We start from the raw sequence: 115,343 nt of genomic DNA on the forward strand, positions 1-115,343 counted from the left end.
GAACTTACTCAAGCCGAAATTAAGTAGTGGTGAGTTGCGCTGCATGGGTTCTACCACTTACAAAGAATATCAAGGCATTTTTGAAAAAGACAGAGCACTTGCTAGACGATTCCAAAAAATTGATGTGGCAGAGCCTAGTGTTAGCGACACCACTAAAATATTAATGGGGCTTAAGTCACGTTATGAAGAGCATCATAGTGTGCGCTTTACGCAAAAAGCGTTGCAAGCGGCCGCAGAACTATCTGCGAAATATATTAATGAGCGTAAATTGCCAGATAAAGCAATAGATGTAATTGACGAAGCGGGTGCTAGCCAGCGTTTGTTGCCACCATCGAAGCGTAAAAAGACCATTAATGTGTCAGACATAGAGCTGATAATATCTAAAATAGCGCGCATACCTGAAAAATCAGTGTCGGCATCAGATAAGTCGGTACTTAAGAACTTAAGTCGTAATTTGAAGATGGTGGTGTTTGGTCAAGACGAAGCCATTGAGCAAATGTCCTCCGCCATTCAACTATCGCGCTCTGGTTTAGGCAATGAAACAAAACCAATTGGTAACTTTCTATTTGCAGGTCCAACAGGTGTAGGTAAAACCGAAGTGACGCAGCAGTTGGCCAAAATAATGGGGGTTGAGCTAGTGCGCTTTGATATGTCAGAGTATATGGAGCGTCATGCTGTTAGCCGCTTAATAGGCGCGCCTCCTGGTTATGTTGGTTATGAGCAAGGCGGAATGCTAACTGACGCGGTTATTAAAAACCCATACTGTGTGGTGTTGTTAGACGAAATGGAGAAAGCGCACAGCGATATTTACAATATACTGCTACAGGTGATGGACCATGGCACACTAACCGACAACAATGGCCGTAAGGTAGATTTTAGAAATGTTGTGCTGGTAATGACCACTAATGCCGGTGTACAGGCCACAGTACGCAAGTCTATGGGCTTCAAGCAGCAGGACCACAGCAGTGATGCAATGGTTGAAATAAACAAAACGTTTACGCCTGAGTTTAGAAACCGACTTGATAGTATTGTGTGGTTTAATCACTTAGATGAACAAGTCATTATGCAGGTTGTTGACAAGTTTATTATTGAACTCCAAGCGCAGTTAGACGCTAAAGGCGTTTCCTTAGAAGTGACTGACCAAGCACGCGAGTATATGGCTGAGAAAGGTTATGATAAATCGATGGGTGCAAGACCTATGGCGCGTTTAATTCAAGAAGAGTTAAAGCGTGAACTGGCATCGCAGCTTCTGTTTGGTACTCTAGCTAACGGTGGTGAAGTTGAAGTAGGACTTAAAGATAAAAAGTTGACTTTTACCTATAATAAGGTCGAAAGCGCTAAGAGTGAAGAAGTGTAAACAATTTGAAGGCTAAAACAAAAAACGCTGTCAATATGACAGCGTTTTTTTTGAGTAATTTGTAGGCCTTGATGACCACTAAGCCTAATCCACCTAATTAGCCCTACTGGCTACGCATTTACGTATTAGCGAGCACGGTATATTATGCGGCCTTTGCTAAGGTCGTAAGGCGTCATTTCGACGGTTACCTTGTCACCGGTAAGTATACGGATGTAGTTTTTGCGCATCTTTCCAGAGATGTGCGCAGTAACGACGTGTCCATTTTCTAACTCTACGCGAAACATGGTGTTAGGAAGTGTGTCTTGCACGGTACCTTCCATTTCAATACAATCTTCTTTTGCCATCTAAGTGGGTAACCTCGGTTTATTATAAATAATGTTGCTAGTGATATGCTTAAGTAGTTTTGCTATGTGTTCATAATCCGTTCACACACTTTGCCTATATACCGAGGTATATCAATGGCGCAAAATACAGACGCGCGAACGATACGCGAAAAACGGGTAATAGTAAAGATAATCCTGTTATAGTTATTATCTAAAATAAGCATTAAACGAGCATCAGGATTGCTGTAAAGTTCCATGCCTATTCACTTATGGGGTATTTACTATCGTATTTAAGCCACTTATTTTGCTGGTGACGTTCATGGGGATAGAACTTGTTCTTGTAATTCATTTTATTGCATTCGTCTATTTGATAGCCAAGATATAAGTACTGCAACTCAAGTTCTTGACACAGCTTTATTTGCTGTAAAATAAAATAGGTGCCTAGCGATTGCTTGCCCATGTTAGGGTCAAAAAAAGTATATAGAGCTGATAAACCCGACGTTAACTTGTCGGTAACCGCCACCCCTACCAATTTGCCGTCTATTCTACCTTCTATAAAAATAGGAGATTGCCAATGGCAGTGGACAAAACTGCGATACTGCTCATAAGAAGGAGGGAACATTGCACCATCTTTATGGGCAATATTAATATATTTTTCATACAGTGAATAATAATCGTCACGTTCACCCTCGAGAACTTTTATTACTACATTTTTGTTTTTGTTTACCACGCGTTTTTGGCTTCTACTGGCCGTAAAATCTGCTACTGGTACTCTTAGCGATTCGCACGCAGTGCATGTTTTGCAATTGGGTCTATATAGCTGCTCGCCACTGCGCCTGAATCCAGCTTGTATCAGCAGCGGATAATTGTTGTAAAGATCGGTGGGATCTTCCATACAAACAAGCAGCTGTTCCTGTCTATTGGCAATATAACTGCATTCAAAAGATTGGGTTACACCAAACTTCATATTAATAACTTCACCGTTAGAAACTCACTTTATATATGTATTTTGTGCTGATTACGATCGCCACTATCATAACCTTAAGGATTGAACTTGCCAACAGTCTACAGTTTGTTGATGCTGGCATAATAAATCTATAAATTCACTGCGGTCAATAGCGACACAGCCAAGCTTTTCTAAATGCGGATTAACTAATTGGCAGTCTATTATAAGCAAATTATGCATCTTCATATGCGTACAAAGTGCTAAAAAAGCTGCTTTGCTAGCATCTGTTTGCAAATGAAACATTGACTCACCGCAAAAAATACCGCTTACCACTACACCATATAATCCGCCTACCAGCTCACCGCTGCCGTTTGTTATTTCAACAGAATGGGCATAACCCTTTTGATGCAGTGCTTTGTAGGCATTTAGCATGTCTGGGCTTATCCAGGTGTTGCTTGAAATAGAATCTTCAGACGCTTGAATATTATTAAGATCGTGGCGCTGTACGCTTGAGCAATGCTCAATAACGTCATTAAAGCGCGTGTTTAAACTCGCGGTATAGCCATGTTTACGTATGCTTTTACGTAAGCTTTTATTGGCTTTAAAATGTTCTGTTCGAATAATTGCTCGTGGTGAAGGCGACCACCATAAAATCGGCTCATGTGCATTATACCAAGGAAAGATTCCTCGTTTGTATGCACTAATTAGCCTAGCTGGCGATAAGTCGCCTCCAAAGGCAAGCAGACCGTTGGGCTCATCAAGCGCAAGCTCTAACGCCGGAAAAGAAAGCGTATGGTTTAGCTTAAATAACTCTATCATAGGCTTATTTTCAAAGCACTTGCGCCTTGTGGTTTATTTTTCAAGCGCGTCCAAGTATTTCTCAGCGTCAAGCGCGGCCATACAGCCTGTACCAGCGGACGTTATGGCCTGACGGTATATATGATCACTTACATCACCTGCGGCAAATACGCCGGGTACGCTGGTTTGTGTTGCGTTACCGTGTAAACCACTGTTAACAATTATGTAGCCGCCTTTCATGTCTAATTCGCCTGTAAAAATGTCGGTGTTAGGTGAATGCCCAATGGCTATAAACACGCCCATTGCGTCAATATTGGTCACATCGCTGTTTTGTGTATCTTTAATGATAACGCCAGTTACACCGGCATTATCACCCACAATTTCTTCTAAAGTTTTATTCAAATGTAAGGTTACGTTGCCGTTTTTTACTTTTTCGAGTAAGCGCGCTATGAGTATTTTTTCACTGCGGAAGGTTTCGCGTCTGTGAATGACGTGTACTTCACTGGCTATGTTAGATAGATACAAGGCTTCTTCAACCGCCGTATTACCGCCGCCTACCACCACTACCTTTTGATTGCGATAGAAAAAGCCGTCGCAGGTTGCACAAGCACTTACGCCACGACCCATGAAGGCTTCTTCGCTGGGCAAGCCTAAATATTTTGCTGATGCACCTGTGCAAATAATAAGTGCATCGCAGGTATACTCGGCGTTTTCGCCAATAAGCCTGTATGGACGCTTGCTCAAGTCTGTTTTAACGATGTGATCGTAAATAAATTCAGTATCGAATTTTTCGGCGTGTTTTTGCATACGTATCATTAAATCAGGACCGGTTAAATCGTCAGGGTCTCCTGGCCAGTTTTCTACTTCGGTGGTAGTGGTTAACTGTCCGCCTTGCTGACTGCCGGTGATTAATACGGGTTTAAGGTTAGCGCGCGCTGCGTAAACCGCAGCGGTGTATCCGGCTGGACCTGAGCCCAAAATAAGTAGGGGCACGTGTCTGATTATAGCCATTTATCTCTCCAATGTGTGTCACTCTAATACGAGTTTTTATATGCGGGCGATGACGATTATTTCAATGCGGTTTGTTATTCCTAATTCTACTATATTACGCAATTAATGTGTTTTTTAATTGGGCTGTTTGCATTTAATCGCTACGTTTCTGGATGAGTCAGGCCCCCACACATATGACTGTGTCAATGATAGATTGCAGCGTTAAATGAAGGTCTAGTCTGTCAAATAGTATTATTTACACATTAGCAAGCATTAATTTTTTTTGTTTATCGTAAAGCCTTGCTTTTATGCTAATATTAATTTTGTGGATTTCCAACGATATTGGCTTTTTAGCGATGAAAAAAATGGTTACATATTTAAAATCGGGCCAAGAGTACATGCGTATTTGGCCTATGCAAAAACAGCTTTATGCGTTATTCCCTGACTGCAGAATTATTGCCGCTACCAAGTTTGGTATGAAGGTGATGCCAGCAATTGCGGTTATTGTTGTCGCCATGCAGCTTCAATACTTGGGCTTAGAGGCCTTGGTACAGGCGATCACTTTTGGTATTTTCTTTTTGAGCTTACCTCTTCAAGGTATTTTGTGGTTAGGCCACAGAAGCGAGCAGGTTTTACCTCCTCAAATAAGCAATTGGTACAAAGATCTTTATGCCAAAATGCAGCAGCAGGGCTGTCAACTTCAGCGTCAAAGCGCAAAGCCTACGTTCAAAGAACTCGCCGTGTTGCTTCGCACCGCGTTTAAAGAGCTTGATAAGGCGTTCACTAAAAACTTGTTCTAGTGTAATTGTGTTAAAACGGTTTTGCACTTTCTGCACACATATGATTGTTTTCCTCTTACTACTTTGTTGTGCCTAATAAGCGATAGCGGTATTACCTTGCATACACATTTATAGATTACTTCGCGCATAGCCACGGCGCTTACATCTAGTGTATGCGTCACTTTAGGCGGCACGTCAAATATCTCCAGCATGATTTTTTGCCACTGTAGACCGTGAGGTTTTGCGGTTAATCCGTATAGCTGATAAACCATAATATGGGCTAACTCGTGCGCAATAGTATGCGATATAAAATAGTTTGTGTTTTGCGCATATAGAATTGGATTGATTTTTATAATATTTTTTTGAAGGAGGGCACTTGCTGCTATTTTACCTCTTTGCGTAAACATCAAGCTTGGCTGTGTAAATAAGTCTGCAGTATGGCGCACAGCGATTTTCTTTACAGCAGTATTAAATAGCTCGTTTAGTCTAGCCTGTGCGGTGTGTTGTAAGGTAATTGCTAGCATTTTTTAGATAACAGACTTTAGGTAAAAAAGAATAGTCAGTACTTATTAAAAAAAGAGCCTGTAAAATAGGCTCTTTTCAAGTTTTATTTAGAGGCGTATTTATTCAACCATCGTACATTCGATACAAATCGCATATGTAGCCATTGGGTCGTTTAATTTGCTCATAAACGCAGTTTGCGCTTCGACTTGTTTGGCTAACTGCATCAGTGGACTTGGCTTATAATTAATCTTTAAACCCGACATAAGGGCGCTGGCATTATTCAGCAAATTAGCCCACATTTTTTCGTCATCGCTTAGCTCGCGTTGAAGATAAATTTGTGAAAAGTCTTCCAGTTCAGCCAGTTGAGCAGCATATGCTACGGCTTCTTCAAGACCGCCAAGCTCATCAACCAGGCCAAGCTCGAGTGCTTGAGTGCCTAACCATACGCGGCCTTGCGCAACATTGTCGACCTCTTCAAGGGTCATACCGCGTTCTTGTGCTACGAGTGTAATAAAGCGCTCATATCCACGTTCTATGTTCATTTGTAGTAATGCTTTATAACCTTCAGCCAAGGGACGGTTAACCGACATACCAACAAGTTCGTTAGTTGAGACTCCATCGCTATTCACGCCTAAGTAGTTGAAGGAGTTTTCAAATGTGGCGAGTAGTCCAAAAATGCCAATTGAGCCCGTAATCGTGCTAGGTTCGGCAAATATTCTATTTGCACTTACTGAAATCCAGTATCCGCCTGATGCAGCCACGCTGCTCATAGAGGCTACAACTGGTTTACCGGCGGCTTTCAATAACTCAACTTCTTGGCGAATTACCTCAGATGCAAAAGCGCTACCCCCGCCCGAGTCTACCTGCAGTACAACCGCTTTAACACTGTCGTTGTTGCGCGCTTTACGCAGCAACTGTGCTGTGCTATCGCCGCCTATAGCACCAGGGTCTTGTTTGCCGTCCATAATATTGCCTTTTGCAACAATCACTGCGACTTTGTCACCGCCGCTGTGATTAGACCTAGGAAAAGCAGGTTTAAGTAGCTTTGAATATGCCTTGTAGCTCACTTGATTAAACGTTTCGCCCTCTTTAGCTGCGCCTAATAGCTCGACTAACTCACTGCGAAACTGTGCCCGTGTTCTCAATCCATCGACCCAATTGTTAGCCAGTGCATATTGTGCAAAGTCACCGTTGACGGCGCTAAATTTGGTCAGTAATTCATCAAATGTTTCATCAAAGTTTTGCTCGTCAAAGCCGCGTGAGGCCGCAACATCTGCCTTGAACATGCTCCACATTTCATTTAACCATGCCTCGTTTGCAAGCTTTGCTTCAGGCGACATAGTGTTGCGCAAATAAGGTTCAACCGCAGACTTGAATTTACCTACTTTAAAAACGTGAGTCGACACTTTAAGTTTTTCTAAAGCTTCAGCGAAGTAGGTTCCGTAACGTGTATAGCCTTCCATTAGCAAAGCTCCCATTGGGTGCACGTATACATTGTCTGCATGACTAGCTAAATAATACTGCGCCCGTCCAAAGTAGTCACCAATGGCATAAATAGGTTTGCCTGAGGTTTTAAAAGCCTGCAAAGCCTCACCTACTTGCTTAAGCTTGTCCATGCCGCCGCCGCCAAAACCATCAAGATCTAACACAATAGCGCCAATACGTTCATCTTTAGCTGCATTTTCAATCACGTTGATAAGGTCTCGAAGTAGAATCTCTTGCTCGTCTTGACCTTGTCCCGTTATTTGTGAAATGAACAATTCAGCTGGATCTACCCATGTCTTTTGAATCACTAGATTGCCAGAAAGATTCAACATAAGCGCACTATTTTTGGCGACCACCGGTTTTTGTGAACCGGAGGTAGAAATACCCACTACTATCGCAATAATGATAATTAAAAACAAAATATTCAACAGCAAGCGGCGGCCGAAGTTAAGTCCATTCCAAATCCCTACAAACAACGACTTGGTGAAACTACTTTTTCCTGACATTAACGTTACCTTTTATTTTCTTTAGATGTGTAGTCTACTAAAAACAGGGAATAGATACACAATGTTAATTTGTAATAAGTTGTTATTACTTGTATGAATTAGATGCCATTACACCTAATTTTTATGTTGCTAGTATTTTTTATTTTTTTAAACTCAAGGGTGCTTTATCATTGGGACTTGTGTTCATGGGATGGAGCCACACTTTTAAGACATATGCTATTATACTATGATCGTTGTTAGCCAAAGTCATCAACAAAGCCGCTTTATGCTTATAATACCGCACTTTAGGCCGATGTTTTCGCATTATATTTTGCAACGCTCGTGCCATTGTATACCCACACTTTTTTTGTACTGATCATGGCTTATCGGCATTCTATGTAAAGTTTGTTGTCATGTTTTACTTTGACTGATGTCCTGATCGTAGAATCTATTTTAAAAAAATTTTCGTATAGGTTTTACCGCCGTTGTATTAAATATACAATCAAACGATAATATTAGCGTTGAATGTTTATTGTTAGCGTTTTACGCTTACAACGACAGCAACGATCATCCTTCTAGATTTTCAAGGACAGCTTATGCAAGCACTAGAACTGTTACTTAACAGAACTTCACAGCCTCGACTTCAAGCACCCGCACCAAGCGGTGAAGCCCTTAATAATATTTTACAAGCCGGGCTGTGTGCGCCTGATCACAAATTATTGTCGCCATGGCGCTTTATTGTGTGCGCTGACGAAGGCTTGCGTAAATTGGGCAGTATTTTTGAACAAGCGGCGATAAAGAAAAATTCAAGCCCCGAGTCTATCGAGCGCGCACCTGCTTTGCCGATGCGTGCGCCCATGGTAATCGTGGCAATTTGCAACTATACGCAAGATGAAAGCGTGCCAAGAGTAGAGCAGATTGCCTCCACTGCTTGCGCTGTTCAAGCGATGCAGATGGCTGCTATAGCGCAAGGCTTTCAGGGTATTTGGCGTACAGGTTGGTACGCACAAAACCACGATGTTAAAGTCGCAATGGATTGCAAACAAGAAGATGAAATTTTAGGCTTCTTATATTTAGGCACTACACCGTTAAAAGCAATGCCGCGTAAACCACGAGACACGGCTAAGTTTGTTGAGACATGGACTTAGATTAGTCGTCGTTCTATTCCCGGGCTTTGAAACAATATAGGTGTTTAAGCACTCTCAATTTTAAAAACCAGCCCAGCATATTTTTCTAAGCGTTCGATTAGCGCATTTCCTAGTGCAGAGGCGCTGGTGTAAAACCCTCCTGCTAGGCCGTCTTGAAGTTGCCCAAGGCAAATTGCGCTTTCGCTAATCATGCGTGAGGTTGAGCCATATCCAGGATCTAAATAACCAGCAACGCTTGCGCTGTAAGTTTCACCATTTTCATGGTCACCTATAAATAAAATATCATAGAAGCCATTTTCTCGCTCATCGGCGCTTGGTCCTTCACCTGGTTTAGGACCATCTTTACCGCCTAGTGATTTATCATTTGCAACATGATTAGCAATCGCTTCACCTTTATCACCGGATCCTGTTAGCATCATTTCATCGTACTTAAACATTTTACCATAGGCATAGTCGAGTAAATAGTTTGAGCGATGCACGTTTTTGGTGTTAATAGCGGCCATAATAAAAGGCGCTGCCCATGACTGCAGTGACTCATCAAAATAAGGTTTATCGCCGCGCGGCTGCTCTACTAATACTTCAGACGTGGCTAAAGAGTAGGGATTAATCAGCGCCTGCATTATGCTTTTATCTTGCTTAGCGGCCACAATAGTAGCTTTTAAACTTGCTGCTGTGCCGCCCGAAAATGTCCCCTGCATTTTTCTAACGCGGCCTTTGACGTAGTTTAAGGTGCTGCCGGCAACTTGTTCTACATGGCCTTGAAGGTGGTACACACCTAGGTCAAATGGGACTGAATCGAAGCCACAAGAAAACACAATAACAGCGCCTGTTTCTTTTGCAGCGCTTTGATATTTAGCAATCATCTGATGCATCCAAGCAGGTTCGCCGCACAAATCGACGTAGCCGGTGCCGGCATCTACACATGCTTTTAATAGTTTTTCACCATATATTTGATAAGGTCCAACGGTGGTTAAAACGACTTTCGTTCGTTTAACCAAAGACTGCATGCTTTGTTCATTATTGCTGTCTGCGATAATGAGGTCTATGTCTTTGCTTATGTGCATTTCGTCTCGCACACTTTCAAGTTTTTCTTGGCTGCGCCCCGCCATTGCCCACTTTATTTCATTGTTTTTATTTATGCTGTAGGTCTTTTGCAAATATTGTGCGACTAAGCGCCCGGTAAAGCCGGTGCTGCCAAAAACAATTATGTCGTATTGAGGATGTTCACTCATTGTATTTTCCTTAAGGTAATGTGTAAATTAAGCGCTACATAAAAGGTACACGAACACGCTATAAAAAAGATAATTACTTTATTTGATACATGCATATCAACCATTGATCAACATTCGTAGCTAAGGCATATTTTGAATATTTCAATCCTTTTTTAGCCTGTAACGACGGCTATGACTTTACGATACGGTGACTATTTTACACACGTTAGTTGCACCAACGGTTTCCATTTGATCGCCATAGGTCAAAATAAACTTATCACCTACATTTAAAATATTATTTTCTCTCAAGACTTCCACCACTTCGCGGGTTAAAAAACCAGGTAGGCAGTCTGTAGAATCAAAATAAATCGGCGTGACGCCGCGATATAAAGACATCACATTTAGAATGCGAATATGACGAGACATGGCAATAATGGGTAGGCCTGTGGTAAGTCTCGACATGAGCTTTGGCGTAGTGCCGCTTTCGGTTAAGCCAACAATGGCTTTAATACTGGGCAAGTGGTTTGCCGCATACACTGCCGACATTGCCAATGTTTCACTTACATCCTGAAAGTTTTCAGCCATCCTATGCTTTGATATTTTTACGCTTGAGTGAGTCTCAGCGCCTAAACACACTCGTGCCATGGCGGCAACGGTTTCTACGGGGAATTTGCCTGCGGCGGTTTCAGCCGATAGCATTACCGCATCGGTACCGTCTAAAACTGCGTTTGCTACATCCATAACTTCAGCCCTTGTGGGCATTGGGCTTTCAATCATCGATTCCATCATTTGTGTCGCGGTAATCACTATTTTATTAAGCTGACGAGAACGTGAAATTAGTTTTTTCTGTACCCCAACTAGCTCAGCGTCACCAATTTCAACGCCTAAATCACCGCGAGCAACCATCACCGCGTCTGAAGCGCTGATGATATCGTCAATCGCTTCGTCGGACGCAACTGTTTCAGCCCGCTCAACCTTTGCGCATATTTTAGCAAAGCAGCCAGCAGCTTCTGCCAAGCTTCGAGCGTAGTCAAGGTCTGCGCCTGAACGTGGAAATGAAATCGCTAAATAGTCGACATCCATCAACGCTGCGGTTTTTATATCTTCTTTGTCTTTTTCGGTAAGCGCTTGCGCTGACAGTCCGCCGCCGAGTCTGTTGATACCTTTGTTATTTGACAGCTTGCCGGGCACTGTAACTTCGGTGTGGACTTTTCGACCATCAATCGAGATGACTTTAAGCTGAATACGGCCGTCGTCGAGCAATAAGATATCGTCTTTTTTTACATCATCAGGAAGGGCCTTATAATCTATACCAACGGAGGTTTCGGTGCCGTCAAATTTGCCGAGTTCAGCATCTAATACAAATTTTTGGCCCATCATCAATACCACGGAGTCATTTATAAAGCGTGACACGCGTATTTTGGGACCTTGTAAATCACCTAATATTCCCACATAAACGCCTAATTTTTTAGCTACCTCGCGAACCCGCTTCGCGCGCTCTATATGATCTTGCGCGCTGCCGTGAGAAAAGTTCATGCGCACAACGTTAGCCCCAGCTTTCACTATGGCTTCTATCATTTGACTTGAGTCGGTTGCGGGTCCTAACGTAGCCAATATTTTTGTTCTTCTAGACATTGCTTTTGCTCTACTAGACATTGCTTTTGCTCTCTTTTAATATGATTTAATGTGATTTAATGGAGACAAATTGTATTACGTATCTTTTTACAGCACTTTGCAGCTTGCCTTTTCTACAGGTTATCTTTCACGTATCTAGAACTTCGCAAAGTGTCTTTTAGGCGTTTCAGATTTTCTCTAAATTTATTGCCTCTGCGCAAAGTAAACCCTGTGGCTAGCACGTCAATTAGCGTCAACTGTGCTATTCGCGAGGCCATCGGCATATACAGATCAGTGTCTTCTGGCACTTCTAAAGATAAAACATAGTTACATTCTTTGGCTAAGGGTGTGTCGGCGCTGGTAATACCGATAACCATGGCGTCGTTTGCGCGCGCTATTTGCGCTACATCGACCAAACTTTTTGTGCGCCCGGTATGCGAAATAAAAATTACTACGTCGCCTTCTGTACTATTCATACAGCTCATTCGCTGCATTAGAATGTCTTCAAAATAAACGACTGGCACATTGAAGCGAAAAAACTTATTGACGGCGTCATGGGCAACCGAAGAAGATGCGCCGAGCCCAAAAAAAGAAATCTTTTTGGCTTGAGTGAGCAAATCAACCACCCGGTTTACCATTGCAATATCTATTGACTGGCGCGCTACTTCAAGCGATGCCATAGTAGATTCAAAAATTTTATTGGTGTATTCCGCAGGGCCGTCAAATTCATCTACGTGCCTATTTACATAAGGTGTGCCGTTTGCGAGACTTTGCGCTAAGTGCAGTTTAAAGTCGGGATAGCCCTTGGTATCTAAGCGTCTGCAAAAGCGATTCACGGTAGGCTCACTTACATTGGACAACTTCGCTAAAGTCGCAATGCTAGAATGAATAGCCGACTGTGGGTTAGCTAAAATAACTTCTGCTACTTTTTTCTCAGACTTACTGAACTCAGACATATCACTTGATATTTTTTCTAGTACATTCATCATTTTGCTACATGTAATAAATGGATAATGAGCGCTATGATAAAGCTAATTTTTGCTTTTGTCATATTTGTTGTAATTTTTTGACGAAAATACTGAAAGTTTACAGAAGTGCTAACATCCAGTTAGGTTGTTATTTGGCTAGTTAACACTATTTAAAAATCCTGCGATAAATATTCAAAATATTGATAAACATGAGTTTTATTTATTTTTTTTTGTGGGTATTTGCCTGTTTTATGCGGTGGTATAGGCAAATGTCATTGACGCCTAAATAACGAAATTAATTTGTAATTTTACTACATTTGTAGTTTACTACACCTACAATTACTAATTATGATGGCGTTGTTACATCTTTCACAGCGCTTACCTTATTTGAGGCGAACAATGGTTGTAGAAAAAAAGTACGAACCGATAGACTTTGTCTTGTTTGGTACGCTAGGCGACCTAGCGAGGCGTAAGCTTCTGCCTTCTTTATATCAATTAGACAAAGCAAACTTACTGCATGCAGGCACCACCATAACGGGCGTGGCTAGGCAGACATTGTCTAACACAAAGTTTGTTAAAACAGTGCGTGAAAACATCGTCAAATTTTTAGGCGAAGAAATATGCGAAGACACGTGGAAGCGTTTTGCAAAAAGGCTCGACTTCGCCATGATTAATATGGTGAATCACGAAGATTATAAAAAATTGTGCGAGCACGTCGATTCGCAAAGATTGATGGTATGTTATTTTGCTACACCACCGTCTTTGTTTGGTGATATTTGTAAAGGAATGGATGCAGCCGGTATTATTGACGAAACGGTACGCGTGGTGCTGGAAAAACCCATTGGGCATGACTTTAAATCGTCTGAGGTTATCAATGATCAAGTGGCTGAGTTTTTTAAAGAGCGTCAAATTTATCGAATTGATCACTACCTAGGCAAAGAAACCGTTCTTAATCTAATTGCACTGCGATTTGCTAACTCTATTTTCGCCACGAACTGGGATCATAACTGTATCGATCATGTTCAAATTAGTGTCTCAGAGTCGGTCGGAATTGAAGGCCGTTGGGGTTATTTTGACAGCGCAGGTCAAATGCGCGATATGGTGCAAAACCATTTACTACAAATCCTGTCGCTTATTGCGATGGAGCCACCTACCACCCTAGACGCAGACAGTATTCGTGACGAAAAACTAAAAGTATTGAAAGCGCTGCGCACAATAGATGCAAGTAACGTTGCTCAAAAAACCGTACGCGGTCAGTACGGCTTAGGCTTTGTTGCTGGTAAAGAAGTGCCAGGGTATTTAGAAGAGCCCGATGCCATTGAAACAAGTAAAACCGAAACGTTCGTGGCCATTAAGGCTGAAATAGACAACTGGCGCTGGTCTGGTGTGCCGTTCTATTTACGCACTGGTAAACGTCTGCCGGCCAAAGTAAGCGAAATCGTCATTTATTTTAAGCGTCAGCCGCATAATTTATTCAGCGATAGTTTTGCCTCATTACCTGCCAATAAACTGGTAATTAGGCTGCAGCCCGAAGAAGGCGTTGAGGTCACGGTGATGAATAAAGTGCCGGGCTTAACTAGTTCAGGATCGATGGACTTGCAAAAAAGCAAGCTTGATTTGAGTTTTTCAGAAGAGTTTGGCGATCGCAGAATTGCCGACGCCTACGAAAAGCTTTTGCTCGAGGTAATGATAGGCAATCAAGCATTATTTGTAAGACGCGATGAAGTAGAGCAGGCATGGAAATGGGTCGACTCTATTATGACAGCCTGGAACAAGACCAATGAACCGCCAGAACCATATCAGGCTGGAACGTGGGGGCCTGTTTCTTCTATCGCTTTACTAGCGCGTGAAGAACGTAACTGGTATGAAAGTAAAATCAAGAGAAAGAAGTAAGACTATTTATGGCACTGATATTAAATGAATTTGACTCAGCACATGATTTAACGAAAGCATTTGCTAAAAGAATCATTGAGGCGCTAGCTAAGGCCATTGTTGAAAAAGGCAGAGCTTCGCTTGTGGTAAGTGGGGGAACAACACCTAAACCACTATTTATGGTGCTGTCGCAGATAGACCTAGCTTGGGACAAGGTAGTGATCACCCTTGCTGATGAACGTTGGGTAAATGCGAGTCATCCTGACAGCAATGAGAAATTAGTGCGTGAAAACTTATTGCTAAATAAAGCTTCGATAGCTACTTTTGTGAGCTTGACAACCTCGCACAAAGATCCACAAGACGCAGAACGTGAGGTAAGTGTACGTGTAGATGCTATCGATGAGTCTTTCGATGTTTTGATTTTAGGCATGGGCGAAGACGGTCATACCGCCTCGCTTTTCCCCTGTAGTGAGCAAATAAGTGAAGGCTTGAATTTGTCGCGTAGCTTAAGTGCAATTGCGACAACACCCGCTACCGCGCCGCATCAGCGGATGTCTATGTCGTTGGCAAAAATTGTAAATGCAAAGCAGGTTTTTCTGCATTTAACAGGCACAAAGAAGAAAGCCATATTAGACGATGCCTTAGCTAACTTTTCCGAGTTAGAGAAGCCCATAATAGCCGTATGCCAGCACGCTAATGTTAATCTAATGTGGTCACCGTGAGGAATTTATATGAATACTATGATACAAGAAGTAACCGACCGAATTATAGCACGCAGCCAAGTGTCAAGAGCTGCTTACCTAGCCAAAATTGAACGTGCGCGCAAGCAGGGCCCATTAAGAGGCGAGCTGTCGTGTGGCAATTTGGCTCATGGCTTTGCTGCGTGTGGCAAAGAAGACAAAGTTGACTTGCGCAACATGATCAAAGCAAACATTGCTATTGTGTCGTCATACAACGATATGCTAAGCGCGCATCAACCTTATGAAGATTATCCGCAAAAACTCAAGAAAGCGATTTCTGAAGTAGGCAGCGTTGCACAGTTTGCTGGCGGTGTGCCGGCTATGTGCGATGGCGTTACACAAGGTAATCCCGGTATGGAATTGAGCTTAATGAGCCGCGACAATATTGCAATGGCCGCCGCTATTGGCCTTTCTCACAATATGTTTGACGGTGCGCTTATGCTGGGCATTTGCGACAAAATAGTGCCTGGTTTACTCTTAGCCGGCCTAAGTTTTGGCCATTTACCGACTATCTTTGTGCCTGCAGGGCCGATGCCATCAGGCTTACCTAACAAAGAAAAAGCGCGCATTAGGCAAGAATTTGCGCAAGGCAAAGTAGGTCGCGAGGAGCTGCTTGACGCGGAGTCACAGTCATATCATTCACCAGGAACATGCACTTTTTATGGTACCGCAAACAGTAACCAATTAGTGGTTGAAATGATGGGTCTACACTTACCAGGTTCATCTTTTGTGAATCCTGGTACTGAACTACGAGAAGCCCTAACCGGCGCCGCCGCTAGACAAGTAACACGATTAACCGACTTAGGCGATAACTACATGCCTATTGGTCATATAGTCGATGCTAAAGCGATGGTTAACGGTCTTGTTGGCTTATTAGCCACAGGGGGTTCAACTAATCATACGATGCATTTGGTGGCTGTCGCTCGGGCAGCAGGTTTGATTGTAAACTGGGACGATTTTGCTGATTTATCAAGCGCTATTCCTTTAATTACGCGTATCTACCCTAATGGCTCAGCCGATATTAATCACTTTACCGCCGCGGGTGGCATGTCTTTATTGTTTAAACAACTGCTAGACAAAGGGCTATTGCATAACGATGTAAACACAATCTGTGGTTACGGTCTTGAGCGATATACCCAAGAACCGCGCATTGTAGATGGAGAGCTTACGTGGGTTGAAGGGGTTGCAGAATCTTTCGACAAGGAGGTGGTTGCTGACATCAACTATCCATTCAAACCAGATGGCGGTTTGTCGGTGCTTACGGGTAATTTAGGGCGTGCGGTAATGAAAACATCGGCGCTGCGTGAACCGCATTGTAAAATCAAAGCACCCGCGGTTGTATTTGAAGACCAGTATTCTTTTGACGCAGCGTTCAAGTCAGGTGAGCTTGATAAAGACTGTGTGGTTGTGGTGCGTTTTCAAGGACCTGCGGCAATAGGCATGCCTGAATTACATCGTTTAACGCCGCCCTTGGGCGTACAGCAAGACAAGGGCTTTAAAGTCGCCTTGGTAACTGATGGCAGAATGTCGGGCGCATCAGGCAAAGTGCCAGCCGCCATACATTTAACACCAGAGGCATTTAAAGGCGGTCTTATTGGTAAAATTAACACCGGCGACTTAATTGAAATTGACACCTCAACGGGTAAGTTGACCCTGCACGTTAGTGAAGTCGATTTAGCCGCTCGCACCCAAGCAAGCCTAGATTTAACAGCCAGTCATCAAGGTATGGGCCGAGAGCTTTTTGCGGGTATGCGTTCAACCTTAACGGGTGCAGAACAGGGTGCCTGTTCTTTATTTATTGAGCAAGACAAACTAGATTCAGGATTGCTTTGAGATGTCGCACCGCTTTGTAGCTGACGTAGGCGGCACTAATATTAGGTTAGCGCTTATAGAAAATGGCAAGGTAGCTAAAATAGAGAAATACTTATGCGCTGATTTTGACAGCATCGGCGAAGCTATTTTGCAGTTTCAGGAAAATACCACTAGCGATCATTTTAGTGCAGGTTGTATTGCCATTGCGTGCCCTGTCAGTAATGACCTTGTGAAAATGACTAATCATTCATGGGCGTTTTCACAAACTAAGCTCAAAGCCCAACTGGCACTAGATAACTTGTATGTTATCAACGACTTTACTGCGGTTGCTCACTCACTGCCTACGCTAATTCATAATCAGGTGATTCAGCTTGGCCAAGGCAGTGCGAAAGAGCACGGCAACATTGCGGTTTTTGGTCCAGGAACGGGCTTAGGTGTTGAGCATTTAACGTGGACGTCTAGCGGCTGGAAAACGTTAGACGGTGAGGGTGGTCACGTTGATTTTGCGCCTACCGACGAAATCGACATAGTAATATGGCAGTACCTGCAGAAGAAGTACGGTCGCGCGTCTGCTGAAGAAGTACTCTCTGGGCGGGGGATTGTAAACATCTACAGCGCGCTTTGCCTGCACTATGGTCATGAAATTAGGCTTAAAAACCCTTCCAGTGTTACCGCCTCTGGATTAGACAACAGTGACGTAATGGCTGCGCTAGCCATAAAGCAGTTTTGCCGCATAATGGGCAGCTTTGCAGGTAATTTAGCGTTAAACCTTTGTACCACAGGCGGTATCTTTATTGGCGGTGGTGTAACGGGTCATTTAGGTGATTATTTCTTACAAAGTGATTTTAGGGCAAGATTTGAAGCAAAAGGGGAATTTGCCTACTACGTTAAGAATGTTCCCACTTATTTAATTAGAGAGCCTGACCATGGCTTGTTAGGAGCTTTGGCTTACCTTATACAACATACTGTAGAGAACGAATGAATATGAATAACTGGACCATCACCTCAGCGGATGTATTTAGTCAAGGCCCGATAGTACCTGTGCTTGTGGTAGAAAAACTGGAAGATGCCTTACCCATTGCCCGTGCCCTTTTAGCCGGGGGTATCAATGTGCTTGAAGTTACCTTACGCACTAAAGCAGCATTAGCGGTAATAGAAGCCATTGCAAAAGAATTACCCGAAGCCTACGTTGGTGCAGGCACGGTTACAAACGAAGAGCAATTAAGAGCGGTGACCAACGCTGGCGCAAAATTCGCCATAAGTCCCGGCTTAACAGAAGCCTTATTAAGCGCTGGAATAAAAGGCAGTATTCCACTTATTCCAGGTGTTTCCAATATTTCTGATTTGATGAAAGCAAATGATGCCGGTTACGATCATCTGAAGTTCTTTCCGGCAGAAGCAGCCGGCGGCGTTAAAGCACTTAAATCTATCGGCGGCCCTTTCCCCAATACTATATTTTGTCCCACCGGGGGTATTGGTCCCGACAATTATAAAGAATATCTCGCCTTACCTAACGTAGCGTGTGTAGGCGGCTCATGGCTCGTACCAAACGATGCTATCGAAAACAAGCAGTGGCATGTACTCACCGCGCTAGCTAAAAAAGCGATGGCTATTTAAATTTAGTTTTGACCTCTTTTATTTCATTTTAAAATATTGTTTGCGATAGTTTGTGGGTTTGAAGCGGTCCTAGTATTAGTGGTTTTTTTGCATTCGCTGTATTTGCAGCCTCTATACAAAGCATTGTTTTATAACCATTGTTTTGCATATCCTTCATGGCCGCTGATGTATCAACCCACGGGTTCCATACAACAGTAGCATCGTGTCCGGTTTGTTCTATCATTTGACTAACCATATGCTGGCTGTTTTGAGGCGGTGCAGCGTGTGTTTTGCATATATTTATTGTCTGCTTATGTGTGTATAGAAGGTGATTAAAGAGATGGATCCTATCCACCTCTTTTGTGAAATTGTAAACATCTGGCGGCTTGTTGTTTTTAGTAGCGTTGACTTTATCATCATAAGGCGTATTAACACCGCTAAGGTGAACTTGATGAATGTCGTCAACTAAAAAGTAGCTGTGCAATGCCTGCGTTAGCAAAACTGCTTCGCAGCCTTTATTTGTGGAAACTATTTCAACGCACAGCCTGTCACTGAGTGTAACAACTAATGACATATCAATATTTGAGTAAGCATATTGTTCTAATTGAGAGGGTACTAAGGTGACGCTAGTGCTATGTATCTTATTGCTACTTGCTGTTTCTTGTGCATTTAACAGGCGAAACATTTGCGTACGCGCATATCCATGACTTGGATAATCAGCATTTGTTGTGTGGTTGCTAAACCAAGGCCAGCAAATAGGAATGCCTCCTCTGATTGGGGCTTTGCCATCAAAAATAGCCAGTTTACTTAGCCATAGCCTTTCTTTATTATCAAACTTATTAATATACGATAAAACCTGTCCACCAAAGAGGCTTATTACCACGCGACAATAGGCGTTTTCCAAGATTAAACAATGGCCATAACGCTCCAATTGCTGAATATCTACGCTGCCTACTTTATCTATTACCGCTAGACACTCGTTTACTATTTCTGTCTGGCCTTGCGACTGGTGTTGCATAGATGGATATCTCCTAATCAATAAAAAAGCGACCGAGGTCGCTTTTTAAGGTAATGCCTAGTGTGCTACATTATTATTTAGAGATATGCGCAACCAAGTCAAGCACCCTATGTGAATAGCCCATCTCATTGTCATACCACGATACCACCTTCACAAAGGTGTCAGTAAGTGCGATACCTGCAGCGGCATCGAACACAGAAGAGTGAGTATCGCCAATAAAATCGTTAGACACAACTGCGTCTTCAGTGTAACCCAAAATGCCCTTTAACTCGCCGTTAGCGGCTGTTTTCATAACTGCGCAAATTTCATCGTAGCTAGCTGGCTTTAACAAATTGACAGTTAAATCTACTACCGATACGTTTGCAGTAGGTACGCGCAGTGCCATACCCGTGAGCTTGCCATTCAAGGCAGGTATTACTTTTCCAACGGCTTTGGCAGCGCCAGTAGATGAAGGAATGATGTTTTGCAATGCGCCACGGCCGCCGCGCCAATCTTTTAAAGACGGGCCATCGACCGTTTTTTGTGTGGCGGTAGTAGCATGCACGGTCGTCATTAAGCCGTCTTTAATACCAAAACTATCATGTAGTACTTTTGCAATAGGCGCTAGACAGTTGGTTGTGCAAGAAGCGTTAGATACAATTAATTCTCCCGCGTAATCATTATGGTTTACACCCATAACAAACATAGGCGTAGCATCTTTACTAGGTGCAGATAAAACGACTTTTTTGGCACCCGCATCAATATGTTTTTGTGCGGTTTCTTGTGTGAGGAATATGCCCGTTGCGTCAATTACCACATCGACGCCAACATCGTCCCACGCTAGATTTGCGGGATCACGCTCACCAGTAACACGCACTGTTTTACCGTTTACGAGCAAATGGCCGTCTTTTACGTCAGCGCTGCCGTTGAAGCGACCGTGTGTTGAATCGTATTTAAGCATATAGGCAATATAGTCAATGTCTATTAAATCGTTTACTGCCACAACTTCTATGTCGTTGCGTGCCATGGCCGCACGCATTACTAAGCGACCAATTCTGCCAAAGCCATTTATTCCTAATTTAATTGTCATGATGCTCTCTATTTTTTTGTAATTTAATTACGAAATTATGCACAATATTTTACTATAAAGCAAAGTTTTATTGGCATCTGTTGTTTTATTACATATACAGTAGGCAATGAAATAAAGTGATTACTGCCTTCCTTAATATTATAATATGCATGAGATAATTAACTGATCAAAGCGAAACGATACGATGCGCGCTAGTAGTTCACTAAGGCCATAAAGTATGTGATCCTAGCAGTAGGCGACTACTTCATTTGCTGCCGCTGTCGATTTTTTAGTAAACAATTTTCATAAAAGCTAAAGCCACTTGGGATTTATACAATAATGACACAACTAACAGACTATTTAATTGAGCAACAAGGTATAGGTTCTAATTATATAGACGCATGGGGTAAACCAGCGATAATCCAGCGTGAAACCCAACAAGAGCTGCTCAAATCGATGGGCTATCAAGTAGACGACGAAAACATCTTAGCGCAGCAGCTCGAAGCCCAAGCCTCTGATTATTGGTTACGCCCGCTGGCGCCTGTTCTTGTGCTAAGAATAGGCGCCAAACTGACGGTTAATATGCGCACATCTATTAGCAACGCAGCTAAGCTTCACACCTTTAAATTTGTGCTGGAATCGGGTAAGTCGATTATCTATAAATTTACACCTGTTGATGCGCATCTCTTAGCAGCGCGAGAAATTGAAGGTTTAGAATGGCAAGAATACCTCATTGAGCTTCCGTTAAACGTGCAAAAAGATATTTATGCAGAAAAAAATAAGGCCCTTGGTTACCATGAACTACAGTTGCTAATGGGCCGCAAAATAATGAGCAAAAGCAATCTTATTATTGCGCCCCTTCGCTGCTTTATTCCAAAAGACATTCGCCAAGGCAAAAAAATATGGGGCTTGAGCGTCCAGCTCTACTGCTTGCGTAGCCAGCGCAACTGGGGCATAGGTGACTTTACTGATCTAAGTCGTTTAGTAAATGAGTTGGCTGTTTTAGGCGCAGACTTCATTGGCCTAAATCCTATTCATGCTTTATACCCGGTTAATCCAAATATATGTAGCCCTTATGGACCAAGCTCGCGCCGCTGGCTCAATTATTTGTACATTGATGTGACCATCATCGACGGTTTCACATCAAACGCAGTGCAAAGCTGGATGCAGGAAAATAACATTGAGCACAAACTGATTGAACTACGTGAAGTCGATTTTGTTGACTATGCAGGTGTGGCTGACATTAAGCATACTGTTTTATCACTGATATTCACTGAGTATAAAAAACAATTTCTAAGCAAAAAATCACCTCAAAATGAAGCCTTTAAAGCGTTTATTAAAACAGGCGGCAAAAGTCTACACACCTTAGCCACTTTCGAAGCATTGCAAAATACCTTAAAAAAAGAAGGCAAAGAACACTGGGGATGGCCAGCATTTGAGCAGCAATACAGTAGTGCAGATTCACCTGAAGTTGCTCAGTTTGCTAAGCAAGAAAAGAAACTAGTTGAGTTTTATTTGTTCTTGCAATGGGTAGCCGCTGATCAGTTTGCAACAGCTAGTAAGGCTGCTATTAAGGCTGGTATGGAAATTGGCTTATATCGCGACCTAGCCGTGGGCGTGAGCGAGGGCGGCGCCGAAATTTGGGGTAATAAAGATCTTTATTGCACTGATGTTAGCATTGGCGCACCGCCTGATGTACTTGGGCCATTGGGGCAAAAATGGGGCTTGCCGCCCATGATACCTAGTGTTATGCAAGAACAGCAGTATCAACCTATTATCGACTTGTTCTCTTCAAACATGGCAGGCTCTGGTGCGCTGCGTATAGATCACGTAATGGCGCTGTTGCGTTTATGGTGGGTGCATAAAGAAAACAATGCCACGAAAGGCGCATACGTTAATTATCCAGTAGACGACCTACTTGCTATTTTGGCCTTGGAAAGTGTTCGTCATAAAAGTATGGTGATAGGAGAAGATTTGGGCACTGTTCCTGACGCTATACGCGAAAAACTTGAGGCTAACGGCATATATTCATATCGGCTTTTCTTTTTTGAACAGGCCCACGATGGAGGATTTTATTCTCCGTCGCATTATCCTGTGCAGTCTATGTCAACCTTAACCACCCATGATATGCCCACTTTGAGCGGCTATTGGCACTGCGATGATTTGGCGCAAGGCAAAGAACTTGGCATATACCCAGACGCAGAGATGCTAAAAACGCTATACGACACCCGGCATGAAAATAAGCAGCATATACTAGATAGTTTACACGGTCACGGTGCTATTCCTCATTCAATTAGCTTGGATGTGCACCACGTGGGCATGACGCAAGCGCTCAACTTTGGTATGCAGACGCACATGGCGGCCGGCACGAGTGCCTTGCTTAGTTTGCAGTTAGAAGATTGGTTGCAAATGGATAAACCTGTTAACATTCCCGGTACATTTAATGAATACCCTAATTGGCGGCGTAAGTTGAGTCATGACTTGGAAGATATTTTTACCAAGCCAGAAATAAGAGTACTTGCTGAGCAATTAAATGCGCGTCGTAAATATGCCAGTGGTAATTAAGTCTGCGCTAATCAAGTTGCAAAATCCTAGCAGGCCATCGATATTATAACAACGAGGTTATACATGCACTTTGAGCAACAACTTTTAGAAGGCTGCTGTATGCATCCATTTTCGCAGTTGGGCTGGATAAGCAGTGCTAATAAAGCGTTTGTCAGTGTTTGGTTCCCCCAAGCTTCGGCCTTATCAATTCGAGATGCAAAAAGCCATGAAAAAATTGCTGATTTAAAAAAGTCAAACGCGGGCTTATTCACGGTAAACCTCAAAAGTGAAAAATCCAAATATCGGCTTTACGAGGTGGTTGCCCATACCCAAGACGGCGAATACATTTATACCGACCCTTACCAGTTTTCTGAAACGGCTTATAGCGCGGTGCACTTTATTGATCGTGCGCCACAAAACCTATATGAACAGGCTGGTGCGCAGCTAGTGACTAGCGACAATGGTGTTAAGGGTGTTCGTTTTGCAGTGTTTGCACCCAATGCCAGTGCAATATCACTCATTGGTGATTTCAACCACTGGGATAAGCAACTACATCCCATGCAAAAAACAGACATGGGCTACTGGGTACTATTTATCCCAAACTTAACGCCCGGTGCGCTATATAAATTTGCTATAAAAGACGCCCACGGTCATCAACTTCCAGACAAATCAGATCCCATAGGCTTTAGTCAACATCAGTATCCATCGCATTCATCAGTGGTGTATGACCATAAAGCTTATAAATGGAATGATGCTAAGTGGCATCAGACTAAAAAAGATCCTTATAAGTCGCCTATGAGCATATATGAGGTGCATTTAGGCTCGTGGAAGCGCCCAAGTGATCTTCACAAAACTTACCTAAGCTATGTGGAACTTGCGCATGACTTGATTGCTTATGTTAAAGAAATGGCCTACACCCATATAGAGGTCTTGCCCGTTTCTGAATTTCCGTTTGACGGCTCATGGGGGTATCAGCCGGTAGGCTTGTTTGCGCCTACTAGTCGTTTTGGCAGTCCCGACGACTTCAAATTTTTTGTAGACACATGTCATCAACAAAATATTGGCGTTATTGTGGATTGGGTGCCGGCGCATTTCCCTGAAGATGGCCACGGCCTTGCGCAATTTGATGGTACGCATGTCTATGAGTATGCCGATCCCCGTAAAGGCTGGCATCCAGACTGGAACTCATGTATCTATGATTTTGGTAAAGACACCGTGCGGCAGCTACTGGTGGCTAATGCGCTGTTTTGGTTTGATAAATATAAAGTAGATGGTATTCGGGTAGACGCCGTTGCCTCTATGCTGTACCTGGATTACTCTCGTAATCAAGGCGAGTGGCTACCTAATGTAGACGGCGGTAATCACAATTATGAAGCGATAAGCCTGCTGCAGTGGATAAACACAGCCGTGTATGCTCAATTTCCACAGGCCATTACGATAGCCGAAGAGTCAACCTCTTTTGCGGGCGTGTCAAAGCCGGTTTCTGCTGGCGGCCTAGGCTTTGGCTTCAAGTGGAATATGGGGTGGATGCACGACTCGCTTCACTATATTGCCAAAGACTCAGCTTACAGAGCTTATCATCATTGTGAGCTGACGTTTTCAATGGTATATGCCTATGACGAAAACTTTGTGCTGCCTATCTCTCACGATGAAGTGGTGCACGGCAAAGGTTCTATGATCCAAAAAATGCCGGGTGATGAATGGCAAAAATTTGCTAATTTACGCGCGTATTACGGTTTCATGTTCGGGCACCCGGGTAAAAAACTGCAGTTTATGGGAAATGAAATAGCACAAATCGCTGAATGGGATCACGACTTGTCTTTAGACTGGGACTGTTTGCAAACCCAAGGCGGCGATGGAAACTTTCACACTGGCATAAGTAATCTTTACAGGGCGCTTAACAAAGTATACGTAAAGGAGCCATGCTTGCACGCACTTGACCATGAACATAGTGGATTTAGATGGATAGACATTAACAATGCGCAGCACAGTATTCTATCCTTTGCCCGATTTAGCGGCTTACAAAACGATGTGGTCTTAGTTGTGAATAACTTCACCCCATCGGTATATGAACACTTTAAAATAGGTGTGCCTTTTGCGGGTAAATATAAATTAATACTCAATACCGACGATGCAGATTTTGGCGGCAGTGGCTATAAAGTTAAGCAAACCGTTAGCAGTAAAGCCATCGCCGCGAATGATTTTGATAACAGCGTCGATATTATTGTGCCGCCTCTGGCAACAATGTTTTTTAAAATTTTAGCGCGCTAGTTCGCCTGCATATACCTTCGCTACTAGCCTACAACAGAGTATCTTATTAACATGAGTCAGCAGTCTCAAACGACAAATATTGAAAAAGAATTCGTGGCCAGTGCCTTTGAATTACTGCCTGGAAATATGCAAGAGCTAGGCGCCGTATTATGTAAGCAAGGCTGTAATTTTGTAGTGTACGCCCCCGACGCTGAAGAAGTATTTATTTGCCTTTTTGACGAGAATGAGCAAGCTTTAGCGCAAATTTCCTTGCAAGAGCGAAGTAAGTCCAAATGGTTTGGCATCATTTCAAATGTTAAGCATGAGCATTTATATGGTATTCGTGTGCGGCCTAAAAAAGATAAACGTAGCCATCCGAATTCTCATATGAATAAGTTGCTCATCGACCCGTATGCAAAGGCACTTAATAGGCCATTGCAGTGGGACCCGAGTTTATATGAAGGTGACTCGCATGCTTTAGTGCCTAAAGCGCGCATAATGCAAACGTCCAGTACAAAGCTTGAACCCCTCAACGTTAAACCTGAGCAGCGAATTATTTATGAAACACATATTAAAGGTTTAAGCGCGAATCACCCTGAGGTGCCTCAAGCCATTAGAGGTAAATATTTAGGCGCGTGTCATCCTGCAATTATTGCTCATTTAAGCGAATTGGGAATTAGTAGCGTGCAGTTTTTACCCTTAATGTCGTTTATGCCTGAACCCTTTATTACTAAAAAGGGTCTGAGCAATTATTGGGGCTATAATCCTATTAATTTTTTTGCTGCTGAGCCGCGCTATGCGTTAAATGACGCGTTCACTGAATGCAAAGAAATGATACAAAGCTATCGAGATGCAGGTATAGAAGTCATTTTAGATGTGGTATTTAACCATACCTGTGAAAGCGGCCCCGATGGTCCAGTGCTCAGCTTTAGAGGCTTATGTGAGTCGCACGCTTACCTAATGCAGCATATTGATGAGTCAGAAACACCCCAGTACGTTAATTATTCAGGCTGTGGCAATACCGTAAAGGTGTCTGATTCGTTTATGCTGAATTTGCTGGTGGATGCCTTGCGTTATTGGGTCAGTGAGATGGGGGTTAGCGGTTTTCGCTTTGATCTGGCCAGTATTTTAGGCAGAGAAGCGTATGACTTTAAAAGTAACGCGACTTTTTTTACAATTTTAAGACAAGACCCTATTTTAAACAAAGCGCTCATGCTTGCAGAGCCTTGGGATATCGGCCCTGGAGGATATCAGCTTGGGCAATATCCCGATTATTGGCTAGAAGTGAACGATAAATACAGAGACGTTGTGCGCGGCTTCTGGCGCGGCGATAAAGGTCTAAAAGGAGAGTTTGCAACCCGTCTCTTAGGCTCCAGAGATGTGTTTCATAAAAATGTTAGGCCTATGCATGCTAGTGTGAACAACGTGAGCTATCACGATGGTTTTACGCTGCATGATATTGTGTGCTATGAGCAAAAACATAATGAGGCAAACTTAGAAGAAAACCGTGATGGGCATGATCACAACTTAAGCGCTAATTATGGCGTTGAGGGGCCCAGTACTGATAAAAAAATAATTGCTCTGCGTGAGCAGCAAAAACGTAATTTATTTGCGACTTTAATTCTCAGCCAAGGCACGCCGCATATTTTAGGCGGGGATGAGATAAGCCGCACGCAAAGCGGAAACAACAATGCCTACTGCCAAGACAATAATATCAACTGGTACGACTGGACTTTAGATTCAACTAAGCACTCTTTTCTCGAATTTTGCCGCTATATGACTAGCTTGCGCAACAACAATCCGTTACTGCAGCAAATGAATTTCGATGATGATCTTTACGATAATAGACAAAACGTCACGCAAGCCAACTGGTATCGTCGCGATGGTAGCCTTAAGACAGACATAGACTGGGTTAATCATGAGCATCATTGCTTTGCGCTGCACATTGTGGGCGAAATAGTCATTGACAACAACGCAGAGTCTCAAGAATGGTTGCTGTGCATCAACAGCTTAGATAAAGATCGCGATTTCACTTTACCTATTTTAAAAAGCAGTGAGCCATGGCAGTGCTTTTTAAACACGGCGCAGGCAAATATGAGTACTTATGCAACTTTGCCAATTGAACCATCGTTTAGTTTACAAGCGCGTTCTATGCACTTATATAGAAAAACTAGTGTTGAATCAGCGGCTGGTCTTGCGCCGCTATGACGCTTATATTACTCAGGCGGTTTTATTATTTTACTGGTTATTACCCCAGAGATCATGGAGCCTGATACATTCAACGCGGTGCGCGCCATATCAATTAAAGGTTCGATTGAAATGAGTAAGGCGACCACCTCAATCGGCAAGCCCATGGTGGGTAGAACCACTAAGGCTGCAAAAGTAGCGCCGCCGCCAACGCCCGCGATCCCAAATGAACTAATCACCACAATGCCAATGAGTGGCAGTATAAAGCCTAAGGTCATAGGATCGATGCCTACGCTTGGCGCGACCATTATGGCTAGCATGGCAGGATAAATGCCGGCACAACCGTTTTGTCCTATAGTGGCACCAAATGAAGCTGATAAGTTGGCAATAGCCGGTGGCACCTTAAGCTGATTAATTTGCACTTCAATATTCATAGGAATAGCGGCTGCTGAACTGCGCGAACTAAAGGCAAAGGTAAGTACCGGCCAAATCTTTTTGAAAAACTCTTTAGGGTTAACGCCCGCTAAACTAAGCAAAAAGCCATGCACTATAAACATCAGCAAAATGGCCACATACGAAGCAACAATAAAGGCGAGTAAGTTTAGAATATCACTGCCGCTTGAGTTTGCTATTACGCTAGCCATAAGCGCTGTAACGCCAAAGGGTGTAAGTGAAATTATCATCTTAACTAGGCTCATAACGGTCGCCTGTAAAGCGTTTACACCTGTTTTGATGGGGCCTGCTAAGTCAGTGCGCTGTAATACCACTTTGCGCGCCGCAATGCCGACTAACACACCAAAAATAACAACGGCAATAATCGAGCTAGAACGATCATTGCTTAAATCAGCAAAGGGGTTTTGTGGGATGAAACTTAGCAACATTTGTGGTACCGTTAAGTCTGCAACATCGTTTGCTTTGCTTTGTAAGTTCGTCATTTGCGCAGTTTCGCGGGCGCCTGACACTAAGCCATCTATATTTAAGTTAAATCCGTAGGTTACGGCGATACCTATAATAGCGGCAATAGCCGTGGTAAATAATAAAATGGAAATGCTCACAAAAGAGATTTTGCCTAAGGAACCTTGCTTTTCAAGCTGCACTACTGCGGCAATCATAAACACCAGTACCAACGGCATTATTATCATCTTCAACAGCCCAACATAGCCTTGACCCACGAGCGCAACCCAACTTAATACTGCGCTGGTGACCTCGGGCTGAGTTGCAAATAAAAATTGTAGCAACAAGCCATAAACACTGCCTAGCAGCAAGCCAAATAATACATTGCGAGAGAGGCTTTCGCTCTTTTTTGAAAATGCATAAATAGCAAACAATAAACCAACAAATAGTGCGAGCATTAAGACTACGCTAAACGACATGACATTCTCTTTTACACGATAATTCAGCGCGGCACTTTAACGCTTTAAAAATATTTAAGAAAATACGCTTTTGCTATGACTTAAACGAAATTGATATGGTCTTATTATTTTTGCTACGCATTAACCGACACGTGAAATGCACATCGACTTTGTCAATCATGATGATATTGCTATGAGGCACTACTAAATGTCTTTATACTTATAGGGTCGAATCTAATGGGGCCACAAATATGACAAATAAAATAGTAGAACATGGCGAAGAAGGGCACGTTCATGGTCCAGAGTGCGGCCATCACCATGAGTCTCAAACTCCTATTGTTAGAGGCGGCGCTAAAATTGGCCGAAATGACCTTTGTCCATGCGGTAGTAACAAAAAATACAAAAAGTGCTGCGCTAAATAGAGCTCCCTCTTGCCCGTCTACTTTTTTAGATGTAAAGGAAGCTATGCGCAAAGCACTCGCTCAAGCTGTTTTTCGACGTCATGTAGGTGGTTTTGTTTTAGCCACAGCCGTACAGGTGTTTTTGCTGTTAACACTAGCGGCTCGTCAACAGCTTTACGCAACCATGAGAACTTAAACATAGTAATTGCGTGTGTATTGCTTTGCAGATCAGCTTCTCCGTGTAGCATAAATATTTCAATCCCCTTGTGATGGTTAATTGCGAATACTTCATTAGGCCTTAATGTCACGCAAAACACTTGTTCGTATTTACTTTCAAATAACGACTGTTTGTGAGATTGATCCACATTTTTTATCTTGGCGGCCATTTGATGTTGGTCATTTGGATCAAACTGCCACAGCTTCACAAAAATAGTACAGCCTACTTCAGAGCCAGGAGTGTGCGATGATTGCGGCGGATTTCTCATATAAGTACCGACAGGATAATCGCCGTGTTCGTCTTGAAAAACACCTGTAAGAACAACGAATTCCTCACCACCATTGTGAACATGAGGTGAAAATTGACTGCCTGGCGCATATCGCACGATGCTAGTAGCACGGGCTACTTCATTCCCCACACGATCAAGCATCTTTCGCTCAACACCTTGCATAGGCGACGCTATCCATTTACGTTCCTGAGCATGAACCACCACCGTGGTATCGAAATTTGCATTTATATTCATATGTACTTTAGCCTGAAGGTGATCTACTTGATTTTACGCTTTTGCTTATTGCTTTTCTTCAATAGCTTTTACTCTAGCACGAATATCATTGAGCACTAGAAAAGCTCCGAAAAAGACTGCACCAAATATTGCAGAAGCAACAAGGCCCACTATTGCACCTATGACGCCTCCCGATTGCCAGCCGCCAACGAAACCTGCAATGAGTAAAAGCCAAAGTCCTATTTCCAAAAGAAGCGTGTAAAGATTTACCACTATTTTTGATAACATTATAATTTCCTTTTTATTAATCCCCCTCGTTTTTTCACACAAGATTTGTGAGGTGGAAACCAAATCTTTACTTCTATAAAAACTCTAAAGGAGTTAGTGCTAACGTGTAAGCTATTTATTGCATATTAACACCAACCCCTTTAAATCGCTGATTTCTCAAAAGTAAAAGTGAGCTAAGAATAAGGCAAATACCCTAAATTACCGGTGTTATTAGGCTGATAAACACCTTGATGCCCATAAAAGTCGGCATATTGAAAAGACATTAGTCGTATACCCTTTTTTTTAAATGTAATTTAATTACGGTTACCATTGAATACTTTACATATCTATCGGTTTATACCATTGCTTTTAGTGACAAGCTTGTTGAACGCTGTCTTATTGTCAACGAATTACAGAAGTAATGGTGTATATAACAACAAATGTCATAAATCTGAAAGTTTCCATCAATTTGGTGTTTTAGTGTTCTTTGCATAGAATATCCACTGGCGTAAAGTTGGCAAGTGCACAAGCAAAGGAAACGTTATATGAATCAGCAGTTTGAACAAGAATTACAGTCAAGTTGGCAAGAAAGGCAAGAATTTGCAGAGAAAATGTTACCGATAGTTGGCAGATTGTATCGCGGTAGTGCCGTAGAAATTTTAGTGTATGGTCGACCAGTGCTCAATGCCAGTGTAATTGACATTATTAAAGCGCATCGCCGAGTACGACAGTTTGAAGGCTCAAAGCTACGCCTACGTGAAAGCTGGCCTATCCTTGAGGCAATAAGCGAAATGAAACTTGCCCCTTGTCAAATCGATATTGGCAAACTTGCTTACGAATTTAATTACGGTGAGAAGGCTGTTGAAAATGCCAATATTCAGGCTTTTTTACGCACCAAACTTAGCCAGGTATTAGATAAAGTTGACGAGCACAAGCCACGAGATGTCGTACTTTATGGCTTTGGTAGAATAGGGCGCTTGCTAGCTCGGCTTATGATTGAACGCCAAGGCAAAGCCAACAAGCTACGTTTAAAAGCAATAGTGGTGAGAGGCGGCAGCGACGGCGATTTAGAAAAACGCGCAAGCTTGTTGCGTCGAGATTCCGTTCACGGCCCGTTTAACGGCAGTATTACGATAGACAAAGAGCGCAATGCGATAAAAGCTAACGGCTCATTTATTCAAGTCATTTATGCCAATCACCCAAGTGAAATAGATTACACAAAATATGGCATAAGCAACGCTATAGTTTTAGATAACACCGGCATGTGGCGAGACGAAGAAGGTTTGTCGCAGCACTTACAGGCTAAGGGCGCTGCTAAAGTGCTGCTGACCGCGCCAGGCAAAGGCAACATTAAGAATATAGTGCATGGCGTTAATCACCGCGATATTTTGCCCAGCGACACTATATTGTCTGCCGCGAGTTGCACCACCAACGCAATTACGCCGGTATTAAAAGCCTTAGATGAAGAATATGGCATCGACAGTGGACATGTTGAAACAGTGCATTCTTTCACTAACGATCAAAACCTGATTGATAATTACCATAAAGCAGAACGCCGAGGCCGTGCCGCCACCCTCAACATGGTTATTACCGAAACAGGCGCTGCAAAAGCAGTATCTAAAGCTTACCCTAAACTAGAAGGTAAACTGACCGGCAATGCGATTCGTGTGCCTACGCCTAATGTGTCTATGGCAATTTTGAATTTGAATTTACAAAAAAACACCGACAAAGAGAGCATCAATACTTTCTTGCGTAACACCTCTTTATTCAGTGATTTACAGCATCAAATCGATTACACCTCGTCAACCGAAATAGTGTCTACCGATCTGGTGGGTACACGCGCTGCAGCTATTGTGGATTCGCAAGCCACTATTGTTGCCGACAATCGCACAACCTTGTACGTGTGGTATGACAATGAATTTGGCTATAGCGTGCAAGTAATGCGTGTGGTTACCGATATGGCTGAATTAACGGTGCCAACCCTGCCTTAGTTAGCATAAGGGGCGTTGTCAAAACCATGCTTGAACAAACTAAAAAAGCTGTTTAGTGCAATCTACGCCGCTTTTTTTTATTACAGGTTTTGCAAATCTACTTTGTTTGCTAGTATACAGAAAAATAACAATAACAAGCGTGCGTGCCTGCTTATGTCAAATACCGTAAATGCGTCAAATAAGTCACTTAAGCCCATTCTTTCAATTAGTAGCAATTTCGATAGTGGCAATATTAAAGTGCTAGGGCTCAACGCGCCCAACGATATTCAACTGGCCATAAATAAAGACAATGATTCTGAATTTTACCAGTGGTTCCATTTTAAGCTGCATGCCACTGCCTTCATTGAATATAAATTACATATTAATGACTTGGCCAAATCGGCTTATCCAGACGGTTGGAAAGGTTATCAGGCTGTAGCGTCTTACGATCGTGAAACATGGTTTAGAGTCGACACTGAATTTACCGGTAATCAACTCATTATCGATTTAACCCCAGAGTACGACAGCGTTTATTTTGCTTACTTTGCCCCTTACAGCTACGAGCGTCATCTAGACCTCATTGCCAACGCGCAAATGAGCTTTGACTGCAGACATGAGCTGCTTGGCTTAACGCTCGACGGCAGGGAACTTAACTTACTTGTTATCGGTGAGCTTGATGCCCACGCATCTAGCAACGATACAGACAGTTCCCAGCAAACACCCGCAAAACATAAAGTATGGATAACAGCCCGTCAACATCCAGGTGAAACTATGGCGCAGTGGCTAATCGAAGGCCTACTGGGTCGATTGTTAGATGAAGACGATGGTCTTGCCAAAATACTGCTGCAGCACTGCGTTTTTTATGTTGTGCCTAATATGAACCCTGACGGCAGCGTTCGAGGACACCTGCGTACCAATGCCGCTGGCATAAATCTTAACAGAGAATGGGCAAAGCCAAGCGCCGATAAAAGTCCAGAGGTATTTCACGTACTCAACAAAATGCAAGAAACGGACGTAGATATATTTCTTGACGTTCACGGAGATGAAGCCTTACCGTATAATTTTGTGGCGGGAAGTGAAGGTATTCCAGGTTACGATGAGCGTATTAAAATGCTCGAAGACACTTTCAAAGACTCACTAATGGCAACCACGCCTGAATTTCAGGATGTTTATGGCTATGACAAAGACGAACCGGGCAAAGCTAATCTTTCCATAGCCAATAACGCCGTTGCGCATAAGTTTAATTGCCTTGCCTACACTTTAGAAATGCCCTTTAAAGACAATGCGGATTTACCTGATGAAAGCTTCGGCTGGTCGATAGCAAGGTGTCAGCAATTGGGCGAAGATGTACTGGTGGCGGTTAACGCTGTTGTTAAAAAACTTTCTTAAGAAGAACGTATAAATAAACATTATTAGTTTGAGCGAAAATAAAACCTAAGTTAAACAAGGTAACAAAAGCTCAACGTCAACGGTTTTACACGCCAACAATAAAAAGGAATAATAAAGTGGACGTATTACACGATTTTTTTAAATTACTCGACAGTTTTTTAGGCTCTGCTGTCTGGTTTCCGTATGCGCTATTAGGTACTGGTGCTTTTTTTACTATTTATTTAAAGTTTCCGCAAATACGTTATTTTAAGCATGCCTGGAGAGTAGTAACAGGCAAGTTTGACAAAAAAGGCGCTCCAGGAGATACCACGCATTTTCAATCTCTCACCACGGCGCTTTCGGGCACGGTGGGCACCGGTAATATTGGCGGTGTTGCACTGGCTATTTTTCTAGGCGGCCCTGCTGCACTATTTTGGATGTGGGCCACTGCATTTTTTGGCATGACGACCAAGTTTGTGGAAGTAACCTTGTCGCACAAGTACCGCGAAAAAACTGCCGATGGTACCTTCTCAGGCGGTCCCATGTACTACATGGATAAAAAATTAAACATGAAATGGCTAGCGGTGGTTTTCGCGGTGGCCACGGTTATCAGTTCATTTGGCACCGGTAACCTACCGCAAAGTAACAGTATAGCGATCACCATGGAAGCCACCTTTGGCTTTGAACCTTGGATAGTGGGCAGCGTGTTAGCCATACTGTTGGGTTTAGTCATATTAGGCGGCATAACCCGTATTGCGGCAGTTACTTCTAGGGTTGTGCCGTTTATGGCCGTGGTATATATCGTGGGTGCATTTTCGGTCATTTTTTTCAACATCGAAAATGTGGGTCCTGCTTTTGTATCAATCTTTACCGACGCTTTCACCGGCTCAGCCGCAGCGGGTGGTTTCTTAGGCGCAACCTTTGCATACGCTTTTAACCGCGGTGTCAACCGAGGCTTATTTTCAAACGAAGCTGGACAAGGTTCAGCGCCTATTGCCCACGCAGCTGCTAAAACAGAAGAGCCTGTTTCTGAAGGTATGGTGTCAATATTAGAGCCTTTCATCGATACTATTATAATATGTACTCTTACCGGCTTAGTTATTTTAAGTTCTGGGGTGTGGAATGAAAAACACGAAAATATATTCGACCGCTCTGATATGTATTACGTGCAGGGTTCTCTTTCGCAAGACAATATCGCCGATTCCACCAATGTATTTCAATATTTAAACAAACTAGACGGCACTACAATAGAGCCTTTCAATGGCACGATTGCGGTAGTGAATGGTGTCGCAGTCTCTGACGGTTTTACGCTAATTAACGCCCGTTCTTTCGCTGAAGAAGTGACTTATCATGTAGGTTCGCTAGATGATCTGTTTTCGGGCACCTTAATTATTGAAGACGGATCTATCACGCGCGACAATATTATTGTACATGGAAAATCGCTCATTCACTCAGCGACCCTCACCACATTGGCATTTACCAAAGGTTATTTTGGTGACTTTGGCCAATACATCGTTTCTATAGGGCTGTTACTATTTGCGTTTTCAACTGCTATCGCTTGGTCCTACTATGGCGATAGAGCCATGACTTATTTATTTGGACCAGCCTCGGTAATGCCTTACAGGGTGGTATATGTATTTGCCTTCTTGTGGGCTGCAGTGTCAGATACCACCTTAGTATGGACTTTGTCAGCGGTGGCAATAGTGGTCATGACATTACCAAACTTAGTGGGTATCTTATTGCTGAGAAAAGATATGAAAGATTCGGTTAAAGCATACTGGGATAAAGTAAAAGTGGCTAAATAGAGCGATGCTTTAGCGCTTGATATTAGACTACCTTTCATCGGAACGTTACGTTTGAAAGAGCGTCCTTGCTGATATATTATGCAAGGGCGTATTTCAATATAAAAATATTGATGAGTAAGGGCTTTTGATTATCAGGCCATTTAACGTGGGTTTGTAGGGTGAAAAGTACGAAGTAATTAATATAGGGGAAATGCAAAGGTATTATGGCAATTATTAACTGTCCATCTTGTAACAAAACAATTTCTGACAAAGCCAAAAGCTGTTCTCACTGTAAACATGAATTTGGTGATATCAGCGCAGAGGATATTCGTAGAAAAGCCGCGGCTAAACGCTACAAAGCGATGCAGAAAATTCAAAACCAATCCATGCTAGCAATGTTACTGTTCATTATAGGGTGCTATTTCGCTTTTTTAGGTGATTTTCCCGCAGGCAAAAATGGTATATTGATGTACAATGCTTCCATTGCGATTACGATCATTGGCTTTATATGGTACGCCATTAACAGAGTGCGTATTACACTTATAAAACGAAGCTAACATTCGGTGTTTTTTATCAGGTATAGGGTATTTTATGCAAGCTGAACAGCTACTGGCGGTAATGTCACCAGACATTTACGGCAAATTTAAACAGGCCATCGAAACTGGTAAATGGCTAGACGGAAAGCCCTTAAGCCCACAGCAGCGTGAAACGGTGCTGCAAGCGGTGTTGATGTATCAAGCCAAAGTAGAGCAGTCTGAAGAACATATGACCGTGGGGAAAAATGGCGAGATTGTGCAAAAATCTCGACAGCAGTTACAGCAAGAGCTTAAACAAGCACAGTCTAAAGAAATAAATATAGCGCGGTTTAAACAGGATGATTTTTAGTCAGTTTTTTTCCCCCAACCACAAGAGTAGTGATCCTGAAAAGCGTATTGCTAGCATAGACAAACTTAATAAAGACACGAAAAAAGACAAGAGCATACTGCACGAGCTTGCTTTTAACGACGATAATGACGCGGTATCTCTTACTGCACTCAACAAGCTCGATTCCTTTGTGCTATGGATGAAATCGGCAGAAGCATCGGCATCGCTGCGCATAAAAAAACATGCTATGCAAGTTTGTATTGCGCAGCTTGAAGATGAAAAAATTGTCTCAGATAAGTTGTTTTTAGCATTTATAGGTGAAAGTAAAAACAAGCCATTGTTAGAGCAACTGCTTTTTTCCAGCAAGCGCTTACAAAGACAAGATACACTAGCATTAAACACACTATTTTCACTCAAAAATGCAAACCATATTCGCCGCTTTTATCAAGAACATGCCAGCATAAGCCAGCAAATCCTCATTGTCGATAAAACCCACGATGTTAAAACACTGTCTAGAATGAACAAATACGCAAAAGATGCGCGCGTTGCGAGCGCGATTAGCGATAAAGTCACGAACGTGTCGCTTATGGCGGAAAAGCCACTAAAAATCACCCAGCAAATAAGCATGATTAATTCTAGATTGTTGGCGCTAAAAGACGCCCAAGACTACGAGTATTTGCGCACACAGTTAGAGCAGCTTAGCCGCGAATTTGAAAGTTTACAGCCCGACATTGAATGTTTAGGCGACGTTGTGCAGTGTTCATTAAGTGAAAAATATGAAAGCCTAAAAGCGGTAGTTGTAAGTAAGTTAGCCACATTTGAAGAGGCACATAGAAAAACACAAAGGCTTGAACAAACAAGCTCACAGTTGCGCGATCTGCAGGAACGATGCAAGCAAGTGCAAGTGCAAATAGAAGCATTAAATCGCCAGGAGCCTCACGCTCATAAAACTGCCGAAAACACAGCTGAAAACAACGCTATAAATCCTGCCGACAGTACCACGGATAATGTACAAGCCTTCGTCACGATCTTGAGTACAACCTTAGAAGATGTCACAAAGACGATAAGCGTAATTGATCAAAAAACGCATACACAAACTCACATTCAACAGCTTGCACGCCTAAGATCTTTTGTTGAACATCTGCAAGCTCAGTTAGCAAATGTATTTGATATTGTTGAGTTTGCATACAAGGGTAAGCTTATAAGTGAAGCATTAGCGCAGCTATTTTTAGATCACGAAAAACAAAGTGAAAGCCTGATATCACAGGGAGAAATTGTGGTTTTAAAGGAAAAAATCAGTGTGCAAAAAGCCGCATTTGCGCAGCTCAAAGAAGATGCTAAGGGACTACTACCATCGCACGTTAGTAAAGAGTTCTCTCAAACACTGTCAACCGTAAATGCGCTAGTTAAACAGCTAAACGATCACTACAAGCAAATTGAATATAAATGTGAAAATAAGCTGAAAGTAGTTGACAGAATGATAACGCAGGGTAAGTTTAAACCCGCAATGGCGATGTTCCATAACGTACAAAATTTATATGAAAGAGTGGCAGGAAATGCGCCAGTGCGTTTACAAAAACTGTTTGACCATACCTCTGCCCAGATTAATAAGCTGCAAGAATGGCAGGCTTACATTGCTCAACCTCGTAAGCCGGCATTGCTTGAGCAGGCCGAAGCATTAGCAGACAGTATATTTGAAGATCCCTATGAGCGCTCTCATAGAGTTAGAATATTAAGGCAAGAATGGAATAGCTTAGGTCAATTGCATACGCCTGAAGATGAAGCTGATAACAAAGCTTTCGACGCACTTGTAGAAAAAGCGTTTGTGCCCTGCAGAGCCTTTTTTGCCGAATTAGAAAGACAACGAGAGTTAAACTACCAAAAAGCTCTAGACCTTATTCAAGAAGCAAAAAGCTTAGACAATGAACTGCCAGCACCAGAGTTAGCCTCGAAAATGGGGGCCTTGAAGGTGCAGTTTAATAAACTAGGTGAGCTTGAAAAAAGCCAAATAAGTAAAGTGCGACGTGATTTCACCAAGGCATTAAAGCCACTAGGCGCTATCATTAACAGCGCGCAGCAGCAGTGCGCACAGCAAAAGCAGGGATTGATTAATCAAGCTAAAAAAATTGCAGATGAGTCCACAGAAGAAGCACAACTGTCCCAAGGCGTCGAAAAAGCTAAGCTGATGCAGCAAAAGTGGCAGCAAATTGGGTTTGCGGGTAAAAATATCGACAATGAGCTTTGGCAGGCATTTAGGCAAGCTAATGATGAGCTCTTTAACCGTTTTCATAAACATATGAATGCTAAAAAAGACGCCAGCCAAGCGCAATTTAAAGGTATAGATAGAGAGATAAGTCAGCTTATCGCTAAAGTAAAAGCGGCCAAAAACAGCGGTGAACTTCAGTTTTATGAATCTGAGTATACTGCGCTAGAAGAAAAAGTTAAAGCGTCAGACGCGCAAAGCTTTAAAAAATTACAGCCACACTTACGCAAAGCTGACGATATATATACGCAGGCCAATGAGCGCCTAAAAAAGCAGCAGAGCACGTCGGCGCTCAATAATTTGTTTGGTTTTCTCCAGTCGTATAACACCATTGAATTGCCTGATGAGCATGAGTATTTGCTAGGGCGATACAAATCATGGGTAAAAGGCGATGTGCCCAAAGTCGATTTACTGGTTGGTTTGGATAGACTCGCGCTTACGCAAGTTGCGGCGCTATTAATAGACGTACCTTATGCAAGTATACCTGTTGGTGATGAAGCCACACGTCAAAATTTACAGTTACAGATGATGGCCGCAAAACTTCAAGGCGACAGTGTAATTGAACCAGAGACGGTGTTAGCCACGTGGGTGAGTAGGGGGCCAATTCAAAACATAGAACAAGATAGTTTGCAGGCGATGAAGAAGCTTTTTACGCGTTAGTTAAGCCCGTTATTATATGTAAAGTGAACGACAAAAAATGAGTAAAAAAAAGCATATTTATGTAGCCTATACCGGCGGCACTATTGGCATGAAACCCTCTGTTAAGGGATTTGTGCCTGCCGCGGGCTACTTGTCTGAAACGGTGGCAAAAATGCCAGAGTTTCATCGCAGTGAAATGCCAAACTTTACCATTCATGAATACAGCAAACTACTCGATTCTAGCGATATGAGCCCCTCTGATTGGCTAGACATTGCCCAAGATATTGCCTCTAATTACGACCAATATGACGGTTTTATTATACTGCATGGAACCGACACCATGGCGTATACCAGCTCGGCCTTGTCTTTCATGTTGGAAGGGTTGCAAAAGCCAGTCATTATAACGGGCTCACAAATTCCGCTGGCTCAGCTGCGCTCAGATGGCCAAGCCAACTTGCTTAATGCGCTCTACATTGCAGCCAACTACCCGATAACAGAAGTGACTTTGTTTTTTAACAATAAGCTTTTTAGAGGTAATCGCGCGCGTAAAGTTGACGCAGATGGTTTTGATGCATTCGACTCGCCTAATTTTCCGCATTTACTTAGCGCTGGCATTCATATTGAAGTGAACACACAACTACCTGCTTTGCCCACAAAAGCCTCTAGACTGACGGTTAGCCCAACTAAAAGCCAGCCAATAGGGATGGTCAATTTATACCCAGGCATTAGCAGTTCGGTGCTAACAAACATTATTCAACAGCCTGTGAATGCCTTAATTCTGCTGAGCTACGGGGTGGGCAATGCGCCGCAAAATTCTCAGCTTTTGAGTCAAATTGACAAAGCCACCAAGCAAGGAATTATCGTGGTTAACTGCACGCAGTGTATGCGCGGCACCGTAAATATGTCGGGCTATGCAAACGGCAAGTTCGTTGAAGAAACAGGCGTAGTGTCGGGTAAAGATATAACCCCCGAAGCGGCATTGGCTAAACTGCATTACTTGTTAAGTAAAGACGATCTTTCTAATGTGCAAATGCGCCAGTCTATGGCGCTTAATTTGCGCGGTGAAATGACGGATTAAGTCTCAATTACGTGCTTTATGTGCACTGCTAGGTCGTCAAATTACTTGTTATTCTACTTTTATAATCATTACGAAAAAAATCCAACGCTTTAACAAGTTAAGCTTTGGTCAAACGAAGACTGCTTAAAAGTGTCTTTTAAAACAAAAACCGCAGCATTTCGGCTATAGATACTATTACTTTTTACTTAGTGTTAATAAAGTTGGCTCAATTTAAATAGAGATGGCTCAAATGGTCTTTTTGTTTAAACAAAGTGGGCTCAATTCAATTTTGTTCTGGCTCGGATTAACTGCAATGGAAGTCTGTCAGCGATGGAATTTGCAAAGTAAGCGATGATTGCGAACAGTAAATTTAATGAAAACGTTTCTGATTAATCTAATTACCGTTACCTACAGCAAAAGTAAATCGACTATCTTAATAGCCGATTTAGATCCATTGCAGATGTTTCCCTTTGTTTTGCATGACACATATCGCTCTTTATAATAGGATCAGTAGCGTAGCGCTGTTACCTTTTTGATTAGATTGTTATGTGTCTCGTGCACCTACTTTAAGAGTCACAACAGTGATAACTGTCTTAAGTTTGTGGCTGATTATTTGACAAACAGTGGGCTGCGTAAAAATGATACTGTTGCGCGTTGGGGCGGTGAAGAAATAGTAATATTACTGCCCAATACTTCTTTAGATGACGCTTATATTATGGCGCGGCGCTTGTGTGAAGGACTCAGCCAAAATAAGATGCACATAACGCGCTTTATTTAGCGCTGGTGATATGGGGGGAATTCGGTAATAATTACGCCATAGTCATGACACGAGTGCTTTATTTGAATTACCTAAATCTTAACGACAATGCCGCAACGTACATACAAAGCTCATTTACAGGCAGTGTGTTAACTATCATGATGAACAAACCAAAGAAGTTAAACGGTTGGACGTCAGAAATGATGGAAGCTATCGCAATTGCGTTTGAAAAAGCCACGCAAGACGAGCCAACTAAGGTCGCTATTTTCACCGGCACCGGTGATTACTTTTCAGCTGGCGTGAATTTGAGTGGCACAATCAAACTGATGGCACCTAAAAAGCTGCATCGTTTGATTGTGCAACACAATGAAGAATTATTTGATAGGTTTTTAACCTTCCCAAAACCTTTATTAGTCGCCATTAATGGCCCCGCTATTGGTGCAAGTGTTACCTCAGCAAGTTTATGTGACGGTATTATTGCGTCTCACACCGCTACCTTTTCAACGCCTTTTGCTGCGTTGGGCGTTAGCCCTGAAGGCTGTTCAAGTGTTCACTTTGCTAGGCTAATGGGAGAAGACAATGCCCAGCGTATGTTGGCAAGTGAGGGCTGGAAGCCAAATGCAGAAGAAGCATTGACAGTAGGCTTGGTTCAATGGGTAGTCCAAAAAGATCGACTTCAAGCAGAAGCCGAAAAAATAGCACAAGCTTGGGTCGCCAGTGGTCGCAGTCGGACCATTTTAGGGGGCAGTGAGTTAGCAGAGTTACAGCTTGTAAATGCAAGCGAATCAATCGAGCTTGCTAATCGATTTTTAGGCGCTGATTTTTTACGAGGACAATTTACTTTTCTATGGCGTAAGAAGAAGCGCCTAGCGTCGCTTATGTTTCTATCGCTGTGGTTGCTTCGACCGTTATGGAAACACCTCTTATAATGAGCATTTAAAGAGACAGATTAATGAAATTTAGGGAAGTACTTAATCGCCGCCGCGAGGGCCAGAATAATTCGTCAAGTCACTGGCTGCGGCTTTTTCAACGCGAACAACGCCGCGTCCTGAGTCGTGTCGCGCCCAGACATCACCGGGCCCTTTATTGGATACAACCCGACCAGCAATACCCTGGCAGCCACGCTTAAAATCGCTGGGATTACCCCTCTGTTCTGGCGACGTGCCACTTCCTTTATCATCAATCGCGGCTCGCAAGATATCTGGATTATTCGTAAAAATGGCATCAACACCTAAAGCAAGCAGATAGTCCATTTGCGTCCGTTCATTTACGGTCCAGGTATGCACATCATGACCATTGGCATGAAAACGTTGAACGGATGTTGGATCGTTGAAAATCGCCGCAGAATTTGGCGCGAATGCGTCGATATAATCTGGGCCATTGCCGCTTGCCACCCACTGCAAGAGTTCAAACGACGTGCGCCTAGCAAACAAAAAGGCCGTCGGCAGTTCCGATAACTGTTTAATGCGTTTTAGACTAGACGCATCGAAGCTTTGCATGACGATCGTTGATGTCTGTATATCACCGGTATCCAGCAAGCCTTTGCGAGCCAGAACCTCGACCAAAACTGCTTCGGCACGGCCTTGCGCCGAATCTTTGGTTTCCACATGAAAGCGCATTAAGGGATTGTGATCCAGATAGCAATCAAGTTGTTCTTCGAACGGTACTATTTTCGCGCTGGAAAATTTAATGCCAAACCATGAGCCAAAATCCAGTGCGCGCAGCTCGTCCAAGGTAAAATCTTGCACCCGGCCAGACCCGTCGGATGTGCGATCTACGGTGCTGTCGTGAATACAAATTAGCACCTCATCTTTAGTCAGAAAAAGGTCGCATTCGAGCATATCAACGTCCATTTCCATGGCGAGGTCGTAAGCGTAAAACGTGTGTTCTGGGGCGTAAGCGGAGGCACCTCGATGGCCGATATTGAGTTGAGGCCCCAAGGCGGTGTCGATTTGCGCCAGCGCAGTGCTACTCACGGCGATCGAAGCCAAGAGCAAAGCGGATACGACGTTGGAATACAGATTACATTGATACATAGATATCCTTTGCTTACTTTGCTAGTTCAAAAAGAACTGCCAATCTATTCACAGAGTCTCGCAAAAAGTTTTGCACAATATAGGAAAGATAATACATATACCTTTATAAATCCAGAGCTTGCAACTTCCTTGCGCCCACTCTCAAGCTTGCGCTTGTGGAAACTTAAACTATGCGCTTTAAGGTCGTGCTTTTTACAATATTGTGCCTAGCTTAAGGTAGACTTTTGCCATAGGCTAACATGTTGCTGCCAATATGATTCTATTTGGTCTAGGCAGAATTTTTTCACCACTTACACTTCCTCAGAAAAAAGAAAAAAAGACAAGCTGCGGCTCTGGTTCAGCAAACGCGCTATACAACGACGCGCGTCATTAATATAAAGCGGGTGCTGGCTTCACGCAATTTACGGCACGGCTGTTGTTTGAAATGAAGCAGGTGTTTGTGAGTCCCGGTTTTATTGTGCTGCTTATTATTGCATCGGCTATTATTATAAAAGAGTTTATAAACCCTATCGGTATGTACGGTGCAAGCAACTGGTCGTTAACGTATTATATGGTTGAGCTTATTCAAGGCGCATTTTCACTTTCTATTATTATTGTGATCACTTTTTACACCGCAGAGGTGGAGTGGCGTGCGCGTAATACGGGTATTGTCGATATTGTCGACAGCATGCCAGTGCATAACTTTATCTTTTGGTTATCTAAACTGCTCGCAGTAAGCTTAATTGTAGTGGTTTTGCTTGGCTTTGGCATGCTCTTTACCTTAGCAAATCAGCTGCGCGATCCCAACAAAATAGATCCCGTTTGCTATGTTTCGGCTAACGAAGTGGCGCAACAATGGTTTGGGCATCAGTTGCTACCCGCAAATGTGCAAGGTAGCGCGGTGCTAAGTGAAACCTTATCCCAATATGCAGCATTACAATTAATGGTGAATAAATATGGTGAAACTAAATTACGACAGTTTCTTAGCTCCGAATTAGATGACTATTTACGAGGACGATCCACCGAATATTTACAAGAAATGCCGCTAATGCGAGCTGAAAATAAAGCCTATATTTATTACAATAAAGGGTCAATTGTAATGATGGCAATAGCTGACAGAATAGGCTTTGACAAACTCAATAAAGCGATTAAAGGACTGCTCGAAAAATTTGAAAATTCAAACTCACGTAAGGCCACTACACTTGACTTATTAAGTGCTATAAAAGAGGTTGCTGATCCTAAGGCGCATGCTTTTATTAATCAGCAGTTTTCTGATATAAATCTTTACAACATTAAGTTACTTGCCGCAAAGTGGGAAAAAGAAACCTCGCAAGTAAACTTAAAAATAGATGCTGCTAGGGTAATTGCTGACGGCCTAGGCAATGAAACTCCGGCTGTATTTGATGATGTGGTTGATATTGTGGTCTTTGCCAATGACCCCAGCGACTTTAGCAGCGAAACGGTGGTTTTATACCGTCAAAAACATCGCTTAGTAAACGGTGAAAACGAACTTGTTATACGCCTTGATGGCAGTCTTAATGATGGTTCACAGCCTGCTTATGTGGGTGTGGATCCTTTTGTTCGTTTTATTGGCACAGATGTTAAAGATAATGTATTGCGTATAAAGACTAAAGCCGAGGAATAATGTTTATTGCCCCATTTTCCACTTTTAAATCTAGAGGAAGTTTACTCAGCAATACTATTTTTGGGTCATTGCTATTCAAGGTATACACAGGGTTTTGTGCTAAAAACGCATTGATAATACTTATTGCCTCGTTGTTAAGCGTACCTAAGTTGCCCCTAAACCGACCCGCATCGATGCTTGAGTCGAGTAAGCTTACGTCGCGTAAAAAAATTGCTTTTTTCTGACTGTCATAAAAAGGACTGCCTTGAACTTGCAGTTTAAGGCCTACTGGGTAGGTAAAGGCGAAGGCATCAATTATAGCGCTAGTATCGAGTCTTATTAACACTACATCGCGATTACCGGGACCGATAACAACATCCAAATCGTTTAGAGCAAACTTTACTGGTAAGCCCATTAAATTCACATTTTCGCTCAATTTAGGCAATTGCTTAATGAGTACGGACTCGATATCTTCATTGCTAAATGAATAAACTGACAGACCTTGTGTGCTGGTGCAGGCTGATAACATGAGCGCGCTTAGAATGAGTAAAATTCTCATATTGGTCCTTTTGGTGTAAATAATAAAATGGTTACGACGCTAAATATCTTAACAGCCAACTATTAACAAGTACTAGCGACTTAATTACTAGGGCTACATTTTAACGCTATCAAGAATGCTTGACGTGGTGAAGCAAAAAATACACATTTGCGAAGTAAATAGTAGGCCTATGGGGGTGCTTAAAAAGAGTGAAAAAACGAGCATGCTGAGCAATTTATACCACTGTGCCTAATTACATTATGCGAAGCCGCAACGATTGCGCCGCTTGCTCTTTCAACGCAAAGCGATCAGTTCAGCATTGACGGGTTGCACTGTTAGGCGAGGTCACGTTAATTAGCCCGTGTAGCCTTATATATGACAGTATTCACTATTATATTAGCGCATCAGGCAGCGGCTCAATATGAAAAAAGCATCGTTGTTTACCGAGCATTCTATCGTAAACTATAGCGTTAGTGAGCATCTAAACGCTGAGATTACGATGTTATGCGAAGTCTGTGCTATGAAATTGCGCATCTAAATTGGGTGATTATTTTTGCTCACACCAGTACCAATAACCTTACGAATGTTCAGTAAGCTTTCCTCCAAATTGGCCTTAGTAAGATGGATCTACGTAAATATGGTAAGTTTCTCGCATTAGACGTCTATACGCATTTGAATACAGTCTAACAAAACTTGTATTCATGTGAGTGTTGTCAATTATATTAATCACATAAGATAGTGCTGCTAACTTCGTCATGGCCTTTATGCCCTTTTATCATTTGAAACGCTTTACTTTGAGTATCTACTTTGAAACATAGCCCTACAGAAAAAGATTTATGGTTTGTACCGCTAGGCGGAACAGGCGAGATTGGCATGAATGTCAATCTTTACGGACACAACAAACAATGGTTAATGATCGATTGCGGGGTAACTTTTAATGTGCCGCTGGATCGCGAGCAAGATGAAAAAATAGGGGTTATGCGCCATAATATGGTGACTGCCGATTTATCTTTTATTGCAAATCGTCGCGACAGTTTATGTGGCATTGTATTAACGCATGCGCACGAAGACCACCTTGGTGCGGTGTTAAGCCAATGGGAGCAGCTAAGGTGTCCAATCTACACGACTGCTTTTACCGCAGAGGTGCTAAGACGTAAAGCTTACCGCGCAGAGATCCCCTACGAGTTACCCATAGTCGTAGTAAAAACAGGCAGTGTGCTCGACATTGGTCCATTTACAATTGAATGGATACCCACCACACATTCTATTCCCGAAGCTAACGCACTGCTTATTACTACCGCAGTAGCGCGCGTATTACACACCGGCGATTGGAAAATTGATGCAAGCCCTGTGGTTGGCGAAGGCTTTAATAAAGAGTTGTTTAAACAGTTAGCCAGCAGGAATATTACGGCTATGGTGTGTGATTCAACAAACGCTAACCGGCCCGGACATTCAAAGTCAGAAAAGGACTGTGAATTAGGCTTAGGCACGGTCATTAGCAAAGCAAAAGGCAGGGTAGTGGTAACCTGTTTCGCCAGTAATGTAGCGCGTTTAATTACGCTAGCAAAAATAGCGCAAGCGACCAATCGCTACATGTGTTTATTAGGCCCCGCGCTTGAAAACATGGTTAGCATTGCCAGAAGCACAGGCTTTTGGCCCGCAGAGTTTAAAATTACGCCACGTCGTCATATCGGCTATCTGCCTAAACATGAAGTGCTCATTGTAGCAACGGGAAGCCAAGGAGAGCCTCGTGCAGGCTTATACAAACTAGCATTAAACAATCACAGAGACTGCGATCTTGAAAAAGATGACACCGTTATTTTTAGCAGTATTGTCATCCCTGGAAATGAAAAACCCATAAAGAGATTAATCACTTTGCTTGAAGAGCGTGAAATACACGTAGTAGAGTCTGCAAACTGCGAGCATATTATTCATGCTTCCGGGCATCCGAATGAGGGAGATTTAGCCCAGTTGTTTAATTGGGTAAAACCAAGCTGTATTGTGCCTGTGCACGGAGAGCCTAAGCACCTGCTAGCTTGTTCGCAGGTTGCAAAAGCGCAGGGCATAAACCAGCAGTTGGTGGGTTTAAATGGGGATTTATATAGTCTTGCGCCGCGATTTTCCATAAAGCGTGGTGAAATAAGCGCGCCCCGAATCGCCTTATAAAAACGTGTTGTTACAAAGTCTAACGTAAATTCGATTTGACTAGCACCGGCAATAGCGCAGAAAATCAACACAAATTGCTGTCAGATCGGACCACCAACTTTTTTCTTGATATTTCTTGCAGGGGTAATTTCCTCAGGTAAAACCTGTAAACTCGGGCTCATCGTATTTAATTGATGAAATCTTGTATAAAAAACAGTTGTTAAATATTACAAATACCGCATTATTGCATGTAAAAATTATGTAAAGAATTTAATTGGGATGAAATATGTCGCTAGATAATAACGCCGCAGTAACGACTCAGGTTGTATCGCCATTAGCTATGCTCTACAAAAGAGAATCTGAAACACCAAACGACCATTACATGACACAGCCCAGTGCTGAGGGCCCAAGAACATTTACCTGGGCGCAAACGATGGAGCAGGCGCGCAGGCTAGCTGCCAGAATCAACACCTATCGCTATCCTAAAGGCACCCGCATTGCTATTTTAGGCAAAAACACCGCTGAATGGATCGTTACCGATATCGCCATAATGCTATCAGGAAATGTGTCTGTGCCTATTTTTGCCACTGCTGGCAAAGACACCATTAGCTATGTATTGGAGCACGCTGAGTGTCCAATGATGTTTGTGGGTAAACTCGACAATTATAAAGCCGCGCATGAAGCCACTTTCGATGAACTCGTCACGGTGAGCTTTCCTTATCCTGGTATAGAGACGAAAGTAGCGTGGGACGAATTTACAGATATTGAGCCCTTGGATAAAAGCCCTATTCCTGATTTGAACGATATTATGACCATTATCTACACCTCAGGCAGCACAGGGCAGCCCAAAGGTGTTGTGCACACCTATCAAACTATATGTTGGGCGGCGCAAAATTCCTTGCATGCAATGAGTGTGACAAATCAAGATAGAGCAATGAGCTATTTGCCCCTTGCACACATAACTGAGCGAGTATTAGTAGAACTGGCCAGTATCTACAGCGGCATGACCCTGCACTTTGTAGAGTCACTTGACACCTTTACGCGTGATGTAAAATCGTGTCAACCTACCCTGTTTATTTCGGTACCTAGGCTGTGGACAAAATTTAAAATGGGCGTGCTGGCAAAAATCCCGCAAAAGAAGTTAAAATTTCTGCTCAGCATTCCTTTAATCGGTAAGAAAGTTGCTAAAAAAATACGTGAAGAACTAGGCCTAGGTTCAGCTCGGCTATGGGCATCGGGTTCGGCGCCCTTAGCGCCCTCTACTATTGAATGGTTTCATAAAATTGGCATAGATATATCAGAAGGCTGGGGTATGACCGAAAACTGCGCATACGGAACCAGCAGTGTTCCCTTTAGAGTGGATAAGATAGGCGCCATTGGATCTGCCTACGAGGGCGTCACAATTCGAATTGCTCAAGATGGCGAAATACAGGTAAAATCTCCGTGTAATATGGTTGGCTACTACAAGGATCAAGAAAAAACCTCTGGGGTATTTACTAATGATGAATATTTGCGCACAGGCGATAAAGGTAGAATGGACGAAGAGGGCTTTATTTATATTACCGGAAGACTTAAAGATATCTTCAAGACAGAAAAAGGCAAGTATGTTGCGCCTGCGCCGATTGAATCTAAAATAATGGAAACATCTATTGTTGAGCAAGTATGCGTCACGGGTACAAGCTTGGCCCAGCCTATTGCACTTTTAGTGCTCTCTGAAGAAGCCAGAAAACATTCCAAGGAAGCGGTAGTACAGACACTTACCGCTATGCTTACTTCTATTAATGAAACCTTAGAGAGCCATGCGCGGCTTGACCGCATCGTTATTTTTAAAGAGGAATGGTCAATTGAAAACGACTTGCTTACACCTACTCTAAAAGTAAAAAGACATATAATTGAAGAAAAGTTCAAATCGGTGATAGTTGGGGAACACAGCGACAAGATTGTATGGGTTGATTAAGTTTTAGCGCAACTTTACACTGTAGATTGTTATCATTAAAAGGGCTTTACGCCCTTTTATTTTTTTTGTAAAACATTAGCGCTTTATTGTTTGCTTACATACCCTATAAGTGAGGATTGCTTGCTTTATTTGTATCCTTCTAATCGACTAGAAGATTTGGCAGTGTTGCTAGCCGAAGTCGTTAAAACACGTCCTAGGAACATTCTCAGCCCTATTAGTGTGCTGGTGCCTAATCCCGGCATGCAGCATTGGTTAAACATGCAGCTGTGCGACTACTTAAGTATATCAATGAATATTGATTGCCCTATGCCCACGCGCTATATATGGGATCTATGCCGTGACGTGCTTGGCGCTGAGAATATTCCGCAAAAGAGTCCATATAAGCGCGAGGTACTAAGCTGGAAAATATATCAGCTTTGCCAGTCGGCGCAGTGTAAGCAGGCTGATTTTTATCATGAGTTAAGTCGATATTGGCAGCAGTCCAGCACCGAGCTTGACCGGCGAAGACGAATATTCAGTTTTAGTCGCCAGTTAGCCGACTTGTTTGAGCAGTACTTAGTGTTTAGACCCGACTGGCTTGAGCAATGGGAAGACAATAAAAACGTGGACTTTGTGTCTCCCCGCTATCAGCTTTTTGAGCAATGGCAGAAATGGTTCTGGCTTGAGCTAATAAAATGGATGCCAGCACACCCAGTGAATCTTCAGTTTGAAGCTATCGCGTCTTTTGCCGAGCGAAAACCAATGCTGCCAAACGACATATATATTTTTTCGATCAACAGTATTTCGCCTATTTACCTAACTTTTTTTGATGAAATAAGTCAGCACACCAATGTACATTTGTTTCAGCTTAATCCATGCGTGAATTACTGGGGCGATGCGCAATCAGATATTGCCATAGCAAAGTTTCAGCGCAAGCAGGCTTTGGACCTTTCTTTGGATGAAAATACTGTTCACCCACTGTTGCGAAATTTAGGCACACAAGGCCGTGATTTAAATAATTTATTAGTGGATATGCAGCATCAAGAAATAGCAGCCTTTGATATTGATAGCAATGAAGCGTCAAAGCAAGGTGTGCCAAGTGTATTGCTGCAGCTGCAGCAAGATATATTGTCTGGCAACACCCAAAAGCGTGATCTTGAATACGATAACAGTATTGCGGTGCATGCTTGCCACAGTGAAGTACGTGAGCTTCAGGTACTAAAGGATGTATTGCTGCAAAAGTTTACACACATACCTGACTTGCAGCCAAAAGATATTTTGGTGATGTGTCCTAGTATTGAAGTTTATTCGCCGTATATTCGCTCGGTGTTTACGCAGTCGTCGCAGTCTTCACAAAACTTACCCGTGAGTATAAGTGATCGACAGCCAATAGAGTCACAGGCTTATATTGTGGCTTTTATGCAACTCTTAGCACTGCCTACCACACGCTTTGATGCCACCAGTATTGTTGATTTAATTTCACTTCCTGCATTGGCGCACAAATACCAATTAACCCCCCAAGACATAGATATTTGCGCAATTTGGTTAAAAGATGCCGCAATAGATTGGGGTAAAGATTCAGCGCATCTTTCGGAGCAAATTGGCGAGCCGGTGTTTGATGAGATGCACACTTGGCACTGGGGGTTGTCCAGACTATTGATAGGCATGATAAATGCTGTTAACGACACTTTGGTTGATGGCTACTGTGTGGTGAATTATGTAGAAGGAAATACGACCGTAGTGCTGGGTAAGTTTTTGCAAGCCTTAGAGTCACTTGAAAGCGTGTCGCAGCGTCTTAAAGTAAGTCAAAACATAGCACAGTGGACACACGTTTTATTAAGTGTAATAAACGATCATTTAATAGCAGGTGAAAGCGACAGCTTTGCGCGAAAGCTATTGGTAGACGCGATATACAGTCTTGAAAAGAATGCGATTGTCGCCAACTTTGAAGACCCTATAGAACTGCCTATTTTACATGAAGCTTTAAGCAGTATTTTGAGCATTCCTGAGGTAAGGTCGCAATTTTATTCAGGCAATATTACCTTTTGCTCTATGCTGCCTATGCGCAGTATCCCTTTTAAAGTGATTGCTATCTTAGGCTTAAATCAAAGCGAATTCCCGCGCCAAGACACGCCTGTTGAAATTGATTTGATGCAGGCAAGTCCAGCTCGGCGGGGCGATCGCTCACGCCGAGGTGATGATCGCTACTTATTTTTAGAATCGCTGGTGTCGGCAAGACAGTATTTACATTTAAGCTTTCAATATCGACACATTAAAAACAACAGTGTGCGAGAACCATCCTTGGTCGTTAAAATGCTGCTTGACTACTGCCATGAGCATTATTCACATGCTTCAATTCAAGTCGTTGAACACGCCTTACATCCTTTTAGTGTTGACAGTTTTCAGCCTAGACTTGGCTATAGCGGCAGCTTCGATGCGCGCTGGTTTACTTGTTTACAAGATGTGCAAAAGTCATTAATTAAGGGTCACATAGGCGACAATATATCATTGAGTAAAGCTGCTCAAGAGCACACTAAACTTGACTTAAGAACGATCAATATTCAAGAAGTTACTAAATTTGTTAAAAGCACATTGACTTATTATGCAAAGCAAGTGTTAGGGGTATATTTAGACGAACCGAGCGCCCGAGATTATGCGCCTGTTTACGCAATAGATAGTCTTTCTCAGTATGCGCTGCGGGCAGAGGTCGCGCAGCTATTTAAGCAGTATAAAAAGTCTCAGCTTGCTAAGGACTTCGTCGTTGAAAGCGTTTTAGCCAAGCCTAATGATGCAAACGCTGCTCACGCTAGTAATCCCAACATCAATAATATAAAAAGCGAATTACTTAACGATGCATGGGATAAGCTTAAAAAGAGCTGGCTGCAGTCGGGTAAATTGCCGTTTTTATTGGGTTTGGAAGAAGCGCTAAATCATGCTTTCGAAGACACCTTAGCGCTTGAGTTAAGCATTGCTAATACACAGCACCGCAGGCGCGCTAAAGGTCAGTTAGTGCTTGGGCATATTACGCTAGAATACGATTTTCCCTACGACTTAGCATCAGGCATTATCTTGCTAAAGCTGAATCCCAAAGCCCCCAGCTTGCGTCACTTTATTGAGCCTTTCATTCAGTACTTAGTGCTGATGATCCATATACAAACAGATGAAGAATTTCAGCAGTTTGAAAAAACTAGACGCCCGGACGAGTGGTTGAGCGCTGTGAGTAATATTTCACAAAATGCGGAGGATATGACAGACGCGCCAAGCGCTCACCATAAGAATGAATCCAAGGAAGTGCTGCCAGCGTTTGGCGTGCATATTCATTATGTAGAGCCGCCCGCTAAAAAGAATTACGTTGCGCATACGCCAGCGCAAAAGCAAGTCAATATTTGCCTGTTATTACTAGCGCAAGAAGCGGATCCAGCCTCTACACTACAAAAAATATTGTCTGTTTTTGAGCAGGGTTGTCAACGCCCTATTTTAATCGACTTATCACTTGCAGACGACGTAATGAAGCATGCATCGCTTGATCAAGCGCTGGCCTCTAAAGCCTTAATGGCTAAATGGGAAACGTCCAATCAGCCAAATGAAAATGGCCCCGATTTATTTCCAAGGACGTACTTTGATTTTCTGTTAGGAGAAGTTCCCGCCTTTGAAGCAAACAATGTGCAAGCATATTTTGACTGCTTCGGTAACATAGAACAGCATAATCTTAAGCCTATAAACGTGGATATAAGTGCACCAGATATGCGTGTTTTATGTAATCAAGAAAATGCGTTTACTAAGGGTGATATATGAATACCAGTGATATTTTAAATCCGCTTACCATTCCACTTATCGGTCGGCATATGATTGAGGCCAGTGCAGGTACGGGCAAAACCCATAATATTACTCGCATATATGTTCGGCTTCTGGTTGAAAAGAAACTATCGGTACAGCAAATTTTGGTGATGACCTTCACCGAAGCCGCTACCGAGGAAATTAAGGCCCGCATTGCGACTTTTATTGACACCCTCATAAACGATTTTGAGAGCAATCCCTGTGAATGCTCATCCGCGCTGCAAGTCACTGTGGGAGCCGATGAAACACTGCGCTTATTAAAAATAGCCCAGCTAGAAATTGATTTAGCGTCTATCTATACCATCAACGGATTTTGCCAGCGTATTATTGGCCGTTTTGGCCTAAGTATGTCACTGCCTCAAAACGCCGATTTAGTCACCGATTTTTATAAAATACAACGTGCGTATGTGAGCGACGCTATTAGAGCCCTGCGAACTAAGCCGGATAAATATCTATTGCTGCAAAATGAAAATCTGCACGATCCTAGTATATTTATGAAAAATTTCAGCAAGGTGATAGGCAAGACTGAAACGCTGACGGTGCAAAGTGAGCAGGAGTTAAAAACGAAGCAAGTTCTACAATTTAATAAGCTTTGGCAGAAACATGGAGTGCTGCGAGCGCAATTAATTGCAGATATTAACGCGCAGCGCTCATTCTTTTATCAAGGTACTAAATCGAGCACCCCTAAAAATACTGATCCCTTAATTGACGAGGTGCTAAGCTGGTTAGGGTCAACAATGCTGATTAATAATAAACAAAGTGTTGCTTTTATTAATGCTTGGCTAGGCATTGAAGGCGCGACAAAAGACGCTGTCAAAGAAGCCGACCAAACCTTAATTAACAACGCGTTTAAAAATTTATTCAGTGCCGCTAGAATTAAAAACTACGTTAATGAAGGCATGCAAACAACACAGCCATTATTAGCCAACGCTAATGCGCTACTCGAGGATATAAAACGTGTGGGTGTGTTGGCCGCTGACAAAAAATCACTCAAAGATAGTATTAATGCGGTTCCTTTTTATGCAGTGATTTATGCGCTTGTGAGTAAGATAAATAAAAAAATAGAGCAGCATAAACAAACATTTAGTGTCATAGGTTTTGACGACCAAATTCAGGGTGTTGCACACGCTATGAACTGCGGTGGAGAAGCGCTTATTGAAAGCCTACAGCAGGAGTATCCGGCCGCCTTAGTGGATGAATTTCAAGATACCGATAAGCACCAATATGCCATATTGGAACATCTGTATCCACAGCATAATGATGCACGTTTGCTCTTAATGATTGGCGACCCGAAACAGGCTATTTACTCTTTTAGAGGCGGTGATATTCACACTTATATGCGTGCAAAAGACATGGCAGATAAAGCCTGGGGGATGGATATTAACTATCGCTCAAGTGAGCCCGTTATCACCAGTTATAACCGTATTTTTCACGGTGCGCCGCTGCAAAAGGACGCAGTGAGCCTGTTTGACGAGAATATTAGCTACCCAATTATAAGTGCGCCTTTCAAAGCGCTGCCTGGGAAACGCAGTTTAATTGACAACGATCCCACTCAAGCTAGCGCTGCGTTTACGTTTGTCTGTGCAAATGCATCGCGAATGCTTAGCCCCAGCAGCAAACGAAACGTAAAAGTAGACACTTCAAAAGATATACAGATAGACGAAATAATGTACTGGTGCGCTAATGAAATAAAACGCCTGTTAAGCGACGTGCATATTGAACAAGGCGGCCAAGCACGTTTAGTCAAAAGTGAAGACATTGCCATATTAGTGCGCAGTCATAAGCAAGTTGCAATGGTTAAAAAAGTACTTTCTGCGCAGGGTTTAGCGAGCGTGTTTTTAGGCGAGCGATCAGCCCTGTTTGAATCGCAACAGGCACTGCATGTGCTGTGGCTACTCCAAGCAGTACACCATCCTAGCAGAGATAATATGCGCAGAGCCTTAACTACCGGCCTTGTGCTTTTTGACACAAGCAGAACGAGTACCGTGCAAGACTTACTGCTACTTGATAATCACCCTAAGTGGGAACAAGCATTTAATAGCATAAGCCACTATGCTTTGCTGTGGCAGCAAAAAGGGGTTCACGCTTTATTACAAACGCTCATACAGCAGTCGTCACTACCCACATTAGAAGCACAAAGACAGCTTACAAATTATCTGCATATAAGCGAACTGCTGGCCAAAGCCTCCGTAAAGGCAAGTTCTCCTTTGCAGCTGATTTACTGGCTACATCAGCAAATTACTAATCCAGAACAAATGGAGGCGAATGAACTGCGATTAGAAAGCGATCAGAAGCTCATAAAGATTGTAACGCAACACAAATCTAAAGGCTTAGAGTACCCAATAGTTTTTCTACCTTACGCTAATTACGTGAACACGAAAATGTCTAAGCATATTGCCCAATATTACCTTAATAATAATAGCGTGAACGAGTTAGGGCTTAGTAATGCGGCCAAAGAGGCTGTTATCAGCGAGTCTTTAGCCGAAGATATGCGAGTGTTATACGTGTCGCTAACGAGGCCAATATTACGATGCTACTTGGGCGTGTTTAGCTCGATTAGCTGCAATAGCAGCGCACTTAGCCGAGCGCTAAACATTCCGATAGATAAAGACAGTGAAGATGAGGATAGCGGCGGCACAATGCTCAATAATATTAAACAAAATTTATCTGATATAAGCGATAATATATTTGTGGGCATGGCTGATAAACTTCTACCAATACGAAACGATATTCCCGCTGAGGATTTACCCAGGACCAGTTTATTGTCGTTTACGCAACATATAAACCGAAGTTGGCATGTTACTTCATTTAGCAAAATATTACGTAAGCTCGACAGCTACGCCAGGCAAGACAATTATTTACCTAAGGCTAAACCACCAAGTTTAGGCCTTGCTAATGCTAACGAGTCTCCTGATCTAGTGTTTGAGCGAGATGAAGAAGGTTACTATGAAGCAGGATTTTCTGGCGCCCACCATAACGACGTACAAAGTGCTTATTGCTTTACCTTTCCCAAAGGCGTTAACGCCGGTACATTTCTTCATGACGTGTTAGAAACAATTGACTTTAAAAACCCTAATATTAGCACAGCATTAAGCAGTCTAAATACATACGCGCTTGATCAACACGCAATTGATCAAGCGCAGCTCAGTCAGTGGTTTGACACTGTTTTAACAACGCCTTTATTAAGTAATTTGGCATGCAATAATGTTTGTTTACAAGATTTATCATCGGCTGAAACCCTAAAAGAAGCTGAGTTTTATTTTCCGATAGAGGGGCTTAATTTAGGCGCTATGTCGCAGCTCATTAATACTTACAGGCAGCAAATATGCGCGCAATATAATTTAACTAATTGTCCATTACTGAGCCTCACCAGCGATATGGTTGAGGGGGCAATGCACGGCTATATCGATTTGATATTTGAACATGAAGGTCAATACTACGTTGCTGACTATAAATCTAATTATTTAGGAAACGATGCGCAGTATTATCAGCCAAGTGCAGTCGCACAGGATTTATTGCTGCATAATTACGATGTTCAATATCTAATTTATAGTGTTGCTCTGCACCGTTATTTGAAAACGTTTTTGGGGCAGTATCGCTATGAAGAACATTTTGGTGGCGTGACTTACTTGTATCTTCGGGGTATGCGGGGGCCGCTTAGCTTGCCCCTAAAAACATCAGAAAGTACAAGCGCCAACGGTATCTTTTTTACTAAAATTGAGCAGGGTATGCTGCAAGCATTAGACGATTTGTTTGAGACAAAAAATACCAGCATGCATCATCGCATTGCTAGCAACAAAGAAAGCGCGCTATGAGTATTTTCTCGGAGGTTAAATATGTTCCTTATGCAGATAGTCGTGACTGCATGAATGCGCTGGCGACTATTGAAGCCATTGATTTCTTTTTTGCACGGCAAATATTGCTTAGCCAACAGCAAATAGGTTCATCGCTTAGCCCCACGCAGTACCAAGAAGTATTTCACGTTCTGCTAGCGCTGTCGCAATATCAACGCCGCGGCAGCGTATGCATCTACTTGTCTACCTTAGCCAATGTGCATATGTGGCAAGCTGCTAGCCCTGACACTGAAATAGAGGCTAATGACATTGATGTTCAAAGCGGCTCAAATGCCCACGAACGCCAAGATGCGCAAGGTGCGGTAGCTGGTGCACCAGAGTCATTCGTTAGAGGGTTTCAGTTTTCTGGCATTGATGAACTACACAACATGCTAGCGCTGTTTACGCAAGGTTTACGCCCGAACTCGTACCTAGTACTGGAAAAAAGTCGCTTATACAGTAAGCGCTATTGGCATTATGAACATACTCTTTGCCGCTATATAGCCGCTAGCGTGCAACAAGCAACGATAGATAAACAACACGGTCGACTTATATCTCAGCAGATGCTGGTAAGTGAAACGATGGGCTTGCTGTTTGCTACGCCTGTGGTGTCCAATAACATTCCTGATTTACAGCAGCTGGCGGTGCTAAACTCACTCGCCTTGCCACTGTCAATTATTACAGGCGGCGCAGGCACCGGTAAAACCTACACCATTACGCGTTTAGCGATACTCATTAGTATTGTCAATTCAGTGCCCATTCATGCAATAGAAATGGTGGCACCTACCGGAAAAGCGGCGAATAGAATGGCGCAGTCCTTAACGGAAGAACTGGCGAAGCTAACTTTAGTGCCTCAGCTTGCCGATATTTGTCAATCGTTCAGTCAACTGCAGCCAAAAACTCTTAATCGCTTGCTGAAAACAAAGCCTATTACGGGCCAAAGTGCCTACTCCGCGCAGCGGCCTTTGCCTGTTAAACTTATCATTGTTGACGAAACATCAATGATAGATATTAGCCTTATGCACAAACTTATTGATAGTTTGTCCCCAGGCACTCAGCTAATATTAGTGGGCGATCCTAATCAGTTACCGTCTGTTGAAACAGGCTGTTTGTTAGCCGATTTGGTGGCGCATCCTTTTGCTCACATGCCTGTGCAGCATTGGCAGTCACTTTGCAATATTTACCCAGCATTAAGGCTTGCTGAAGATTTTGCACAGCAGCATTTGGTGACTAATCATAAAGCAGGCAGAGGCGTTGTTAATAAGCTTGTTGGCACCCGGCGAAGCCATCAAATTGTAGATAGCTTTGCAAACGCTATTTTGGCAGGTGATGCAGCCCACGCTTTAAACATTGCGCAGGTAGAACAATATGCAAGTAGGACTATGCCTAGCGCTTTACTTAATTCTGTTGTTACTTTTGAGCAAAGCAGAGGGCAGGTTCAAATACTCCCGTTAATGTCAGCTAACACCGAGCAAAGCAATAGCCTAAAATATGCGGTCGATAAGGTAATCGCAGATCATATACTGCCTCATTTATTCAACTTATTTAAGGCTAATTCGCCTGATGAGGCTTTCCTAGCGTTAAAAAAGTACGCTTTATTGACGCCATTTCGAAAGTCTTACCTAGGTACTGCATCTTTGAATCAGCTCATTGAGCTTGCGTTAAGTAAGCATTTTAATTGGATTAAGCCAAACCAGCTCTACAAATGTAAGCCCATTATGATTTTACAAAATGACTATCAATTATCATTGTTCAACGGCGATATTGGCATTATGTGGGAAAATAGCGATAAAGAACTTGTGGCTTATTTTACGGTAGATAAGCACTTAGTGGCATATCCGGTCTACAATTTACCCGCATTTGACACAAATTTTGCAATGACTATCCATAAAACCCAAGGATCAGAGTTTGAGAATGTCGATATCATACTGCCGCCATCCGACAGCGACTTTTTAAATAAGCAATTGCTGTATACAGGGGTTACACGCGCTCAAAAGAGCGTCAGAATATTCACCAGTATACAAACATTCAGGCAAACAATAAGCACAAGCGCAGATAGAATTAGCGGTCTTGACGCTAGCTTAAGTGCAGCGCTTGCGTGTTTCGGCCAGCAGGAATAGCACTGTTAACTTAGCAGTGAAGTGTTATAAGCCCTGCTTAGGCGAATAAATGACTGGTGTGCGTGCGGCCAGTATAATATTGTTAAAAGAGATGAACATAACCGAACAATTCAATTTAATAGAATAACAGGAGTTAATTTTGACGCGTTTCATACAGATAATAATATTAGTTGGTCTAACTGTTTTTGCGCTTAACGTAATGTCTAATGTGCCTGATAAGCCCAAAGACTTTATAGCGAATAAACAAATTCTCAGCGGCATGATAGATATAATGCATGAGCCAGCAACAGACTCAGTATTTTTGCGTTTGGACAAACAGCAGCTAAGTAACACCTACATTTTTCAAAGTAGCTTACCCCAAGGGATTGGTTCAAATGATATTGGCCTAGATCGCGGACAGCTTGGCGATACCCGCTTGGTTAAATTTGAGCGCTTCGGCAATAAGCTGCTGTTGAATCAGCTAAACACAGACTATCGTGCGGTGACTGACAACGTCGCTGAGCGTAAAAGTATTGACGAAGCCTTCGCCAGTTCAGTCATCGCAGGCTTTGAAATAGTCAATGAAACACCCACCACCGTATCGATTAACTATACCGCGTTTTTGCTATCTGATATCCATGGTATTGTAGATCGCCTCGAGCGCATAGGACAGGGCGCTTATAGCCTAGATACAGCTCGTTCGGGCATATACTTACCGCGCACTAAAGCGTTCACCAACAACATCGAATTAGAAGCATTAGTCACCTTTGGCGGCTCACCAAAAGGTCAGTTTATTAAAGATGTGACGCCCGATCCAAAAAGTGTATCGGTGCACTTACATCATTCTTTCATCGCTTTACCAGACGATAATTATCAAACGCGACAGTTTCATCCCTTTTCAGGCTATTGGAAACATAGTTTCATGGACTATTCCGTGCCCATTGAAGCTGACATGGAGCAGGCCTTCATTCCTCGTCATCGATTAGCGAAAAAAGACCCCCGCGCTGCACGGAGCGAGGCGGTAGAACCCATCATTTATTACCTAGACCCTGGCATTCCAGAGCCCGTCTTGAGCGCGTTAAAAGAAGGCGCCATGTGGTGGAATGAAGCGTTTGAGGCAGCCGGCTATATCAACGCATTTCAAGTTAAAGTATTGCCCGATGGCGCCGACCCTATGGATGTTAACTATAACGTAATTCAATGGGTACACCGCGCCACACGTGGCTGGTCTTACGGTAGTTCAGTCATTGATCCGCGTACAGGTGAAATTATTAAAGGTCATGTAACCTTAGGCAGTTTGCGCGTAAGACAAGACTTCTTAATCGCCACAGGTTTCACCGCGCCTTACACATCTTCGTCTGCTAATGAACTTGATGATACTAGCAAAGAACTCACCCTAGCACTTGACCGAATAAAGCAGCTATCGGCGCATGAAGTTGGGCACACCCTTGGCATTGCGCATAATTTTGCGGCAAGTGAAAACGATAGAGCGTCGGTAATGGACTACCCGCACCCACTTATCGAATTAACAAACGGTAAAATAGATATATCAACGGCATACGCATCAGGAATAGGAGATTGGGACAAATACGTTATTGCCTATGGCTATCAAGATTTTGCCGACAAACAGGAAGAACCTGCAGCCCTATTAGCCCTTGTAAAGAATGCCATAGACACTGGTTTTTTGTATAAATCAGACCCTGACGCGCGTATTTCGAAAAGAGCCTCTGCCAACGGCCATTTGTGGGATAATGGCAAAAATGCAATCGCTGAGTTTAAGCGGGTAAGCGAAGTGCGAGAATTTGCTTTAAATCAATTCGGTAGCGACAATTTACCGTTTAATGGGAACTACTCAGATTTAGAAAGAAGGTTAGTGCCGGTGTATTACTCACATCGATACCAGTTAGACGCGTTGGTGAAACAAATATCGGGGGTCAACTATCGCTATTCGGTTAAGCAGGATCAACAGGCAGCGAATGTGAGCTTTGTGGATGGAAAGCAGCAGGAACGTGCTTTAGGTCTTATAATACAAAGCGCCACAGCCGATTATTTGCGCCTGCCACAGGACTTAATAGCGCAAATTCCGCCCAAAGCCTACGGCAGTCAACGAACCCGAGAGAGTATGCCTTCAAGAATGGGCATTGCTTTTGATCCCATAACGGCAGCAGAGTCAATTAGTGCGCACACGCTTGCTATATTACTTCAGGCTGAACGGCTAAACAGACTCGGTTTTCAGCATGCAATGTACACAGATATTCCCTCGGTAACCAAAGTAAGCACCTTGGTATTTAACCGGCTGATTAAAAATAACGACCCAGATAGATTAAGCCAGCGCATTAAAATGGTGGCGCTGTCGGTATTTTTTGATGCACTAGCTAATGATGAACTAAGCCCTGATGCCAAGCTAGAAATGCAGAACGTATTAATCGATTATCAAAAATGGCTGAAGAAATACGACGATAAGCTAGCCAATAGAGTTCTGCTTAAGCATGTTGAGCATTATTGGCAGCACGACAAATGGCCTATGGCCGTTGTGCTAAAGCCTATGCCGCCGGGATCGCCCATTTAGTTGTCGGTCAACAACATAAATGTTAATACGGTAAGATCTAATCTTGCCGTATTAATTTGAGGGTTTGATTGCTTAACAAGAGAGGCTAACAAGAAAGGCTAAATTACACGACTGTATCGTAGCTTATGGGCAGGACTCATCAGGTATTGATCGAAGCTCATGCAAATGTTGCGCACCAGCAAGCGCCCTCTGGAACGTATAGTAATACTGTCTGAATTGTTTGTGACTAAATTGTCACGTTCAAATGGCTGCAGCTGCTGCAAACAATCTTTAAAATATGCGTCAAAATCAATCTCAAATTTTTCGCTAAATTCTGCTTTGTTCACGTAAAAGTTGCACATCAGCTGATTAATAATAGCTCGATGAATTATGTCATCATCGTTTAAGGCAAGGCCTTTTTCAAGCAGGGGTTGCAAGCCGTCTATGGCCTTATAATATTCACCTAGTTTTTTTACATTTTGAGCATAGGCGCTGCCTAAACTACTGATTGATGAAACTCCTAAGCCCAACAAAGCGTCAGACTGATCGCTGGTATACCCTTGAAAGTTTCTAGATAAAGTACGTGCTTTTGCTGCCAGACTGAGTTCGTCACTTGGTTTAGCAAAATGATCCATGCCAATAAATTTATAGCCTTGATTGCACAAAGTAGTAATACTTTGCTGAAATAAAGAAAATTTGGTGTCGCTTGACGGCAACCATTCATCTTTAATTTTGCGCTGTGCGGGAAACAAACTAGGCATATGCGCGTAACTGAATAAGGATATTCGGTCTGGGTCCATGCGGTTGACTTGCTTGAGCGTATTGGCAAGTTTATCTGCATCTTGGCTTGGCAAACCGTAGATAAGATCGATATTAACGGAGGCAAAACCAAGATCTTTGGATCTTGCAATAAGTTCGCAGATGAAGTCGGTGCTTTGTACGCGATTTATTCTTTCTTGCACACAGGGGTTTACGTCTTGCACACCAATGCTGAGTCGGGTAAATCCGATATCTCGCAGTTCGTCAATATACTGAAGGTCAATCTGGCGGGGATCTATTTCAATGCTCTGCTCTATACTGTCGGCAAAGGTATAGCTGCTGCGAGCTTCCTGTAACAAGGCGTTCAACTGTTGGGCGCTCAAACAGCTAGGCGTTCCGCCGCCAAAATGCACTGAGCTTACTTCAAATCCTGCAAATTGAGTGGCTCTAAGGCGAATTTCCTGCTTTAAATAAGACAAATATTTAGCAAGCTTATCTTGATTACGAGTGACTATTTTATTGCAGCCACAGTAATAGCAAAGTGAATGACAAAACGGAATATGGAAATAAAGCGACAGGCTAGGCTTTATTTTTGTAGTTTTTAAGCGGGCAACACTATGATCAAAATCAGCTTCGTTAAACGCTTTGTTAAATGCCAATGCGGTTGGATATGACGTATAACGCGGGCCCGCGATGTTGTATTTGTCTAGCATGTTTTTGTCAAAAAATTCGGCAGCGCGCATAAATGTGGCTCTTGTAAAAATGGTAAACCGACAATAGCAGGCATTGAAACATGAGCACTTGATCTGCATTAAACAATGGGTATATTTTCGGTTGATGTACTTATATCAAGATAAACAATTACTATTATACTCATAAAACAATTAACCTTAAATTTACAATTGTAAATGGAAAAAAAATGGCACAAATGATTTTAGTACGTCATGCCCAAGCTTCGTTTGGTGCGCATGATTATGATAACTTGAGCGACTTAGGTCACCAGCAGGCCGCCTTACTAGGGGATTATTTTGCCCAGCGCAAACAAAGCTTCGACTTGGTGGTTGCTGGCAATATGCTTAGGCATAAACAAACCGCTGGCGGTATTGTAGGCCAAAGTAATAAGCATATTATTACGACTGACGCAGGCTGGAACGAGTTTGATTTTGAAACGATTGTCGCTGCCTATTTACAAGCAAGCCCAGAGCAAGCACCTGTGTCTGGTGCGCCGCGAAGCCAGTGGTATAGAGTCTTAAAAAAAGCCATGCTGGCGTGGTCAAACGAATCACTGGTATTGTTAGGCGGTGAAACGTGGGTGCAGTTTTGTGCCCGTGTGCAAGAAAGCGCGCAAAGCATCCACCAAAGCGATCATCAAAATGTACTGGTAGTGAGTTCAGGTGGGGCAATGGCAGTATTTTTGATGGCCTTGCTAAATACATCGGTAGAACAGGCTATTGCCTTTAATTTACAAATTAAAAACACCAGCGTGAATCACTTTTATTTTAACCGCGCGGGTTTTCAATTAAATAGCTTTAACAATGTGCCTCACTTAGATACGTTCGCACATTTAGCAAAAATTACTTACAGTTAATAGCCGCAAAAACGGCAAGGAGAACACCGTGAATTTTGATCATAGTAGCAAAGTCCAAGATTTGATGGCAAAGCTGTCTACCTTTATGGACACAGAAATTTATCCTATTGAAGAGCATTATCATAATTTAGTTGCCAGTAGTACTGACCGCTGGCAAACACCCCAGCTTATGGAAGCACTCAAAGACAAGGCGAAAGCCCAAGGCTTATGGAATTTATTTTTACCCAAAGAGTATTTACCGCACGGTGCTGGCCTAACTAACTTGGAGTATGCGCCGCTGTGTGAATTAATGGGCACAGTAATGTTCAGCTCTGAGGTATTTAACTGTAGCGCGCCCGACACTGGCAATATGGAAGTAATAGCCAAATATGGTACGCAAGCACAAAAAGATAAATGGTTGTTACCCCTTCTAAACGGTGAAATACGCTCTGCTTTTGCTATGACTGAGCCTGAGGTTGCCTCCTCGGATGCTACAAATATAGAAACCAGCATCGAAAATAAAGGCGACCACTACCAAATTAACGGGCGTAAGTGGTATACCAGTGGCGCAATGAACAATAACTGCAAAATTCTCATTGTAATGGGAAAAACTGACCCATCGGCCGCGCGTCATGAACAGCAGTCTCAAATTTTGGTGCCACTTAATACTCCAGGCGTTACCGTGGTAAGACCAATGGCGGCAATGGGGTATTTAGACGAGCCCATTGGCCATGCCGAGGTGTTGTTTGAAAATGTCAAAGTTCCTAAGGAAAATTTAGTATTAGGGGAAGGCCGCGGTTTTGAAGTGGCGCAAGGACGATTAGGTCCAGGTCGTATTCATCACTGCATGCGCTTAATTGGCTGCGCTCAGCGCGCGCTAGACATGACCTGCGAGCGGGTCGAAAACCGCATTGCCTTTGGCCAACCTTTAAGCAAGCAGCAGTCTGTGCGCGAAAGTATTGCGCAAATGTACTGCAAAATTGAACAAGCACGATTACTCACACTAAAAGCCGCTGACAACATGGATAACTACGGCAATAAAGTCGCTAAAAATATTATTGCCGCCATTAAAATAGTCGCACCTAAAATGGCCTGTGAAGTAATTGACGAAGCGATTCAAATACATGGCGCCTTAGGTACGTCTCAAGACACTATTTTATCGGCAACCCTCGCCTATGCTCGCACTATTAGACTAGCCGATGGCCCTGATCAGGTGCATATGATGCAGTTAGGTAAAAACCTTGTGCTAGGCCGTAACAAGAAATTATAAAGGAGTCATCTTTAATGAAAGCAATCTTATGTAAGTCATTTGCACCCGTATCTGAATTAGTTTACGAAGAAGTCGACACGCCTAGTGCAGGTAAAGGCGAGGTATTAATTGACGTTGTGGCAGCTGGCGTAAATTTTCCAGACAGCCTGCTGGTGCAGGGGCTGTATCAGATGAAACCTGAACTGCCGTTTATTCCAGGCACCGAAGTCTCTGGTACTATTTCGCAAGTAGGTGAGGGTGTTTCTAATCTGACAGTAGGCATGAAAGTTATTGCCATGTGCCAGCTAGGCGGCTATGCACAAAAGGTAGCGGTGCCGTACATGCAGGTTATGCCCATTCCTGATGCTATTCCTTTGCAAGAAGCATCGGGTTTGTTAACCGCGCATGCTACTGCACACCACGCTTTAAAACAGCGAGCGCACTTACAATCTGGGGAAACCTTGCTAGTGACAGGTGCAGCTGGCGGAACCGGACTTGCTGCGGTGCAAATTGGAAAAACAATGGGCGCGACCGTTATTGCCGTGTGTTCAAGCGATGAGAAGTGTAAAGTAGCTAAACAAAACGGCGCCGACATTACTATCAATCATAGCCAACAAGATTTAAAAGAAACAGTAAAAGCCCTCACCAAAGGAAAAGGCGTAGACGTAGTTTACGAATGCGTGGGCGGCGATACGTTTCATGCCTGTACGCGCGTAATGGCGTGGTCAGGACGCTTGCTTGTTATTGGTTTTGCAGGTGGTGACATTCCTAAGTTTCCGGTAAATCTTGCACTGGTTAAAGGTTTCTCCGTGGTGGGGGTGTTCTGGGGGTCTTTTACTCAGCACCAACCACAAGATTTTATGATGAATATGAAAGAATTGGTAACATGGTACACGCAAGGCAAAGTAAAAGTGGTGGTAGATGAAGCTTTTAGTTTAGCAAACGCGGTTGACGCGATTAATAAAGTGACGTCGCGCTTGGTAAAAGGAAAAGTGATTTTACTGCCGTAAGATAACGCTGCCGTAAAATAAAAAAGTGACCTCCGGGGGTGGGTACAAGTAATTTTTTCGACATGATACTTCTGCAAGCTGAGTTGTGTTTACGGCATTACTATACAAAACAACTCAGGTGGAGAGCGATACCTTGGCGATACAATCGTATTACATAAAATACTCTACATGAGCTTGAATAAAGAATGTAGCGATGAATTAATAGGCTATTAGCCATTAGTTAAGGGTGTAAGCGCTCTATAAAGCAATCATTTGCAGGCCTTTAAAATAATAGCGCTAATATCAAAGTGGTTCTGGCAACGATCCCTGCTAGAAGATTGGCCTTGCTTATCAGCATGTGCAGATGTAGTAAACTAGTCGCTACAATCAAACTTGCTTATTGTGGTGTATAACAGCAATAAATTAGCGGTAAACGCTTACTTGTTTTAACATTTTGTTAATAAAATAATGTAGGTTCAAATAGGTTACGGTGGTGATAGTGAGTGTAGTCAATTATGCAGTTAACGAAAATATATGCATTATAAGCATGGCTAATAAGCCTGTGAATGCACTTTCAAAGGCTATAAGAACAGGTTTAATAGATGCCATGAATATGGCTTTAGCCAATGACAATGTTGAAGCAATCGTCATTACAAGCGAGTTAGCCTTGTTTAGCGCCGGCGCCGATATCTCAGAATTTTCAAGTGGTGATTTAGCGCCAATTTTACCTGATGTGCTAACGCTTGTTGAAAACAGCAGCAAACCTGTTGTTGCGGCGGTTAACGGCGGTGCTTTTGGCGGCGGTTTAGAATTAGCCTTGGCATGTCATTATCGACTAAGCACAAATCACAACAAAGTCGGCCTTCCGGAAGTACACTTAGGCATACTCCCAGGTGCAGGCGGCACGCAACGCCTGCCTCGTTTAATTGCACCTGAAAAAGCGTTGCAAATGATTGTTACGGGAGCGCCAACGTCGGTAAAAGCCATAAGCGAGCTGTTTGTCAGTATTGTTGAGCCAAGCGAGTTGTTGGTGCAAGCCATAAAAGTAGCAAAACAAGCGGTGGGTAAAGTAATTCCAGCCACAAGTCTCATAAAATTAAGCAGCAGCCCCGAAATTGAGGCCTTATGTGAGCAAACGAAAGTGCAAACCAGCGCTAAGGCACGTGGTTTTTTTGCTCCTGCAAAATGTATCGAGGCTGTAAAAGCTGCTTTTGAATTGCCTTTTGCCCAAGGACTCAAGCGAGAAGGTGAATTATTTGAAGAGTGTATGCATACCCCCCAGGCTCGCGCGCAACAACATTTCTTTTTTGCTGAACGCGTCGCCGGCGCACTTCCCCAAATTGCTAAAGACACTGCGCTTCGAGACATCAAACAAGTAGCCATAATCGGTGCCGGCACAATGGGTGGCGGTATCGCCATGAATTTTGCCAATGTTGGTATTCCGGTGGTACTGCTCGAGCTAGAACAAGCGGCGCTTGACAAAGGTCTAGAACTGATACGTCGTAACTACGAAAACTCAGCGAAAAAAGGCAAGTTGACCCAAGAGCAAGTAGAGCAGCGTATGGAATTGTTAACGGGCACAACCTCCTATGACGATTTGTCAGAGGTAGATTTGGTGATAGAGGCTGTATTTGAAAAAATGTCGGTTAAAAAGCAAGTCTTTGAAGCACTTGATAAGGTGTGTAAGCCAGGTGCAATATTAGCCAGTAATACCTCTACCCTCGATTTAGACGAAATTGCGCAGTGCACATCTCGTGAGCAAGACGTAATAGGCTTGCATTTCTTCTCGCCTGCTAACGTAATGAAACTGCTTGAAATAGTGCAGGGCGCAAAAACAGCAGACGATGTAATAAAAACAGCGATGCATTTAGCCAAGACCATTAAAAAGGTGGGCGTGCTGGTGGGCGTATGTTTTGGTTTTGTGGGCAACCGAATGATAGAAGTGTATGGTCGAGAAGCCGGAAGACTTATGTTAGAAGGCGCTACACCGCAGCAAATCGATAAAGTGATATATGATTTTGGCCTGCCAATGGGCCCTTTCACCATGGGTGATATGGCAGGTTTAGATATTGGTTATTTTGTGAGGCAGTCGCGCAAAGAGTTTATCAGTCACGATCCATCTTATTGCACTGTGGCTGATGAACTAGTTGAAGCTGGCAGGGTGGGCTTAAAAGCTGGGAAGGGCGTGTATTTATATGATGCAGGAAGCCGTTCGCCCATACCCGACCCAAGCGTACTTGATATCGCCAAAAGAAAGGCGAAAGAACTAGGCATTCAACGGCGCGATATAAGCGATCAAGAAATTCTTGAACGCTGTATATACCCACTAATAAACGAGGGAGCCAACATCCTATTAGAAGGCATTGCCCAGCGAGCTAGCGACATTGACGTCATTTACGTGTATGGGTATGGGTTTCCTGTATATCGCGGAGGGCCTATGAAGTTCGCGGACGAAATAGGCGTGAAAGAAGTATTAGCAAGAATGAAGCATTATGAAACAGCTTTAGGCGAATATGGTAAACATTGGTTTACACCGTCGCCACTTTTGGAAGAACTTGCTCAAAAACAGCAAACATTTGCGGGTTTCAAAGCGTAATCATCACGATAAATTAATTATAAAGGTAGTAAACATGCAAAATTATAAAGCGCCACAGCGCGACACACTATTTATAACCCACGAATTATTAGATATGCAGTCGCACTATAAAAAACTTGGTTTTGAAGATGCAAGCGAAGACCTGATAAGAGCAATTTACGCAGAGGCGGGAAAGTTTGCTGAAAACGTGCTCGCTCCCATCAACGCAATTGGCGATCAACAAGGGTGTAAAATAGACGACGGCGTTGTTACCACCCCTGACGGTTTTAAAGAAGCCTACGCGACTTATGTTGAAGGTGGTTGGCCGTCAATGGCGCATCCTGAAGAGTTTGGCGGCCAAGGCTTACCTTATTCACTCGCTACCTCTATGGCGGAATGGTTTTCAGGGGCTAACCATTCATGGGCCATGTATCCGGGCTTGAGTCAAGGCTGTATGGAAACCTTAAAAGGACACGGTACTAAAGAACAGCAAGACTTGTACTTGCTAAAACTAATCGAAGGTTCATGGACCGGCACAATGTGCCTAACTGAGTCACACTGTGGATCAGATCTAGGCATGCTTAAATGTAAGGCCCAGCCAAACGACGACGGTACCTATAGCTTAACAGGTACTAAAATATTTATATCAGCCGGTGAACATGACATGTCAGACAACATTATTCACCTTGTATTGGCAAGATTGCCAGACGCTCCCGCTGGTACAAGAGGCATTTCCTTGTTTATAGTGCCTAAATTCAACCTTGATGAAAAGGGTGAACCAGGCGAGCGCAACGCGGTTAAATGTGGCTCTATTGAGCATAAAATGGGTATTAAGGGCAGCGCGACCTGCGTGATTAATTTTGATGGTGCTACAGCGCACTTAATTGGCCAAGCTAACCGCGGTTTGAACTGCATGTTCACGTTCATGAACATTGCCCGTATAGGCACCGGTGTTGAAGGTTTATCTGCCATTGAAGCAGCGTTTCAAGGCGCATTAGCCTATGCACAAGACCGCACCCAATTCCGTTCAATGACTGGCGTGAAAAATCCAGAAGGTCCTGCCGATCAAATTATTGTTCATCCAGATGTGCGGCGCATGCTATTAACCCAAAAGTCTTTAGCCGAGGGTAACCGAGCATTAGCCAACTACTGCATGAAGCTGGTGGATATTACCACTTACGGCAAAGATGAAGCTGAAAATAAAATAGCCGATTCTAAACTAGCTCTGTTAACGCCAATCGTAAAAGCATTCTTAACAGAGACTGCGCAAGAAGCGACTAGCTATGGTATGCAGGTATATGGCGGACACGGCTATATTGCAGAATGGGGCATGGAACAATTGGCTCGCGATACCCGCATTTGTACCATGTATGAGGGCACGACCGGTATTCAAGCCATTGACTTATTGGCACGAAAAATAATGGGATCTAAGGGCGAACTGCTTAATGTTTTCACTAAAGAAATTAAGGATTATTGCGCTCAGGTTAGAGGTGAATCGCAATTCACCACATGGATAAACTCAGTTGATTCTCATGTTGATGAATGGCTACAAATCACCCAAGACATTGGTAAAGCAGCCGCTAATAACCCTGACGAGTTAGGCGCAGCGTCGGTCGATTATTTAATGTATGCAGGCTATGTAACGGTAGGTTATTTCTGGCTACAAATGGCCGTAGTCGCGCAGAAGAAGCTAGACGAGGGCACTACAGAAAAAGATTTTTATGAAGCTAAAATACACACTGCTAAGTTCTATTTCGATCGAATGCTGTCGCGCACGCGCTCACTTGTGTCATCAATTCATTCAGGCAGCGACAATCTGATGCAAATGAAACCAGAGCTGTTTAAAGTAGGTTAAGCGCTTAGCCGAATTAGGGCTCATTGTCAGCAACTTGTATTGTTGGCAATATAAAGTTGCTAATTATAGACTGAGAATTAAAACTAAAGGTGGGCATATTAGCCCACCTTTTTTTTGGTGCAAGCAAAGCTGTTAGCACGCAACACTTTTAGGAATCACATAGGCGCATGCATATTCAGCAAAATTCTATCGCATTGTCAAACACCACAATTACTTATTTGCACGCAGGAGAGGAGATAAGCGTGGTAAATAAACCCATCATGATAATGCTGCATGGATTTCCAGAAAACAGCTGGAGTTGGGAGTATTATTTATATCACTTTAGTGACACCCATCATGTTTACGCGCCTGATTTACCCGGTTATAATTTTAGTCTCGGTTTAGGCGATGCCAAAAACTATACAATAGAAAACTTAATAACCTGCATGGCTGAATTTATTGAAAGCGTGAACAAAGGCCAAAAAATAGTCTTAGTTGCACATGATTGGGGCGGCGCCATCGCTTGGCCGTTAGCCGCGTTTCACGCCCCGCTAATAGATAGAATTATTATTATGAATGCAGCCCACCCTTCAACGTTTACGCGCGAAATGGCAAGCAATATCTTACAACAGCAGCGCTCTGATTATATTACTGACTTAATATCCGAAGAAGGATACGCGTTGGTGACTGCAGACAATTTTTACCGCTTGAAAAAGTTGTACGGCGGCTGGTTTACTAAATTATCTGCGCTGCAACAGGTGCATTATTTAGCCCAATGGGATGACCGATTGAGCATGCAACATTCGTTTGCCTACTACAAATGCATGCCCAACTTAGTGACCACTAGAATTCAAGGCAAGCAGACCCTAAAACTGCCTAATATTCGTATCCGCGTGCCTACTTTAGTGCTGTGGGGTATGAAAGACACCGCATTTGTCCCAGAAGTGCTAAATGGCTTAGATAATTGGGTCGAGCACCTGCAGATAATTAAATTTGATGATGCGAACCACTGGCTGCATCATCAACTACCCGAGCAGGTAAGCGTTTGCATGCGCAAATTTTTGGTCCCATAAACTTTCAATGGTCCTAGACGTGCCGAAACGTTGCGCTATTGCTAAGTATTCTTATTATACAGGGCTTGTGCTTTCGTCTATAGGCCTTAGCCGTGATCGTAGGCTTTTGCAACCTCCGCAATTTGATCGCGCATCCATTGATGGGCAGCATCATGATCGGCGCTTAAATGCCAATATAAAAAGTATTCAATGCGGGGGAGCTCAAATGGTAATTCAAACATTGCTAGCTCGTAGTGTTTTGCCAAATGATAGGGCATACACACGATAAGATCAGACTTTGAAACCGCGCTAGGCGCGGTTAAAAAGTGTTGACCGCGCATTACGACCCTTCTTTTTTTGCCGAGCTTGTCTAAGGCTACATCCACAGGTCCTGGACCTGATTTACGTTGAGAAATATTAATGTGACCTAATTTCAAAAAGTCATCCATGTTCATACTATTTTTTACCACAGGGTGGTTTTTTCTGGCGAGCACAACAAAGCGGTCAGTGGCAATAACTTGCTTCTTCAAATGAATATCGCTGAAGGTAGAGGCATCGGCATAAAAGTCTAAATTACCAGATGCCATCGACGAGACTATTTGCTGGCGAGGTATTTCATAGTTGGTGAGAGTAATATTTGGCGCGGTGTGCTGCAATTGCGCCAATAACCTAGGCATAATGCTCACTTCGAGTAAATCTCTGCTAGCAAAGTTAAATACTTTGGTGGAGGTTTCAGGCTCAAAAATATGACTTTGTTGAACACTCTTACGCAGCAGTCCTAAGGCCTGCCTTGCTGGCACTATAATGTTTTGCGCGACTGGAGTAGGTGTCATGGAGTGGCCGGTTCTAACAAAAAGAGGATCGTTTAACATGTCGCGTAAACGTGCCAGCGAATTACTCACCGCAGGCTGGGTAATGCATAAAACATCTGCTGCTTTGGTTAAACTGCCAGCGGTATAAATAGCATCAAAAACAGCAAATAAGTTAAGGTCGATTCTATGCAGGTTCATAAATACAAGTTCCTGGGTTAACTATCATAATTATTAATAAGTGATTAACATAATAGATAAGTTGATGTATAAATCAAATGAATAGTATAAATAATTTTCAATTAGAATAACGAATAAGGCCAGCCCATGGATATTATGCACTTGGCAGTAGGAAGCACTCACGAAAGCCCCAATTTACACAGGGTGACTCAAGAACAAATTCAAAAGTTTGCCGACGCAACAGGCGATCACCAATGGATACACCTCGATAGCGAAAAATGTGCAAAACTTAGTCCTTACAAAACAACCATTGCCCACGGTTTTTTAACGCTGTCGCTGATGCCGCAAATGTTTGCCGAGGCTATTGTTGTTAATCCGAAAACAACAACCATGATCAATTATGGCATGGATTCTTTGCGTTTTATTGAAGCAGTTCGGGTTAATGATAAAATTAAGTACGTGTTTACCCTAGTCAATATAGAAAATAAGTCGACTGGTAATTTATATAAATTTGAAGGTAAAGTGCTAATAGAGGGTAGACAGAAACCTGCTTTAATTGGCACCTTTTTGACACTAGTATTAAAAGCAAAGGACTAAAATTTACACTTTAGTTTACCTGGCTAGACCATATTTATAGCTTATAGATACAGATAAATAACATTTTATTTACAATTTATCATCTAAAGCCTAATATCTTTGAAGCGTTCGCATGCGTGGACGTAAAAAAATAATAAAGTGCATTTCGACTAATGCACCCACACTGGGGATAGCATATGAAATTTACAGGTAAAAAAACCATTATTGCTGCATTTGTAGCAACGCAGATGCTCGCACTACCAACACTAGCAATTGCACAAGAACAAGAACAAGAAGATGAAGCCAGCCAGGTAGAACTTATTATGGTAACGGGCAGTTTTGTTAGGCGCAGTGAAAATTTCGAATCACCTTCACCTCTCGCCGTAGTGGACAGTATTGCAATAGACGCAATTGGTGCTAAAAATATTGCTGATATTACACAAACTTTAACGATTAATTCGGGTGCTGAAAATAACCCTGACGCTTTTACTCAAAATGCAACAGCAGGGACATCGAATATTAATTTACGCGGGCTAGGCGTTGCGTCAACTCTTGTGCTGTTGAACAACCGTCGGCAAGTAGTAAACTCACAGCAAACTAACGAGGGACTCAACTTTGTAGACACAAGCTCGCTGGTGCCAATGATTGCAATTGATCGCGTTGAGATTATAAAAGATGGCGCTTCCGCTTTGTATGGCTCTGATGCCGTAGCGGGTGTTGTCAACTTTATTACCAAACGACAATATGACGGCGCCAAAGTCTCCTTTGATTATCAAGATGGTGCTCATGGCAACAACAAAGAGTATGTCATTCAAGGCTTATTTGGTGCAACGGGCGAAAAAGGCAATGTGATGGCAGCACTTAGTTATACTAATCGCTCCCCTTTATTTTTAAGTGACAGACGTTTGTCTCGTCCGCAAGATGATACCAGTGCTTTGGGAAATCCAGGCACATTCTTTATTGGTGCGTTGCCTATTATTGACCCTACAGGCTGTGCCGAATTTGGTGGTTTTCCAAATCCAATTCCAACTCTGCAAGGGCTAACTCCGTTTGAAGAAGGTACCTGTGGGTTTGATTTCGGTCCGGGCTACTCTTACGTCCCGGATGAAACGCGAGTTAATGCCTATTTCAAAGCAAACTATGATATTACTGACACACTTCTTTGGAGCACCGAGGTTGGTATAGCAAGAAATAGGGCGGAGCGTGGAGGCGCACCAAGTTTTCCTAATCTTCGTGGCCCTATCGTACCAGCTACCCATCCAAACAACGTTTTCGGTAGGCCGGTTATGTTCTTTGGGCGTGCTGAAGGCAACGGATTTGACGCTGACCCAGCTAACACCGAGTCAGATACCTTTAGATTTAACACATCCCTGCAAGGTGAGTTAGAAAACGGCTTTTGGGAGGTCAGTTATACTAACGCCACCAATAATTTCTTATTTAGAGTAGAAGATGTTCTAAACACTGAATTTAACCTAGCCCTAAATGGTTTTGGCGGGGCCGAGTGTAATCCGGTTACCGGCACACCGGGTGAGGGCGGTTGTGAATACTTCAACCCATTTGCTACCTCCTATACAACATCTCCTAACTCTCAATATGTTATTGACTCGTTTTCGGCAGATCAAGTAATCGATTCTAAGTCTACTTTAGAAGTTATCGAAGGATTTGCGTCATTCGATATTTTTGAAATGGATGGTGGCGCCGCAGGTCTTGCACTTGGACTGCAATATCGTGAAGAATCTTTGATGCAGGACTATGACAAGTTATCAAATGAAGACAGCTTTTCGTTCGTAATAGGTAACCCTGATTTTGACGACAGTATAAGTGTTATTGCGGCATTTGCCGAAATAGCGTTGCCAGTAACCGAAGATTTAGATATTCAAATTGCTTTACGTTTTGAAGACTACGGTGGCACGGTAGGTAACACCGTTGATCCAAAATTTGCGTTCAACTACAGAGCAACTGAAGATTTCTCTGTACGTGCTTCTATCTCAACTTCGTTCAGAGCACCTTCTGTGTTTATGCAAAACGGTGGTGCCACTAGTTTGCAGCAGTTGAATGATCCACTTATAAACGCTAATGCATTTGCCGCCGTAAGAACTTCAGGGAATGCCGACCTTACGCCTGAAGAGTCTACCGCTTATAACATTGGGTTTTCTTTGGAGCCTATCGACGATTTAACAGTAGAAGTTGATTATTGGAACTTTGATTTTAAAGACCTAATTATTCAAGAAAGTGCACAAGCAATCTTGTCCTTAAATCCTAGTGACACAACTCGTATAATAAGAGCTGGAGATCCACTTACCGGACCTTTAATTCAAGTGAATAATACATTTGTGAATGCGAGTTCACTTAATACATCAGGTTTTGATTTTGTTACTAGCTACAAAATAGAGACCGAGGGCATGGGTCGATTTACGCCTACATTGCAAATGACTTATGTTACCGAGTATGAATTAGACGACCCACAGGCCGGCATAATTGATGGAGCAGGCAGACGTAATTTCACGAACATTGGTGTTTCATCACCTGAACTACGCGCTAATTTGGGATTGAATTGGACTAACGGCGCTTATAGTGCAAATATTTTTGCGCGTTATATTAGCGCTTACGACGACGATCAGAACTGCGCCGATGGCGGGCCTATTGCAGCTGGTTGTTCAGCACAAGGACTAAAAGAAGTTGAGAGCCACACGATTTTTGACGGACAAATAAATATTGATATAAGTCAGTTGCTGGGTACACAAACAAGCTATTTACTTAGCCTTGGAGCTATTAATATGCTTGATGAAAACCCTCCACAGCTTTTCACTAACAGTGGCTTTGATTCAAAAGTACATGACCCTCGAGGACGTCAGGTATACGCAAGATTCGCTGTAGAATTTTAATCAACTAGGCACTATTAATAGACAATTTGCTTGCTAACGCTTGTTAAAACTACAAAACGGCTTCTTTTTGAAGCCGTTTTTGTCAGCGTCATATTCTAGCAGATGGTGATCTGCTTTTAGTCTGCAGTCGTTTATATTGTTATGATGTAGACATTAACTCGATACGCTAGAGGAACTTACATATGCCAAATAAACTAAGCGATAAAGAAATAAATCACCATTTGCAACTTTTAAATGAAAAGGCGGGGGATAATAAATGGCAAATAAAAGACGACAAGCTACATAAAACATTTACCTTCAAGAGCTTTATTAGAGCGTTTGGGTGGATGACACAAATTGCGATTTGGGCTGAAAAATTAAAGCATCACCCTGAATGGTTCAATGTTTACAATAAAGTGGTAATTGATTTAACGACACATGATGTGAATGGTATAAGTGAGCTTGATTTTGAACTCGCAAGTAAAATGGAACAGTTTTGCTCATAAAACGAGCTATACATTTCGTTTTGTGTAAACTTTGTGCAAGCAGTAAAAATATCGTATTTAGCAGTTGCATACTAAATTCTGCTATGTATAATACGCCCAACTTGAAGAGACAGAGTTCAAGTTAACCGGAATTCAAACGCGGGATGGAGCAGTCTGGTAGCTCGTCGGGCTCATAACCCGAAGGTCGTAGGTTCAAATCCTGCTCCCGCAACCACCTTAAAAACCACGCTTAGCTGCGTGGTTTTTTATTTGCGATATTGTCGCGGTGCTAGTACAATTACAAACTTGAGTAACGAACTCCCTGAATGTTTGCATAGTCTGAGAATATCTATGTTAGAAGTCATTACAAAGCAACGTTAAAGCAAGCAGGTATGACTAAATCTACTGCGTAGGTTTTATCAAAATGTACAAGCAGCTATTACTATTTTGTGTCAGCAGCATCAAATAACTTGAACTTAGGTAATAGCTCCGCATGCTCGGGGCTTTTTTGTTTCTGTCACGCACTTAAAGCAATGTTTATTGGGCTATAAGCCCTTTTTTTATATGTATAAATGGAGTTGGGATTGTCACAGCTTGAAAAGAAATTAACACAAATGCTTGAAGCTCCCGTCGAGGCGGTTGGTTTTGAGCTAGTAGGCGTAGAATTTATTCGTGCTGGTAAGCATTCTACCTTGCGAATATATATCGACTCTGAAAATGGTGTCGAAATAGAAGACTGTGCAGACGTAAGTCGCCAAGTCAGTGCCGTACTAGACGTTGAAGATCCTATTACCAATGAATACAATTTAGAGGTTTCATCACCAGGTATGGACAGACCTCTTTTCAAACCTGAACATTATAATCAGGTACTTGGACAAACCATAACCATAAAACTACAAATGCCGCAAAACGACAGGCGTAATTTTAAAGGTACATTACAAAGTTGCGACGAACGTAGCTTTGTAATGGTCGTAGACAATGAAGAGTTCGAACTGGCTTATGACAATGTGCTAAAAGCCAACTTAGTGCCAGAATTTGAGTAAATTTATTATGTTCTTAACATCAGCTATGAGGCGAAGATGAGCAAAGAAATACTACTAGTAGCAGAAGCAGTTTCAAATGAAAAACAAGTGCCAAAAGAAAAAATATTTGAAGCTTTGGAGTTTGCATTAGCAAGTGCCACTAAAAAGAAAAGTGAGGGTAATATAGAAGTCCGTGTCGCTATTAATCGCGAAACAGGCGCTTTCGATACTTTTCGTCGCTGGATGGTAGTTGCGGACGATATTGTGCAGGAAAATCCCTTTGCTGAAATAACTATTTCAGCGGCACAAATCGACGAACCTGATATCCAATTAGGTGAATTCGTTGAAGACCAAATTGATTCAATTGCATTTGACCGGATTACTACACAAACCGCTAAGCAAGTAATTGTACAAAAAGTGCGTGAAGCCGAGCGCGACCAAATGATAGCCGAATATCAAGATAGAGTAGGCGAGCTGGTAACAGGTACGGTCAAAAAAGTAAACCGTGAAAATGTACTTATCGACTTAGGAAACAACGCAGAAGGGGTTATTTTAAGAGAAGATATGCTGCCTCGCGAAACTTTTCGTCCAGGCGATCGGGTGCGTGGACTACTTTACGTTATCCGCCCAGAAGCACGCGGTGCACAGTTATTTATTAGCCGTACTCATCCCGACATGTTAGTTGAATTATTCAGATTAGAAGTGCCAGAAATAGCAGAAGAAACATTGGAAATTAAAGCATGTGCTCGCGACCCAGGCGCACGCGCTAAAATTGCAGTGAAAACCAATGACAAACGCTTAGACCCTGTTGGCGCCTGCGTAGGCATGCGTGGTTCACGAGTGCAAGCTGTTTCAAGTGAATTAGGCGGCGAACGCGTAGACATCGTTCTGTGGGATGAAAACCCAGCCTCGTTCGTTGTGAATGCGATGTCTCCAGCTGAAGTTTCTTCGATAGTGGTTGATGAAGACGCCAATTCGATGGACATTGCTGTAGAGCCCGATAACCTAGCTCAAGCTATAGGTCGTAACGGTCAAAATATTCGCTTAGCTAGTCAGCTTACCGGATGGGAACTTAACGTGATGACGGTAGCTGACTTGACTACTAAACACGAAGCAGAGAATCAAAAAGTACTATCAGTGTTTACTGAAGGGCTAGAAATTGATGAAGATTTTGCGCTGTTATTAGTCGACGAAGGTTTTACGAGTTTAGAAGAAATAGCCTACGTGCCTATTAGTGAGTTACTCGACATTGAAGGACTAGATGAAGAGCTTGTTGAAGAACTTCGCAGTAGAGCAAAAGCCACCTTAACAACCCGAGCGCTAGCGAATGAAGAATCGCTAGAGTCGGCACAACCGCAGCAAGAACTTCTAGATTTAGAAGGCATGGATAAGCACATAGCGTTTATACTAGCGAGCCGCGGCATCACCAACCTTGAGTTGTTAGCTGAACAAGGCACCGACGAAATTAGTGACATTGAAGAGTTAAGCGAAGCGAAAGCGGGTGAGCTCATCATGGCAGCGAGAAACCTCGTTTGGTTTAACGAAGAATAGGTCAATAGGAGAATTATTCGATATGGCAGAAGTTACCATAGAAAAGTTAGCAAGTGATATAAGCACGACTGTTGACCGATTATTAAAGCAATTCAAAGATGCAGGCATAGACAAAGCAGCCGCAGATAATGTAACTGAAGAAGAAAAGCAGAAACTGCTCGATTTTTTAAGTAAACAACATGGCGGCGAGGGCGCAAAAGCGCCTATGAAAATGACTCTTCAACGTAAAACAACCACGACGCTCAACTTAGGCAAGTCTAGAGCGGTTAAAGTAGAGGTACGTAAGAAACGCACCTACGTTAAACGTTCAGACGCTGATTTAGAGCGCTTAGCACAAGAAGAAGTGCAGCGTAAAGCCGATGACGAGGTACGCCAAGAATTAGAGCGCCAAGTAGCTGAAGCCGCTAAAGCCGAAGCGGTGGAAAAAGCTAAAAAAGTGGCTGAAGCGCGCAAGCAGCAAGACGCTGAAAGAGCTACACGTGCAGAAAAAGCCAAAAAAGAAGCGGAAGAACGCAAGTCTACTGACTCTAAATTAACTGATGAAGAACGCAAAGCACAAGAACTTGCTAGAGCGGAAGCTGAAAATCTTAAAAAGCAGCAAGAAGAAGAAATCCAGAAAAAACTTGAAAAAGAAGCGATCAAAGCCGCCGAAGATGCACGTAAGCTAGCCGCTGAAAACTCGCGTCGTTGGAAAGAAGAGGAAGAACGCCGCAAGAAGGATGAAGCTAAAGAAGTTCATTTGCATTCAAATCGCTATGCGCAAAGAGCTGAAGACGAGGAAGATGCGCAGATAGAGCGTGGTGGGCGTCGTCGCAAAAAGTCTAAGAAGAACGCAGGTGAAGATCTTAAACATAGCTTTAATAAGCCAGTAATGCCAGTCGAAAGGGTTGTCAAGCTAGGTGAAACAATCACCGTTAGTGATTTAGCTAGCCGTATGGCAGTTAAAGGCACGCAAGTTATTAAGACGATGATGAAAATGGGCGAGATGGCAACTATTAATCAAGTGCTTGACCAAGAAACGGCTATACTTGTGATTGAAGAGATGAATCACAAATACGAAATCGTTAATGAAAATGCGCTTGAAGAAGAGCTTATTGCAAACTCTGAAGGCGGGCAGAAAGTGTCGCGTGCGCCAGTTGTTACCATAATGGGTCATGTTGATCATGGTAAAACATCTTTACTTGATTATATTCGACGTGCAAAAGTTGCCGACAGTGAAGCCGGCGGTATTACTCAGCACATAGGGGCATATAGTGTACAAACTGACAAAGGTCGCATCGCGTTTTTAGATACGCCAGGACACGCGGCATTCACAGCAATGCGTGCACGTGGCGCAACTGCAACCGATATTGTGGTACTAGTAGTTGCTGCCGACGATGGCGTGATGCCGCAAACCAAAGAAGCCATTCAGCATTCACTTGCCGCTGGTGTTCCCATGATTGTGGCCGTAAACAAAATGGATAAAGAGTCGGCCGATCCTGATCGCGTCAGAAACGAACTTTCACAGGTGGGTGTTATCTCTGAAGAGTGGGGCGGTGATTACCAGTTTGTCAGCGTATCTGCCAAAACAGGCATGGGCGTTGACGATTTATTAGAAGCGATTAATATACAGGCCGAAATGCTTGACCTGCAGGCAATTCCTGATGGCCCAGCACGCGGTATTGTGATTGAATCTCGGCTCGATAAGGGCCGTGGTCCGGTTGCTTCAGTACTAATACAAGCCGGTGAATTACGCGCTGGTGATATTTTATTGTGCGGCGAAGAATACGGACGTGTTCGGGCAATGCGCGATGAGACAGGCGCCGATATTGAATCGGCAGGTCCTTCAACCCCTGTCGAAGTATTAGGTTTGTCAGGCATACCTATTGCTGGTGAAAGCGCGCTTGTGGTGCAAAATGAACGCAAAGCGCGTGAAGTAGCAGCAAAGCGTCATACTAAGCAGCGTGAACTTAAATTAGCTAAACAGCAAAAAGCTAAGCTTGAAAACATGTTTGCAAACATGGAAAGCGGCGATGTTAGTGAGTTAAATATTGTTCTAAAAGCCGATGTACAAGGTTCAATTGAGGCAATTGCCGACAGCTTAACAAGACTGTCTACCAGTGAAGTTAAAGTGAACATAGTAGGTAGCGGCGTAGGCGGAATAACTGAGACTGACGCTAGCTTAGCGGCTGCATCTTCTGCAATTGTCGTTGGCTTTAACGTGCGAGCCGATGCTACAGCAAGAAAAATGATTGAAGCTGAGGAAATTGATCTTCGCTACTACAGCATTATTTATGAACTAATTGACGAAGTGAAACTCGCGATGACAGGTATGTTGGCGCCAGAGTTTAGACAGCAAATCATTGGTTTAGCCATGGTTCGTGATGTGTTTAAATCACCTAAAATTGGCGCAATCGCAGGCTGTATGGTAACTGAAGGCGTAATTAAACGTAGCAATCCAATTCGTGTACTGCGTGAAAACGTAGTTATATATGAAGGTGAGTTAGAATCATTGCGCAGATTTAAAGACGATGTTCAAGATGTCAAAAAAGGCATTGAATGTGGTATTGGCGTTAAAAACTATAACGACGTTAAAGTAGGCGACCAAATAGAAGTATTTGAGATTGTTGAAGTTAAACGCGAGTTATAGCACTTAATAAAACCAAATAGGACGGAGGCCATGTGCCTCCGTTTTTGTCACTATGCTATTTACACACAGTGTAGTAATAGTAAAAAAGGTAAAGATATGGCCAGAGAATTTTCTAGAACCGACAGAGTTGGTCAACAAATTCATAAAGAGGTAGCAAGTATACTTCAGCATGAATTCAAGCACCGTGAGCCAGAAGTAGGCATGATTACTGTATCGGGCGTTGAGGTCTCGAGAGATCTTGCGCATGCAAAGATATTTGTTACATTCTATAGCAACAGTCCTGAAAAAATAAATGATGACTTTGAAAAACTACAAGAGTCTAAAAGCTTTGTAAGGGGTTTATTAGGCCGACGAATAAGAATGCGTAACGTGCCCGCCGTACACTTTTTCAAAGATAGTTCCATAGAAGAAGGTGCGCGTATTTCAGCCTTAGTGAATATAGCGGTGGCTTCTGACAAAGCTAAGCACATTGGTGAGGAAAACCACGATGAAGCTTCTGATACACATTCAACAAAGAATAGCGATGAATAAATGGCGCGAAAAAGAAAAGGGCGCCTAATAAACGGAATATTATTAGTTGATAAACCACAAGAAATATCTTCAAATCAAGTGGTTCAGCGTGTTAAGCGTATTTATAAAGCGGCTAAAGCCGGTCATACAGGTGCCCTAGACCCTTTAGCCACAGGTTTATTACCAGTATGTTTAGGTGAGGCGACCAAGTTTTCTCAGTTCTTACTTGATGCTGATAAAAGTTACTTTGTAACCGCAAAGCTAGGCGAAAGAACCGACACTTCAGACGCCGACGGCGAAATCGTAGAATCAAGGCCCGTACTAGTAAATGAAGCTGATATAAAGGACGCCATTAAGCACTTCATTGGCCCAATTAAGCAAATTCCATCTATGTTCTCAGCGCTTAAGTATGAGGGCAAGCCTTTATATTTTTATGCTCGTCAGGGTATTAACATAGACAGACCAGCGCGAGATATCACAATTCGTAGTATTGAATGGATCAGCCTAATTGGGGATGAACTATCATTAAACGTGAGCAGTTCTAAAGGAACCTACATTAGAACTTTAATTGACGATTTAGGTCAAATGTTAGGCTGTGGGGCGCATGTTATCGTGCTTCGTAGAACGGCAGTTGCCCACTATAAAGCGTCACAAATGCTGACATTTGATGAGCTTGATTTCTTAGTTGAAGCTAGTCGTGATATACAAAATAGCCAGCTCAATGGTCCAAAGTCACTGCATGAAGCTGAAGACTTCACAGATCTAGATAACTTGCTGCTGCCCATGGATACACCTATAGAGGCGCTAGCAAGAGTTGAAATTTCAGAACAAGATACTTTGTATTTTCAGCAGGGTCGCAATATTATAATAGCGTCTAGTTTGCTTGACAATATACAAGTAGCGGAAGTTGTTCGCGTTTATCAAGCCACTAGCAATCTCTTTTTAGGCGTTGCCAGTGTGGACGACGCAAACATGATACACCCGAAGCGTGTAGTGGTTTACTAAGATTTTATTGCGCATATGTTATGCAAAACAGGTAAGAATTGGAATAAGCACTTGCGCTAGTTTAATTAATCTTTATACTACGCCCTCACTTTGCGAACCTGAATTAGTGATTGGGTTCGTTTCACATTATTTTTTGGAGATATTATGTCACTAACTACAGTAGAAACAGCTAAAATAATTGCCGAGCACGGCCTTAAAGAAGGCGACACAGGTTCACCTGAAGTACAAGTTGCTTTGCTTACTCACAACATTAATAAGTTACAAAGTCACTTTGCAGACCATAAAAAAGATCACCATTCTCGTCGCGGGCTTTTAAGAATGGTAAGTCAGCGCAGAAAACTTCTTGATTATTTAAAGCGCAAAAATGCTCAGCGCTATTTAAACATTATTAAGCTTTTAAGCATTCGCCGCTAGGCACTTGCGTCAGTATAAATTTAGTTAAAAAAAGCATCTTAAAGATGCTTTTTTTATATTTATATTTTATGTTTAAGTGGTTATGAAGTCACAGTACATCGCCATTTTTTCTGATCTGTTTATCAGACAATCTTATTGGCAACCTCATCTAGTTTGTTTTCAAGCTGCTGGATTTTTTGTAACAAGGTAGTATTTCTTTTTTCCAACAAAATAAGCTTTTCTGTCATGTCTCTAAGCGATTGAACTTGGGCTGTATTTTTTTGCCTGTTGTCGTCTAGCTTAGCGTCTAGCGTTAACATTTCATTTGCTTGAGCATTCACCTTTGTATTTACGCCGTCTATACGCGACTGCATGTTAGCGGCAGCAGTTCTATTGTCTGCTAGCTTATTTTCTAATTCTTTACTTAAGCGACTGGCATCTTTTTGAAAACCTGTAAATTCCGTATTCAGTGCTTTTATTTCTTGTTGATTTTTGCGCCATGCAGAAGCCCATAACTTATCCATTTGATCCCACAGTTCTTCGCTTTTTTCGGCAAGTTCACCCACTTTAACCTGCAGTTCAACTGTAGAGTTACCCATTTCTTCTCCAGTAGCGGACAACCTGTCTTCAAGAGATTGAATTCTACTCGCACTTTGTGCGAGTACTTTTTGATTTTGCACATTAGCGCTATACAAATAGGCTGAAGCAGCACAGGCAATAACGGCAACAATTAGAACAAGGCTGGTGAACGAATTGTTGCTTTTAGGTGCACCTGCACTTGTTTTAGCGCTGCCTTGTCGATTTCCTGCCGATGGGATCCTGTCGCTCAATTCAATATTTATGGGTTCGAAATCTTTGTCTTTGGGATCGTCTGACATCCATCAGGTCCTTTTATTATAAATTGTTTAACACGCTGCTGATATCATACAACAACTTGTAAAGCCTGATAACGTTTTATCGTAAATTCTACAAATAAGTCACCTTAGATCAACTGATTGGAATATAGGCTTTACACCATAGATTATTAGGTAATGCTAAAGCTGCACTGATACATATGAGGTTAAATTGAAAACTGTCATTCACCTTGGGCGTGCGGTCATTTATATTACTGGCGCGCCTTGGGATATTGATGGCGTTTTTATAAACTTTAAAACTAATCTGCCTATTAAGCGTTGGTGGATTAGATTGAGATCCGCCGCAAGCTGTCTAATATTGATGCTATGTCAGCATTAGGATTAGCGGCCACCGAGCGAACATAATCTTTATTATCTATTTGGCAGCGACTAAACATGCCAGTCGGTAAAAGGGTAAGCAATTCATCCACCGACATTGTTTTGTGAGCAAAAATGGTAAGGCCTGTTGTGGGCCGCTGCCATAGTATGAATTGGCTATGCAGTTCAACAAAATTCGCTAGCTGATTAGCCATGTCCATGTTGGCGTTGATGCGCTGAGCAAAGCCCTCTTCACCCCACGCTAAAATAGTCGCTAATAACGACACAGCGGCGGCTCCACGGGAGCCTTGCAGACCTATATTGGGGGCCACCAAATAATCAGAACCCACGCTTATAGCAACGTTGGCAATTTCCAAGTGTTTAAACAACACGAGTGCGCTTTCTTTAGGTTGAAACAGCCATTTATGCGCCGAAATAGCAACCGAATCAGCCGCTTCAATCCCCGCTAAAAGATGCGCATGCTCGTGGCTGAGCCTTAGTGGGCCGGCCCAAGCCGCGTCTACATGCACCCATGCTGCATTAGCCGCGCTTGCTATGGATAAGTCGTCAACCGCACCGGTTGCGGTAGTGCCTGCGGTAAGCACTAAGCAAGCCGAGGACAAATCACCTAGCGCATCTTTATTGATAGTGCCATTCGCGCATACGGCTATTGACTGATAGCTTAGGCCAAGTATTTTGGCCGCTTTTGCTACACTAATATGCGCAGCTTCAGAAGCTACTACCTTGGTGATCCCTTTAGCATCGCGCGCTGCCCAAAGTGCGGTTAAATTAGCAATTGTAGAGCCCGCACAAAAATGTCCACCTTGCATGCCAAAATAAGGCGACAACCAATCAATTACTATTTGTTCTGCTTGACGCGCAAAAGGGGCGGTTGCTGGATGCAATAAATTTTGATTAAGACGCGCGTTAAACATAGACGTCGCCCAAGTGATCCATGGCGTTGGCGGATCCATATGAGCTAATGCATGCGCAGAGTCTAGTGGTGCGGCTTGGCCAAGAATAAAAGGCGCGAGTGTATTTAAGGCGACATTTTCGCCGACGCCCTGTTTCGGCAGCGTAGCACTAAAATTTGTTTTATTGTTGATCCCAGGGGTTTGCTGCAAGTGCATTTCAGTAAACGACTCGCTCAATAAATCGACCGCTCTATAAAGGCTCGCATTAAAGACAAAGCTGGTATCTTTTGGCTTATTGCTCATATTTTCCTGCCGTCATTAAAACCTTTCCTAACTATACGCTACCCAACTGTTAGCTGTCTTACTAAATGATATTAAGAACAGTCCAAGCGCAATGAGTTGAAAAGCAACTTGAATAATAGCAGCGCGTTCCATGCCCTGGGCACTAAATAATAAAACCAATGCTGCGCCTAGTATCGATAAGCGCGCATATATTGGCGAGTAAGAAATATTCACCAGTACCTTAGGAACAGTACCTCACTTACAGACCATCAAATGCAATATGAAGATTAAATAAGATAAACGACATTCCTGCTTTATTCAACAGGTGCTGATTTTACTGAGATAAAAGCTGACAAACTGCTGGTTAGTAAAGGTTTTGGTTGAATGAAATTGTGATTTTGTTATTGTAAAAGGTAGGTTCACTTTAAAAGATATGCTAGGTTTGTTTCTTCACGCACATTTTATGTTCAGGTAAAAGCTTGTGGAAAAGGAGCGACTCGTTTTAATATAACAGCTGGTAATCTTAAAACCTTGGTAGTGCTTATTTGTTTATTGGCAAAAAACACCGCATTGTCGCTAAAGTCGATGAACTAGTCCAAAGCTTAATCTACGCATATAGACATTCAGATCGCATATCAGATGATCGGTCAATTAAGCAGATAAATTTTGTGGATTAATGGCCTCATCAATCCAACTCTGACGATTTATACTAGTGAAACACCCTTATCAAAATCAAATAACTAAGTATGCTTGCTTACTTCTTATCATCAAAGCGCCTTAATAGGTCACTTAATATAATGCAACCGGATTAATCATCGCCTGCACAGTCCCAACAATACGAGGCTGGCCTAGCACAAACATAAACTCATTAACACCTTCTCTTAGTAATGGACCCACGTTCATTGTTTCTAAAATATAGATACCGTTCTGTTTAAGCAATATAACGTGGCCATAAAATACCTTATCTCCCTTGGGTGCAGGAATAGGCTCCAATCCCCAAGTGTCTGAACCTACAGCCATCGGATTGAGTGAAGCAACATATTGTGCTCCTGCATTGTTCAAGCCTGGTGCTACGCTTCCCCATATAGCAGGATCGCTAGCAAGCTTGCCCTCAGTCCAGCCGGTATGAAACAAAATGATATCGCCCTCACCCATTGTTACACCTTGCGCTTTTGCAGCCGCTTTTATGTCAGCAGGACCAAAGTGCTGGCCCGCCTCCATTACCTCAACGCCGGCGTGCGCCGCCATATCTAGTATGACAGCTCGCCCTACTAATGGAGGCACTGCGTGCGTGCCCAACTTGGTCAAACCGGTGATTGCGCTTATTTCTTTTTCATCTAAACAGTTATAGTATTTGCCGTTTTCTCCGAAATGACCCAATCCATCTAACTGCGAGCCTATACCCACCCATGTTTGCAAAATATCATCATTATAATTGGCCTCATAACCCATAGCAGTTAACTTTTGACCACCTTGCTGATTGGGTTGCACCACTTGCAAACTTAACGACCGAGGCGGAAAAGCGGGCGCATCGGGACCAATTGCAATCCCCAATGGCATCGACTTACCCTGCTTAATAAGCTTCGCAGCTTCTAATATGCGCTGCGGCGTCACCAGATTCGCAGAACCAAGCGTGTCTTGAGCGCCCCATTGGGAAGAAACATCGCAATCTGCAAAAGCGCCGCTAGTCGCTAATCCAAGAGTAATGAAAAGGGCTGAAAGGTGTTTGAATGTCATGTTGTTTCTCCGTTATTGAAAACGTCCGTTTAAGCATAAATCAATAATAAAATTTAATACTTTGAAGCGTAATAGCACGGCATTTTTGAGACATTGGCAAGAATTTAATGTGGTAAGACTAACATACTAAATTGAAATGTGGCTCATCTCAGGTCAAATTCCATAACAATAAAGGTTCATACTTTTAGTCAGTAAATGGCGGACAGCTGCCTTAAGCATTCCGCTCATTTCGCAACTGTTAATTTGCATCTAAAACTGAGCCATAGAGGTGCGGCCACTCGCAGGCGGTCCGTCAATTTCTTTGCTCTGAGTCGACATCTGCCACAAGGCCACTTCGCCGCGGCGGCGCACTGCGGTCATGACCTGAACCGCGACACACCGATAATGCGCAAAGCGCCTCCTAGGAAACAGCAACTGGCGCGTCCTGGGCTTGAGAATACTGTAACGAACAAGATTTCTGCGACAAAACGTTTTTCGTAGAGATTAAAGTAGGAAGTGTTTCGAAATTTTCACTTTAGACCAATCGCCCAAATTACAGACAAAAAATAGTTGATTAAAATAAGCGAAGACAGAGCGAACCCAATTATGAGGCTGTAACAAAATTTGTGTCCTGCTATTTAATTATCAGTCTATTCACAGTCTATTCACAGTCCATAACTACAATTGCATCTTCTAGTAATTGTACGTTATTAAAACCTAGGTTTTCCGCCGTTATTAGCGATGAGATTGGAATTTCATAGACGTTAATTACACCTGTTTCGGCTCCACATACTGCAACCACAACATTTCCATCATTACCTTCAGAAGAGCAAATGACATTAATATTAGCGTCTATTAATTCTGACAACATATTGTCTAACGGTACTCCGCTTTCAACATCACATTGAACCGATCCTTTGTATTTATAAACCAATACGGTATCGTCTTTATCTTTGTCGTCACATCCAGTAAAAAGAAAAGTAGCACACAATACGAAAACTAATTTATTCATATTCAATGTCCATTAAGTTGCCATAAAACTAAGTTCTCCATTTGGTTTTAGTACTATACTATTTATACTTTGTATATGTAATACTTGGTAATCTATTACCGACGCTTAGGTTATTTAAAAAATACTGACTTACCTTTATAAAAAGCACCCTATATTGGCACAAACAAGTAACTTACTGCCACCTATGCGAGCAACTCCACGGCAAGAGTTTACTAGCAGGGACTGCTGGGGCCTTAGCTTTATCTAATTTATCCACCAATCCTGTATTCTTACAAAGAGAGTCGGAATCAACACGCCTGCCAAATGTTTTTGTCTATTTACTGAATGAAACCCATACCTAGCGCTAGCAAATCTTAATTTTCTTTACCATTTACCTGTTCCAACGGTCACATCAATAACCCTAAATTTAGTAAAATCAGACTCTGTTGAACAGGTGCTGATTTTACTAAGATGAAAGCTCACAAACGGCCTGTTGCTAAGAGTTTTGGTTGAATGAAATTGTGATTTGGTTATAGTAAAGGGTAGTTTCACTTTAAAAGATACGCCAAATTGCCTTCTTCACGCACATTTTATGTTCAGGTAGAAGCTTACGGAAAAGGAGCGCCTCGTTTTAGAATAGCAACTGGTAATCTTAAAACCTTGTTAGTGCCTATTTGTTCATTGGCAGAAAACCACCGCATTGTCACTAAAGTTGATGAACTAATGGCGTTATGTTACCAATTAGAATCGCAATCAGAAGCCAGAATCCAAGTGTAGTGGCAAGCTATCATAGAGGAATTAAATTCTACGACTAACACAGGTTTACCAAACAACTCGGCTTGCAGTTTAGCACTCTTAGTTGCTTCAATAGTAATAGCCATTTTTACCCCTAAAATAATTTTATCCTCATGTTTACCCACAGTTGAATTGGTTTAATACTGTACAAGCTGATCAGATTTGTACAGTTGATGACATCTACGGGGGTTGTCTAACAAGATGTTTAGCGGATTTTAGGTGTAAAAAAAGACGCCGTTGTGGCGTCTTTTTTATCGGATTGGTGGAGCTGGCGGGAATTGAACCCGCGTCCAGAAAGCGTCAACCATTGGCACTACATGCTTAGTTTGTCTTTATTCTCGTAATTAAGCTGCGAACAAACACGCCATTTAATCACATACCCGATTTAGTTTTAGTGGTTCAGCTCTCAGGTATAAGCATCCACACGAGCCTTTTTGGGTTTGACTCTTTGAACTCCCCGTCTTAAAGGCAGAAGCTAGGGCAAAGAGGCTCTATGCAGGGTATTAAGCTGCTAGTGCGTAGTTTTCGTCGTTTGCGACTATTTTTTTGCGGCTTTTTAAAGAGGCAAACCGCACCTCTGCATGCACCTCAAGCATCATTGAATCCTGTCGAATCCAGAGCAGCCCCGATGTGATTTGTATATTAACATACTACACTTACAATAAGCACTACAGTAATTACACTATTTATTATTGAAATATTAACCTTTCTTCATAATACGTTCTTTTTGGCGCGACCAGTCTCTGTCTTTAATAGCATCTCGTTTGTCATGGTCCTGTTTACCACGGGCAAGATAAATTTCAAGCTTTATCCAGCACGCTTTCCAATACATAGCGGTTGCTACAATGGTTAAGCCTTGTCTGTCCATGCCGCCCATAAGCTCTTCAATTTCACGCTTATTCATTAATAGCTTGCGCATGCGTGTTGGGTCACATACAACATGAGAAGAGGCTTGCGTGAGAGCTTGGATGCTAATGTTCGTTACGTAAGCTTCGCCATTTTTGATAAATACGTAGGCATCGGTTATATTTGCTTTGCCAGCGCGAATACTCTTTACTTCCCACCCCTGTAAAGTAAGCCCAGCCTCAAACTTACTGATAAGTTGATAATCGTGGCGCGCTTTTTTATTTAACGCGATGGTATTGTTATTTGATTGTTTCTTTTTCATCTCTGTATTATACCTATAAACGCGATGAGGGGAAAACAATCGTTTGTAAAATGATAACTATTATTTAGATCAATCAAAACAATGTAGCAAGGCGTAAAATATATGCGTAAAATGCATCCGAAGGATATTTATATCTCGACGCTTGAAAAATTGATTTTTACCCTTACTTTTTTTAACCAGCTATCAAGAAGCCCTTATAAGTTGAGACATGCCAAATATTAATAAAAGTGCCTTAGTTCCCTATAGCGCTAAACAGATGTATGCACTGGTGAATGACGTTGAATCCTATCAAGACTTTCTGCCAGGGTGTCGTTATAGTGAAGTGTTATATGAAACAGAAAATCACATGGAAGCGAAAATGGTGCTAGTCAAAGCAGGGATAGAACAAACCCTAGTTACCAGCAACACCTTAGATGAAGGCCGTAGTATTAAAATGAGTCTGTCAAAAGGGCCATTCAAAGCCTTAGGCGGAGGCTGGACTTTTACGCCTTTGTCTGACGAGGCCTGCAAAATAGAGCTATCTTTGGATTTTACTTTTTCAAGTAGAATGGTCGACATGGCATTTGGGAATGTCTTTCGCTCAGTAACCAGTAACATGGTAAAAGCCTTTACACAGCGAGCCAAACAGGTTTATAGCTAGTGCCTGTTAATAAAATTTTCATAGAAGTAACTTATGCACAGCCGGCTAAGCAAACGCTTCTAAGCTTAGCTGTAGAGGCCGATACTACGGTGCAAAGTGCAATTGAACAGTCTGGCATACTAGACATGCATACAGAGATTAATCTAAGCGAAAATAAAGTGGGCATATGGTACAAAGTGACTAAGCTGTCTACGGTGTTGAAGCTAGGCGACAGAATCGAAATTTATCGTCCAATGACAGCCGATCCCAAAGAAGCGCGTAAACTGAGGGCATTGAAGGCTAAAGATGAGGGACGGGCTAATAAAATAACGGGTGCCAAGGTGTGATTACACACCGCTGTTAAAGACACCCAACATATTACATTTAATACTTTTTGCGTTTAAGTCCTGTATTCGCCAATATCTTCGCTGATATTTCCTCTACGGAGAATTTAGTGCTGTTTATAAATGGGATCTTTTCTTTACGATATAAATTTTCAACTTCACGCAGCTCCATTCTGCACTGCGGCATAGACGCGTATCTGCTATTGGCGCGTCTTTCAGAACGAATTGCATGTAGCCTGTCGGCGCTTATGGTTAGCCCATACAGCTTGTCTTTAAAACGTCTCAGTACAGGCGGCAGCTTCAATATATCGCCCATATCTTCTTCGGTAAATGGATAATTCGCCGCCTTAATGCCGAATTGTAGCGCTAAATATAAGCTAGTAGGTGTTTTTCCTGAACGTGAAACGCCCACGAGAATAATATCAGCTTCTTGATAATCTTTTAGGTTCGAACCATCGTCATTGGCTAGGGCATAGTTAACAGCTTCTATGCGTATGTCATAGGTTTTCTCATGTATTGAGTGCGTTCTATGTTTTTCGGGTTTTGAAGGTACACCAATGACCTTTTCTAATGGAGCAACAAACTGATTTAAAAAGTCGTAGTTAATTCCAGGTGAATTGCTAATTATTTTACCAATTTCAACGTTCACCATCGTATAGAAGACGAGAGGCCGGTCACCAGATGCCTCGAACGAGCTTTTTATTTGTGAAATGACCTCTAGGGCATGTTGTTCTGTTTCAACAAATGGGATAGTGATATGTTCAAATTCAATGGGAAATAGCGACAATAATGCATGCCCAAAAACCTCTGAAGTAATAGCAGTACCGTCTGATATATAGAATGCTGTTCGCACAACATCTCCTTAACAATGTTGTAATTAAATTACGGGAAAAAATAAATTTTACTTTCACGTGAAAGCGCACTTACAATTCGTATATTACAACGCTAGCACACTTAGGTGTTTTGTAATAGAGATTGAAATTTGTCAGCTAATATTGCTGGTTTTTATTGCCACATTTGAAATTTAACGCTTTTCCGGAGGTTTTTACAGTGCAAGAATATGTTCTTTGGTATCAAGAATTAGGCATGGACGATGTTAACCGAGTGGGAGGCAAAAATGCTTCTCTTGGCGAGATGATATCAAATTTATCTAATGCTGGTGTTCAGGTTCCCGGTGGTTTTGCGACCACGGCCTATGCATTTAACCAATTTTTAGAAAAAAGCGGTGTTGAATCACAAATTTATACCTTACTCGACGCGCTAGACGTAGACGATGTAAATGCACTAGCAAGAGCAGGTAGCCAAATTAGACAGTGGATCATAGAAACGCCATTTCAAACTGAATTAGAAGACGCCATTAAAGTTGCTTTTGACAAACTTGTTGAAGAAGGTGGCAGCGGTGCTTCGTTCGCAGTGCGTTCTTCTGCAACAGCTGAAGATATGCCTGACGCATCTTTTGCCGGACAACAAGAAACCTTTTTGAATGTAAAAGGGTATGAGTCTGTATTAATCGCTATGAAGCATGTGTTTGCGTCCTTGTTCAATGACCGCGCTATTTCATACCGTGTACACCAAGGCTATGACCACAAAGGCGTAGCGTTATCGGCAGGTGTCCAGCGCATGGTACGAAGCGATCTATCATCTTCTGGCGTTATGTTTACAATTGACACTGAGTCAGGTTTTGAAGACGTGGTTTTTATTACTTCCTCATATGGTTTAGGTGAAATGGTAGTGCAGGGCGCGGTAAACCCAGACGAGTTTTATGTACATAAGCCAACCTTGCAAAGCGGCAAACCCGCGGTGCTGCGCCGTAACATCGGCAGCAAGCTCACGAAAATGATTTATTCAGAGGATTTAGAGCACGGCAAGCAAGTAGATATTGTGGATATTGACAAATCGGACAGCAAGCAGTTTTCAATAAACGACGAAGAAGTAATGGAATTAGCCAAGCAAGCCATGGTAATTGAGAAGCACTATGGTCGTGCTATGGATATTGAGTGGGCAAAAGACGGCACCGACGGCAAGCTATATATTGTACAGGCTCGACCAGAAACCGTTAGAAGCCGCGAAGACATGCAGGTAATTGAGCGCTATCAGCTTAACGGTGACGCGAAACTAGTATGCGAGGGCCGTGCAATAGGCCATAAAATCGGTGCTGGAAAGGCAAAGGTATTAGGATCTATTGCCGAAATGGATAAAATTGAAGCGGGCGACGTGTTGGTAACGGATATGACCGATCCTGATTGGGAGCCTATCATGAAGCGTGCCTCGGCCATTGTGACAAATCGCGGCGGGCGTACCTGCCATGCAGCAATTATTGCACGTGAAATGGGTATTCCAGCTGTTGTAGGCTGTACGAATGCAACCGACTTGATAGCAACCGGCGATGAAATAACCGTGTCGTGTGCCCAAGGTGATACCGGCTATATATACGGCCAACTGCTCGACTTTGATGTGACCACCTCCAGAGTAGATGCAATGCCTGAATTACCGCTTAAAATAATGATGAACGTGGGCAACCCTGAACGTGCTTTTGACTTTGCTAGACTACCAAATGAAGGCGTAGGCCTTGCAAGGCTTGAATTCATTATTAATAGAATGATTGGTGTGCATCCAAAAGCACTGCTTAACTATGTTGATCAGCCTTTAGATGTAAAAGAAGAAATAGACGACATGATTGCAGGTTACTCGTCGCCTGTAGAATACTATATTCAAAGACTGGTGGAAGGCATAGCATCTATTGGCGCGGCGTTTTCCCCAAAAAAGGTTATTGTTCGCATGTCAGATTTTAAGTCTAACGAGTATTTCAACCTTGTTGGCGGATACCAATACGAACCTGACGAAGAAAACCCAATGTTGGGCTTTAGAGGGGCTAGCCGCTATATATCGGAAAGTTTCAGAGACTGTTTTGCACTTGAATGCGAAGCTATCAAACGAGTACGTAACGACATGGGCTTAACCAATGTTGAAATAATGATCCCCTTCGTTAGAACGGTAGACGAAGGGCAGCAAGTGATGGATTTACTTGCTTCAGAAGGTCTCGTAAAAGGCGAAAACGGCCTGCGTGTTATTATGATGTGTGAACTGCCATCTAATGCCTTACTAGCGGATCAGTTTTTAGATATTTTTGATGGATTTTCAATAGGATCAAACGATCTTACTCAGCTTACACTAGGTTTAGACAGAGACTCTGGCTTAATAGCACATTTGTTTGATGAACGAAACGAAGCCGTAAAAGTGTTACTCTCAATGGCAATAAAAGCTGCTAAAGCACGTGGCAAATATGTGGGTATATGCGGACAAGGACCTTCTGATCATGAAGACTTTGCGGCGTGGTTAGTTGAGCAAGGAATTGACAGCGTTTCACTCAACCCTGATACGGTAGTACAAACATGGTTGTATTTAGCCGAGCAGCACGCTAAGTAAGACTCGCTTCTTACAAGGATGAACTTAAAAAGCCACCTTGCATAATAAATAGGTGGCTTCTTACTCATAATCTCAATGACAAAGCATTTGCTTGTATTTACGTCATATTAAGAAAAGATGTTACCGTAATTTATTGCGGCAAAATGTGAAAGATAAATAAACGTCAACAATGTAGAGCAGTAGCAAAAACAATCACCACTGTAAGTAGGTGTTAACCTTGTGGTTGCCTTCTTTGAGCAGCAAATTTCTCTAACTGCTTTCGCTTCATTATTTTGCAGCCCATTGTTTTTTAGTATTTTTTCTGGCTAGGTAGGCAACTAATGCGACGGGATGTCTGCGTTTAAATAGTTTTTTAATAGTTTTGTCAATAAGATACCTCTGTAAAATAGGCATTATTACAGCACAATTAAGATTACGCTACTAGCTTGACTATAATGTGTTATCAACCTGTAGCAATATTTACTTAATCTTTTTTTATAAAAGAGTTGTGTGCTTCACGTTTACTATGCTGTAAATATATATTGGCTAGTATAAAGAGACAATATTTTGAAATAGATAAATATTAAATCTAGAGTCCTAGGTGGGCAGTAGGTATACTAGTGATTAATAATAAGGAGCTTATTTGTTGAACGTTCTACCACAACTTTCCCCTTTAGACACTGTGTCAAGTGAAACACGCGATTATTTACGTACACTGTCGGGCACCCAATATAGCGGAGAGATAGAAGTGACTTACGGTAGTCGTTTGGCGCTTGCGACTGACAACTCAATTTATCAGCAACTGCCACAAGCAGTAGTTCTGCCTAAGAGTGTGGCTGACTTACAGCTAATTGCACAAACCGCCAATATGCAGGCTGCAAAGGGTAAAGCGGCTATTACATTTAGCGCACGGGGGGGTGGCACAGGTACTAATGGTCAATCGCTAACGCCCGGTATTGTGGTTGATACTTCCAAGTATTTGAATCAAATTCTTGAGTTGAATTTAGAAGAACGGTGGGTACGGGTCGAGTGTGGCGTGATAAAAGACGTGCTCAACGATTTTTTACGACCTTACGGTTATTTTTTCTCTCCTGACCTGTCTACCAGTAATCGCGCAACCATTGGCGGTATGATAAGCACTGACGCATCAGGACAAGGCTCGTTGGTGTATGGCAAAACAAGTGATCACTTGTTAGGTCTTAAAACCGTGCTGGCAAATGGAGAGATGCTAGCAACGCAGCCGATGAGCCTGCAAGAGGCTCAACAAACGGCATCTTTAGACACCACGGTGGGCGCTATATATCGACAAATCTTAGCCACTTGTGTCAATAAGCGTGAAGATATTCTGGCTAAATTTCCACGACTAAATCGCTTTTTAACCGGCTATGATTTAGAACACGCTTTTGACGATATACAAAACAAAATAGATGCCGGGCGCTTAATTGCCGGCGCCGAAGGCTCACTGGGTTTTATTGCCGAAGCAAAGCTCAATATTACCAAAATTCCCAAACACACCACCCTCGTGAATATCAAGTATGACAACTTTGAATCAGCACTGCGTCATGCCCCTAGTATGATTGCTGCAAATGCAACCTCGGTTGAAACAGTCGACAGTAAAATCTTAAATCTTGCTCGAGCCGATCTTGTTTGGCACAGTGTGTCGGCTCTCATAAGCGACGTACCTAATAAGGTCATGGATGGCTTAAATATGGTGGAATACAACAGCGATGACAAGCATGAAATTGACCGAAAAATTCAAATTCTGTGCGACCGCTTAGATGCTGAAATACAAAATAACAATGAAAATGGCGTTATTGGTTATCAGTTAACATCGTCGCTACCTCAAATTAAAAAAGTGTACGGCATGCGCAAGCAGGCTGTCGGCTTACTGGGTAAAACAAAGGGGGCAAAAAAGCCCATTGCGTTTACCGAAGATACCGCGGTTCCACCAGAGCATTTAGCCGACTTTATTATGGAGTTTAGAGAGCTACTCGATAGTCACAAGCTCGATTACGGCATGTTTGGTCACGTTGACGCAGGCGTTTTGCACGTACGCCCCATGCTTGATATGTGCGACCCTGCACAGGAGCAATTGGTAAACACGATTTCGCATGAAGTGGTCGCCTTAGTGGCAAAGTATGGCGGCTTAATGTGGGGCGAACATGGTAAAGGTTATAGAAGCGAATTTGCCCCGGCATTTTTTGGCGAGTCTCTTTATGACGAGTTAAGAAAAATTAAGCGCGCATTTGATCCACACAACCAAATGAATCCGGGTAAAATTTGCACACCTTTTGATTCAGACCATCAATTAGTCAAAGTGAGCGACACCAAGCGGGCCAGTTATGACCGCCAAATTCCTATTGCATTTAAACAAGAGTTTGAGCCAGCCATGAGCTGTAACGGTAATGGTCTATGCTTTAACTACGACACAACGTCACCTATGTGTCCTTCAAGTAAGATTACCCACGACAGAAGACACAGTCCTAAAGGACGTGCAGGTCTCATTAGGGAATGGTTATTACAATTAAGCAAGCAGGGAGTAAGTGCTGAGACAGTGTCGCCTAGCAGCTTTAAAAGTAACCCGGTGGCGAAGTTATTTAGAAAGTTTTCGTCTCAAGACGATTTTAATCATGAAGTATTCGACGCCATGAACGGCTGTTTAGCGTGTAAGTCATGCTCAAGTCAATGTCCCGTTGGCGTTGATGTTCCCGACTTTAGAGCCAAATTCCTTGCTATTTATTACACTCGTTATTCACGGCCATTGAAAGACTATTTTGTTGCCAATGTAGAAACACTTACACCGCTTATGGCAAAAGCTCCCAGAACAGTAAACGCTTTAGTGCAATCTGCTCTTGGCTCTTGGGTTTTGCGCAACGCCATTGGGTACGTTGATACGCCAGCCCTGTCTTCGCCTGTTATTGAGCAGCGAGTTAAAGGGATCGCGCTTGTATGTAAGACACATAAAGATTTGACTATATTGCAAAATATGAGCGATGAACAACGTCAGCAGCATGTGCTTATTGTGCAAGATCCTTTTACCTCTTTTTATGATGCTGACGTTGTTGAGAAGCTCGCTAGTTTTATCAACAAAATAGGTAAAACACCTGTTTTATTACCGTTTTCGCCAAATGGAAAACCTCAGCACGTAAAAGGCTTTTTAGACAAGTTTGAAAAAACCGTCAATAAAACAGCTAGTTTTTTAAGCAGTATTGCTCAGCTTAACATTGCAATGGTGGGAGCCGATGCTTCTTTAGTGCTATGCTACCGCGATGAGTATGCCAAGATATTAGGACTTGCTGCCAATCAATTTGCTGTGCAAACGGTGTCGGAATGGTTACAAGGTTTAGATTTACGAAACATCACTGTGCTTGATAATCAAGAAACACGACACGACTACAAGCTGCTAGCGCATTGTTCTGAAAAAACAGCCTTGCCCGAAACAGAAGAAACGTGGAAAAAAATATTCGCTCAATTTGGTTTAACGCTCAATGTTACTAGTGTTGGCTGCTGCGGTATGGCGGGTACTTATGGCCATGAGTTAGAACATTTCAATAACTCAAGAGGTATATACGATCTTAGCTGGTCTGTGCATGCTAAGATGTCGACGCAAAGCAGTAGCGATGGCACTGCTGAAACGACTCTTGATGAATCAAGTACCCATAAAAACCCACAGCAGATACTGGTGACAGGTTACTCATGCAGAAGCCAAGTTAAACGTTTTGAGCAGTATAGGCCAAAACATCCTATTGAAGTGCTTGCGGGCATGCTCAAATAAGCAGGTAAATATACACGTAGTTAACAATATGTAAGATAACGATAGTAGTGAAAAAATGACAGATGAAATAAATAGCCAGGAAGCCCTATCAGCATGGGTTAAGCAGCAGTTCCAGAGAGCTAATAAACACCTTGCTGAAAAAGGAATCTTGTTTGACACTGTGGTTGTCGAAGAAAGTCGATACATGGCACCTGAAGTGGCGGTGTGGAAAATAAAAGACACGAAAAAGAATGTTTATTGGGTAATAAGCGGTAATTTACCTGCTGATGCTATTTCGGTTTCCGTGGCCAATTCAGCCAGAGAAGCAATACGACATTTCTCGTTGTCGTGGCAGTTAAAAGCGCAAAATATAATGAGCAGTGCAATTGTTGATAATACACAAAAAGAATTCGCAACATTACTGACTGAAAAAGCAGAGATGCTTTATGAAGTGCAAGAGAATGAAAAGTGGTGGCAAACAGGATAATGTCCCATCTTTGTCAGCATGTGGTATCCGCAAAATTATGCGCGTGATATTCACCGCTGCCATTATTGAGTGCTTACCACCATAAAGCATTACTCATCAGAGCTTTCGGTTTTTCTGTTAGTGAAAAAAGTCGTTCTTTTGACACGTATAGAAGCCGTTTTTGGCTCAAATAAAGTCTTTTCAATTGTCATATTAGGTAAACTAACATAGAACTTGCTTAACTCTTTATTGGCTTTTTGTTCAGCTTCGATTATTTGAACAATTTCAATTTTACTGATTTTGCTGGTTTGTGTAGGCACTACTTCGTTAGTTGAACCAGGTAGGGCGCTTACGTTGGTTAAGCTTGTAATAAAAGCCAAACTTGCGATAGTTATATTCACTTCTTTTCCTTTGTATAAAAAATGTTTAAAAATTGCATTAAATTCGACAAATTAATAATACATCTTTAACATATTGGTTTTTAAAGATATATTTTGTGTCACTGTCTATATTACGGCTACAATTGAAAAAAGATAAACGACAAAAATTGATTTTTCGCATGAAAAAAACTAATATTTAAATCTACTTTTATACAAAGACTCATTATGCTAAAACGATTACCACCGCTTAACTCACTCAAAGCATTTGAGTCTGCCGCTCGCCACCTCAGTTTCACTAAAGCTGCAGACGAATTGTTTGTGACACAGGCTGCGGTTAGTCATCAAATAAAAAGTCTTGAAAGCTTTTTATCAATGAAGTTATTTCATCGTAAAAATCGCTCCTTGCTATTAACAGAAGAAGGTCAGTCCTACTTTCATGACTTACGCGATATTTTTGTGCATCTGCAAGAGGCTACCCAGCGTTTGGTGACACTTGGCACTAAAGGCGCAATCACAATCGCTACGCCACCCAGTTTCGCTAGTCAATGGTTGGTGCCACGGCTGCATCAATTTTCAGCCCAACACAGTGATATAGACGTGCGTATCAAAGCCGTTGACGCCGATGAGGGTTTTTTAGATGATTCGGTCGATATAGCAGTTTTTTACGGCAGGGGCAGTTGGTCAGGACTTGCCAGCACTAAACTGTTATCAGAATATTTAACGCCTATGTGTTCGCCGCGATTATTAGAAAGAGGTAAGCCGCTTGGCTCACTCGAAGATTTATCGCAGCACACCTTATTGCATGACAATACTCGAATCGCGTGGAAGAATTGGTTGAGCGCATTTGGCATTAAAAATATTAATGTCAATCAAGGGCCCATTTTCAGTCACACTATGCTGGTGTTACAAGCCGCCTGCATAGGTCAAGGCGTCGCACTTTCTGACACCGTGCTGGCGAAGCCTGAAATAGAAAGTGGCCGCTTAATTTGCCCTTTTAACGAGAAGATAGAATCGAAACTGAGTCATTATTTAGTTTGTAAGGAATCTCAAGTAGAACAAAGCAAAATCAAGGTGTTTAGTGAGTGGATGCTATCGCAGGCAAAATAACAATAATGGCAGCCGCCATTTACTTTAAAGAGCATTAATTAAAATGGACCTATTATTTTACTGCCGTGGCGGATACGAAGCCGATTTATTAGCTGAACTAGAACAAGCATTAGGTCAAAAGGGTCTGTTTGGTTACGCTAAAATGTCGAAAAACAGCGCTTTTCTTCGCTATTGTTTACCGCAACATAATGCGCAGCCTTACAGCCTCGAGTCGCTAAAAGCGATCAATGAACAAGTCCCCACATTAGAAAAGTTAGTATTTGCCAGACAAAAACTGCATGTACTTGCTGACATAGAGTTTGACAGCGAAGATAGAATTAGTACTTTGTTAAAGATGTTTGACGCGCATGCTTTGCCGATGTTTTCAGACGTATTCGTTGAGTACCCTGATTCTGAAGAAGGTAAACAGTTGGCTAAGTTCTGCAAGAAATTTACGGTACCGCTGCGTAATAAGTTAAGGCAGCAGGGGCATTTACATAAAAAACCGTCGAACAATCAACCATTTCTGCATTTGTTTTTTCAACAAAGCGGTAAGTGTATAGTGGCAATAAGTATAGTAAATGATAGAAGCCTCCATCACTTAGGAATACAGCGTTTAAAGATGCCAAGTGCCGCACCTAGCCGTTCTACCTTAAAGCTTGAAGAAGCCATTCATCTTTTTTTCAACGAACGCCAAGCAAGCGCTTTATTTAGCCAAGGCATGCGAGCGGCTGACTTAGGCGCGTGCCCAGGAGGCTGGACCTATCAGCTAATTCAGCGAAAAATAGTGGTTGAGGCCGTTGATCATGGTGAAATAGCTGAAAACTTAATGGCAACAGGATTGGTTGAATATTACAGCCAAGACGGCTTTTTATATAAGCCGCAGCACAGCAATGTCGACTGGTTAGTGTGCGATATGATTGAGCAGCCCACACGCGTGAGTGAATTAATGCTGCAGTGGTTAGAAACTGGCAAGGCTAATGCCTGTATTTTTAATTTGAAGCTACCGATGAATAAACGACATAAAGTAGTTGCCCCAATATTGAGCCGATTAGAAAAAGCCTTGAACGACCGTTTTAGCGAAATTGTGATCAAGGCAAAACATTTGTATCACAATCGGGACGAAATAAGCGTGTTAATTATAGTTAACACCCAAATGATAAGTTCTTATAAGGAAAATAAGCGCTAAGAGCCTGTATTAGGGCTAACGTCGCGTAAAAAGAGGGGGTTCTTGTGGGAATATCAGTGCTTAAAAAAAATCCATATAAAAAATAAGATACAAAATGGTGTAATTTATATCCAATGCCTATATAATTCGCCGGAAATTTTTAACGAACTAATAAAGTGGGAAGCATGTCAGAACTAGCTAATTACAGAAATATTGGTATTTTTGCTCACGTTGACGCGGGCAAAACAACCACAACAGAGCGTATTTTAAAACTTACTGGTAAAATTCATAAGACTGGTGAAGTACACGATGGCGAATCAACGACCGATTTTATGGAACAAGAAGCTGAACGCGGTATCACCATCCAATCTGCTGCAACGACTTGTTTTTGGAGAGACCATCGTTTAAATGTTATCGATACTCCAGGGCACGTTGACTTCACGGTTGAAGTTTATCGCTCATTAAAAGTATTAGATGGCGGCGTAGGCGTTTTTTGTGGTTCTGGCGGCGTAGAGCCACAATCAGAGACTAACTGGCGTTATGCTAACGATTCTGAAGTAGCACGAATTATCTTTGTGAATAAAATGGATCGCATGGGCGCAGACTTTTACCGTGTTGTAAAACAGGTTAAAAAAGTTCTAGGCGCAAATCCATTAGTAATGGCATTACCCATTGGTGTTGAAGATGGTTTTGTGGGTATTGTTGATGTACTAGAGCAAAAAGCCTACGTTTGGGATGACACTGGTTTGCCTGAAAACTTTGTAATAACGGATATTCCTGCTGATATGATTGAAATAGCGGCTGAATATCGTGCAATGCTTGTAGAAATGGTTGTTGATCAAGACGACGACTTAATGATGGCGTACATGGATGGCGAAGAGCCCTCTGTAGTTGACCTGAAGCGTTGTATACGCAACGGTACACGTAAATTAGATTTCTTTCCAACATACTGCGGTTCAGCGTTTAAAAACAAAGGCGTTCAAAACATTCTCGATGCAGTTGTCGATTATTTACCAAGCCCAACAGAGGTTGACCCGCAAGACCTTACCGATCCTGAAACAGGCGAACCTACTGGCGAAGTAGCTACCGTTACTATTGATGAGCCATTTCGCGCACTTGCGTTTAAGATAATGGATGACCGTTTCGGCGCATTAACATTTATTCGTGTTTACTCTGGCAAATTGAATAAAGGTGACAGTATTCTCAATTCTGCCACGGGTAAAACTGAACGCATTGGTCGAATGGTTGAAATGCATGCAAATGACCGAACTGAAATAAGTTATTGTCAAGCCGGTGATATTGTTGCAATTGTTGGCATGAAAAACGTGAAAACAGGTCACACCCTTTGTGACCCGAAACATGAATGTACGCTTGAGCCAATGATTTTCCCAGAGCCGGTTATATCAATATCAGTTGCGCCTAAAGATAAAGGCTCAACTGAGAAAATGGGTATTGCAATTGGTAAAATGGTGGCTGAAGATCCATCTTTTCAAGTGGAAACAGATGAAGATTCAGGTGAAACTATTCTAAAAGGAATGGGTGAACTCCATTTAGATATTAAAGTAGATATTCTAAGACGTACCTACGGTGTTGATTTAGCGGTTGGACAACCTCAGGTTGCGTATCGCGAAACAATCACACAAGACATCGAAGACTCTTATACGCATAAGAAGCAGTCTGGTGGTTCTGGCCAATTTGGTAAAATTGACTATAGAATTCGCCCCGGTGAAGCGAATACTGGTTTTGTGTTTAAATCAGTTGTTGTAGGCGGTAACGTACCTAAGGAATTCTTTCCAGCGATTGAGAAAGGTTTTAAGAGTATGATGGGCCAAGGTGTTCTTGCAGGTTTCCCAGTATTGGACGTTGAAGTTGAATTATACGACGGTGGCTTCCACGCGGTTGATTCTTCGGCTATAGCATTTGAAATTGCTGCTAAAGGTGCATTTCGTCAGTCTGTTCCAAAGGCAGGTCCACAGTTAATCGAACCCATCATGAAAGTTGATGTGTTTACGCCCGACGACCATGTTGGTGATGTAATAGGTGACTTAAACCGTCGCCGTGGCATGATTAAAGACCAAGAAGCGGGTGTGACTGGTGTGCGAGTTAAAGCCGACGTTCCACTATCAGAAATGTTTGGCTACATTGGCACTTTACGTACTATGACGTCTGGTCGTGGTCAGTTCTCAATGGAGTTTTCACATTACAGCCCTTGTCCTAAGAATGTATCTGAAAAAGTAATTGAAGAAGTGAAAGCACGCAAAGAAGCTAAAAAATAGCGATTTTTGGCCTCTAGCTCAGCGAGTTTTTTGACTTGCTAAGCGCAAAAAAAACCAATCGTACAGATTGGTTTTTTTTTGCGTAAACTAATCACTGCTATCGCCAAGGTAATCCATGTCCTGCGCATAGTGAGTTTTTTGATTGCGGCTACCTTTTCATACCGCGCTTTAAGTCCCTGTTCAGATATTTGCGCTGCAGGACTATATTTGTGTATAAGTTTTATAAGGAAATTAATCATGTCAACACATCCTAATGCAGGAAAACAAGCTCAACAAAGCGAGCTAATTAATGTGGCTAAATTAACCAGTGATTATTATAGCTTACAGCCAGATATGAGCGATCCAAGCCAAGCGGTAAGCTTCGGGACATCAGGTCACAGAGGAAGTGCATTTAAAAGCAGCTTTAACGACGCCCACATAGCGGCTATTTGCCAAGCCTTAGCCGAGTATAGATTGGCTAACAATATTACGGGTCCGCTTTTTATTGGCAAAGACACGCATGCACTGTCAGAGCCTGCACTTGTCACTGCAATAGAAGTGTTTAGCGCAAACGAAGTGTCGCTAGTTATTCAAGAAAACAATGAATACACCCCCACACCAGTTATTTCTCAAGCGATTGTATCTTACAACAAAGGGCGTTTATCTAATCTTGCTGATGGTGTGGTGATTACCCCTTCGCACAATCCGCCTGCAGATGGCGGCTTTAAATATAATCAAACGCACGGCGGTCCAGCCGAAAGCGCTGTAACCATTCAAATTCAAAACCGCGCAAACGAAATACTTAATCATAAATTGCCCGTGAAACGGCATATTATCACCAAAGCGATGGCATCAAACTTTGTGAGCACGACTAACTTCGCAATAGACTATGTTGCGCAGTTGTCCGATGTTATAGACATGCAGGCTATCGCTAACGCTGGCCTAAGTTTAGGCACCGATCCCCTTGGCGGTTCGGGTATTCACTATTGGGATATGATCAGTGAACGCTATAATATTGATATAAAAGTGGTCAACAAATCGATTGACCAGCGTTTTGCATTTATGCCCTGCGACAAAGACGGCAAAATACGCATGGACTGTTCATCTGCATTTGCCATGTCGGGCTTAATAAAGCTCAAAGATGAGTTTGATATTGCCTTTGGCAACGATCCCGACTTTGACCGTCACGGCATTGTGTGCAAATCAAGTGGCTTAATGAATCCTAATCATTACTTGGCGGTTGCTATTAACTATTTATGTCAGCATCGGCCGCAGTGGTCTGCGAGTTTGGGCATAGGTAAAACCTTAGTGTCTAGTAGTATGATTGACAGGGTAGTTGGCAGGCTTGGGCGTAATTTGCTGGAAATGCCCGTAGGCTTTAAATGGTTTGTTGATGGCTTAGTCAATAAATCGATTGCCTTTGCCGGTGAAGAATCTGCAGGCGGCATCTTTCTACGTCGCAACGGTGAAACTTGGGCAACCGACAAAGACGGATTCATATTAAGCCTCTTAGCCGCTGAAATAACCGCTGTGACAGGCAAAGATCCGGGTGAACATTACACTGACTTTACCAAAGACTTCGGTGAACCAAGCTATACCAGAATAGATGTCGCTACGAGCTTAATGCAAAAACAAAAGTTGTCATCATTAACGGTAAGTGATATTGCTGCTACGATGATGGCGGGCGAGAGCATTATCAATGTGCAAACTCATGCACCTGGTAATAATGCGCCTATTGGTGGTATCAAGGTGAGTACGCAAAACGGCTGGTTTGCAGCGCGTCCTTCAGGCACTGAAGACGTGTATAAAATTTATGCAGAAAGTTTTAAAGGTGAAACTCATTTGCAGAACATTATTAGTGAGGCTGAGGCATTAGTTGCAAAGGCTATTTAATAGCTAAATGTATATTAATAGCTATCATAATGTTGTAAATATGTAAAACAAAGCGGATTAAAATTTATATATATCGAAATAGTATTAAAAATTAACAGGTTTTTAACGTTTGACTTGTTTTATTAGCGCTACATTGTAGAGTTGAAGAGAAATCTATAATAAAATTATGGGATGTTTTTTCTTTTTCAGGGTATTTATGAGTAGTCAAACAGATTCAAACATCACAACACCAATAAAAGCGGCAGCAAAGCTTAGAAAGCCAGCAACAACAAAAGCAAACCACGCGAGTCAATCAGAGAATTCCTATAGTACCAAATTAGATAAAAAAGCCTTCAAAGCATCGGTAATATCGCACTTGCATTCAACCTTAGGCACCGACGAGAACAAGGCCGACAATCACGCGTGGTTCAAGGCCACCAGCGCGGCAATTCAAGAGCTTGTGCTTAACAGATTACGTACCACTCAAAAAACGCACTATATGAACGACACGCGCGCGGTGCATTACTTTTCTGCTGAATTTTTAATGGGTCGTTTATTGTCAAACAACATGCATAACTTCGGCTTATTTGAAACTGCAGACGCTGCGCTAAAAGAGTTAGGCGTTGATATAAGCGATGTGCTTGAAGAAGAGCCTGACATGGCCCTCGGTAACGGTGGTTTAGGTCGCTTAGCCGCCTGTTTTATTGACTCATTAGCCACAATGGAACTTCCAGCAATTGGCTATGGTATTCACTATGAAAATGGATTGTTTAGGCAGGAAATAAAAAAAGGTGCGCAAATAGAGCGTCCGGACAGCTGGCGAGACTACGGTAATCCGTGGGAAATTTGTCGGCCAGAATCTACTCAAGAAGTACCGTTATACGGCTATGTTGAAACCAAATATGGCAGCAATGGGAATATTCAAAAAGAGTGGCACCCAGGCTCTATCGTAAAAGGAGTTCCTTGGGATATTCCGGTAGTGGGTTACGGCGGCAATACGGTAAATGTGTTGCGTTTATGGCAAAGTCAGTCATCTAGTCATTTCAACTGGGATGTATTTAATGCCGGAGGTTATGTTGACGCTCAGCGCGAAAACATTCAGGCCGAAACAATATCTAAAGTTTTGTATCCAAATGATGAGACCGAAGCTGGTAAAGAGCTGCGTCTTATTCAACAATATTTTTTCAGCGCGTGTTCTTTAAAAGACATTATTCGCCGTTATAAGCGCGCCCATGGCGACGATTGGACGCGCTTTTCTGAGCAAGTTGTTATTCAATTAAATGACACGCACCCAGCCATCGCAATTCCTGAGTTAATGCGCATATTGGTTGATCGAGCAGAGCTTGATTGGGATACCGCATGGGCTATTTCATCTAAAACCTTCGCCTATACAAATCACACTTTGTTGCCTGAAGCGTTAGAGCGTTGGCCTGTGCGCATGCTTGAAAAAATATTACCGCGTCACCTAGAAATTATCTATGAGATTAATCATCGTTTTATGCAAGAGCTTGAAAAGAAATGGCCCGGCGATAATGTGATGAAAGCGAAGTTGTCAATTATTGAAGAGTCTGATGAAAAAATGGTCCGAATGGGTAATCTCTCGGTAATTGGTTCGTTTAAGGTTAACGGCGTTGCTCAGATCCATTCTAAATTAGTCAAAGAAAACCTCTTTCCTGAATTTGATCAACTTTATCCAAATAAACTGACTAACGTAACTAATGGCGTGACGCCAAGGCGCTGGTTAAAAGCGTGTAATCCTCTATTATCAGCATTAATCACCAAGAAAATTGGCGACCAATGGCCGGTAAATTTGACGCAGTTAGACAAGTTGTCAGTCTTTGCCGACGACAAAACCTTCCAAAATCAGTTTATGAAGGTAAAGCAAAAAAATAAGGAAGCCCTAGCTAAGGAAATAAAGGCGATTACCGGCATAGCGGTAGACACTAAAGCTATATTTGACGTCCAAATAAAGCGCTTACATGAGTACAAGCGTCAGCACCTTAACCTTCTACATATTATGGCTTTGTATAAGCGCCTGCTTAAAGATCCTAGTTACGACATGCATTCGCGAGTGTTTATTTTTGGTGCAAAAGCAGCGCCTGGCTATACTCTTGCGAAAACGATTATTTATGCAATTAACAAAGTTGCGGATAAAATAAATAACGATAAGCGCATAAACAATAAGATTAAAGTCATATTTTTGCCAAATTATCGTGTGTCGCTAGCGGAGAAAATGATCCCCGCTGCAGACGTATCTCAGCAAATTTCAACCGCGGGTAAAGAAGCTTCGGGTACTGGCAACATGAAACTTGCCCTAAACGGCGCGGTCACCATTGGCACGCTAGATGGTGCGAATATTGAAATTGCAGAAGAAGTTGGCGCAGAGAATATCTTTATTTTTGGTAAAACGGTAGACGAAGTAGCGGCCATTAACAAAGCCGGATACAAGCCGTATGATTATTACTATAATAATAGCGAAATAAAAGCGCTACTTGACTGGCTTGATACAGACTACTTTACACCAGAACAGCCAGGAGCGCTGTCGAGCTTAAAACGCAGCATGCTAGAAGGCGGTGATCCTTACTTAGTGCTTGCCGATTTTGAGTCATACAGTAAAGCTAACGAAGCACTCGACAAAGCTTATAAAGATAAAGATCGATGGGCAAAAATGGCCATTCTAAACACCGCTAAAATGGGTAAGTTCACCTCGGATAGATCGGTACAAGAATATGTGGACCGTATTTGGAAACTTGACACATGTAAGGTGTAGCCTAGCTAAGGCTTATATTAAAGTATAGTAAGAACAAAAAAACCGGTTTACCCGGTTTTTTTGTTTAAGATATATCAACAATCTCTGATAAGACATAGAAGCGTATTTTATTAAAACTCGATCGCTAGGATTGTTACCTTTTTTATGAGTGTAAAATTAACGAAACATTTTAATGAAACTCTAAATCGATAGAGCGTGTCAGCGCTGATATTTTCGGTGTTACATTCACCCACACAGCAACTTAGACAAGCTTGCGCAATGAGCATGCTCGTTTATACAATTATTTTAAAACGCCTATGTTGGTAGAGGGCACCTGTTTTATTGCCGACTTTAAGGCTTTTTATTTTCTGAAGCGCTACAAACGGATACGGTTTTGGCCATGCTTAAGGTCGTTAATTTTCAATATATTATTCACCAATAGCACCAAAAAGTCGGCTAAAACTGTTATTATATTAATGGAATAATATATGAATGGGTGTAGTCAACGGTATGCAATTAGCAAAAAAATCTTATGAAAATTATAGTCATGAAAACCTTCTTAGTGTAATTCAATCCGATTTTCTGCAGTTTTCATTACAGTATACGAGTGAAAATCATGGGGCAGAATTCACGTTTGATAATGGGATATCTATGTGCCTCTTAGCCGATGGCATTGTTGCTTTTAATCACAATAACAAATCACCTACTAGTAAAAGCATCGTGCTGTCGTGCGGCATTCATGGCAATGAAACTGCGCCTATAGAAATTTGCAATCAACTTGTAAACGATTTAGTTAATCAGAAAATAAAGACAGATCATCGTGTGCTCTTTATCTTTGGCAACCTTGACTCAATGCCCAGTGCCCAACGTTTTATCGAAGAAAACCTGAATAGGCTTTTCAGCAAAGAGCAGTCATCAACAAGCATTGAAGGGTTAAGAGCTACCAAAATAATGCGTATTGTGGATGATTTTTTTAGCGCAGCCAGTGAGACTGCCGATCGAATTCACTATGACTTACATACCGCTATTCGTCCTTCAAAAAATGAAAAGTTTGCGGTATATCCGTTTTTACACGGCAAACCTTATTCTAAACAACAGCTCGCTTTCTTGTCTGCGTGCGACGTAAATACAATATTACTGTCGCAGTCGCCCACCACCACATTTAGCTATTACTCATCGTTAAATCATAATGCTAATGCTTTCACGGTTGAACTAGGCACAGTGATGCCGTTTGGTCAAAACGACATGTCAAAATTTACAGCGTTTATGGCGACACTCACCGAGCTATTAACTAAGCCTGACGTAAATCTGCCTGATTTCGGTCAGTGTAATATGGACATCTTTAATGTTAATCAAGTTATAAACAAGCACCATAGCGACTTTGCACTTCATTTTGACGACAACATTGCTAACTTCGAAACCTTTTCAAAAGGGGCCTTAATTGCCAGTGAAACAGGCTGTGAATATCGTGCCCAGCACGACGGTGAAGCCATTGTGTTTCCTAATGCGAACGTGGCCATTGGTCAACGCGCGCTGCTAACGGTTATTCCCTATGCGCTTTAAACTTGATAGCCGCTTGGCACAGGATTCAAGCTTGGTGACTGTAATTGGCTTAAGTCAAATAAGATTGAGCCATGACAGTCGATACCCTTGGCTTATCCTGATCCCACAAATTAATAACTGCAGCGAGCTTGATGACCTATCGTTTGAACAGCAAATAGAGGTACTGAAAGCCTCGAATATCCTAAGTGCTGTGCTTAAAAACTGCTTTTTTCCCACTAAATTGAATATCGCTGCCTTAGGCAACATGGTGAAACAGTTACATATTCATCATGTAGCGCGATTCGAGTACGATGATGCATGGCCAGGGCCTATTTGGGGCCGAGGCCATGCGATTGTTTATGCCAGTGATAAAAAAAAGGCGCTAATAGCCTTGCTGCGCCGCTCAATCACTAATTCAGTATATGCGACAGCCAATTAAATAACATTAAGCTTAAAACAAAGGATAAGTAATGATTATTACTACAACACATACAATCGAAGGTAAACCTATACAGGCCTATTATGGCGTTGTTATTGGTGAAGCTATTATGGGCGCTAATCTATTTAAGGATTTATTTGCCTCTATCCGCGATATTGTTGGCGGGCGATCGGGTGCATACGAGCAAGAGTTAACCAAAGCCAGGCGTGTTGCATTTGAAGAACTAAGCTATGAGGCTCAGCAATTAGGCGCGAACGCTATTGTTGGCGTCGATTTAGATTATGAAGTGGTCGGGCAAAAAGGCAGTATGCTTATGGTCAGCATTAGTGGCACCGCCGTGCGAATAGGCTAAGCGTTGAAGTGCATTTACAGTATTTTTACCTATTGAATAGCGGCAAAAACAGCGTAAAGCCTATTTAAATAAAGGCTTTTTCTATCGTTTAGGAAGGTCTACTTAGTTGACGATTCCTCTTCTTTTCTTGCATCTTCTAATTTTTGTTTTTCTGTTTTCTCATACGAATCGGGAAAAACAAAAGGCTTATTGCTTTGTATAAGCAGCATAATATTACTAATGATGATGGCTAATACGACTACTATAATAATGATAATCCACGTGGTACTAAGCTGCATATGTGTATCCTGTCATAAATTCATGGCCCTAAATTAAATGTATATTGCTTCACGAGGCGGGGCAACTGCTGCAAAATAAGTTCTTTTCCTAGTATATCAGCCTGCTCAAGCTGTGAATACAGTTCATCAATGACAAAGCCTTCTTGTATGCTTGTCGCTTCGCTTTTGTACGATAAATGCCAAGGCTCCCGAGCAACGCCGCCCACGTAGTTGGCATAGGGCAAATAAAACCCAAATTGTGAAGCGTATTGAATAATCCATTTAGAAAGCTTTTCGCATGGTCCGCCATTTTCGTACTCGCTGGGTATTAAGGCCAACTTATGCTTTTGAGCATGAACCGATGCGCGATCGTATACGTCAAAATCAGTGCCCCAATGATGACGGCTGGCGCCCGGCATTGCGGACCATAGCATGATAGCGTGAATCTTTTCTTGCTCGCTTAACTCACTTGCCAGCAGCTCTGTATTTTGCAAAGTATACAGCGGCAGCTCACCTGAGAATTTGCGATTCCAAATCGATAGTTGTTTATCAAAATTACGAAAGCTGCTGCATATTTGCATATCAATATGCTGTGTGGCCGCAGCGTCCTGCATCTCAATAAAGGGTAGCGCCACGTTCTTATGCAAAAAGTGATTATTGCCTATTGGCACTAAATGAGCTTCACTAAGACCCATTACTTCATTTGCCCTGCTGTTAAATGCGTTCATGTAAGCAAGTTGACCAATACTTGGTAATACACTTTCTCCAGCGTAATAACATTGGCGATATTAACGCACTCGTCTATTTTGTGAATAGTGTTGTTTTCAGGTCCTAGCTCAACTATTTGAGCACCCGTTGGGGCAATAAAGCGACCGTCGGAAGTACCGCCGGCTGTGGATAATTCGGTTTGAATGCCGCATACCTTTTGAATACTCTTAACAACCGCGTTTACCAGCACGCCAGGTTCAGTTAAAAAGGGCAGGCCATTATACGTCCACTGTATGTCGTAATTAACTTTGAGACCTTCGAGTATAAAATAAACGCGCTCTTGGATACATTCGAACGTAAGCTCGGTAGAATAGCGAAAATTGAAAACCATACTCGCGGTGCCCGGCACTACGTTAGTGGCACCTGTACCGCCACTTATATTTGATATTTGCATACTGGTGGGAGGGAAAAAATCATTTCCTTCATCCCACTTAGTATTCACAAGCTCAGCAATAACAGGCCCAAGTGCGTGAATAGGATTGTCGACTAAATGCGGGTAGGCGACATGTCCTTGCATGCCTTTAACGTTTAAGTTTGCGGTTAATGACCCTCTGCGGCCATTTTTAATAACATCCCCAGTTACGTTAGTGCTCGAGGGCTCACCTACAATACAGTAGTCTATTTTTTCATGGCGCGCTTCTAGGGTGTCAATCACCTTGGTTGTCCCATTTATAAAGTGACCTTCTTCGTCGCTAGTAATTAGGTAAGCAATTGAGCCTTTATGATCAGGGTAGTCCTGCACAAATTTTTGTGTTGCCACCAGCATAGCGGCTATTGACGCTTTCATGTCGGCAGTGCCGCGCCCGTATAAAAAACCATTATGTTCGGTAGGTGTAAACGGGTCAAACTGCCATCTTTCGATAGGGCCTGTTGGCACAACATCGGTATGGCCTGCAAAACAAAATACAGGCTGGGCAGCACCGCGCCGCGCCCAAAGGTTTGTGGTGTCGGCAAACACCATGGTTTCATTTACAAAGCCCTGTGCGGCCAATTGTTCTTTCAAATATGTTTGGCAACCTGCATCGTTTGGTGTTACCGAAGCTCGGGCCACTAATAATTTGGTGACGTCTATAACATCAAGCACCATATAAAAACTCCTGATAAGCACTGTCGTTAAAGCCTACTATAATCGCCTGGTCAGTGTCGCTGGATTGCTTGACCAAAAGAGGGCGCTTGATAAGTGAAGAATGCTCGCACAGCAAATCGAGAACAGCGCTGTTATCTTCATTTTGCGCATCCACTATCGACTTTTCTTCATCTGATAGCTTACGGTAGGTGGTACCGCGTTTATTAAGCACTGTGTCGATGCCACTTGCAGCAATGCTTGCCTCAATAATGCCGCGAGGTACGCCGAGCTTTTTATAGTCGTGAAAGGTGTATTTAATATCTGCGGATGCTAGCCACTTTTTGGCCTTTTTAACCGTCTCGCAGTTCGGTATACCGTACATTGTGAGCATATTTTTACTTCTCAGTTTTAAATCAATGTGTTAATTAACATGAAAAAGGTGCGTCAAAAAAGTTTGTGTCATTTATTAGTTAAGTTCCTAAGTAGTTATCCTGTAGTCATCTTGTATCAACGCTTCTTTGGCTGTCTTTAGCTGATTCTCTTTAAGCAATATAATATCAGTGTCAAAGGTAGATACTATAAATACACTCACTTGGGCTTTTGCTAGCACACTGCTAATTTCAGCCATTATTCCCACTAATGAAAGATTAAGTGGCCCAAGGACTTCAAGCGCTCGCCAGTCCAGATCAGACTCTAAGGCGTCAATAGAAAGTGACTGTGGCGCTACAATAGACAGTTCGTCGAGCGTTTTGCCAATAAAAAATAGGGAGCACTGTAGGACCTTTGATGGAATTTCACTGCCAACATCTAGGCTATGAATGGCGAATGTCTCTTTTAGCACTTTTAGTGTTTGCTTAAGCAAATGTCTTTCCTCTTTCTTGCATTATGCTCATGTTTATCCACTAAAGCTGTGGATAAGCTTGTGTGTCACCAGTGCGTTGTCCACTAAGTTAATGAAAAATATAGCAAATATCAAGTGCTTAATATACATTCGATTAACGCTTATTAAGTAGTATTAGGTGTATTTATTTGAATTTCAATGAAATAATTCACATACTGCCAAGACTACACTATTGGAAGAACATTAATATGCAGGCCCTATCTTTTTATGCTGGCAAAACCGCCATGGCCAGAATCCAAGCTGAAGGGTTAACGCCCAGCATGTTTAGCGCGTTTTTAGGCGCAAGCGGCGGCCCTAAATGGTTTGTGCTGGCGGGTTTAGATAAAGTCGTTTTCAATGAATTTATGCATAAATCACCTCAGCATGTGGATATTATTGGAAGTTCAGCAGGAGCCTTTAGGGCAACATGTTTCGCCCAAGACGACCCTTGTGCGGCTATTACTCGCCTAGCCGATTGCTACTCTACCTTGGTGTATTCTGAAGAACCGAGCGTTAAAGAAATTACCCAAAAAGGAATTGAGCTACTCGATTTTATGGTAGGTAAAAACGGCGTGAAAGAAGTACTAGCCTCAAATACTAAATCGCTACATATAGTGGTGGCGAGGTGTCATGGTTTAACCGCGTCTGAAAAAAAGCTTAAGCAGCTCGCTGGGCTTGCGCTTGCGGCAGGACGAAATGCACTATCGCGAAGAAAGCTCGCGAGCAGCTTTACGCGCGTGATATTTTCATCTAATAAGAAAGGCTTTGCCTTCAGTGAAAAAAATCCGATAAAGACTGAACAGGGATTGTTAACGCCAGAAAACTTTTTGGACTGTCTAATGGCTTCAGGCTCAATCCCGGCGGTTATTGAAGGCGTTAAAAATATAGCGGGCGTGCCAAATGGCACATTTAGAGACGGCGGTATTATTGATTACCATTTTGACATGAAAATAGACACGCCCAACTTAGTACTCTATCCACACTTTTATGCGACACCGACACCGGGCTGGTTTGATAAATCCTTAAAGTCTCGCGCATGTCATCCTAAGAGCTATGATAATGTTTTGCTAATAGCCCCAAGCGATGAATTTGTCGCCAAATTACCCTATGCAAAAATACCTGAC

At 42.5% G+C, this 115,343-nt stretch carries 88 protein-coding genes, 1 tRNA gene and 1 other RNA gene (2 of these 90 cut by a window edge); 59 read left to right on the top strand and 31 right to left on the bottom strand.

Going from position 1 to position 115,343, the window contains the following annotated elements:
- Window positions 1–1,357, top strand: partial view of an ATP-dependent Clp protease ATP-binding subunit ClpA gene (gene clpA / locus GPUN_RS02970; RefSeq protein WP_006003265.1) — the 3' portion only. The gene continues 917 nt to the left of window position 1, outside the view; the window shows 1,357 of its 2,274 coding nt (coding positions 918–2,274); the start codon falls outside the window, past its left edge; it ends in the stop codon at window positions 1,355–1,357.
- A gap of 125 nt (window positions 1,358–1,482) precedes the next feature.
- On the opposite strand, the gene infA is transcribed toward clpA, so the two are convergent.
- The 4 genes from infA to trxB form a co-directional block, all read right to left on the bottom strand.
- A complete protein-coding gene (gene infA, locus GPUN_RS02975; protein ID WP_006003271.1) occupies window positions 1,483–1,701 on the bottom strand; it encodes a translation initiation factor IF-1 in 219 nt (72 codons plus the stop codon).
- A 238-nt stretch (window positions 1,702–1,939) separates the two neighbouring features.
- Complete coding sequence (locus tag GPUN_RS02980; protein ID WP_006003274.1) at window positions 1,940–2,647, bottom strand: arginyltransferase; 708 nt, start codon at window positions 2,645–2,647, stop codon at window positions 1,940–1,942.
- 66 nt (window positions 2,648–2,713) lie between these two features.
- On the bottom strand, window positions 2,714–3,445 hold the full coding sequence (gene aat / locus GPUN_RS02985) for a leucyl/phenylalanyl-tRNA--protein transferase (RefSeq protein WP_006003275.1): 732 nt from the start codon (window positions 3,443–3,445) through the stop codon (window positions 2,714–2,716).
- Window positions 3,446–3,478: 33 nt separating this feature from the next.
- Window positions 3,479–4,435 (bottom strand): thioredoxin-disulfide reductase, encoded by a 957-nt coding sequence (gene trxB / locus GPUN_RS02990; RefSeq protein ID WP_006003276.1) that lies wholly within the window; start codon window positions 4,433–4,435, stop codon window positions 3,479–3,481.
- 287 nt (window positions 4,436–4,722) lie between these two features.
- On the opposite strand from trxB, the gene yfbV reads away from it, so the two are divergent.
- Window positions 4,723–5,214: a terminus macrodomain insulation protein YfbV gene (gene yfbV, locus GPUN_RS02995; RefSeq protein WP_006003277.1), complete on the top strand. Its 492-nt coding sequence runs from the start codon at window positions 4,723–4,725 to the stop codon at window positions 5,212–5,214.
- Here the strand turns inward: yfbV and GPUN_RS03000 are convergent.
- Window positions 5,211–5,717 carry a SprT-like domain-containing protein gene (locus GPUN_RS03000; protein WP_006003278.1) on the bottom strand — a complete coding sequence of 169 codons (507 nt, stop codon included), beginning with the start codon at window positions 5,715–5,717 and terminating at the stop codon, window positions 5,211–5,213. The genes yfbV and GPUN_RS03000 overlap by 4 nt on opposite strands.
- A 99-nt stretch (window positions 5,718–5,816) precedes the next feature.
- Window positions 5,817–7,688, bottom strand: a complete 1,872-nt coding sequence (gene sppA, locus GPUN_RS03005; RefSeq protein WP_006003279.1) for a signal peptide peptidase SppA — start codon at window positions 7,686–7,688, stop codon at window positions 5,817–5,819.
- 575 nt (window positions 7,689–8,263) lie between these two features.
- On the opposite strand from sppA, the gene GPUN_RS03015 reads away from it, so the two are divergent.
- Window positions 8,264–8,815 carry an NAD(P)H nitroreductase gene (locus GPUN_RS03015; protein WP_006003280.1) on the top strand — a complete coding sequence of 184 codons (552 nt, stop codon included), beginning with the start codon at window positions 8,264–8,266 and terminating at the stop codon, window positions 8,813–8,815.
- Window positions 8,816–8,859: 44 nt separating this feature from the next.
- On the opposite strand, the gene GPUN_RS03020 is transcribed toward GPUN_RS03015, so the two are convergent.
- From GPUN_RS03020 to GPUN_RS03030, 3 genes are all read right to left on the bottom strand, one after another.
- Entirely contained in the window at window positions 8,860–10,047 is a 1,188-nt protein-coding gene (locus GPUN_RS03020; RefSeq protein WP_006003281.1) for a saccharopine dehydrogenase family protein, read from the bottom strand.
- 177 nt (window positions 10,048–10,224) lie between these two features.
- Window positions 10,225–11,661, bottom strand: coding sequence for a pyruvate kinase (pyk, locus tag GPUN_RS03025; RefSeq protein WP_040520206.1), 1,437 nt, complete (start codon window positions 11,659–11,661; stop codon window positions 10,225–10,227).
- Between the two features lie 113 nt (window positions 11,662–11,774).
- Window positions 11,775–12,626: a MurR/RpiR family transcriptional regulator gene (locus GPUN_RS03030; RefSeq protein ID WP_006003285.1), complete on the bottom strand. Its 852-nt coding sequence runs from the start codon at window positions 12,624–12,626 to the stop codon at window positions 11,775–11,777.
- A gap of 381 nt (window positions 12,627–13,007) precedes the next feature.
- Between GPUN_RS03030 and zwf the strand changes: the two genes are divergently transcribed.
- From zwf to GPUN_RS03055, 5 genes are read left to right on the top strand one after another with little or no spacing between them, the layout of a single operon-like run.
- Window positions 13,008–14,501 (top strand): glucose-6-phosphate dehydrogenase, encoded by a 1,494-nt coding sequence (gene zwf / locus GPUN_RS03035; protein WP_006003287.1) that lies wholly within the window; start codon window positions 13,008–13,010, stop codon window positions 14,499–14,501.
- 8 nt (window positions 14,502–14,509) lie between these two features.
- Window positions 14,510–15,202 (top strand): 6-phosphogluconolactonase, encoded by a 693-nt coding sequence (gene pgl, locus GPUN_RS03040; protein WP_006003289.1) that lies wholly within the window; start codon window positions 14,510–14,512, stop codon window positions 15,200–15,202.
- A 9-nt stretch (window positions 15,203–15,211) separates the two neighbouring features.
- A complete protein-coding gene (edd, locus tag GPUN_RS03045) occupies window positions 15,212–17,053 on the top strand; it encodes a phosphogluconate dehydratase (RefSeq protein ID WP_006003290.1) in 1,842 nt (613 codons plus the stop codon).
- Between the two features lies 1 nt (window position 17,054).
- On the top strand, window positions 17,055–18,014 hold the full coding sequence (gene glk / locus GPUN_RS03050) for a glucokinase (protein WP_006003293.1): 960 nt from the start codon (window positions 17,055–17,057) through the stop codon (window positions 18,012–18,014).
- Window positions 18,011–18,649 (top strand): bifunctional 4-hydroxy-2-oxoglutarate aldolase/2-dehydro-3-deoxy-phosphogluconate aldolase, encoded by a 639-nt coding sequence (locus GPUN_RS03055; protein WP_006003295.1) that lies wholly within the window; start codon window positions 18,011–18,013, stop codon window positions 18,647–18,649. The genes glk and GPUN_RS03055 overlap by 4 nt, the downstream gene beginning before the upstream one ends.
- A gap of 28 nt (window positions 18,650–18,677) precedes the next feature.
- On the opposite strand, the gene GPUN_RS03060 is transcribed toward GPUN_RS03055, so the two are convergent.
- Window positions 18,678–19,646, bottom strand: coding sequence for a D-hexose-6-phosphate mutarotase (locus GPUN_RS03060; RefSeq protein WP_006003297.1), 969 nt, complete (start codon window positions 19,644–19,646; stop codon window positions 18,678–18,680).
- 73 nt (window positions 19,647–19,719) lie between these two features.
- Window positions 19,720–20,715 carry a type I glyceraldehyde-3-phosphate dehydrogenase gene (gene gap / locus GPUN_RS03065; RefSeq protein ID WP_006003299.1) on the bottom strand — a complete coding sequence of 332 codons (996 nt, stop codon included), beginning with the start codon at window positions 20,713–20,715 and terminating at the stop codon, window positions 19,720–19,722.
- A 318-nt stretch (window positions 20,716–21,033) separates the two neighbouring features.
- Between gap and malQ the strand changes: the two genes are divergently transcribed.
- The 3 genes from malQ (at window position 21,034) to glgX (ending at window position 27,696) form a co-directional block, all read left to right on the top strand.
- Complete coding sequence (gene malQ, locus GPUN_RS03070; RefSeq protein ID WP_006003301.1) at window positions 21,034–23,259, top strand: 4-alpha-glucanotransferase; 2,226 nt, start codon at window positions 21,034–21,036, stop codon at window positions 23,257–23,259.
- Window positions 23,260–23,322: 63 nt separating this feature from the next.
- On the top strand, window positions 23,323–25,509 hold the full coding sequence (gene glgB / locus GPUN_RS03075; RefSeq protein ID WP_006003303.1) for a 1,4-alpha-glucan branching protein GlgB: 2,187 nt from the start codon (window positions 23,323–23,325) through the stop codon (window positions 25,507–25,509).
- Between the two features lie 51 nt (window positions 25,510–25,560).
- Complete coding sequence (gene glgX / locus GPUN_RS03080) at window positions 25,561–27,696, top strand: glycogen debranching protein GlgX (RefSeq protein WP_006003305.1); 2,136 nt, start codon at window positions 25,561–25,563, stop codon at window positions 27,694–27,696.
- A gap of 8 nt (window positions 27,697–27,704) precedes the next feature.
- Here glgX and GPUN_RS03085 read toward each other — a convergent pair whose 3' ends face one another.
- Entirely contained in the window at window positions 27,705–29,048 is a 1,344-nt protein-coding gene (locus GPUN_RS03085) for a cation:dicarboxylate symporter family transporter (RefSeq protein ID WP_006003306.1), read from the bottom strand.
- Between the two features lie 230 nt (window positions 29,049–29,278).
- Here GPUN_RS03085 and GPUN_RS03090 point away from each other — a divergent pair, with 230 nt between their 5' ends.
- Entirely contained in the window at window positions 29,279–29,449 is a 171-nt protein-coding gene (locus GPUN_RS03090) for an SEC-C metal-binding domain-containing protein (protein ID WP_006003307.1), read from the top strand.
- Between the two features lie 41 nt (window positions 29,450–29,490).
- On the opposite strand, the gene GPUN_RS03095 is transcribed toward GPUN_RS03090, so the two are convergent.
- Both GPUN_RS03095 and GPUN_RS03100 read right to left on the bottom strand, forming a co-directional pair.
- Entirely contained in the window at window positions 29,491–30,168 is a 678-nt protein-coding gene (locus tag GPUN_RS03095) for a cupin domain-containing protein (RefSeq protein WP_006003308.1), read from the bottom strand.
- A gap of 45 nt (window positions 30,169–30,213) precedes the next feature.
- Window positions 30,214–30,435 carry a hypothetical protein gene (locus GPUN_RS03100; protein ID WP_006003309.1) on the bottom strand — a complete coding sequence of 74 codons (222 nt, stop codon included), beginning with the start codon at window positions 30,433–30,435 and terminating at the stop codon, window positions 30,214–30,216.
- A 524-nt stretch (window positions 30,436–30,959) separates the two neighbouring features.
- On the opposite strand from GPUN_RS03100, the gene GPUN_RS03105 reads away from it, so the two are divergent.
- The 9 genes from GPUN_RS03105 (at window position 30,960) to GPUN_RS03140 (ending at window position 42,045) form a co-directional block, all read left to right on the top strand.
- The gene (locus tag GPUN_RS03105) at window positions 30,960–32,405 is read left to right on the top strand and encodes a glyceraldehyde-3-phosphate dehydrogenase (protein WP_006003310.1); all 1,446 of its coding nucleotides are present in this window, start codon (window positions 30,960–30,962) and stop codon (window positions 32,403–32,405) included.
- Window positions 32,406–32,558: 153 nt separating this feature from the next.
- Window positions 32,559–33,773: a M14 family metallopeptidase gene (locus tag GPUN_RS03110; RefSeq protein ID WP_051987280.1), complete on the top strand. Its 1,215-nt coding sequence runs from the start codon at window positions 32,559–32,561 to the stop codon at window positions 33,771–33,773.
- A 116-nt stretch (window positions 33,774–33,889) separates the two neighbouring features.
- Window positions 33,890–35,557, top strand: coding sequence for an alanine/glycine:cation symporter family protein (locus GPUN_RS03115; RefSeq protein WP_006003314.1), 1,668 nt, complete (start codon window positions 33,890–33,892; stop codon window positions 35,555–35,557).
- A gap of 203 nt (window positions 35,558–35,760) precedes the next feature.
- Window positions 35,761–36,093, top strand: coding sequence for a zinc ribbon domain-containing protein (locus GPUN_RS03120; protein WP_006003319.1), 333 nt, complete (start codon window positions 35,761–35,763; stop codon window positions 36,091–36,093).
- 34 nt (window positions 36,094–36,127) lie between these two features.
- Window positions 36,128–36,421 (top strand): YeaC family protein, encoded by a 294-nt coding sequence (locus GPUN_RS03125; protein ID WP_006003321.1) that lies wholly within the window; start codon window positions 36,128–36,130, stop codon window positions 36,419–36,421.
- Window positions 36,411–39,323, top strand: coding sequence for a DUF349 domain-containing protein (locus tag GPUN_RS03130; RefSeq protein ID WP_006003323.1), 2,913 nt, complete (start codon window positions 36,411–36,413; stop codon window positions 39,321–39,323). Before GPUN_RS03125 ends, GPUN_RS03130 begins: the two co-directional genes overlap by 11 nt.
- Window positions 39,324–39,360: 37 nt before the next feature.
- Complete coding sequence (ansA, locus tag GPUN_RS03135; RefSeq protein ID WP_006003325.1) at window positions 39,361–40,380, top strand: asparaginase; 1,020 nt, start codon at window positions 39,361–39,363, stop codon at window positions 40,378–40,380.
- A gap of 520 nt (window positions 40,381–40,900) precedes the next feature.
- Entirely contained in the window at window positions 40,901–41,137 is a 237-nt protein-coding gene (locus tag GPUN_RS13835; RefSeq protein ID WP_274378073.1) for a diguanylate cyclase, read from the top strand.
- 44 nt (window positions 41,138–41,181) lie between these two features.
- On the top strand, window positions 41,182–42,045 hold the full coding sequence (locus GPUN_RS03140; protein ID WP_006003329.1) for an enoyl-CoA hydratase/isomerase family protein: 864 nt from the start codon (window positions 41,182–41,184) through the stop codon (window positions 42,043–42,045).
- A gap of 42 nt (window positions 42,046–42,087) precedes the next feature.
- Here GPUN_RS03140 and GPUN_RS03145 read toward each other — a convergent pair whose 3' ends face one another.
- Window positions 42,088–43,152 (bottom strand): glycerophosphodiester phosphodiesterase, encoded by a 1,065-nt coding sequence (locus GPUN_RS03145; RefSeq protein WP_006003330.1) that lies wholly within the window; start codon window positions 43,150–43,152, stop codon window positions 42,088–42,090.
- Window positions 43,153–43,576: 424 nt separating this feature from the next.
- Between GPUN_RS03145 and GPUN_RS03155 the strand changes: the two genes are divergently transcribed.
- A complete protein-coding gene (locus tag GPUN_RS03155; RefSeq protein WP_006003332.1) occupies window positions 43,577–44,776 on the top strand; it encodes a M1 family aminopeptidase in 1,200 nt (399 codons plus the stop codon).
- Here the strand turns inward: GPUN_RS03155 and GPUN_RS03160 are convergent.
- A complete protein-coding gene (locus GPUN_RS03160; RefSeq protein ID WP_006003333.1) occupies window positions 44,760–45,314 on the bottom strand; it encodes a YceB family lipoprotein in 555 nt (184 codons plus the stop codon). The two genes, GPUN_RS03155 and GPUN_RS03160, sit on opposite strands and share 17 nt — an antisense overlap.
- A gap of 852 nt (window positions 45,315–46,166) precedes the next feature.
- On the opposite strand from GPUN_RS03160, the gene GPUN_RS03165 reads away from it, so the two are divergent.
- From GPUN_RS03165 to GPUN_RS03190, 6 genes are all read left to right on the top strand, one after another.
- A complete protein-coding gene (locus GPUN_RS03165; protein WP_006003343.1) occupies window positions 46,167–47,459 on the top strand; it encodes a ribonuclease J in 1,293 nt (430 codons plus the stop codon).
- Window positions 47,460–47,724: 265 nt separating this feature from the next.
- Window positions 47,725–49,395, top strand: coding sequence for an AMP-binding protein (locus tag GPUN_RS03170; RefSeq protein ID WP_006003345.1), 1,671 nt, complete (start codon window positions 47,725–47,727; stop codon window positions 49,393–49,395).
- Between the two features lie 129 nt (window positions 49,396–49,524).
- Window positions 49,525–53,169: an exodeoxyribonuclease V subunit gamma gene (gene recC, locus GPUN_RS03175; protein ID WP_158309257.1), complete on the top strand. Its 3,645-nt coding sequence runs from the start codon at window positions 49,525–49,527 to the stop codon at window positions 53,167–53,169.
- Window positions 53,166–57,026, top strand: a complete 3,861-nt coding sequence (recB, locus tag GPUN_RS03180; protein WP_006003347.1) for an exodeoxyribonuclease V subunit beta — start codon at window positions 53,166–53,168, stop codon at window positions 57,024–57,026. Before recC ends, recB begins: the two co-directional genes overlap by 4 nt.
- Entirely contained in the window at window positions 57,023–59,164 is a 2,142-nt protein-coding gene (gene recD / locus GPUN_RS03185; RefSeq protein WP_006003348.1) for an exodeoxyribonuclease V subunit alpha, read from the top strand. Before recB ends, recD begins: the two co-directional genes overlap by 4 nt.
- A gap of 199 nt (window positions 59,165–59,363) precedes the next feature.
- Complete coding sequence (locus GPUN_RS03190) at window positions 59,364–61,712, top strand: zinc-dependent metalloprotease (protein ID WP_081483895.1); 2,349 nt, start codon at window positions 59,364–59,366, stop codon at window positions 61,710–61,712.
- A 98-nt stretch (window positions 61,713–61,810) separates the two neighbouring features.
- Here GPUN_RS03190 and hemN read toward each other — a convergent pair whose 3' ends face one another.
- The gene (hemN, locus tag GPUN_RS03195) at window positions 61,811–63,193 is read right to left on the bottom strand and encodes an oxygen-independent coproporphyrinogen III oxidase (protein ID WP_006003350.1); all 1,383 of its coding nucleotides are present in this window, start codon (window positions 63,191–63,193) and stop codon (window positions 61,811–61,813) included.
- A gap of 176 nt (window positions 63,194–63,369) precedes the next feature.
- Here hemN and GPUN_RS03200 point away from each other — a divergent pair, with 176 nt between their 5' ends.
- From GPUN_RS03200 to GPUN_RS03225, 6 genes are all read left to right on the top strand, one after another.
- On the top strand, window positions 63,370–64,038 hold the full coding sequence (locus GPUN_RS03200) for a histidine phosphatase family protein (RefSeq protein ID WP_006003351.1): 669 nt from the start codon (window positions 63,370–63,372) through the stop codon (window positions 64,036–64,038).
- 28 nt (window positions 64,039–64,066) lie between these two features.
- The gene (locus GPUN_RS03205; RefSeq protein WP_006003353.1) at window positions 64,067–65,287 is read left to right on the top strand and encodes an acyl-CoA dehydrogenase family protein; all 1,221 of its coding nucleotides are present in this window, start codon (window positions 64,067–64,069) and stop codon (window positions 65,285–65,287) included.
- Between the two features lie 14 nt (window positions 65,288–65,301).
- On the top strand, window positions 65,302–66,276 hold the full coding sequence (locus tag GPUN_RS03210; protein WP_006003355.1) for an NADPH:quinone oxidoreductase family protein: 975 nt from the start codon (window positions 65,302–65,304) through the stop codon (window positions 66,274–66,276).
- A 478-nt stretch (window positions 66,277–66,754) separates the two neighbouring features.
- A complete protein-coding gene (locus tag GPUN_RS03215; RefSeq protein ID WP_274378071.1) occupies window positions 66,755–68,851 on the top strand; it encodes a 3-hydroxyacyl-CoA dehydrogenase NAD-binding domain-containing protein in 2,097 nt (698 codons plus the stop codon).
- 34 nt (window positions 68,852–68,885) lie between these two features.
- Window positions 68,886–70,685, top strand: a complete 1,800-nt coding sequence (locus tag GPUN_RS03220) for an acyl-CoA dehydrogenase C-terminal domain-containing protein (RefSeq protein ID WP_006003359.1) — start codon at window positions 68,886–68,888, stop codon at window positions 70,683–70,685.
- A 167-nt stretch (window positions 70,686–70,852) separates the two neighbouring features.
- Window positions 70,853–71,737 (top strand): alpha/beta fold hydrolase, encoded by an 885-nt coding sequence (locus GPUN_RS03225; RefSeq protein ID WP_006003363.1) that lies wholly within the window; start codon window positions 70,853–70,855, stop codon window positions 71,735–71,737.
- An 86-nt stretch (window positions 71,738–71,823) separates the two neighbouring features.
- On the opposite strand, the gene GPUN_RS03230 is transcribed toward GPUN_RS03225, so the two are convergent.
- Window positions 71,824–72,726, bottom strand: a complete 903-nt coding sequence (locus tag GPUN_RS03230; RefSeq protein ID WP_006003365.1) for a LysR family transcriptional regulator — start codon at window positions 72,724–72,726, stop codon at window positions 71,824–71,826.
- 126 nt (window positions 72,727–72,852) lie between these two features.
- On the opposite strand from GPUN_RS03230, the gene GPUN_RS03235 reads away from it, so the two are divergent.
- From GPUN_RS03235 to rpsO, 10 genes are all read left to right on the top strand, one after another.
- Entirely contained in the window at window positions 72,853–73,302 is a 450-nt protein-coding gene (locus GPUN_RS03235; protein ID WP_006003366.1) for a MaoC family dehydratase, read from the top strand.
- A 176-nt stretch (window positions 73,303–73,478) separates the two neighbouring features.
- Window positions 73,479–76,166 (top strand): TonB-dependent receptor plug domain-containing protein, encoded by a 2,688-nt coding sequence (locus tag GPUN_RS03240; protein WP_006003367.1) that lies wholly within the window; start codon window positions 73,479–73,481, stop codon window positions 76,164–76,166.
- Between the two features lie 182 nt (window positions 76,167–76,348).
- Complete coding sequence (locus GPUN_RS03245) at window positions 76,349–76,651, top strand: 4a-hydroxytetrahydrobiopterin dehydratase (protein WP_006003368.1); 303 nt, start codon at window positions 76,349–76,351, stop codon at window positions 76,649–76,651.
- Between the two features lie 137 nt (window positions 76,652–76,788).
- Window positions 76,789–76,865 (top strand) — tRNA-Met (locus GPUN_RS03250).
- Between the two features lie 349 nt (window positions 76,866–77,214).
- Window positions 77,215–77,673, top strand: a complete 459-nt coding sequence (gene rimP, locus GPUN_RS03255; protein WP_006003369.1) for a ribosome maturation factor RimP — start codon at window positions 77,215–77,217, stop codon at window positions 77,671–77,673.
- Between the two features lie 36 nt (window positions 77,674–77,709).
- The gene (nusA, locus tag GPUN_RS03260; protein WP_006003370.1) at window positions 77,710–79,203 is read left to right on the top strand and encodes a transcription termination factor NusA; all 1,494 of its coding nucleotides are present in this window, start codon (window positions 77,710–77,712) and stop codon (window positions 79,201–79,203) included.
- 22 nt (window positions 79,204–79,225) lie between these two features.
- On the top strand, window positions 79,226–81,832 hold the full coding sequence (gene infB / locus GPUN_RS03265; RefSeq protein WP_006003371.1) for a translation initiation factor IF-2: 2,607 nt from the start codon (window positions 79,226–79,228) through the stop codon (window positions 81,830–81,832).
- Between the two features lie 96 nt (window positions 81,833–81,928).
- A complete protein-coding gene (gene rbfA / locus GPUN_RS03270) occupies window positions 81,929–82,363 on the top strand; it encodes a 30S ribosome-binding factor RbfA (RefSeq protein WP_006003372.1) in 435 nt (144 codons plus the stop codon).
- On the top strand, window positions 82,364–83,347 hold the full coding sequence (gene truB / locus GPUN_RS03275) for a tRNA pseudouridine(55) synthase TruB (RefSeq protein WP_006003373.1): 984 nt from the start codon (window positions 82,364–82,366) through the stop codon (window positions 83,345–83,347). It abuts the gene before it with no gap.
- Window positions 83,348–83,491: 144 nt separating this feature from the next.
- A complete protein-coding gene (gene rpsO, locus GPUN_RS03280) occupies window positions 83,492–83,761 on the top strand; it encodes a 30S ribosomal protein S15 (protein WP_006003374.1) in 270 nt (89 codons plus the stop codon).
- A gap of 122 nt (window positions 83,762–83,883) precedes the next feature.
- Here the strand turns inward: rpsO and GPUN_RS13610 are convergent, their stop codons facing one another.
- The 4 genes from GPUN_RS13610 to GPUN_RS13615 all read right to left on the bottom strand — a co-directional run bounded on the left by GPUN_RS13610 (window position 83,884) and on the right by GPUN_RS13615 (window position 88,875).
- Window positions 83,884–84,618, bottom strand: coding sequence for a hypothetical protein (locus tag GPUN_RS13610; RefSeq protein WP_006003376.1), 735 nt, complete (start codon window positions 84,616–84,618; stop codon window positions 83,884–83,886).
- Window positions 84,619–84,920: 302 nt separating this feature from the next.
- Entirely contained in the window at window positions 84,921–86,168 is a 1,248-nt protein-coding gene (locus tag GPUN_RS03290; RefSeq protein WP_006003378.1) for a pyridoxal phosphate-dependent decarboxylase family protein, read from the bottom strand.
- Between the two features lie 768 nt (window positions 86,169–86,936).
- The gene (locus tag GPUN_RS03300) at window positions 86,937–87,884 is read right to left on the bottom strand and encodes a cyclase family protein (RefSeq protein WP_006003380.1); all 948 of its coding nucleotides are present in this window, start codon (window positions 87,882–87,884) and stop codon (window positions 86,937–86,939) included.
- A 640-nt stretch (window positions 87,885–88,524) separates the two neighbouring features.
- Complete coding sequence (locus GPUN_RS13615) at window positions 88,525–88,875, bottom strand: hypothetical protein (protein WP_051987271.1); 351 nt, start codon at window positions 88,873–88,875, stop codon at window positions 88,525–88,527.
- Window positions 88,876–89,424: 549 nt separating this feature from the next.
- On the opposite strand from GPUN_RS13615, the gene GPUN_RS03310 reads away from it, so the two are divergent.
- Window positions 89,425–89,631, top strand: a complete 207-nt coding sequence (locus tag GPUN_RS03310) for a restriction endonuclease subunit S domain-containing protein (RefSeq protein WP_006003383.1) — start codon at window positions 89,425–89,427, stop codon at window positions 89,629–89,631.
- A gap of 278 nt (window positions 89,632–89,909) precedes the next feature.
- On the opposite strand, the gene ssrA is transcribed toward GPUN_RS03310, so the two are convergent.
- Together ssrA and smpB are read right to left on the bottom strand one after the other, a co-directional pair.
- Window positions 89,910–90,276: a transfer-messenger RNA gene (gene ssrA, locus GPUN_RS13840) on the bottom strand.
- Window positions 90,277–90,349: 73 nt separating this feature from the next.
- Window positions 90,350–90,817, bottom strand: coding sequence for an SsrA-binding protein SmpB (gene smpB, locus GPUN_RS03315; RefSeq protein ID WP_006003385.1), 468 nt, complete (start codon window positions 90,815–90,817; stop codon window positions 90,350–90,352).
- 208 nt (window positions 90,818–91,025) lie between these two features.
- Between smpB and GPUN_RS03320 the strand changes: the two genes are divergently transcribed.
- A complete protein-coding gene (locus GPUN_RS03320; protein WP_006003386.1) occupies window positions 91,026–91,457 on the top strand; it encodes a type II toxin-antitoxin system RatA family toxin in 432 nt (143 codons plus the stop codon).
- Window positions 91,457–91,783, top strand: a complete 327-nt coding sequence (locus GPUN_RS03325; RefSeq protein ID WP_006003389.1) for an RnfH family protein — start codon at window positions 91,457–91,459, stop codon at window positions 91,781–91,783. Before GPUN_RS03320 ends, GPUN_RS03325 begins: the two co-directional genes overlap by 1 nt.
- A 37-nt stretch (window positions 91,784–91,820) precedes the next feature.
- Here the strand turns inward: GPUN_RS03325 and ppsR are convergent, their stop codons facing one another.
- A complete protein-coding gene (gene ppsR / locus GPUN_RS03330; protein ID WP_006003391.1) occupies window positions 91,821–92,633 on the bottom strand; it encodes a posphoenolpyruvate synthetase regulatory kinase/phosphorylase PpsR in 813 nt (270 codons plus the stop codon).
- A gap of 197 nt (window positions 92,634–92,830) precedes the next feature.
- On the opposite strand from ppsR, the gene ppsA reads away from it, so the two are divergent.
- The 3 genes from ppsA (at window position 92,831) to GPUN_RS03345 (ending at window position 99,426) form a co-directional block, all read left to right on the top strand.
- Window positions 92,831–95,206, top strand: a complete 2,376-nt coding sequence (ppsA, locus tag GPUN_RS03335; RefSeq protein ID WP_006003392.1) for a phosphoenolpyruvate synthase — start codon at window positions 92,831–92,833, stop codon at window positions 95,204–95,206.
- A 625-nt stretch (window positions 95,207–95,831) separates the two neighbouring features.
- A complete protein-coding gene (gene ydiJ, locus GPUN_RS03340) occupies window positions 95,832–98,960 on the top strand; it encodes a D-2-hydroxyglutarate dehydrogenase YdiJ (RefSeq protein WP_006003394.1) in 3,129 nt (1,042 codons plus the stop codon).
- Between the two features lie 55 nt (window positions 98,961–99,015).
- Window positions 99,016–99,426, top strand: a complete 411-nt coding sequence (locus GPUN_RS03345) for a DUF4826 family protein (RefSeq protein WP_040520109.1) — start codon at window positions 99,016–99,018, stop codon at window positions 99,424–99,426.
- Between the two features lie 89 nt (window positions 99,427–99,515).
- On the opposite strand, the gene GPUN_RS03350 is transcribed toward GPUN_RS03345, so the two are convergent.
- Window positions 99,516–99,806 carry a hypothetical protein gene (locus GPUN_RS03350; RefSeq protein ID WP_006003396.1) on the bottom strand — a complete coding sequence of 97 codons (291 nt, stop codon included), beginning with the start codon at window positions 99,804–99,806 and terminating at the stop codon, window positions 99,516–99,518.
- 204 nt (window positions 99,807–100,010) lie between these two features.
- Here GPUN_RS03350 and GPUN_RS03355 point away from each other — a divergent pair, with 204 nt between their 5' ends.
- The 8 genes from GPUN_RS03355 (at window position 100,011) to GPUN_RS03395 (ending at window position 111,248) form a co-directional block, all read left to right on the top strand.
- Window positions 100,011–100,892, top strand: coding sequence for a transcriptional regulator GcvA (locus tag GPUN_RS03355; RefSeq protein ID WP_006003398.1), 882 nt, complete (start codon window positions 100,011–100,013; stop codon window positions 100,890–100,892).
- A 43-nt stretch (window positions 100,893–100,935) separates the two neighbouring features.
- On the top strand, window positions 100,936–102,060 hold the full coding sequence (gene rlmM, locus GPUN_RS03360; RefSeq protein ID WP_006003400.1) for a 23S rRNA (cytidine(2498)-2'-O)-methyltransferase RlmM: 1,125 nt from the start codon (window positions 100,936–100,938) through the stop codon (window positions 102,058–102,060).
- A 164-nt stretch (window positions 102,061–102,224) separates the two neighbouring features.
- Entirely contained in the window at window positions 102,225–104,315 is a 2,091-nt protein-coding gene (fusA, locus tag GPUN_RS03365; protein WP_006003402.1) for an elongation factor G, read from the top strand.
- A gap of 237 nt (window positions 104,316–104,552) precedes the next feature.
- Complete coding sequence (pgm, locus tag GPUN_RS03375; RefSeq protein WP_006003405.1) at window positions 104,553–106,187, top strand: phosphoglucomutase (alpha-D-glucose-1,6-bisphosphate-dependent); 1,635 nt, start codon at window positions 104,553–104,555, stop codon at window positions 106,185–106,187.
- A 196-nt stretch (window positions 106,188–106,383) separates the two neighbouring features.
- Entirely contained in the window at window positions 106,384–108,936 is a 2,553-nt protein-coding gene (locus GPUN_RS03380) for a glycogen/starch/alpha-glucan phosphorylase (RefSeq protein ID WP_006003406.1), read from the top strand.
- A 471-nt stretch (window positions 108,937–109,407) separates the two neighbouring features.
- On the top strand, window positions 109,408–110,478 hold the full coding sequence (gene astE / locus GPUN_RS03385; protein WP_006003408.1) for a succinylglutamate desuccinylase: 1,071 nt from the start codon (window positions 109,408–109,410) through the stop codon (window positions 110,476–110,478).
- Window positions 110,468–110,896: an HIT domain-containing protein gene (locus GPUN_RS03390; protein WP_040520111.1), complete on the top strand. Its 429-nt coding sequence runs from the start codon at window positions 110,468–110,470 to the stop codon at window positions 110,894–110,896. Before astE ends, GPUN_RS03390 begins: the two co-directional genes overlap by 11 nt.
- Window positions 110,897–110,927: 31 nt before the next feature.
- Window positions 110,928–111,248 carry a heavy metal-binding domain-containing protein gene (locus GPUN_RS03395; protein ID WP_006003410.1) on the top strand — a complete coding sequence of 107 codons (321 nt, stop codon included), beginning with the start codon at window positions 110,928–110,930 and terminating at the stop codon, window positions 111,246–111,248.
- Between the two features lie 98 nt (window positions 111,249–111,346).
- Here GPUN_RS03395 and GPUN_RS03400 read toward each other — a convergent pair whose 3' ends face one another.
- From GPUN_RS03400 to GPUN_RS03420, 5 genes are all read right to left on the bottom strand, one after another.
- The gene (locus GPUN_RS03400) at window positions 111,347–111,526 is read right to left on the bottom strand and encodes a DUF2897 family protein (protein WP_006003411.1); all 180 of its coding nucleotides are present in this window, start codon (window positions 111,524–111,526) and stop codon (window positions 111,347–111,349) included.
- Window positions 111,527–111,546: 20 nt separating this feature from the next.
- Window positions 111,547–112,233: a M15 family metallopeptidase gene (locus GPUN_RS03405; RefSeq protein WP_006003412.1), complete on the bottom strand. Its 687-nt coding sequence runs from the start codon at window positions 112,231–112,233 to the stop codon at window positions 111,547–111,549.
- Window positions 112,230–113,360 (bottom strand): succinyl-diaminopimelate desuccinylase, encoded by a 1,131-nt coding sequence (dapE, locus tag GPUN_RS03410; RefSeq protein WP_006003414.1) that lies wholly within the window; start codon window positions 113,358–113,360, stop codon window positions 112,230–112,232. The genes GPUN_RS03405 and dapE overlap by 4 nt, the downstream gene beginning before the upstream one ends.
- On the bottom strand, window positions 113,350–113,730 hold the full coding sequence (locus GPUN_RS03415; protein WP_006003416.1) for a Spx/MgsR family RNA polymerase-binding regulatory protein: 381 nt from the start codon (window positions 113,728–113,730) through the stop codon (window positions 113,350–113,352). Before GPUN_RS03415 ends, dapE begins: the two co-directional genes overlap by 11 nt.
- An 87-nt stretch (window positions 113,731–113,817) precedes the next feature.
- Window positions 113,818–114,201 (bottom strand): ACT domain-containing protein, encoded by a 384-nt coding sequence (locus GPUN_RS03420; protein WP_006003418.1) that lies wholly within the window; start codon window positions 114,199–114,201, stop codon window positions 113,818–113,820.
- Window positions 114,202–114,428: 227 nt separating this feature from the next.
- Here GPUN_RS03420 and GPUN_RS03425 point away from each other — a divergent pair, with 227 nt between their 5' ends.
- A protein-coding gene (locus GPUN_RS03425) for a patatin-like phospholipase domain-containing protein (RefSeq protein WP_006003419.1) crosses the window boundary here: on the top strand, window positions 114,429–115,343 show its 5' portion. It continues 153 nt past the right edge of the window; the window shows 915 of its 1,068 coding nt (coding positions 1–915); it begins with the start codon at window positions 114,429–114,431; its stop codon lies beyond the right edge, outside the window.

The sequence above is a fragment of the Glaciecola punicea ACAM 611 genome (genome assembly GCF_000252165.1).
Classification (GTDB): domain Bacteria; phylum Pseudomonadota; class Gammaproteobacteria; order Enterobacterales; family Alteromonadaceae; genus Glaciecola; species Glaciecola punicea.

What these genes read in the sequence shown, in the direction of transcription:
- GPUN_RS03015 (WP_006003280.1), top strand. Translation starts at nt 8,264, where the DNA reads ATGCAAGCACTAGAACTGTTACTTAACAGAACTTCACAGCCTCGACTT.
- GPUN_RS03130 (WP_006003323.1), top strand. Translation starts at nt 36,411, where the DNA reads ATGATTTTTAGTCAGTTTTTTTCCCCCAACCACAAGAGTAGTGATCCT.
- GPUN_RS03380 (WP_006003406.1), top strand. Translation starts at nt 106,384, where the DNA reads ATGAGTAGTCAAACAGATTCAAACATCACAACACCAATAAAAGCGGCA.
- GPUN_RS03220 (WP_006003359.1), top strand. Translation starts at nt 68,886, where the DNA reads ATGCAAAATTATAAAGCGCCACAGCGCGACACACTATTTATAACCCAC.
- GPUN_RS03170 (WP_006003345.1), top strand. Translation starts at nt 47,725, where the DNA reads ATGTCGCTAGATAATAACGCCGCAGTAACGACTCAGGTTGTATCGCCA.
- pgl (WP_006003289.1), top strand. Translation starts at nt 14,510, where the DNA reads ATGGCACTGATATTAAATGAATTTGACTCAGCACATGATTTAACGAAA.
- recB (WP_006003347.1), top strand. Translation starts at nt 53,166, where the DNA reads ATGAATACCAGTGATATTTTAAATCCGCTTACCATTCCACTTATCGGT.
- GPUN_RS03345 (WP_040520109.1), top strand. Translation starts at nt 99,016, where the DNA reads ATGACAGATGAAATAAATAGCCAGGAAGCCCTATCAGCATGGGTTAAG.
- GPUN_RS03390 (WP_040520111.1), top strand. Translation starts at nt 110,468, where the DNA reads ATGCGCTTTAAACTTGATAGCCGCTTGGCACAGGATTCAAGCTTGGTG.
- GPUN_RS03290 (WP_006003378.1), bottom strand. Translation starts at nt 86,168, where the DNA reads ATGAGCAATAAGCCAAAAGATACCAGCTTTGTCTTTAATGCGAGCCTT.
- GPUN_RS03235 (WP_006003366.1), top strand. Translation starts at nt 72,853, where the DNA reads ATGGATATTATGCACTTGGCAGTAGGAAGCACTCACGAAAGCCCCAAT.
- GPUN_RS03240 (WP_006003367.1), top strand. Translation starts at nt 73,479, where the DNA reads ATGAAATTTACAGGTAAAAAAACCATTATTGCTGCATTTGTAGCAACG.
- malQ (WP_006003301.1), top strand. Translation starts at nt 21,034, where the DNA reads ATGACACAACTAACAGACTATTTAATTGAGCAACAAGGTATAGGTTCT.
- GPUN_RS13615 (WP_051987271.1), bottom strand. Translation starts at nt 88,875, where the DNA reads ATGAATAAATTAGTTTTCGTATTGTGTGCTACTTTTCTTTTTACTGGA.
- rlmM (WP_006003400.1), top strand. Translation starts at nt 100,936, where the DNA reads ATGGACCTATTATTTTACTGCCGTGGCGGATACGAAGCCGATTTATTA.
- aat (WP_006003275.1), bottom strand. Translation starts at nt 3,445, where the DNA reads ATGATAGAGTTATTTAAGCTAAACCATACGCTTTCTTTTCCGGCGTTA.
- edd (WP_006003290.1), top strand. Translation starts at nt 15,212, where the DNA reads ATGAATACTATGATACAAGAAGTAACCGACCGAATTATAGCACGCAGC.
- GPUN_RS03030 (WP_006003285.1), bottom strand. Translation starts at nt 12,626, where the DNA reads ATGAATGTACTAGAAAAAATATCAAGTGATATGTCTGAGTTCAGTAAG.
- glgX (WP_006003305.1), top strand. Translation starts at nt 25,561, where the DNA reads ATGAGTCAGCAGTCTCAAACGACAAATATTGAAAAAGAATTCGTGGCC.
- GPUN_RS03140 (WP_006003329.1), top strand. Translation starts at nt 41,182, where the DNA reads ATGACACGAGTGCTTTATTTGAATTACCTAAATCTTAACGACAATGCC.
- GPUN_RS03000 (WP_006003278.1), bottom strand. Translation starts at nt 5,717, where the DNA reads ATGCTAGCAATTACCTTACAACACACCGCACAGGCTAGACTAAACGAG.
- yfbV (WP_006003277.1), top strand. Translation starts at nt 4,723, where the DNA reads ATGCTAATATTAATTTTGTGGATTTCCAACGATATTGGCTTTTTAGCG.
- GPUN_RS03060 (WP_006003297.1), bottom strand. Translation starts at nt 19,646, where the DNA reads ATGCAACACCAGTCGCAAGGCCAGACAGAAATAGTAAACGAGTGTCTA.
- GPUN_RS03100 (WP_006003309.1), bottom strand. Translation starts at nt 30,435, where the DNA reads ATGTTATCAAAAATAGTGGTAAATCTTTACACGCTTCTTTTGGAAATA.
- GPUN_RS02980 (WP_006003274.1), bottom strand. Translation starts at nt 2,647, where the DNA reads ATGAAGTTTGGTGTAACCCAATCTTTTGAATGCAGTTATATTGCCAAT.
- GPUN_RS03055 (WP_006003295.1), top strand. Translation starts at nt 18,011, where the DNA reads ATGAATATGAATAACTGGACCATCACCTCAGCGGATGTATTTAGTCAA.
- GPUN_RS03110 (WP_051987280.1), top strand. Translation starts at nt 32,559, where the DNA reads ATGTCAAATACCGTAAATGCGTCAAATAAGTCACTTAAGCCCATTCTT.
- GPUN_RS03225 (WP_006003363.1), top strand. Translation starts at nt 70,853, where the DNA reads ATGCATATTCAGCAAAATTCTATCGCATTGTCAAACACCACAATTACT.
- GPUN_RS03200 (WP_006003351.1), top strand. Translation starts at nt 63,370, where the DNA reads ATGGCACAAATGATTTTAGTACGTCATGCCCAAGCTTCGTTTGGTGCG.
- glgB (WP_006003303.1), top strand. Translation starts at nt 23,323, where the DNA reads ATGCACTTTGAGCAACAACTTTTAGAAGGCTGCTGTATGCATCCATTT.
- GPUN_RS03415 (WP_006003416.1), bottom strand. Translation starts at nt 113,730, where the DNA reads ATGCTCACAATGTACGGTATACCGAACTGCGAGACGGTTAAAAAGGCC.
- gap (WP_006003299.1), bottom strand. Translation starts at nt 20,715, where the DNA reads ATGACAATTAAATTAGGAATAAATGGCTTTGGCAGAATTGGTCGCTTA.
- GPUN_RS03160 (WP_006003333.1), bottom strand. Translation starts at nt 45,314, where the DNA reads ATGAGAATTTTACTCATTCTAAGCGCGCTCATGTTATCAGCCTGCACC.
- GPUN_RS03085 (WP_006003306.1), bottom strand. Translation starts at nt 29,048, where the DNA reads ATGTCGTTTAGCGTAGTCTTAATGCTCGCACTATTTGTTGGTTTATTG.
- rbfA (WP_006003372.1), top strand. Translation starts at nt 81,929, where the DNA reads ATGGCCAGAGAATTTTCTAGAACCGACAGAGTTGGTCAACAAATTCAT.
- GPUN_RS03400 (WP_006003411.1), bottom strand. Translation starts at nt 111,526, where the DNA reads ATGCAGCTTAGTACCACGTGGATTATCATTATTATAGTAGTCGTATTA.
- GPUN_RS03405 (WP_006003412.1), bottom strand. Translation starts at nt 112,233, where the DNA reads ATGAACGCATTTAACAGCAGGGCAAATGAAGTAATGGGTCTTAGTGAA.
- GPUN_RS03090 (WP_006003307.1), top strand. Translation starts at nt 29,279, where the DNA reads ATGACAAATAAAATAGTAGAACATGGCGAAGAAGGGCACGTTCATGGT.
- smpB (WP_006003385.1), bottom strand. Translation starts at nt 90,817, where the DNA reads ATGAAAAAGAAACAATCAAATAACAATACCATCGCGTTAAATAAAAAA.
- nusA (WP_006003370.1), top strand. Translation starts at nt 77,710, where the DNA reads ATGAGCAAAGAAATACTACTAGTAGCAGAAGCAGTTTCAAATGAAAAA.
- GPUN_RS13610 (WP_006003376.1), bottom strand. Translation starts at nt 84,618, where the DNA reads ATGTCAGACGATCCCAAAGACAAAGATTTCGAACCCATAAATATTGAA.
- GPUN_RS03120 (WP_006003319.1), top strand. Translation starts at nt 35,761, where the DNA reads ATGGCAATTATTAACTGTCCATCTTGTAACAAAACAATTTCTGACAAA.
- pyk (WP_040520206.1), bottom strand. Translation starts at nt 11,661, where the DNA reads ATGTCTAGAAGAACAAAAATATTGGCTACGTTAGGACCCGCAACCGAC.
- ansA (WP_006003325.1), top strand. Translation starts at nt 39,361, where the DNA reads ATGAGTAAAAAAAAGCATATTTATGTAGCCTATACCGGCGGCACTATT.
- recD (WP_006003348.1), top strand. Translation starts at nt 57,023, where the DNA reads ATGAGTATTTTCTCGGAGGTTAAATATGTTCCTTATGCAGATAGTCGT.
- truB (WP_006003373.1), top strand. Translation starts at nt 82,364, where the DNA reads ATGGCGCGAAAAAGAAAAGGGCGCCTAATAAACGGAATATTATTAGTT.
- GPUN_RS03190 (WP_081483895.1), top strand. Translation starts at nt 59,364, where the DNA reads ATGTCTAATGTGCCTGATAAGCCCAAAGACTTTATAGCGAATAAACAA.
- GPUN_RS03355 (WP_006003398.1), top strand. Translation starts at nt 100,011, where the DNA reads ATGCTAAAACGATTACCACCGCTTAACTCACTCAAAGCATTTGAGTCT.
- infA (WP_006003271.1), bottom strand. Translation starts at nt 1,701, where the DNA reads ATGGCAAAAGAAGATTGTATTGAAATGGAAGGTACCGTGCAAGACACA.
- glk (WP_006003293.1), top strand. Translation starts at nt 17,055, where the DNA reads ATGTCGCACCGCTTTGTAGCTGACGTAGGCGGCACTAATATTAGGTTA.
- rpsO (WP_006003374.1), top strand. Translation starts at nt 83,492, where the DNA reads ATGTCACTAACTACAGTAGAAACAGCTAAAATAATTGCCGAGCACGGC.
- GPUN_RS03210 (WP_006003355.1), top strand. Translation starts at nt 65,302, where the DNA reads ATGAAAGCAATCTTATGTAAGTCATTTGCACCCGTATCTGAATTAGTT.
- GPUN_RS03125 (WP_006003321.1), top strand. Translation starts at nt 36,128, where the DNA reads ATGCAAGCTGAACAGCTACTGGCGGTAATGTCACCAGACATTTACGGC.
- hemN (WP_006003350.1), bottom strand. Translation starts at nt 63,193, where the DNA reads ATGCGCGCTGCCGAATTTTTTGACAAAAACATGCTAGACAAATACAAC.
- pgm (WP_006003405.1), top strand. Translation starts at nt 104,553, where the DNA reads ATGTCAACACATCCTAATGCAGGAAAACAAGCTCAACAAAGCGAGCTA.
- zwf (WP_006003287.1), top strand. Translation starts at nt 13,008, where the DNA reads ATGGTTGTAGAAAAAAAGTACGAACCGATAGACTTTGTCTTGTTTGGT.
- GPUN_RS03230 (WP_006003365.1), bottom strand. Translation starts at nt 72,726, where the DNA reads ATGAACCTGCATAGAATCGACCTTAACTTATTTGCTGTTTTTGATGCT.
- GPUN_RS03245 (WP_006003368.1), top strand. Translation starts at nt 76,349, where the DNA reads ATGCCAAATAAACTAAGCGATAAAGAAATAAATCACCATTTGCAACTT.
- GPUN_RS03105 (WP_006003310.1), top strand. Translation starts at nt 30,960, where the DNA reads ATGAATCAGCAGTTTGAACAAGAATTACAGTCAAGTTGGCAAGAAAGG.
- fusA (WP_006003402.1), top strand. Translation starts at nt 102,225, where the DNA reads ATGTCAGAACTAGCTAATTACAGAAATATTGGTATTTTTGCTCACGTT.
- dapE (WP_006003414.1), bottom strand. Translation starts at nt 113,360, where the DNA reads ATGGTGCTTGATGTTATAGACGTCACCAAATTATTAGTGGCCCGAGCT.
- GPUN_RS03395 (WP_006003410.1), top strand. Translation starts at nt 110,928, where the DNA reads ATGATTATTACTACAACACATACAATCGAAGGTAAACCTATACAGGCC.
- trxB (WP_006003276.1), bottom strand. Translation starts at nt 4,435, where the DNA reads ATGGCTATAATCAGACACGTGCCCCTACTTATTTTGGGCTCAGGTCCA.
- infB (WP_006003371.1), top strand. Translation starts at nt 79,226, where the DNA reads ATGGCAGAAGTTACCATAGAAAAGTTAGCAAGTGATATAAGCACGACT.
- GPUN_RS03095 (WP_006003308.1), bottom strand. Translation starts at nt 30,168, where the DNA reads ATGAATATAAATGCAAATTTCGATACCACGGTGGTGGTTCATGCTCAG.
- GPUN_RS03320 (WP_006003386.1), top strand. Translation starts at nt 91,026, where the DNA reads ATGCCAAATATTAATAAAAGTGCCTTAGTTCCCTATAGCGCTAAACAG.
- GPUN_RS03155 (WP_006003332.1), top strand. Translation starts at nt 43,577, where the DNA reads ATGAAGCAGGTGTTTGTGAGTCCCGGTTTTATTGTGCTGCTTATTATT.
- GPUN_RS03165 (WP_006003343.1), top strand. Translation starts at nt 46,167, where the DNA reads ATGAATGTCAATCTTTACGGACACAACAAACAATGGTTAATGATCGAT.
- GPUN_RS03300 (WP_006003380.1), bottom strand. Translation starts at nt 87,884, where the DNA reads ATGACATTCAAACACCTTTCAGCCCTTTTCATTACTCTTGGATTAGCG.
- sppA (WP_006003279.1), bottom strand. Translation starts at nt 7,688, where the DNA reads ATGTCAGGAAAAAGTAGTTTCACCAAGTCGTTGTTTGTAGGGATTTGG.
- astE (WP_006003408.1), top strand. Translation starts at nt 109,408, where the DNA reads ATGGGTGTAGTCAACGGTATGCAATTAGCAAAAAAATCTTATGAAAAT.
- GPUN_RS03145 (WP_006003330.1), bottom strand. Translation starts at nt 43,152, where the DNA reads ATGTATCAATGTAATCTGTATTCCAACGTCGTATCCGCTTTGCTCTTG.
- GPUN_RS03020 (WP_006003281.1), bottom strand. Translation starts at nt 10,047, where the DNA reads ATGAGTGAACATCCTCAATACGACATAATTGTTTTTGGCAGCACCGGC.